Origin of the sequence: Pseudoalteromonas sp. SR43-2 (assembly GCF_014163885.1) — a bacterium.
Lineage (GTDB): Bacteria > Pseudomonadota > Gammaproteobacteria > Enterobacterales > Alteromonadaceae > Pseudoalteromonas > Pseudoalteromonas distincta.
Genome location: NZ_JACJED010000013.1, coordinates 1 through 115,343, shown reverse-complemented (window position 1 = coordinate 115,343; position 115,343 = coordinate 1). Strand labels below are relative to the sequence as shown.

The window sequence follows — 115,343 nt, the reverse complement described above, 5'->3', positions numbered from 1 at the left end:
GTAATTTCTTTATTAAGCACGGTTTAATGAGCATAATTAAAAAACGATATTAAAAAGGATTATCATGAAATCAATTAAATTAGCATTAGTTGCCAGTGGCGTTATGTTTGCTTTAAGTGGCTGTATGAATACTGAGCTTAGTACACAGACTAATACCAGTACACAGTTAAACACAGTTAACGCATCAGCAGGTATTGTTTCAGAGCTTTCAGCAGAGCAACAACTCGATGTACTTGTTGCACAGTATTACGATGAATCGCTCACATATAGCCCCATCAGCGCAACGTACAATGGTCGTAATGAGTTTAACGATCAATTCACGCCTGTGATTTCAAAAGAAAATAGAGCAAAAAAAGCCGCTTTTTATAAAAAATATCAACAGCGATTAAACTTTATAGATAAAGCACAGTTAATAGGGCAATCGCTTTTAAGTTTTGAAATATTAGAGCGTGACCTTGCACTTAAATTAGAAGGCATGCAGTTTCCTGATTATTTACTACCAATAAATCAAATGGCGGGTGCGCATAACACCTTTGCAGGTTTTGGTTCAGGTCAAAGTGCTCAGCCGTTTAATACCGTTGAAGATTACACCGCTTTTATCTCGCGTAGCGAAGGTTTTGTAAAGTGGCTTGCCAGTGTAGAGCGTTCAATGGCGCAAGGCATTAAACTAGGTATTACGTTACCAAAACCACTTGCTGAAAAATTACAGCCACAATTTGCAGCTCATGTAGTTAAAAATGCCGAGGATTCACTATTTTGGGGACCAATTAAAAAATTACCAGAATCGTTTAGCGCACAGCAAAAGCAAAAAATTACAGCGCAGTATCGTCAATTGATTATGCAGCACTTAGTACCGGCTTATAAAAGCATGAGCGACTTTTTAGCTAATCAGTATATTCCTAATAGTCGAGAAAGCGTAGGTTACAGTGACTTACCAAACGGTAAAGCGTGGTACGAATACCAAATTAAGAAAAACACAACGCTTAGCTTATCTGCAGACGAAATTCATGACATTGGTTTAAGTGAAGTGTCGCGCATTTTAAGCGAAATGAAAAAAGTAAAAGAAACCGTAGGCTTTAAAGGTGAGTTATCAGAATTTTTTGATCATTTACGTGATTCAGATGAATTTTACTACGACACGCCTGAGGAGTTAATTGCGGCATATGAAAACGTTAAGAAAAAAATAGATGCGCGTTTGCCTCTACTTTTTAACATAGCCCCCAAAGCACCTTACGTTGTAAAAGCAGTTGAAGCATACAGAGCGCAGTCGGCAGCAGGTGCATCCTATGCATCTCCGGCACCTGATGGCTCCCGCCCTGGTATTTTTTATATCAATGCTTATAACTTAAAAGCGCAGCCTAAATTTTTACTCGAAACTTTATCGATTCACGAAGCAGCCCCGGGCCATCACTTTCAAATAGCACTTCAGCAAGAAATAGAGGGCTTACCTGATTTTCGTAAATTTGGTGGTTATACCGTGTTTGCAGAAGGTTGGGCGCTTTACGCAGAAAGCTTAGGTAAAGAGCTAGGCTTATTTACCGACCCTTATATGTGGTATGGACGTTTATCGGATGAGCAATTACGCGCAATGCGTTTAGTGCTTGATACTGGTTTTCATGCAAAAGGGTGGACGCGTCAACAAGGTATAGATTACATGCTTGCAAATTCGTCTATGGCAAAGAGCGATGTAATTGCTGAAGTAGAGCGATATATTGCATGGCCAGGACAAGCGCTTTCTTACAAGTTAGGGCAATTTAAAATTCAAGAATTACGTGATTTTTCTAAAAAAGAACTCGGCAATAAATTTGATATTAAAGCGTTTCACACGCAAATATTAATTGATGGCGCATTGCCAATGCCAATCCTTGAGAAAAAAATTAAGCGTTGGGTTAAATCTCAAAGCTAATTTGTAGCGCAAAGCCAGTACTTTGAAAGGGTATTGGCTTTGCGCCATTTACAGCAATACGGTAGAATGCGCGCTCTTTAGGGGGCACGAGAAAACTATGTTTGATCAACAATTAGCAAATACACAATTTTGGCTTAAAAAAAGCTTAAGCGACATGAGTCAAAACGAATGGGAAGCCATTTGTGATGGATGCGGAAAATGTTGTTTAAATACGTTTATTGATAGCGAAGATGAAGACGAATTTACCGCCACCGATCAGTTACGCGAAGGTGAGCAATTAATATTTACTAATATTGTATGTCAGTATCTCGATAACAACACCTGTGGTTGTAGCGAATATGAAAACCGCCAAACGCTTGTTCCTTCTTGTGTAAAACTCACAAAAGAAAACCTTAAAGACATCTTTTTTATGCCACAAAGCTGCAGTTACCGTCGTTTACATGAAGGTCGTGGTTTGGCTTCTTGGCATCCGTTATTAAATAATGGTGATAAAACAAAGATGCATGAGCTAGGTATTTCTGTAAAAGACAAAACAGTAAAAGATTGCGATGTAAAGCTCGACGACTTTGATTTGTACATTGCAGAATGGCCAACAAAGGACGTAGATTAATGAGTAAACAACAAGCCGTAATTGGTTTAATCAATCCTAAAAGCCCGACTAATGTTGGTGGTGTATTGCGAGCAGCTGGCTGTTATGACGCTAAACAAGTTTTTTTTACAGGCAATCGCTACTTAAATGCCAAAAAATTCCATACAGATACAAAAAATGTAGTGGAGCGTATTCCTTTAACCGAAACAGATAATTTAGAAGCAATAAAGCCACAAGGCGCAACGGTTGTGGTTATTGAGCTTATTGAAGGTGCAACACCTTTACCTGAGTTTAAACATCCTGAAAATGCATTTTATGTATTTGGCCCCGAAGATGGTTCTGTATCAAAAGACGTCTTAAAGTGGTGTGATGAAGTGGTATATATTCCAACTATTGGCTGTATGAATTTAGCGGCAACCTGTAATGTAGTTTTGTATGACCGCTTAGCTAAATTAGGCGGCGTTGAGAGTAGTGACGATACTATTATTAGCTCTCGTGATACAAACAATAAAATGAGGTGGCAAAAAAGCTGATTAGTTAAGGTTTATTTGTGCAAAAGTGATAGTAGTAGCTAAACTTAAAAACACTATTAATCACAAATAGATACTAAAATGCGCTGGTTTTATTTTATATTATTGCTAACAACTAGTAATAGTTTTGCTGAAACATCGGTTGAGTATTTTCAAAATGGTACTCAACACACCTTAACTGGGCATTCCCATAAATCAGGGGTGCTCTATGAAGCTAAAAACTCCAAACAAACACTTCATCTAGCCACACTCGATTGGCCTCCCTATATTGGTAATAATGTATGTAATAAAGGCTGGGTTTATCAATTTTCAATTGCCTTGTTAAATAGTAAGGGCTACAGCGTATATATTGAATTTTTGCCTTGGGCAAGAGCGGTACGAAATGTAGAACTAGGCAGGGCTGACATACTAATGCCTGAATACTTTATAGAAGATACAGCCCCCTCCGATTATGTTGATGGTAAAACACGTCGAGAATTACTCGGCTTATCTAATTCGTTTAAAGGTGGTGAAATTGCTTTTTTAAAAAGGAAAGTCGATACAGACCATTTCACAGGAAACTTGAACTCGCTCAAAGGGCTTAAGATTGGTGTTGTTCGAGGGTATCAAAATACGCCAGAGTTTGATGCCATGATGGACAATGGCGAGTTTGAAGTTATCACCTCTGTTGATGATTTACAGCTTGTTAAGCTACTGACTGCTAAGCGTGTTGATTTGGTTATAGGCGACCCTCAAGCATTGAAATCATCTGTGGCTTACTCCTCTTTAACTAAACCTGAAAAACAGTCTTTGCTTTCTTCCATTGAGCAAGAAAGCATTCCTTTGCAATATAACTCTTTATATTTTGCCATTAGTAAGCGTGCGCATAATTGGCTTTTAGTATTAGAGGATATAAACGAAGGGCTTTATCAGTTTAATAACAGTGGCGAAATAGACCGAATTATTAGAGCGACAAATACACAATGTGAATAATTCTGCTGGAACGTTCCATAAGTGCGCTGACTAATTTATATTTAAACATGTAAAATCGTTTTCAACTTGTTAATGGAGTGAAAACGACGTGAGTGAAATAAATACAAACCAATCATTTGCGGTCAACGAACAGCCAAATAAAAATTACCTGTTTCCACTGACTGCAATGACGACCCTATTTTTTTTATGGGGTTTTATTACTGTTTTAAACGATGTACTAATACCACGATTAAAAGGTGTATTTGATTTAAGCTTTTTTGAAGCGATGCTAGTACAGTTTTGCTTTTTTGGTGCTTATTTTATTGTTTCTATCCCTGCGGGTATTTTAGTTAAGCAGTTTGGTTACAAAAAAGGGATTTTAACCGGTTTAATCGTGGCTTCAATTGGCTGTATGTTGTTTTACCCTGCTGTTGTAGTACATGAGTATTGGCTATTTTTAGGCGCTTTATTTGTACTTGCCGCTGGTGTAACGGTACTTCAGGTTTCTGCTAACCCTTATGTTGCTGCTCTTGGGCCTGAAAAAACAGCTTCTTCTCGTTTAAATTTGGCACAGGCACTTAATGCGCTTGGTACTACTGTTGGGCCTTATGTAGGTGGTTTATTATTTTTTGGTACTGCAGGTAGTTTAGCTGCATCTGCAGCAACTGCTGAATCTGTAAAAGTGCCTTATTTAATGCTTGCTGGCGCTTTATTACTTATCGCTATTGTATTTGCCTTTATAAAGCTTCCAGAAATTGAAGCCCACAAAGAGGAAAATAATACAGCAATTGAATCTCGTTCGTTAATGCAAGCACCGCACTTAACTATGGGTGTACTTGCTATATTTTGCTACGTAGGTGGGGAAGTTGCCATTGGCAGCTTTTTAGTTAACTACTTTGGTGAGGCGCACATAGCAGGGCTTGAAGAGCATACTGCGGCCGCACTTATTAGTTATTACTGGGGCGGGGCAATGGTAGGACGTTTTATTGGCTCTGTATTATTACAAAAGATTGCACCTTCTAAAGCTATAGCGTTTAATGCATTTAGTATTATTGCGCTATTATTGATCACTATTTTTACTCAAGGTGACGTCGCTTTATACTCAGTATTGGCAATTGGTTTATTTAACTCAATTATGTTCCCGACTATATTTTCAGTTGCAATCGAGCGACTAGGATCATTGACGAGCAAAGGTTCTGGCTGGTTATGTTTAGCAATTGTTGGTGGTGCACTTGTACCATTACTGCAAGGGTTTATAGCTGATACAGTAAATATACAGCAAAGCTTTTTTGTTCCAATGTTATGTTATGTATTTATTGCATGGTACGGTTTAAATGTTGTTCGCTTAGCAAATAAGTGGAAATAACAGACTATACAAGAGTGACTGAATACGTATTCAGTCACTTATAAAGCTACATTTAATGGGAACGTTCCACAAGCTATAAATCTAGTCATTAATTATTTTAATATTAGCCAGCTACCCACCAAAGCCTATTTTTTTACAATCCTTTATTCTTATTTTTCATCAATAACCTAACTGTAAGTCTCTTTTACTAGGACATTTAGCTAAATTTTTGCTAAAACAGTAAGGCTAATAACGATAAATAATAAAAAGGATGTATATGCTTAACTCGTTGAAATTTACTTCCAAAGTGACTATTGCAGCCTCCTTAATTTTGGTTTTGGTGCTAGGATTATTTACTTTTAATAACTACATTGCGATGCGCAAGCAAACCGAGCAGCAGTTAAGCCTGGTATTGCAACAAAATTCCGAATCTGTTTCACAAAATATAGCGAGTTGGTTAAATGCAAAGTTGGCGATTGTTATATCAATTGCTAAAACCCATAAAGCTAATGATTCTAAAGCACTCACCCTTTCACAATTAAATACAGCAGAGCTTGCTGGAAGCTTTAAAAATACGTATATAGGTAAATCCAGCGGCACGTTTATATTAAACGATCAATCAGTCGTTTTACCTGCAGATTTTGATGCGACTTCTCGCCCTTGGTATAAATTAGTCGAAAACAAATCAAATACCGCTTTTACAACTCCTTATATTGATGTGACTACTAACGAGCTTACAATTTCAGCGGTAGTACCCATACTCCAAAATGGCCAATTTAGCGGCGTTGCAGGTGCCGATATTGATATGCAGACCGTGACAAAAATTATCAACGATATTGACTTTTTAGGACTCGGTTATGGTTTTTTACTCGACAGCAAAGGCCAAGTGTTAAGCCATCCAAATGCTCAGTTAAACTTAAAAAATACATCAGACATCTTTGGCACTAATACGCCTTTACAAAGTGAGTTTACCCAGTACGAGATAAACGGAGAGTCTAAGCTTATTTCGTTTACAAAAATTAGTGGTATTGAAAACGTAGATTGGTACCTAGGTGTTGTTATAGACAAAGATAAAGCGTATGCCAGTGTCTCTAATTTTGGCCAAACCGCAGCTGTTTTTATGGTGATAGGAATTATCACTATTATAATTATGATGCAGCTTTTATTACGCTATTTAATGCAGCCAATGAATCGTTTAAACGATGCTATTAAAGATATAGCACAAGGTGAGGGCGATTTAACAAGGCGTTTAACCGTTGAAAACGACGATGAATTTGGCGATTTAAGCTATTCATTTAATATTTTCATCGAAAAAATTCAGCATTCAATAGAGCAAGTAAAAGAGTCTACAAAGCAATTAGATACAGCTATTGAGAGCTTGGTATCACAAACACATTCTTCGCTGTCTATGTATGATGATCAAAGTAAAAGAACCGATAGTGTTGCAGCGGCTATCAACCAGTTTTCTGCCACATCAATGGATATCTCAAGTAATGCAGAGAGTGCATCGCAGCTTGCTAAAAATGCAGATGAACATTCAACACAAAACCAAGAAGCATTAAGCCACAGTGTTGCAACTATCCACCAGCTCTCGGGTAATATGGAAAAAGCTCAGCAAACTATAAACAGTTTAAATTCGCATACAGCCAGTATTGGCCAAGTGCTTGAAGTTATTAAAGGTGTAAGCGAGCAGACTAATTTATTGGCACTTAATGCCGCAATTGAGGCCGCTAGAGCAGGAGAGGCGGGACGCGGTTTTGCCGTTGTAGCAGATGAAGTTCGCCAATTAGCGCACCGCACTCAACAGTCAACGCAAGAGATTGAAGACACGGTTAGTCAGTTGCAAAAAGGCTCAAACCTTGCTGTAGAGCTTATGAAAACAAGTCTTGAAGGCAGTGAAAAAAGCGTGCAACAAGCCGATGCTGTTGGCAATTTAATGAGCCATGTTATACAAGCGATTCAACAAATTAACGATGCAAATCACTCTGTGGCCACTGCAACAGATGAGCAAAACCAAGTTGTTAAGTTATTAGATACAGATATTCAAACAATTAATTCGCTTTGTATACAAGGCAAGGCCAACTTAAATGACACGCTTGACGAATGTACCAAACTAAAACAACAGTTTAGTGCTTTAGAAAATATGGTTCAAAAGTTTAAAGTATAAAATTAATGACTAAAAAAAATGTGAATAAACCAAATTGGCTCAGTCTAATAAATATCGACAGTGTTTATAGCTCAGACATGCAACGCAAAGCGTTTTCTTTATTTACCATGATTGGGATTTCAATTGTGTTGATCGCAGTATTAGTGTTTTTTAATTATAAGCTTTATTCGCCACTACTGACCGCTTCATTAATTATCGTTAACATTACTAATATAAGCTGTTCTATCTACTTTATAAAAACGGGTAACCTGCAAGTTGTGGCATTAATAAGTGTGAGCATTGTGTGCATGATGTTTGTTGCACTTGTTTATACCGGCGGTAAAGATAATACCGCTCTATATTGGCTAATGTTTTATCCTGTCGTAACGTTTGCATCTTTAGGGGTTAGATTAGGTGCTTGGTTAGGCTGTACCTTACTGTTTTCTTGTATTGTTATTTTATACGGCCCTGACTTTGGTCAAGTTAGCTATGGCAACGTAGAAAAAACACGTTTTATAGCGTCCTTTTCTATGGTATTTTTATTCTCATTTATTGGTGAGTATTTTAGGCATAAAAGCCACATGGCTATTGCCGATATTACGCTAGAGCAAAAACAAGATGCTTATACTGACCCCCTTACTGGCATAGCAAATAGGCGTTTTATTACCTCTCATTTTTTAAAGCTTGCTCAAACACGCCCAGAGCAGTACTTACCTTTTTCAATTTTGTTAATTGATTTAGATAATTTTAAATCTTTAAACGATACGCATGGCCACGATTTTGGTGATACGGTATTGATAGAATTCACGAAACTTCTTGAGTCTCAGTTTTTGGCAACTGCGTTAAAGGCCCGTTATGGCGGTGAGGAATTTGTTGTTATTTTACCGCAGCTCACTGCCTCTGCAGCCTCTGTAATTGCGAACAAATTTCGAGAAGCCGTGGCAGGGCATGTTATATTTACTGATGACAAGCAGCGTATTTCAATCACCTGTAGCATTGGTATTTCCCAAGTAAATAAAGTAACTGATTATGATGATTCGTTAAAGCAAGCTGATGAAGCTCTTTATAGTGCAAAGGCTTCAGGTCGCAATAGAGTCGTCTCAAACTAGTTGAAGGATTAATATGTCTCAAAGTAAGTTAATATATGTCTATGACCCAATGTGTAGTTGGTGTTGGGGTTACTCACCAACCTGGCTTAAGCTAAAATCAGAGCTTGCTGGTAAAGTGGCAATAGAATATAAAGTAGGTGGCCTAGCACCCGATAGCCAAGACCCAATGCCACAAAATATGAAAGAGATGCTTGAGGGGACTTGGCATAAAATTTCAGCGCAGTTAGGTACGCAATTTAATTATGATTTTTGGCGCAACTGCCAGCCAAGGCGTTCAACGTATCCCGCATGCAGAGCTGCACTTATAGCGCGTAAAGCAGATAAAGAAGCTCAAATGGTGGCAGCTATTCAACACGCTTATTATCTAAACGCACAAAACCCGTCTGATGAAAGTACATTAATTAGTTTGGCTGAAAAAATTGGCTTAAATAAAGATGAGTTTTCGGAGCAGCTAGCGTCGAGCGAGCTTAATGAGGAGCTCAAAGCGGAGTTATCCTTTGTTCGCACTTTACCAATTCAAGGTTTTCCCTCACTAGTGCTTATTAAAGATAATAAAGTTTACCCTATAGAAATTAATTATACCGATTGGCACTATTCTCTTAATCAAATTAATTCAATTTTGGACTAACCACCTTCTTGTATCTTCTTAATGAGGGGTATTTGGCCAGCAAGTACCCTTATTGGCGTTAAAACCTCCTCGTAAGTCTTAATTGTTACCATTGTCATAAAAGCGACTTTTTTGCGCAACATCCTTGTCATGTTTCATCTATAAACTCCTGCTCATTAAATTATTAAGTCATAAATTATTTATATAACAAAGTTTATGACCTAAAAAAACAAACTAGCAAATCCGCTAACTAACGAGTAAAGGTGTATGCGATGAAAGGCGTTAAACCATTAATCTTAGCTGGTATTGTGGCCGCAAGTGCAGCAGTACACGCAAACGATTTAGATAAGGTTATTGATAAAAGCAGTGAAATTAATAAATCAGCTGCGCAATCACAAACAAAAATAGACAAGATTGCAGATTCAATGCAAGGACGTTTACAGCAATTTAAAACCCTCAATAAAGAGATTGATGGTTTAGCTGTATACAACGCCCAGCTAACTAAACAATTAAATAATCAAATAGAAGAGATGGAATCTTTAAACCTGTCAATGGATCAGGTTTCTATTATTGAACGTCAAATTACGCCGCTAATGCTTAGAATGATTGAAGGTCTTGAGCAGTTTGTATCTTTAGATATTCCATTTTTAGCTGATGAGCGCACTAAGCGCGTTACGTCTTTAAAAGAAATGATGAATCGTGCTGATATTAACTCAAGTGAAAAATTTCGCCGTGTACTTGAAGCGTATCAAGTAGAAGTTGACTACGGGCGCACTATTGAAGCTTATACCGCACTTTTAAATGTGGATGACAAAGAGCGTGAAGTTGATTTTTTACGCATTGGCCGTTTAGAGCTTATTTACTTAACACGCGATGGCAAAAAAGCAGGTAGTTGGAATGCAGATACAAAATCATTTGAAGCATTACCAGACTCTACAATAAGCCAAATTAATAAAGGTTTACGCATTGCGCGTAAACAACTTGCCCCAGATATGTTAACTCTGCCAGTACATGCAGCAGAATAAGAGGTTGAAAATGAAATTGTTTACTCAAATGACAAAAATAGCTCTTTTTGCTGCAAGCCTAAGCATTACTGGTGCAAGTATAGCGGCAGAGCCAATGAACTTAGATTCATTACTTAAAACGCTCGAAAATGGTAAATCAGCTCAAAGCGAGCAAAATAAACAACGTGAACAAGAGTTTGCTGCTCGCCAAAACGAGCAAGTACAAACACTTAAAAATACCCAAGCAAAGCGCAATCAAATGCTGGTGGAATCTGAACGTCTAGAAACGCAATTTGAAGAAAACGAAGTAAAACTTGCTAACTTAACAGACACGCTTTCTAAACGCATGGGTTCGCTTAAAGAGTTGTTTGGCGTTCTTCAACAAGTTGCAGGGGATTCTAGTAATAAGTTTGCGACATCAATAGTATCTGCTCAGATTGCTGGGCGCAGTACGTTTATGGATGACCTTGCTCAAAAGATGGGCTCAACTTCAAAACTTGCTTCAATAGAAGATATTGAAAAAGTATGGTTTGAATTACAACGCGAAATGACCGAGCAAGGTAAAGTAAGTCGTTTTAACGCAAGTGTTATTGTTGAAGGCGGTACTAAAGCACAGCAAGAAGTTGTGCGAGTCGGCGCATTTAACCTTATATCAAACGGTAAGTATTTAGAGTTTAACTCCTCGACTAATTCTTTGAGTGAATTAACACGCCAACCTGTATCGCGCTTTACTGCAACAGCAGAAGAGCTACAAAGCACTAAAAGTGGCGTGGTGCAATTTGCACTTGACCCAACAGGTGGCTCTATACTTGGTTTGTTAGTACAAGCACCTGATACACAAGAACGTGTTCATCAAGGTGGCACAGTGGGTTATGTGATTTTAGGCGTAGGTGTTATTGCACTACTTATATCACTTGAGCGTTTTTTCTCGTTATTAATTATGGGCGGTAAAATTCGTCGTCAGCTTAAAGATACAGTTGCACGTGATGACAATCCGCTTGGACGCGTAATGAAAGTAAAAGATCAATTTCCAAGTGTTTCACACGACACACTGGAGCTTAAATTAAGTGAAGCTATTTTACGTGAAATGCCAAAAGTGACGCGTAATTTAACACTTATCAAAATCATCTCTGTTGTTGCGCCGCTGTTAGGTTTACTAGGTACGGTAACCGGCATGATCAACACATTCCAAGCAATCACCTTATTTGGTACTGGGGATCCTAAGCTTATGGCGGGTGGTATTTCTCAAGCGCTAGTAACAACGGTATTGGGCTTAGTGGTCGCCATACCAACGGTATTTTTATACACCTTACTTAATACGCGCGCTAAAAATATCTTGTTAACTATTCAAGAGCAGAGCGCCGGTATTATTGCAGAGCGAAGCGAGAAGGGAGCATAAACCATGGTGCTATTGATTGACTCAATCAATGCTATCCGTGATTTTCTCGACACTGGTGGCCAAGTTCTCTTGGTCATCGGGGTGTTAATCTTCGCGATGTGGTTATTGATACTCGAGCGATTTATTTACTTTTTTAATGGTTTTAGAAGCTATAAACACGCTCTTAAAGCCACTTGGATTAACCGTGCAGAACGAGATAGCTGGAATGCAGAGCAAATACGCGAAGCGATGATATCGCGAGCTGGTATGCGCTTAAACACCAATCTTTCTTTGATTAACGTGATGGTTGCTTTGTGCCCGCTACTTGGTTTGTTAGGCACGGTAACAGGCATGATAGAAGTGTTTGATGTAATGGCAATTACCGGCACTGGTAGTGCCCGCTCAATGGCATCAGGGGTATCTAAAGCAACTATCCCGACAATGGCAGGTATGGTAGGTGCGTTATCTGGGGTATTTGCCTCAACGTACTTACAACGAAAAGCTAAGCGCGAAGTAGAACTACTACAAGACAGCATGGTTTTAGACCATTAAGCAAAATTTTGATAAGCGGCTCTTATAAAGCCGCTCATCCTAGGAGAATAAAAATGAGAGCCCCGTTAGGAAACCTATTTCAAGAAGACGAAGCTGAAGAAATAAACATGACCCCAATGCTAGACGTTGTATTTATCATGCTTATTTTCTTTATTGTAACTGCTTCTTTTGTTAAAGAAGCCGGTATTGATGTAAATCGCCCAGAAGCCGCAACAGCTGTTAAAAAAGAGCGTGCTAATATTTTAGTGGCTATTTCTGATACAGGCGAGATTTGGATTAATAAACGTCAAATTGATGTACGCGCAGTACAAGCCAATATCGAGCGTTTAAAAGCAGAAAATCCACAAGGTAGCGTTGTGATTCAAGCGGATAAAAAAGCCACTACCGAAATGTTGATTAAGGTGATGGATGCCTCGCGCGCGGCGGGCGCATTTGATGTATCAATTGCCGCACAAGATGCGTCTTAAGGGCTAGTTATGTTGCGATATTTAGTTGCATTAGTGATAGCCGGTGTAGTGACCTTTATGTTGTTTTTAGGCATGCAGGCACTGATCACTGGCGGTGAAGGCGCTATGACGGATCCGGTTAAGGGTAACGTACTTGATTTTGTTCGCTTGAAAAAAGAAGAAACCGTACAAAAAAAAGAGCGCAAGCCACAAAAGCCACCAACACCAAAAGAGCCGCCACCACCAATGGAATCACCGCAAATGCAAAATAGTGATGCTACAGCAAATGCTAACAACTTTGACTTTGGTGCTAATGTAGATGCGGATGTAAATTTAGCCGGCGGGTTAGCACTTGAAACAAGTGATGGTGAATACTTACCGATTGTAAAGGTGGCCCCTGTTTATCCGCGCCGTGCGTTATCACGTGGCATAGAAGGCTACGTTATTGTTGAGTTTACAGTAACTAAACAAGGCACTGTACGCGACCCACAAGTAGTAAAAGCAGAGCCTGAGTCACTTTTTGATAGAGCTGCGATGGATGCAGCCCTTAAATTTAAATATAAACCGCGCGTAGTAAACGGTGAAGCCGTTGAAGTTGCGGGTGTTCAGAACAAAATATCTTTCCAAATTAGCGGTTAATTTAGTAATTAACCACGAGTAAACGGACAGAAATGCGAGGCGATTATGAAATTACTACCTACAGCTAAACTTTTAAAGTTAACACTATTTTGTACCGCTGCGATCAGTACAAGTATTGTTGCACCAAGTGCTCTAAGCCTAATTCCAGGGCTAAATGTAGCTACGGCACATGCAGAGCAAGAACAAAAAACGAAACGTGTACCAGCACTGCGTGAAAAGGTTTATAGCCAGCTTGCTCGTGCGCAAAAACTTGCTGACGATGGTGATGTTAAAGGTGGACTTGAAGCGCTTGATAGCATTGAAGAGCGAGCTGCAAGCATGAACTCGTACGAAGTGGCAATGATGCATAACTTTTACGGGTTTATTTATTACAACGAAAACGACTTACCAAAAGCGATTGCCTCGTTTGAAAAAGTGGTAGCAGAGGAAGCCATTCCTGAGTCACTTCGTTTAAGCACTACATTTAGCTTGGCTCAACTGGCTATGGCTAATAGTGATTACACTAAAGTTATCTCTTTTTTAGATGACTGGGACAGTATTAACACTCAGCCTAAAACAGAAGGCTACTACTTGTTAAGAGCTCAAACATACTATCAGTTAAAAGATTATAAAAAAGGACTTGAGTACATATCTCAAGTGATTGCTTTAAGCGACAGCGAAGGTAAAGCCCCTAAAGAAAACTGGTTAGTACTACAGCGTGCAATGTATTACTCGCTTAATCAAACTGACAAAGTTGTTGAAGTGCTTGAGCGCATGGTAAAGCTTTATAATAAGCCTGAGTATTGGGTGCAGTTATCGGGTATGTATGGTGAAACAGGTAGGGAGAAACAACAGTTGGCGGTAATTGAAGCGGCTTACCAGCAAGGATTTTTAACCTCTAAATCTGATTTACGCCAATTAGCGCAAGTGTATTTATACAATGGTTTAGCGTTTAAAGCTGCAAAAGTGATGAGCGATGCCATTGATAAAGATATTGCTGAAAAAACAGCAAAAAACTACGCTTTTGTTGCCGAGGCGATGATCCAAGCTAAAGAAGATGAAAAATCTATTACCTACTTTGCAAAAGCTGCTGATTTATCTGAGCACGGTAAATACGATCAACGTTTAGCCGAAGTATTTGTTAATACAGAGCAATATGAAGAAGCCGCCGATGCAGCGCGTAAAGCACTTGATAAAGGTGGTCTTGATTTTGAATCAAATGCATTTGTTGCACTGGGTATGGCGCAGTACAACATGCAAAATTTTGATGCATCAATTTTAGCGTTTGAGCAGGCAGAAAAACATAAAAAATCTCAGCGTTTAGCACAGCAGTGGATCAAATATGTAAAGCGCGAAAAAGTGCATGCAGAAACACTTAGAACAGCTTTACTGTAAATTTTAAAGCGCTTTACTAATTAACAAGTCACGCGTGTAAAACGAGTTCATAATCGCAACACTAAAACCGCCTCAGGGCGGTTTTTATCGTCTCTAAAAGCATCCAATTGTTTGATTTTAAATAAGTTACTTTTGTCATCTTATGGTTATTAAACTGTAACTACTTTGTCATAAGTCTCCCGTATTGTAACCGCAGCTAAACTCAAGTGACCTTAAAGCATTATTTAAGTGTTTTATGGTGACTTGAGTTTATTTGAGCACCTAAAAAATAATTAAATACTTTAACGGAGTGAACAATGAAATTATCTGACTTATTCAAAGTAAGTTTGATTGCAACTGCAGTATCTTTAGCTGGTTGTGGTGGAGACTTAGTAGTATCTGAAGGCGACACAACTATTAATGAAGGTGATACAGTAACTAACGTTATTGAAGGCGGTGACGATACAAGTGGTGAAACGTCATCACGTGATGATTCACAAAATGCTACCACTGGCTTTCCTACTGATATTGATAATGCACTAACTCAAGGTTTAGCAACTGATGTTTCTAGTGAGTTTACATCTATTACAGATAAGCCCGTATATCGCTTAGCTGCAGATACCGTGTTCACTACTGATGTATCGTTAACAAACGACGCACACTGGATCTTAAATGGCCGTACTGCGGTTGGTAATGATCGCGCAGATAACGCCAAGCTTTATATTCAGCAAGGTACAACGATTATTGGCGAAACAGGAGATGACTTCCTAGTTGTTCGTCGCGGTTCACAAATTGAATCGGTAGGGACTGTAAGTCAGCCCATTACAATGACCTCAATTCAAGATGTTACAGCTCAAGAAACAACGATTGGTCAGTGGGGCGGTTTAGTATTATTAGGTAACGCGCCAGCAAATTCTTGCGGCGACCAAGAAGGTGAAGCAACAGCTGATGAACTTGCTAATTGTGGTGTGTCGGCTGAAGGTGATGCAGGTCAGTTTGGTGGCGATATCAGTGATGATAATTCAGGTACTTTAAAGTATGTACTTGTTAAGCAAGCCGGTAAAACGTTAGGTAATGGTGATGAGTTAAATGGTATTACGTTTGCAGGTGTTGGCTCTGCAACTACGGTTGATTATATTCAAGTACATGAAAATCTTGATGATGGTATCGAGTTTTTTGGTGGTACCGTTAATGTAAGCAATGTTGTACTTACAAATATTGGTGACGATTCGCTAGATTGGTCTTTTGGTTGGACGGGCTCAGCCACAAACGTTTATATTCAGCAAGCGGCTAACGTAGGCGATAACGCTATTGAAGCTGATAACTCTGAATTTGATTCAAGTGCCACGCCATTAACTTTACCTACTATTTCAAACGTTACAATTGTGGGTGCTGAGGGCAATAACGGCATTCGTTTACGTGCGGGTACTGCTGGGGTTCTTAAAAATGTATTTGTAACGGGCCCAGCTACTTATGAAAACTGTTTACGTGTAGGTTCAGATTCAGTACCTCGTGCTGAGGATGGCACACTTACGATTACAAACTCTATTGTTGCTTGTCAAACTGCAGCGAATAACTTTGGCAGCGAAGTTATTAACGGTGGCGATGTACAATCTTGGTTTGAAGGCCAAGACGCTAACCAAACACTTACCCCAGCTGATTTAATGCTAGATGACAACGGTTATACACCACTTGCTGGCTCGCCACTTATTGCAAATACTCAAATTGGTGCATTTGATGGCTCAACTAATTGGATGGAAGGTTGGACTGTTGGTATCAATGGTGGCTTCCCTACTGATATTGATAATGCGCTATCACAAGGTTTAGCCTCAGACGTATCAAGCGAATTTCCAGAAATTACAGATAAGCCAGTATATCGCTTAGCTGAAGATACAACGTTTACAGCGGATGTAACACTTACAAATGACGCACATTGGATTTTAAATGGCCGTACAGCAGTAGGTAATGACCGTGCAGACGCTACAACACTTTATGTTCAAGCAGGCACGACATTAATTGGTGAATCAGGTGATGACTTTTTAGTTGTTCGTCGTGGTTCGCAAATTAATGCCAATGGTAATGCAACTGCACCTATTACAATGACATCTATTGAAGATGTAACAGGCGCTGAAACAACAATTGGTCAATGGGGCGGTTTAGTACTTTTAGGTAATGCTCCTGCTAACTCGTGTGGCGATCAAACTGGTGAAACGACTGCTGAAGAACTTGCTAACTGTGGTGTATCAGCTGAAGGTGACGCTGGTCAGTTTGGTGGCGATATTAGCGATGATAACTCAGGTGTTCTTCGTTATATTGTCGTTAAGCACGCAGGTAAAACTCTTGGTAACGGTGATGAGCTTAATGGTATTTCGTTTGCGGGTGTAGGCTCTGCAACAAAAGTAGAATATATCCAAGTTCATCAAAACCTTGATGATGGCGTTGAGTTTTTTGGTGGTACTGTAAATGTTCGTAACATAGTACTTACTGATATTGGTGATGATGCATTTGATTGGTCGTTTGGTTGGACAGGTCGTGCGCAAAATATTTATATTCAACAAAGTGCTGTTGGTGGTGATAACGCTATTGAAGCGGATAACTCAGAATTTGATTCAAATGCTACACCTTTAACAAAGCCACTAATTTCTAACGTAACAATTGTAGGTGCTGATGGCACTAACGGTGTTCGTTTACGTGCAGGTACAGCGGGCGTTCTACGTAATGTAGTAATTACAGGACCTGAAGGTTACTCAAACTGTTTACGTGTGGGTTCTGACTCTGTAGCAAATGCAGAATCTGGTGAGCTTTCTATTGAAAACTCAGTAGTGGCATGTAGTGAAGATAATAACTTTGGTAGTGAAGCAATTGGTGGTGGTAACGTTCAATCTTGGTTTGAAGGCCAAACAGGCAACCAAACGCTGACAGCTGCTGGCCTTAGTTTAGCAACCGATGGCTTTACACCTAAATCTAGCTCACCATTATTAGGTTCGGGTGTTGATTCGTCAGACCTTGATTCGTTCTTTACTAAAACAGATTATATTGGTGCGTTTGATGGCGATAATAACTGGATGGATGGTTGGACAGTTGCTATAACACCAAGTTTTCCTGATGATATTCAAAATGCCTTAGAGCAGGGTTTTGCTACTGATGTATCAGCGAGCTTTCCTGAAATCACAGACAAGCCAGTTTATCAGTTAACTTCTGATGTTGTATTCACTTCAGACGTAACATTAACTAACGATGCCCATTGGATTCTCAAAGGCCGTACAGCCGTAGGTAATGACCGCGCTGATGAAACGACTTTATATGTTCAATTTGGTACTACGCTTATTGGCGAGTCGGGTGATGACTTTTTAGTTGTTCGTCGTGGTTCTAAAATAGAGGCCGTGGGCAGTGCAACTCAGCCAATTACTATGACGTCTATTGAAGATGTTACTGGTGGCGAAACGACTATTGCTCAATGGGGCGGTTTAGTGCTTTTAGGTAATGCACCGGCTAACTCGTGTGGCGATCAAGAAGGCGAAGCTACCGCTGATGAGCTTGCAAACTGTGGTGTGTCTGCTGAAGGTGACGCTGGCCAATTTGGTGGTAATGACCCAGAAGATAACTCAGGTACTTTAAAATACGTGGCAGTTAAACAAGCAGGTAAAACGCTAGGTAACGGAGATGAGCTAAACGGCATTACGCTTGCTGGTGTTGGTAGTCAAACAGAGCTTGATTACATTCACGTTCATGAAAATCTGGACGATGGTGTTGAATTTTTCGGTGGTACTGCAAACATCAGTCACCTTGTTTTAACTAATATTGGTGATGACTCACTAGATTGGTCATTTGGTTGGACGGGTAAAGCGCAATACGTACTTATCAAGCAAGCCGACTCAACAGGTGATAATGCAATTGAGGCGGATAACTCTGAGTTTGATTCAAGTGCAACACCACTCACAATGCCTACAATTTCTAATGTTACTATTATTGGTAATGTAGGGGTTAACGGTATACGTTTACGTGCAGGCACTGCGGGTATGCTTAAGAACGTGGTTGTGACAGGCGGGGCAGATTATTCAAATTGTTTACGTGTAGGTTCAGATTCAGCTCCTCGCGCAGAGGATGGTACATTAACTGTTACTCACTCAGTTGTTGCATGTGAAACGGCAAATAACTTTGGTACGCAAGCAATTGGTACTGGTAATGTTGAGTCTTGGTTCTTAGGCCAAACAGGTAACTCTGTGCAAGCAGCCACAGACCTTGGTTTAGCAGATAACGGATATATGCCTTCGGCTGAGTCATTACTGCTAGGTAATGGTTTTGATTCTTCAAGCCTAGATAGTTACTTTGATTCAGTAGATTACATTGGTGCAATGGATGCACAAACAGACTGGACAGCAGGTTGGGTTAAGGTAGGTCTTTAATCCTCTCCACTAAAAGCCGGACGAAAGTCCGGCTAATGTCTTGTTTTGTTTCGGAGTATAAAAATGAAATCTTTTAAACCCTCTTCTCTTGTTCTATGTAAACTAAATTGCGCAGTTATGGCTGCAATTATGGGGCTATCAGTAAACACAGCTATAGCAGCCGAAGCCGAAGAGCAAGAAATAGAAGAAGTAGTTGCTGTTGGCCAGCGACTAAAAGGTAGTGCAGGCGCAGTACTACAAGAGCGTCAAAATCAGGCATTTGTTGCTGATATTATGGGTGCTGATCAAATATCACGCACAGGTGATGGCGATGCAGCTTCAGCGCTTCGTCGTGTGACTGGTTTAACCTTAGTCGATGGTAAATATATTTATGTTCGTGGTTTGGGTGAGCGTTATTCAAGTACCCAACTTAATAGCATGTATGTTCCAAGCCCAGATCCCACTCGATCAGTTGTTCCACTGGATTTATTTCCATCGGATATTATTGAAAGTTTAAGTGTGCAGAAATCGTTTTCTCCTGATATGCCAGCGCACTTTGGTGGTGGTAATGTAAATATACGCACCAAATCTATTCCTTCTGATTTTTTGTTTAAAATACAGTTAGGTACTTCATATAACACCTCTAACAGTGACACCGGTTATTTTTACAGTGGTGGTGATGATGATTGGATGGGGCGCGATGATGGTACACGTGCTTTACCTTCATTAATTTCTACAGCGCTTAAAAGTGATGCAGGACTTGAAGGTGACAGCAGTACTACGCTTGAGCAGCGTCAAGCGCTCTTACAATCTCTAGATTGGCAAGTTGGACCTAATGAGAAAGACGTTGATCCAGGCATGAATTTTTCAGTAGCACTAGGTGATAGGTTTGAGTCTGAAGTAGGTACTTTTGGCGTTCTAGCCGCTGTTTCCTATGACAATGAATGGGAAGTAGTTAAAGAGCAAAGCGGTACAAATTTAGGGAGTTTGGGCTGCGAAGATAAATGTTTTGCACAAACTTATGATGGCATATCTACTGAACAAACCGTTCGTTGGAGTGGCACATTAAATTTAGGTTATGAATTTAATAATAACCATAAATTTGAACTAACGAATATAGCTCTTCATGATATGAGTGACAGAGTGCGTAATCGTGACTTTTTCGATGCTAACGAGTCTGAAGAAGGTGTTACTGAGTTACGCCGTGTTGACGTTATGTATGAAGAGCGTGAAATGTTCTCTACGCAGCTCAAAGGGACGCATAATTTTCCTGAATTAGAAAATTTATTTTTTGATTGGTATGCAGGTACAAGCCGCGCCAACAGAGATGCTCCAGGTGCATTAGATGTTGTTTTTCAAACTAACTTAAATGATGGTGTTTTTGAATCAGAACAGTTACAAGATGTTGCTGCTACTAACGTAACGCGTGATTATCAAACTTTGCATGATGACGTAGATACATATGGTTGGAATATGGGTATCCCATTTTATGGTGATGGCTATGAGTTAGAGCTTAAGGTGGGTGGCGATTTTTCTGAAAAAAAACGTGATGCAAGCAATATTCAATTTGGTATTACGCACCGTGGTATAGCTGATGACTTTACTTTTGGCTCAAACATAGACCAAATTTTTTCTGACGAAAATTTAGCTAATAGTGAGTTTTATACAAGTATTACAGGCTCTGGTATTTTTGATGATGGTACCGCAGATGGTGATAAGTACAGCGCTGCACATAAGTTAGACGCTTATTATTTTATGGCCGACTTTTTCTACGAAAACACATGGCGTATAACCGGTGGTATTCGTTGGGAAGACTTTTCTCAAATATCAGTGCCTTTTCAGGCTCATACTAATTTCTTTGATGGAACAATTGAAGAAGTGAGCGAAGTTGCAATAAAAGAAGATAACTTTTTTCCTTCTTTAGCAATTACTTATATTATGGATGAAGAAATGCAGTTTCGCTTAAACTTAAGTGAAACGACGATTCGCCCAGATATGCGTGATGTAAGCTCAACTTATTATGTTGACCCACTAACAGAGTTTTTAGTGCGAGGCTCGCCTACACTTCAAAGCTCTAAGCTAAAAAATGCTGACTTTAGGTTTGAGTGGTACATGCCTTCAGGAAACAATCTATCAGTTGCTTTGTTTTATAAAGATATTGAAAACCCAATTGAAATGGTTGAGTTAGCGGGTGTTGGTGGAGCTGCTCCGCAATTACTAACAGCAAATGCGCAGTCGGGTGAACTAACAGGTATTGAGGTAGATTTTTTAACTGACTTTAGTTTTATTCATAATGATTTATCTGCCATATTTTTATCAGGTAACGTTACTCTATCGGATTCAAGTGTTGAGCTTGGTATAAACGATGCTGATGGGGTTGATTCATTATTTGAACAACAACTAAAAGAGGCGTTGGAAGCTGACTCTGTTTCTAACATTGTTACTAATAATAAACGTCGTTTAGTTGGTCATTCTGAATGGGTAGCAAACTTACAAATGGGTTATGACTCTGCTGATGGTTTTCATTCTACCTCAGTTGTTTATAACGTGTTTGGGCCGCGCATAATCGTACCAGGTACGCGTGGTAACGAAGACGCAGAAGAAAAGTCATTTCATTCTCTTGATTTAGTTTATTCTTACTTCCCTAACTTTAATACTAAAGTTAATTTTAAAGTTAAAAATATACTTGGCCAAGAAAAAGAAATTGAACAAGAAAACTTAACACTTTGGCGTCAAGAAGAAGGCACTGAGTTTAGTTTAAGTTTTAGCTACGAGTTTTAATTTTCTACCCAAGGAAGGGGGGATATAATAAAACCTAATTACCTATTAGCCCTGTATTTAATACAGGGCTTTTTTATGACTATGAAAAATATTTAAGTTCTACTTTATTCACTAGTTTTAGCGCGCTGGTGGTGTTATTTTGACGTTAATGAAAATTAAATCTCACGCAATGAATTTAATTTTTAATGTATTAAGGCATCTTTTATGAATCAAACAGTGGAACAAACAATGAAAAAAGTAGGATTAGTCGGTTGGCGTGGCATGGTTGGCTCTGTGTTATTAGAACGTATGCAGCAGCAAAGTGATTTTGCCCATATCGACACCACCTTTTTCACCACCTCACAAGCGGGGCAACTCGGCCCTGATATTGCAGGCGACGCAAAACCATTGCTAGATGCAAGTGACATTAGCGAACTTGCTAAAATGGATATTATTGTTACTTGCCAAGGCGGTGACTACACCAATGCGGTATATCCAAAATTACGCGAGTCGGGTTGGGATGGTTACTGGATTGATGCAGCTTCAGCACTGCGTATGAGTGAGGACAGCATAATAGTGCTAGATCCCGTAAACAAAGATGTTATTGAACAAGGCTTAGAGCAAGGCGTTAAAACGTTTGTTGGCGGTAACTGTACTGTATCGCTAATGCTACTCGCATTAGGCGGTTTATTTGAGCAAGACCTAATTGAATGGGTAAGCCCAATGACTTACCAAGCAGCCTCTGGTGCTGGTGCACGAAATATGAAAGAGCTTATTGCACAAATGGGCGCTATTCATGCAAGTGTTGCCGAGCAATTAGATAACCCAAGTTCTGCTATTTTAGAAATTGATAAAATAGTCAGTGAATCAATGGCGTCAAAAGACTTACCACAAGATCAATTTGGTGTGCCATTAGCGGGCAGTTTAATCCCGTGGATTGACGTACCTATGCCAAGCGGTCAGTCTAAAGAAGAGTGGAAAGCACAGGTTGAAGCGAATAAAATTTTAGGTTCTTCTAAGCAACCAGTGCCTATTGATGGTTTATGTGTACGTATTGGCGCTATGCGTTGTCATTCACAAGCGATGACCATTAAATTACGTGAAGATATTAGTGTAGAAAAAATTGAAGAAATTTTAGCGTCTCATAATGAGTGGGTTAAGGTAATTCCAAACGAGCGTGAAATTAGCGCCACAGATTTAACACCGGTTAAAGTAACGGGCACTTTAAGCATTCCTGTTGGGCGTATTCGTAAATTAGCGATGGGACCAAAATACATTAGCGCATTTACAGTAGGCGATCAGCTTTTATGGGGCGCGGCAGAGCCACTTCGTCGTATGTTACGCATAATTGTTGATGGTGAGTAATACCAATTCGCAATAATACTTAATCAATTTGAGGGGTTAAATCTGACGCTAACTACGTTAAATATTTCTGATATAGAACAACTAAATAACGAAATTTTTGCCTTGTTATCGACACGATTTTCTTCCCTCAAAATAGATCACTTAATTAAGCGAATTGGTATAATATATAATCAGTATTAACAAAAGGGGTTGGCAATTTGCCAGCCCTTTTTAGTTCAATGGCTTATAAAACCGCTTAAGAGGCTAAAATAATACTTTTTTATGAATGTTCACTTTTGTTTATTATTGAACTTAAGTAAACTGTTTACATTGTGCAACAGCCTATTCAAGTAACATTAATGACCTCTCACACAAATAACTTTGCCAATAAGCGATTAGCATTTGTTAGCTCCTATTTTAGTTCTGCAATTGCTATAAACACGGTTGTTTCTTGTTTTCTTATTTTTAGCAGTATTAACCACAGCGCCTCGCAAGAAAAGCTTTACTGGCTTTTTACGTTATCATTTATTTCATTACTTCGAATAGCAAGCCATGTATTTGTTAACAACACCCATGCTTTTAAATATCATCTGTATTTTATAGGTTTATTATTAACGGCTTTAACATGGGCTGCTTTTCCTATTTTGTTTTATGAAAACATGCAAATGCAGGAAAAATTTGTATCACTGGTTGTTTTTAGCTCCCTTGCTGGTGGCGGTGTAAACGTTTTAGCTTCTGATATTCGTTCCTCCTTGTCGTATATAACCTGTTTACTGGTTCCTTTTAGTATTTTATTACTTTTACAGCCTATTGAAGATGAGAATGTACTAGGTGTTTTAGGGCTCGTTTTATGGTTTATTTTGTGTTTTATAACGTCTTCACGTAGTGCAAAAGATGTAAAATCATCAATTAATAACGAACTTAAGTTAGATCAATTTATTGAAAACTTAGAAAACGAAGTGCAACTTCGTACCGAACAAATAATTTCTTTAGAGCAAAAAGACAACCTAACTAAATTGTTTAATAGGGGGAGCTTTGTTTCTAATGTTGAACTTGATTTAGCCAATCAAAATGATGATATTAAAGCTGTTTTATTTTTAGATATGGATGACTTTAAAATCATCAACGATAAATACGGTCACGATTTTGGTGATTTTGTGCTGGCTCAAACAGGTAAACGATTAGTTGAAACACAAACTCAAGGCGACTTTATTGCTTGTCGATGGGGAGGTGATGAGTTTATTTTTTATTCTCGCACTAACACCGAAGACGAACTTTTTGACTGTGTTTTTAGATTAGTTAAAACCTTAACGAAAACAGTAAGCATGGACAGCTACCAAGTAAATCCCTCTTTTAAGGTTGGGCTGTATTTTACGCGCGAAAATTTTAATCTTGCAGAGGCGATTAAATACGCTGATGTAGCTATGTATGAAGGTAAGAAAAGCCGTAATGAAATATCGGTATTTGACGAGCGAATGCATGAATCGCTTAAAAGAGAAGAAGTACTTCGCAGCTCAATTAAAGAGTGCGTAGAAAAAGGTGACTTTCATCTGTGTTATCAACCTATTGTTGATATAAGCACAAATGAAATAACCACGTTTGAAGTACTACTCCGTTGGCAGTTTAATGATGAATTTATTCCCCCTTCAGAATTTATAGATATTGCAGAGCGATATGGAAAAATTAATATACTCGGCGAATTTGTACTAGAGCAAGCCATTGCGAGCTTAAGTAAGCTCAATGCCGTAAATAGTAATATTGGATTGTCGATTAATGTGTCGGTGCTGCAACTAGAAAATCATAACTTTTTAGATTTTTTAGTCGCGCTTTTAAATAGATACGCAGTTAAACCATACAATGTGCATTTAGAAATAACAGAAACAGTCATGATTAAAAATTTACCGTATTTGTCAAAAGTGATTACGGCCATAAAAAATACCGGTGTGCGTATTTCTATTGATGACTTTGGTACTGGGTTTTCTTCTATATCGGTTTTAAAAGAGCTATCAGTTGATTACATTAAAATAGACAAATCTTATATTGATAATATTTGTGAGTGCTCAAAAGACAAAAGTATTGTATCTGCTGTAACTAACATGTCGCATATGATTGGTTGCCAAGTAATAGCAGAGGGCGTAGAAAACTCCGCTCAGTTAACGTTATTACAAAGCGTAGAAATTGATAAATACCAAGGTTTTATATTCAGTAAACCAGTTAGATTTGATCAAGCACTATCCTTGATATCTTAAAGGTACTCGCTGTTTTTATTTAGTTAAGCATTGCTGCATAAACCCAATTTTTTGTAGCAATTTTAAATTGGTATAACCTTTGCTGTTAATACTTAAATTAGCCACTTTAACTTCACTTAGGCTATTAACGATGTATTTTAAATACGATTTACGTAGTGTTATTACAATTTTGCGTAATTCTTACATGTTTAAAATGCTCATTTTAAAGTATTAGGTAAAGGAAATTACAATGAGCTCGGTTTCTAATGTATTTCATAGCAAATGGTTTAACTCATTTGCGGTTATTTTATTAGTCCTTATTATTGCCAGAATAGCCGCACCTTATGCGCTTCAGCAGTATGTGAATTATCAGCTAAAACATACGCAAGGTGTTACGGGGCATGTTGGTGATGTAGATTTGTTTTTATATCGCGGTGCCTACGCGATTGACGACGTTGAAATTTACGCTGTTGATGCAACTTCAGCTCCTAAGCCTTTACTGAGTATTCAAACTCTCGATTTTTCACTTGCGTGGTCAGCCCTTTTAAAAGGGAATTTAGTCACAAACATGGCTTTTACGCGTCCTGAGATAGTTATTTACGATAAAGACCCCAATGCTTCTGAGCAAAATCAACAAGTAAAAGATGAAACCACTTGGGTGGGACTGGCGAATGACTTAGTACTGTTTTCTATTGATACCTTAATAATTGAGCAAGGCAAGTTAACCTTAGTTAACTTAACCAATGGCGGTGAAAAACCCACTTTTATATCAAATATTAATGCCAAAATTGAAAATATAACGAATGCGCAAAACCTATCAAAAACACTTGTGACTACTCTAAATGTAGAGGGGGCGTTAATGGGGGAGGCCGCATTAAAGCTTGATGGCAAACTAGACCCTTTTAGTAAACACGCTAATTTTGATTTTAACGCAGAGGTACAGCGCTTCTCAGTTAAAAATCTCGACACTGTATTTAAAGTGTATACACCGTTTGATATTGAAGCGGGGGGCATTGATGGCGCTATGGAACTTGTGGCTAAAGATAATAACTTAAATGGTTATGTAAAAGCGGGTGTTCAAAACCTGAGTGTATTTTCTTGGCGAGAAGATATAGAAAAAGATGATGACGGTTTCTTTACTGCTATATTTGAAGGCAGTGTAGATTTACTGGGCTCTATACTTGAAAACGATGAGTCTAAACTTGTTGCTGCACGCATTCCTATAGAGGGGCAATTAGATAATACGGATGTTTCGACTTTTCAAGCTGTTATTTCGGTTTTAGAAAATGCTTTTTTTGATGCGTTTAAAATGAAAGTGGATAATGTTATTTCTTTTGAAGATCCAAAGAGTGATGAATCTTTAAGTTATAAAAGTAATAAAAGTAATTAATGTATTTATATTTCCCAAATTAAACGTTTAACTCAAAGTAACACCAACATCATTGATGTTGGTGTTACTTAGTTTAGATATTTTTATTTGTCTTTACTTAATAGCGCTTTAAGCTCTGCAATTTGTACTTGTAGCTCATTTACCTGACCTTGTGTTGCAGGTAGAGAATCGTTATCCGCAAGCTCTTCTCGGGCATTTCGGTGCTCCTCACTCATTACCTCAAGTATTGCACCTACCATCATGTTTAAAAATACAAATGCAGTTAAGAATATAAACGTAAGGTAATAAATCCAGCTTAATTCGTACACCGCCATTGTTTCGTACATTATGTCGGTCCAATCTTCAAACGTTGCTATTCTAAACAAGGTAAGCATTGATATTGAGACGTCTTGCCAAAGTACAGGGTTGATTTCAGCAAACATCATGCTACCCATTGCAGCGTATATATAAAAAATAACAAACATGAGCAGGGCTATATAACCCATTTGCGGAATGGCTTTAAGCAATGAGTTAACCAATAAACGCAGCTCTGGGATCATTGAAACCAATCGTAACACTCTAAATATGCGTAACAGCCTAGCAATTAACATTGTAGAGCCAGCAGCAGGGTATAAACTGCCCAATACTATGATAGTGTCAAATATATTCCATCCCTTAGAAAAGAAGTCTTTAATGCCTTTGCTTGCAACAAAGCGGATTATTAGTTCAATTAAAAAGAATGCAGTAATGCCAACGTCCATCCAATTTAGAGCAAGCTCTACGGTAGGATGTAGTGAGTAAGTGTGTGCACCTACTGTAAGGGCAGAAACAATAATTACAGCTATAACAAATGATTGAAATATCTTGCTTTTGTCTATACGCTGAAACAACTTTTGTAACTGCGACATCATAGTAATAGATCCTTTGGATATTAAGATTTTATGGCGCTAATATACAATAGTATCGTAATAATTTAACGCTTTTTCGATATAGAAAGTCTAAGGAAATTTAATGTTTATCAATAAACTAAAAAGCAGCGTATTACTTATTATTGGATCATGTGTTTTGGCTGGCTGCAGCTCTGATGCACGTTTTCATGAATTGCAATCGGCGCGCCTTGATGAGTGTAACTATAAAGCTGACAAAGAATATTACGAATGCCTAGATAAACAAGACTCTAACTACGAAGAGTTTAAAAAACAGCAACAAGCCCAGACTAAATAAGTAACCTTTATATTTATGACTAAAACTCAAAAACAGCGCGATAAGCAAATTCGCTTAGCGCTTACTAATGTATGCGAAGCAATAAAAGAAATGGTAATTGGTTTTGATTATCTTACGCATACAGTTGATTTAAATAACGAAGTAAACACGTTAAAAGTACAATGTTACTTTATTGATGAGATAGCCCGTGAAGATGCAAAACCGCAATTTGATGAGTTAATGCAGATTATACTTAGCCATCTAGCAGCTATTAAGTTGAACGCAAAACCAGCACACATCTCATTTTTAGCCAATTAACAGCGGTTTAGTTGGTATGACATCACATGGACGTTATAATTAGATAAATTATTTTTAGGGTTTAAATTATGGCTGTTCCTTCGCGTTCGCAAATTTCATCAGGCACCACAGTAAATATTGTATTAAAAGAAGATCAACGCAGCGGCACATTAACAGAAGGTGTGGTTGAGCGCCTTTTAACAAAATCACCAAATCACCCACACGGTATTAAAGTACGTTTAGAAGATGGTCAAGTTGGCCGAGTAAAAGAGATTTTATAATGGCAACGTTAACAGAGCAGGCTTTTTGGGATTTAGTAACAACGCCTGATTTAGGGCTCGATCCGCAAAGTGTGAGCGATAACCTAAAAACTAAACTTAATGATTTAAGCGATCAACACCTTATTGATTTTGATAAGCACTTTGGCATACATATGCGTAAATGTTTTACCTGGGATTTGTTTGGTGCCGCTTTTGTGATGGCTGGATGTAACGACGATTACGGTTTTAGCGAGTTTAGATGTTGGTTAATTTCGCGCGGTAAAACAGTATTTGAAAACGCTTTAGAAAATGCTGATTCGTTAGCGCAGTGTACACCTGTTTATTATTTAAATGAGCAGCCTTACCCGTATATTGATGAGTATGATTTAATAGCCGGTTTATTATTTGAAGAACGTAACGAAGACGAATTACCGTTTATTCCATCAGGCAGTGATGAACCCAAAGGTAAACGTTTTAAAGACAAACCTAAGTTTTTAAAGCAAAGCTACCCTTTATTATTTGCAAAGTACTGGCAATAAAATAAATAGTAATTTGTGTACTACCTAAACAATTTTATGAGTTTAATTTCCCTACAAGTAAGCGCATTGATATAAATCGTTTTGTTGTTTAAGTACGTATTAACTAAAGTACTTAACAGCAAAATGATTTGTAATGCAGTATCTAGGATGAATCTTTGTGGATTTAAATGTGTTAAATCTAAGGGGTTTATTTGTGGCACGAGGTTTGTAACCTAATGGGATCGGTAATTGCTCTTGCGTTATCTTACTGGCTTACACACATGTAAGAATAAGTAATAGTCGGGCAAAGCTTCCGCTAGTTGCTCGCGTCTTGGTTCCTGAATACGACTTCTCTCCTTTTATAGTAAATCTCTGTTATAGTTGTTAAAAGTTATAAAAGCTAAGTGATTAGGCATTTTGCTATTATTTAACACGCTGACTCACGAGGATACACCCACGAAATGAAATATTTAACACTCGCTTTATTAACTGTCGCTTTTACAAGTGCCAATGCTTTTTCTGAGCCGAGTAATAAAACACGATTTATACCGCTTTTAAAGTCAAAATTGGGTGCCTACGAAGTTGTGTCGGCCAATTCTGGATTATGTGTTAATAGTAATTTGAGTTTGACAGATGAAGGTGATGTAAGTGCGGGTTTTAAACTTGGTGAGCAAATTATATTTGGATCGCTCCACAATGGTACCCGAACCATTAAAAAACCAAACTTTTGTTTTATAACCAGCACGCTTAAATATAAAAGTGATGGTCTTGAAAATGGCTTAAGAATGAGCCGTTGTGAAGATGCAATAAACGAAAAAACAATTAGCCAAAGTATCCGATTTTTAGCTGATAACACACTAAAGTACACATTGAGCGAACCCAGTGTAGAGTGTACATTTAAAAAAGCAGATGAAAGTAAATAAAGCATCTAGTAAGTAGCAAATCATTCGCAGTATATTTTAGGGATATCGCGCCAACGCGTGGTGTACTGCGGCGACAAAAAATCACGGTTCATGTGCCACCGGTCATTTAATTTACTACTAGCTAAACTAAGCATTCCTTTCCCATACCGTGTATTTATAGCATCTAGGCAACTCATTAATTGTGGGTTGTCAGTACGTTGGTTAAACAAATCACTTTGTTGAAATTGCTGTGACGTAAGTTCTAAAGCGCCTACACCACACTTATAAAACCGTATACCGGGTTGGTAAATCTTATTAAATACCTCAGATACAGCATTAGCCATCACGCAGGTGTCGTTAGTGGGTGAGGGGAACTTATACACAAAAGACTTTTTATAATATTTATTTTCGTGCGCGCCACTGGCTGCAAAAATATAAAGCTGGTGAGTGAGCGAACATTGCGCTCTTAGTTTATTAGCCACTGTGGTTACATGGTTAATTAGCGCTGTTTTAAGTGGTGTTGGCTCACATATGCGCTCTCCAAAACTACGGGTCGAATAAATCTCCCGCTTGTCTTGTCGTACATCATCCCAGTTTAAACATGTTATTCCGTTAAGCTCGCTTACTGTGCGCTCAACAACCACACTAAATGCACGGCGCATTGCTCTAGGGTTTTGCTGAGCAAGATCCCAGGCGGTGTGTATATTCATTATTTTAAGTTTTTTAGCTAGCCGCCGGCCTATTCCCCACACATCTTCGCAGCTCATTCTTTGTAAAATAGCTTGGCGAGTTTGTTCGCTATTTATTACTGCAACACCATTAAAACCACTGAGCTTTTTAGCGGCATGATTAGCGGCTTTTGCTAAAGTAGGGGTCGGGCCAAAACCAACACCTACAGGTAGCTTTGTTTCGCGCCATACTGTGCGCCTTATTGTATGGCCGTATTCATGCCAATCTTTAATTAATGATCTGTAGCCATCAAAGTGCAAAAACGATTCATCAATACTGTATATGTGTTGTGTATCGCAAAAGCGGCCAATAATATTCATCATCTTGTCGCTTAAATCAGCATAAAGCTCGTAATTACTAGAGCGAATAACAACGTTGTTTTGCTCAAGTAAATGCTTAACTTTAAAGTACGGGCCAAATTTAGGAATATTTAAGCGCCGAGCAATAGGGCAAATAGCGCATACACAGCCATCGTTATTGGTAAGTACAACCACAGGTTTGGATCGAATAGCAGGGTCGAATACTTTTTCGGCACTGGCATAAAACGACACAGCATCAACTAAGGCATACATTTTAGTAACTCTGGGCTTTGCCTGTGCATTCTTATTGATAGCGTTACTACGCCCTCAAGCTGAAACTCGTCTGCAGAGGTTAGTTGTACAGGCTTATGTAAAGAAGAAGCAGAAAGCAGCCGTGCATTGGTTTTATCAAGCAGTTTGCATACAAAAAGACCATTTAAGTTAGCAACAATAACGTCACCATTTTTTACTGGCTCTGCACGGTCGATAACTAATAAGTCACCCTCAAAAATTCCGACTTCTTGCATAGAGTTACCCGATGCAATACCAATAAACGTAGCATCTGGATGCTTTATTAAAAGCTCATCAAGGGTTACACCTAGCTCGGTGTACTGCGCTGCGGGGGATTCAAAACCACACACGCCTGCTTCTATATAAATGGGAATGACAAACATAACACAACCTAAAACGCATTTACTGTATAAATGTACAGTATATGCGTTTTGTGTAAGTTATGCCAAGAATGTATGGCTGATCAATCCATGTTTTTGATCATTTGTTGTGCAACATCTAAAAAGTCTTTGATTTGCTGAGGATTTAAGTTTTTACACATTTGATTATTTATTTTCTGCTCTGAGGCTAATAACTTATCAAAAAGAACTTTGCCTTGCTCTGTGAGCGACAAAATAAAGCAGCGCTTATCGTGCTCACTTGCCTGTTTATTTATTAAATTTAAGCCAATAAGATCTTTAATTAAACGTGCTATTTGCGCTTTGTCGCGCTGCGTTTTAGTAACAATATCGTTAGCCGTACAGTTATTTACATTCGCAATAATATGTATGCAGCGTACGTGCATAGCATTAATACCAAGTTCGCCTGCGTTAATTGCTTCTCGAATTGTTACACGGTAATTTTGCATTAATTCAAACAGCGTATTTGATAAAGGTGTATTCATAGAACTCTCAATATAGTTGACAAAGTCAATTAACTTGTTATAGTTGATTTTATCAACCAATGGGGCGTTGTGCAATGCCTGCTTTTTATAGCAGGTTGGTATTAAAGTCTAAGTTTTGTAAAACGAGGTAATACATGAGTAAACAAATTCGCAAAGCCAACGTATTAAGTACAGAGCAAATCACACCGCACTTACAGCGCATTGTTGTAGGCTCTGAAGATTTTAACGACTTAACCTCACAGCACATTGGTAACTATGTAAAAGTACTGATCCCAAAAAATGGTGAAGTAGATTTTAACTTAAAAACAGCGTGTATGCGATCTTACACAATAAGGCATGTAGATGCACAAACAGGCGCGTTAACACTTGATTTTGTTATAAATATGCACCAAGGTCCGGCAACTGACTGGGCTAAAATTGCAAAAGTAGGCGACGAGCTAGGTATTGCAGGACCAGGCCCTAAAAAGCTAGATAATTATGGGCATTCGCATTATGTGTTGCTAGGGGATTTAACATCGGTAAATGCAATAAAGGGGTACATACAGCAATTACCTTTATTTTCAAAAATTGATGCCTTTGTACATGTACCCACCGAAAAAGACATTATTGATTTAGAAACAAGCCGCGATGTTAATTGGCTTGTTACCGACAATGCTGACGAAGCGCTACTTAGCGCGCTTCAAAATTTGCACACTACAGCAGAGCCTCCCATTGTATTTATGGCATTGGAAGCTGGGCTTGTTCGTAAAGCAAAGACATTGTTAACAGAGCAATTTAATATACCACGCGGTAATATTGTATCCTCAGGGTATTGGAAAAAAGGCGTGGATTCAGAAGGCTATAAAAAGCTGCGCCAACGTGATGCGCAGCTTGCTTGAATACCTTAGAGCAAAATAACATATACCTATTTTGCTTTAATACCACTGCGTAACTTGAATTGACCTAATAGCAGACCCATTTAAGTGTTTTATGCTAATGATGTAATACATTGTTAGCATGCATTTTTAGGAGCTGCTATTTTGTTAAATTCCATTCCTTTTTCGTTATTAGAACTTGCCCCCATGATCAAAGGGGACAGCGTAACTAAAACTCTTCATAAAAGTACTAAATACGCCCAACGTGCAGATGAGCTTGGCTTTAACCGTTTTTGGCTTGCTGAGCATCATAATATGCCAGGTATAATTTGTGCGGCCACTTCAATTTTGGTTGGTCACATTGCAGGTAATACCAAAAAGATACGCGTTGGGTCAGGCGGTATTATGCTGCCTAACCACTCCCCATTAGTTGTTGCTGAACAATTTGGTACATTAGAGAGCTTATATCCAGGGCGAATAGATTTAGGGCTAGGGCGTGCACCAGGTAGCGACCCTGTAACGAGTCGTGCATTAAACAACGATATGAGCCGCGCAGAAAACTTCCCAGGTGAGGTAACTGAGCTGCAAACATTGTTAGGTCCTTACAACGGTACACACCCTATACGTGCTATACCGGGTGAGAATACAAACGTTCCGATTTGGCTATTAGGTTCGAGTTTATTTAGCGCGCAACTAGCGGCGCAAAAAGGGTTACCGTACGTATTTGCAGGGCATTTTGCACCGCGCTTTGTGCACGACGCAATAGCGCTGTATAAGCGAGAATTTAAAGCATCAAGCGTACTTGATAAGCCATATGTCATGCTTGCACTGCCTTTAGTGGCTGCAGATACCGACGATGAAGCGCAATACTTGTCGACTACTTCTAAGCAACGTGTACTCGAACTTATACGCGGTAATGAGCTGTGGCTAAAACCACCTGTTGAAAGCATGGACGGGTTGTGGAGCGAACAAGAACGCGCTCATGTAGAGAACTTTTTAAGCCTAAGCGTAGTAGGAGGACATGTAAGTATTAAACACAAGTTAGAGATGATAGCGAAACAGCTAGAAGTTGATGAGTTTATATTTACCAATGATGTATTCGATAGTGAAAAACGCCACCGTGCACTCGAAATTCTAATGGAAATAAAACATTAGCTCAAAAACTATTAGTTTAGATAGTGTAGTTAAGCAAGCGTACACCTTGCCTCTGTTAATGTTGCAGGCATCAATTAAAGAACATTCATTTATACATTGAATTAATTTATGTGATGTCTGCAAAGTTTAAAACCAGTCTTTTTTTAAATAACTAGCTTATAGTAAGTGGATTTAGTAACTATATAGCGTTCTGTTTTATCAATCGAACTGATTTAAACAATCAATTTTAAGATATCACTTTTATTTTTTATAATGTAGCTATTAAACCAGACATCATAAAATTAAAGGCAGGTACACCGTGAACTCTCTAAACACCGCAACAGCTAATTCAGTTAACAAAACAGCGCAGCCAAAAGTTGCTCTGATTGCTGAAGGTGGCGGGCAGCGAGGGATATTCACAGCTGGCGTACTTGATGCGTGGTTAGAGCAAAGCTATGACCCATTTGATTTATTTATTGGTACTTCAGCGGGTTCGCAAAACTTAACTAGCTACTTAGCGCGTCAAAAAGGCTACGCTAAACGCCTGATTAGAGGACTTTCGCGTAATAAGCGTTTTTTTCAGCTTGGTCGCGGATTAGTGGGTAAGCATATAGTTGATTTAGATTGGTACTTTGACAAAACCACTGAAGTAAACAGAGCTATAGATTTCAAAACAGCGAAAACTAGTTTAGGTGAGCGTGAACTACTTATAACAGCAACAAACGCACGAGACAGAAAAGCTTATTACTTATCGCCTACAGGTGATAGTGGTCAATGGCGTGATTTGTTAAAGGCTTCTAGCGCACTGCCGTTTTTATACAAACAAGGTGTAAAGTTAACACCTTGGTTAAACGCAAAAGCAGCGAATGAAACACATCTTGTTGAAGAACAAGCACAGAGCGATTTTTATCTAGACGGCGGTTTAGCCGCTCCACTTCCCGTGCGTGAGGCTTACAACCGAGGTGCTCGTAAAATTGTTGTAATAAGAACGGTTGACGCTAACTTTCAAGCGCAATCTGCATGGGTACAAAAGCTAAGAACATTTGCTATAGCATCAGGCTATTGTCCAAAAACATTGGACTACTTAATACAGCACGAAAAAGCGTATTTAGATGAGCTTGAGTTTATTGCAAATCCACCAAGTGATGTGGAAATAATACAAATTTTTGCAGACGAAAAACTGCATAGCAAATTATTAGGTAGTTCAAATAACGATTTACGTTTTGATCATAAATTAGGCTTGGCTGCAGGTCGGTCTTATTTAGCGCAGCAAAGCCAATTTGAGATCAGCAATACGCATAACTACTCACAAAGCGAGTATCGTTACAATTAAGCAAATTGGATACCCAAATCATGAATAATACTGCGACTTAAAGTTGCAGTATTATTCATTTAAATGCCTTTTATTTAAATGACACCCACCCTAATTTGTGCATTTATTAACCTTAGCTATACTTTATAAAATTTTAAAGTGAGCATGATGCCTGTGGCTACTGCACGAAAAAGACAAATAAGCCTCTCCAATACACGTTACTATCACTGTATTTCTCGGTGTGTGAGGCGTGCTTACCTATGTGGAATTGATACACAAACAGGCAAAAGCTATGAGCATCGTAGAGATTGGGTAGAGGAGCGTTTATTATTTTTGGCGAAGGTATTTTGTATTGATATTTGTGCTTACGCGGTAATGAGTAACCATACACATTTAGTACTTTATATAGATGATAAAAAAGCAAATAGGCTTACAGGTAGAGCTGTTTGTATAAGGTGGCATAAAGCATTTAAAGGGACGAATATATCAAAGCGTTACCTTGAAGGTGAATCGCTATCGGATATAGAAAAAATGTTACTAAAACATAGTATAGTGAAATTTAGAAATCGTTTAAAAGATATTTCTTGGTTTATGCGTTCGTTAAACGAGAATATAGCAAGGCAAGCTAATAAAGAAGACGATTGTACAGGCCGTTTTTGGGAGGGGCGCTTTAAATCTCAAGCTTTACTGGATGAGCCTGCACTATTAGCTTGCATGGCATATGTTGACTTAAATCCTATAAGGGCAAAAGTTTCACAGAGCATTCAAACATCATCATTTACCAGTATTAAAAAACGAATTGAACATGCAATAGCAGGTAATCAGCCAAAGTTTTTAGCTAAATTTGTAGGAAAGCTCTCACAAAAGATAAGTAAAGGTTTACCATTTGAGTTTAAAAACTATCTAGAATTAGTAGAGCAAACAGGAAAGTGTATAAGGGCAGACAAACCAGGTTATATAAATCAAAGTACAACGCCTATATTAAAAACATTAAACATAACCGAAAAAAACTGGCTTAAACTAACAACCCGCTTTACTAAGATATTTCATGGTGCTGTTGGTAAAGCCGAAAATATAGAAATCTACTGCAATAATCAACATTTCAAACGACGACCCAATATCAAAAATAGCCAAGCTTTAACTGCTTAGTTTTACTATTTAATACAACTTATCTAAGTTTAGACTGAATGTACTCAAGGTTTTAACTCATCTGCGATTTAGATAAATAGAAGCTTCTAATCAATTAGTTGATGTAGCTAAGGGAATTAACCGCATATAAGAGACACAATAAATAATTTTTAAGTGTTTAGTCCCTCAATTTTTAAAAATTTAAATGGGTGTCATTTAAATATTCTTCATTTAAGTATTCTTTTAAATATTGAAAATAACTTAAGTTGATGAAAGCAATATGCTTGTTTCACTATTTAAAATACCGTCAATTTCGCGTACTTGCCTTAGCACTCCATCAAACTCACTTAAATTTGCAGCTTGAAGCTCTGCAACTAAATCCCATGCACCATTGGTGGTGTGTAATTTTATAAGCTCGGGTATTCCGCGCATTGTTTTAATTACTTGTGAGGTAGATTTACCAACGACTTCTATCATCATAATTGCGCGCACGGCTTCTGTTTCTATGTGTTCGTGAACGCGTACAGTAAACCCTAATATAGCGCCTGAGCTAACTAATCTATCTAACCTATTTTGCACTGTCCCGCGTGATACATTTAAAGAACCGGCTAAAGCTGAAATAGAAGCGCGGCCGTCTTTTCGTAATTCTGCTATTAAAGCATTATCAAGAGAGTCGTAAATATAGGGAGTCATAAATCAAACCTTTAAAAGAAGTTACTGACCAAAATACATAAATTGTACATAACTGCATAGCAAAATAATAAAAATTAGTACTATTTGTGTAATTAATTGCCATATTAAATAGCACGTAGCCTCGCTAAACTTGTTTTAAATTAACTAATACATTTATTCAAGAGGTTTCCACATGAGTCATTTTATAGCACAGCCAAAACAAGGCGTTCCATTTGTTAGCGTTCAGGCAATGGCTAAGCTTATAAATAGCTTAGGGGTCGAAAACGTTTTGCTAGATCTAACACATAAATTAGAAACCGACTTTGCCCGTTGGACAGAGTTTGATAAGTCATCTCGCTATGCAGCACACTCACCAGAGGGTGTAATAGAGCTAATGCCAGTGAGTGATGGCCAAATGTTCAGCTGTAAATATGTAAATGGTCACCCAAAAAACACCTTTAGAGAACTTCAAACAGTCGCTGCATTTGGTATTTTAGCCGATGTAAATAGTGGCTATCCGGTTATGATAAGCGAAATGTGTTTACTAACAGCACTACGTACAGCCGCAACTTCTGCAATGGTAGCTAAATATTTAGCGCCTAAAAACTCAACAACCCTTACTTTAATAGGCAATGGTGCTCAATCAGAGTTTCAGGCACTCGCTTTTAAAGCGGTACTAGGTATTACGCATATTCGTTTATACGATATAGATAAAAGCGCCTCTAAAAAAGCATTTGCTAATTTAAGTGCATGCGGATTAAACGTGACTATTTGTAATAGTGTACAAGAGGCAGTAAAAGGGGCAGATATTATCACTACCTGTACTGCTGATAAAACTAACGCCACTATTTTAACAAACGACATGATCCCACAAGGTGTGCACATTAATGCCATAGGTGGTGATTGCCCAGGTAAAACAGAGTTAGATGCTAGATTGCTTGAGCGTGCTAATGTATTTGTTGAGTACGAGCCGCAAACTCGAATAGAGGGCGAAATTCAACAAATGAGTCCAGGCTTTACAGTAACTGAGTTTCATAAAGTTATTAATAAGCAGTCGCTTGGGCGTACTAGCCAAGATGAATTAACCATTTTTGACGGCGTTGGCTTTGCGAGCGAAGACTTTACAGCACTGGTATTTATACGCGATGAGTTAATTAAAACGGGCGAGTTTGCTTTGCTTGATTTAATTACACAACAAGCGGACCCTCGTAATTTATTTTCAGTGCTTAGTGATCAACCATTAGTAAAAGAGCACGTGGCATGAGCGAAGTAAACCAAGCCCCCAATGCTGTAGTGATGGTAAGGCCGCATCACTTTACATCTAATCCCCACACAATGCTCGATAACGCATTTCAAAGTGAATGCTTAGCACAAAATCAAAGTGAACAAGCATTTAAAGAAGTGACTAATGCCGTACAAATATTAAACAATGAAGGGGTAACAGTTCACCTTTTTGAAGATGAGCAAACACACACTCCCGATTCAGTTTTTCCTAACAATTGGTTTTCAACTCATCAAAGTGGCCAATTAATAATCTATCCAATGTTTGTAGAAAACAGAAGGTTAGAATATCGAAAAGATATTATTGATTTTTTAACGGATCACTATAAAGTGTCTTCAGTGACTGATTATTCATTTTTATCGAAAGAAAATTCATTTCTTGAGGGCACTGGTTCACTGGTTATCGATCATCAAAATAAACTCGCTTACGCGGTAGAATCAAAAAGAACTACCAAGTCGGTGGTTAATACAATATGTGAGCAATTAAAACTATCACCCATAGTGTTTAACGCATATGACGAGCAAGGAACTTCGGTTTATCACACTAATGTTTTAATGTGTATTGCTACAAAATTTGTAATGATCAGTTTAAATATGGTGCCAATTGATCAACGTGCACAGTTAGCTAAACATTTTTTGAAAAGCCATCATCAAGTGATCGATTTAACGCTTGAGCAAATTAATAACTTTTGTGGCAATGCTATTGAGCTACAAGGTAAAAATGGTCGTATTTTAGCGTTATCGCAAACTGCGTTTAATGCACTTACACCGGCACAAATAACAGTTATACAAAAAACGGCTAAGCTTGTGCCCTTACCAATACCTACTATTGAGTCGGCTGGTGGCTCAGTTAGGTGCATGATTGCAGGAGTTCATTTGCAAAATAAATAATGTATAGTTTCAAGGCAGCTTAGCTGCCTTATTTGCATTAAATTTTTAGTCGATGTCGCAAGCAAATGCCGTTATACCCAAAAAAGGGTATCAATATAAAAAATATAAGAAGGAATTAGCAATGTTCGATACCGTCGTCAAAAGCGTAAACAACCTTTTATGGGGAGAAGGGCAGGTACTTATTTATATACTCTTGTTTACGGGGGTATGGTTTTCAGTACGACTAAAAGCAATTCAAATACTTAAATTTAAACATATGTTTAGCCTTTTAAAAGGCAGTAGCAAATGTAAAAAAAACGATATTTCATCATTCCAAGCATTGTGTACAGGGCTTTGTGCACGGGTCGGTACCGGTAATTTAGCCGGTGTGGCGGTTGCAATTTCACTTGGCGGCAGCGGCGCTATATTTTGGATGTGGGTAATAGCCATATTGGGCATGGCTACAGGCTTTGCTGAAAGCGTACTTGGGCAAGTATATAAAGTGCGCGATAGTGGTGGCGAGTTTAGAGGCGGGCCTGCGTATTATATTCAACAAGGTTTGGGTAGCCGGGCATTTGCCATTGTGTTTGCCGCATGTTTATTTTTAGGTTACGGCTTTACGTTTAGTGCAATGCAAACGAACACAATTACCGATGCACTTAATTACGCGTTTGAAGTTCCTACATTTTATTCAGGTCTGGTTATTACCGTACTAGCAGGCTCAATTATACTCGGTGGCTTTAAGGCAATTGCCCGATTTGCAGAGCGTGTTGTGCCAATAATGGGCATTGTGTTTGTACTTGCCGCCGTTATTATTACGATTATAAATTTCACGCAAGTACCTGCCATGCTTAAAGATATATTTTTATCAGCGTTTGGTTTACAAGAAGCAGGCGCCGGTGCAATGGGCGCTGCCATTAAAAACGGTATTCAACGTGGTTTATATTCTAATGAGGCCGGTGCAGGTAGTGTTCCGCATGCTTCAGCAAGTGCCAGCCCAATACCTAATCACCCTGTAACGCAAGGTTACATACAAATGCTAGGCGTATTTTTCGATACAATAGTACTGTGTAGCTGTACCGCGGTGATCATTTTATTAGCCGATATAGATATTAGCGGCGAAATGGAAGGCATTCGTTTAACACAAAGCGCGATGACCGCTCATTTAGCACAAGGTGGTGTTTACTTTGTAGCAGCCGCTATAACCTTATTTGCTTTTACATCGGTGGTGGCAAACTACGCCTATGCAGAGAGTAACTTGCACCTCTTTAAGCTCGACAACAAAGTAGGGCGCGGCATTTACACTTTGCTTTATTTATCAATGATGTTGTGGGGCGCGTCGGCCACATTAAAAGAAGTCTGGGATTTAGCCGATATTGCCTTAGGGTTAATGACAGTGGTTAACGTTATCGCTATTATACTGTTAACGCCGACTATTTTGTCTGTTACGAGCGATTACCACGCACAAAGAGACAAAGGTCTAGAGCCCGAATTTAAAGTAAAAGATGTAAAAGTACAGGGTAAATGCGAAGACGGCATTTGGGACTAGTTCAGCACACTTAACTATAAAAAGCGGTTTTATGGCAACATGAAATCGCTTTTTGTTTTGCATAAGTATTCACTTTCAGTGTTGTAAAAAAACTATAGCAACCAAAATAAAAGGCACAATTTTTTAGATGATCGAGATTCACGCAGGGAAAACAGCGGCTAAAATTATTAACGAACAGGGCTTTAAACCTGAACTTTTCACCTCTTTTTTAGGTGCAAGTGGCGGTCCTAAATGGTTTACATTATTTGGCTTAGATAAATATATTTTTGGTGAATTTTTTAAAAACCGTACCCAACCACTTAATTTAATTGGCTCGTCTGCTGGCGCTTTTCGCTCTGCGTGTTTTGCACAAAACGATCCTGTTGCTGCGATTGAGCGCTTAGCAAAATCGTATTCGCAAACGCGATATTCAAGTAATAAACCTACACCAAGTGAAATCACAATAAAAGCGCGCGCATTACTTGAAGATGTTTTTGGCGATAACGGCGTAACCGAAATTATAAATAACCCAATATTTAAAGCGCACTTTATAGTAGCAAAATCGAATGGCTTTATTGCCAGCGAAAATAAACTAATACAGTTAATGGGTTTATCAAAAAGTTACATGCTTAACCGCGTTAACCGAAAATTATTAGGCACACAGTATGAGCGCTTTATATTTGGCCCAGCAACAAGTGACTTATCAATTACCGACACCTACAATTTTAAAACGCAAAGCATAGCGCTTACTCAAAATAATTTAAAAGACGCGTTACTTGCATCGGGTTCAATACCACTTGTTATGCAAGGCATAAAAAATATTGAAGGCTCGCCGCAAGGAATATATCGCGATGGCGGAATAATTGATTACCACTTTGATTTAAAAATTAATAACCCTGGCTTAATTTTATATCCGCATTTTAATAGTGAGCCCAAAGCAGGGTGGTTCGATAAAAATTTAAAACGTAAAGTATCGCCACTTAATTACGATAACGTGGTAATGATTACTCCATCAAAAGAATTTATAGCAAGTTTACCTTACGGAAAAATTCCAGACAGAAACGACTTTACCGATCTTGATGCAGACACCCGAATTAAATATTGGAATACTGTTTTTAGTGAAACTGAAAAGTTGGCTGAGGCGTTTGAAGGAAAATTGAAGTTGAATATAACTTTATAAACAAAAGGAATCTTAAATGAGTTTAAGAATAAACTTAGAAAATGGAACTCAAGCTGAAATAGATCAAGAAGCTGATATATGTCCAATTTGTGATACAGCACAAATACCTGTTAGAATATTTGTTACCATAACCGGTGAATTAGAAAAATATGATACAAAATTAGAAATAGTAATGAAATGCATGAATAGTAATTGTGCAAGATTATATATAGCTCAATATATTAAAGACAATATCGGATTCATTTACAATAAGTTTAAATTTAACTATTCATTTCCTAAAGCATTTAAAGCACCTGATATTACTAAAGAGATAACAATTAAGCCGTGCTATAAATAACTATGTAACAGATGAGAATCTAAAGAGTTGTGCAAATAGAGCCGTGTGGCTTGGTAATGATGAAACTCATTATATTAGAAAATGGGAAAACCACGACCTTAAAGATTTAAAAATATTAATTCAATTAACTTGTACGTGGATACAAAGCTCAATTTTAACAAAGAAGTATATGGATGAAATGAGTCGTGATTAAATAAATATAGAGGTAACATATTAAGGAATAGAATGGTGATTCTATAATTTCAGATGTAAGTAATAACCCATAAGTTACGTTATGTTAAATTGGATGGGTTTTAATAAAGCAAGCGTGATTATACAAACCAGCTCGCTTTTAGGAGAGTAATTTGGTGGTTAATTAAGCTCTGAATCAACCCAAAACTTAGTTCCCTTTAATACAGCCTGTAGTGCAAGGCCATTTTCGGTTACAGAATATACAGTTACTTGATCTGCAATCGCTTCGGCAACCAATGCACCGCCTTTATCTTCATATTTTGCTGCTGCATCAGCGTTTCCGCCAAATGCCCAACCATGTTCAATAAATCTATTTAGTGCAGCTTGGTTATGAAAAACCATTACAACGTTAAAATCTTTTACACCTAAACCAAGCCCTAAACCGGCTTCACCCATATTCATGTAAGTCGATTTACCAGTAAGGTTATTTTTAACCACGCCGTAACCGCCACCAAAACTGGCTAAAACAACATTTACGTTCGCGTTATCAAAAACAGCGTAACCAGCCGAATTAGCAATTTGTTTTTTAACGTCAGGTTTTTCAGCGTATAATTTATCTAATGTATTTGTTTTCATACTTTGTACAAGTGAACGTTTTTCGCTTGGTGATGCACTACCTGTAGTAGCACACCCAGTTAACGCAACAGTTAAAGCCAGTACGCTTAGTATAATTAGTTTTTTCATAATGTTTTCCTTAATAAGATATAGCAACCAACAACCATAGAATAATCACGGTATTAAAATAATTAGAGTTTTACTATGTCCAATACTAGACAGTATCGGACTTTAACGTTATTCTGTAAGTCTATTATTTAATTGAATATTTATACATTATGCTTGTTGCTTTGGTTGATACATTAAAACAATTAAGATATCAAATTGCCCATCTAGATGACGGTACTCTAAATTCAGAATACCCAGAACTTGCATCCTTTATACAGGAAGTTGGCTTGACTGTAACTGAATCAAAAGCCGATCTGACATTCTTATATCAGTTTTTATATGTTTATGGCCGCAAGTCAGAAGCTACTTATAGCCGTTTTCGAAATGAACTTGAACGCTTTTATTTATGGTCGTGGTTAATAGCAGAAAAATCAGTATTCGATTTAAAACGTGAAGATATTGAAGCTTACGTTGATTTTATGGTCGAACCTGATAAAAAATGGGCTGCAACTTCAGTGCAATGGCGTTATAAAGATGAGCAAGGAATTCGTAGATTAAATCAAAATTGGCGCCCTTTTATGCTAAAAGAATCAACTGCCAGCCAACAAACTTTATCGGCCATGTTTACTGCCTTAAATGTATTTTATAAGTTTGCCCTACTCGAAGAAAAAACATTCGCTAACTTTGTCCCTGTTGTTAAAAAAAATAGCCCGTATTTAGTTGTTCAATCACAAATTCAAATTCCTGATACATTAAGTGATATTCAATGGGAATACGTTTTTGGTGTAACGCGTGATTTATGCGAACATAACCCTGATTTAGAGCGAAATTTGTTTACGCTTGCCTGCTTAAAAGGTCTTTATTTACGAATTTCAGAATTATCTGAGCGCCCACAATGGTCGCCAGTGATGTCTCATTTTTGGCAAGATAATGATGGATTTTGGTTTTTACGTATAATGGGTAAAGGTAATAAATTACGAGATGTAACCTTAAGTGATGATTTTGTTGAATATTTAAAACGATACAGATTATATCGAGGTCTACCTGCCCTTCCTCGGGTTGATGAATCTGAGCCGTTAGTTCATAAAATTCGCGGTCAAGGTGGTATGACCGTAAGGCAAATTAGGCGTTTAGTTCAACAAAGTTTTGATTATGCTCAGCAATCATTACTTGATGATGGTTTTAAAGATGATGCTGAACAACTTGGCGCTGCAACTGCACATTGGCTTCGTCATACTGGTGCTACACATGATGCGCAAACCAGACCGCTCAAACATTTATCAGAAGATTTAGGCCATTCTAAAATTGCGACTACCGATCAAATTTATATTCAAACAAATATTAAAGAGCGAGCAAAATCAGGACTTAAAAGGAAAATTTAATGGAGTATTTAGTAATATCATTTATAGGCGGACTATTTTTAATTTATTCTTTAACACTTCGCCAGTTAGAAAAAACAGAAGTAACAGGCCCAATGTTTTTTGTTGTTGGGGGAATATGTTTAGCTTTAATGCTACCCAACGAAGGGGATAAAATAAAAGAAGGCGTTGATCTTTTATTACCATTTATAGAGCTTACGCTAAGTATATTTTTATTTTCTGATGCAGCTAAATCAAAGCTAAGTGTATTAAGGCATAGTTTTCAGTATCCTAGTTTACTGTTGTTTGTTGCCCTACCCTTAACTTTATTACTCGGTATTGCTGTTGCTTTATTTTTCTTTGCTGAGCTTTCACTTATTCAAGCGGCGTTGCTCGCAATTATTTTAACACCTACCGATGCAGCATTAAGTAAAGGGTTACTAGCAAGTACACAAGTGCCTGAAAAAATACGTGAAGGGATAAATACTGAAAGTGGTTTGAACGATGGATTATGCGTGCCCATATTTTTAATATTTATATTACTCGCTAAAAATCCGGATTCAGCTATTACCGCCACACAAACATTAAGCGTGTTTGGACGAGAACTTGGCTTGGCTTTATTAATAGCTATTACAAGTATCGCTGTTTTTATACCGAGTTTAGACTTTGCAATGAAACGTCATTACTTTGCACAAAATACCAGTCCATTTTTATTACTCGGTTTTGCTATGGCTGTGTTTTCTGTCACTCAGTATTTTCATGGCAGTGGATTTATTGCGGTGTTTATTGCAGGTTTACTATTTGATAAATTTTCGACTGAAGAAGTTAGAACAGAATTAATTGAAGACTCAGAGCACATCGCAGATTTTACATCGCTAATGATTTGGTGCTTGTTTGGGTTTGTTTGTGCTTACTTAGTTATCCCGAAATTAAATACTGAAATTATAATTTACGCTTTATTAAGTACAACATTAATTAGAATAATTCCAGTTATGTTGTCTCTGCAGTTTACGGCATTGAATATTAAAGAGCGTTTTACATTTGCGTGGTTTGGACCAAGAGGTTTAGCATCAATTGTTTTTACATTGATGGTGATTGATACGCAAATAGAAAACAAATATCAAATTGCGACAATAGCAATGACGACTATTTTGTTTAGTGTATTTATTCACGGTATAAGTACAAAGCCAATTGCAGACAGTTTCGCTAAAAAATCTAAATAGCTTTTATAAAAATTAGTGAATTTTTTGCCGAGGTATCAAGGCGTTTTTCCAGCCTCAAAAACGATCATTTAATTAAGCGAATGGGTATTAATAAAAAAAGGCGTAACTTATTTTTAAGTTACGCCTTTTTTTTAACTTTTATTAGCTAAGAACCTGTGCGAGTAATTCAATTGGGTGTTTTGGTTTAAACTTCTCAAAACGTTTAACTTGGCTGCGACAAGAAAAGCCCGTAGATAAAAGTTGTTCTGGTTTATTTTTATCTACAATTGGTTTCCAACTCATTTCGTAAAGTGCACGTGAGTTATCCTGATTTTGTGCTTCGTGGCCATAAGTCCCCGCCATTCCACAGCAACCTGTATTTGTTGTTTTTAATGTTAAACCAATATCACTGAAAATTGCTTGCCAAACATTTGCCGCTTTTGGCAGTGCAGTTGTTTCAGTACAGTGACTCAATAATGTAAATTCGGTATCTGTATTTTGCTTTGCGCTTAGTGATTTAAACGATTGTGTTTCGAGCCACTCATGAGCAAGTTGCACATTAAATACACCGCGGTTATTTTCTAAAATTGTATTATATTCATCGCGGTAACACATAACGAGTGAAGCATCTAAACCAACTAACGGTGCATTAATATCATTTAATTTATTTAAAAACTCAGCTGCATTTTTAGCTGTAATTTTAAATTCATGCAAAAAACCTTTTACGTGTTGCGGTTTACCATTTGGTTTAAAAGGTAATAGCATTGGTTTTTTGCCAAGTTGGATTATTAAAGTAATAAAACTTTCTACTAATTCCGCTTCGTAAAAGCTCGTAAATGGGTCTTGTACTATTAATACATATTCACTTTGTTGCTCTGCATTTAATTTATTTAATAAATCAAAATCAAATTTTTGTGTTTTAGTAATACGCTTTGAAAGTGCAGGAATACTTAACTGTGGTGTATCAACATAACCAACTGTTTTTTTAATAACATTGCTTACTAATGATGTTTTAACAATTGGGTTTATAACTTTTGCAAACTTTGCCATTAATGGCGCGCTGTTTTCTATGTTACCAACAAGGTAATCTTTTAGCGGACGCGCATAATAACTATGATAATAATTTAGAAAGCGCGAACGAAAAGTAGGAACATCTACTTTAATTGGGCAGGCAGTTGTACATGCTTTACATGCTAAACATTCATCCATTGACGCTTTTATTTCGTGAGAAAAGTCGTAAATACCTTTTCGTTTTTCGCGGCTGTGAACGAAACGTTCCCACCAGGTAATGACTTCACCTTTGTTAAGTTGCTTTTCTACTTCGAGTAAATCTACATTTTTTGACTCTTGTAAACGAAGCCATTCGCGCATTAAACTTGCGCGTCCTTTTGGTGAATTACGACGATCGCCAGTTACTTTATACGATGGACACATAGGTGAATTTTCATCGTAATTAAAGCATATGCCATTACCATTACAGGTCATTGCATTGTTAAAACTGGTTTTAACTTCTATTGATATTTGCTTATCGAAGTGCGACCTCTTTTGTCCATCAACACTAACTAGTGAGTCTTCACTATCGATAGGGGTGCATATTTTGCCGGGGTTGATGCGGTTGTTAGGATCGAAAGCTGTTTTTATTTTACGAAGTTGCGTATATAAATGCTCACCAAAAAATTCAGGACTATATTCACTTCGGTAACCTTTACCGTGTTCGCCCCACATTAAACCACCGTACTTAGCGGTTAGTTTTACTACCTGATCTGAAATAGTTCTAAGTAGTTTTTCTTGTTCTGGGTCGCACATATCAAGTGCTGGGCGTACGTGTAAAACGCCTGCATCAACATGGCCAAACATACCATATTGTAAATTATGGCTGTCGAGTAATGCTCTAAATTCGACAATATAATCTGCTAAATTTTCAGGCGGTACAGCGGTGTCTTCTGCAAAGGCGAGTGGTTTTTGACTGCCTTTTACATTACCTAATAAACCCACTGATTTTTTACGCATTGCGTAAATTTTTAGTATATCGCTTTTATCACTGGTTAACTGATAACCAATAACGCCATTAGTTTGATTTGCTACGCATTCGTCTAGAAGTTTACAAAGCGTGTCTACTTTGTCTTTTATATCATCGTTTGATACTGCATTAAACTCGACCATGTTAAGGCCTTGCATATCTTTATTTGGTACGTCGGTTATTAAGTCCGATACTAAATTCCAAATGATGTCTTCTCGCGCTAAGTTTAAAACTTTGCTATCAACGGTTTCTACCGATGTTGCGCGTGCATCAACTAAAAACGGTGAATGACGAAGTGCTGAGTCAAAGCTATCGTACTTGATATTAATAAGCGTTTTAAATTCGGCAATAGGCGTTAGGTTCAATTTAGCTTCAGTTACTATACCTAATGAGCCTTCTGAACCTGTTATTAGTCGGCTCATGTCAAAAGTAAGTAAGTCATCACTTAGCACATGCTCTAGGTCGTAGCCGGTTAAAAACCTATTTAACCGTGGAAACTTAGCTAAAATAGCTGCGCGTTCATTAACTGAAATATCTAAAACTGTTTTATATAAACTACCAATTAAAGAGTCTTGCTCGGCTATAATTTTTGCTTTGTCGATATCTATTGGTGAGGTACACATAGGTGTACCATCGACTAAATAAGTTGTAAGCCCTAAAACATGATCGCTTGTTTTTCCGTAAACTAACGAACCTTGCCCAGAGGCGTCAGTACTTATCATGCCACCAATAGTTGCCCTGTTACTAGTAGATAAATCGGGTGAGAAGAAAAAACCATAAGGTTTTAAAAAGTCATTAAGTTGATCTTTTATTACGCCAGTTTGAACGCGTACCCAGCCTTCTTCTACATTTATTTCGAGGATTTCGCGCATATAGCGAGACAAATCTACAACAATACCTGGTGTTAACGATTGACCGTTAGTACCTGTTCCGCCACCACGAGGGCCAAAAGTTAATGATAAAAATGGGTCGCGAGATGCAGTTTGCAGTGCGAGTTGAATATCTTTTTCATTTTTTGGAAAAATAACACCTTGGGGTATTTCCTGATACACACTGTTATCGGTTGAAGCAGTAATACGCGTTGCATAACTTGCATCGGTATCTCCACTAAAACCTTGGCTTGCAATGGTATTTAGGTAATTTGCGACAAGTTCTGTCGCGGCATCTTGCTGTGTAATTGTTGCTATCATGACGGCGATATCTTAGGGCATTTGACTAATTATATCATGGTGATGGCGAATAGAAATTGAAGATTTTACAGTTTGTAACACTCTTTTAGTCGATTTTAATGCAGCTTAAATTATACTCAAGTTAACGAGTAATGAGGTGTTTTATATGAAAAAATTACTATTACAGATCAGTGGCGTGCTATTTATTTTGCTAGGATTATTTTTTGCGATCGTCCCTGGCCCATCGCTTATATTTTTTATGGCCGGTTTATTGTGTTTTTCGTTTTATTACCCTAAAGCGCGACATTACTTATCACTTTGTCAAAAGGCGCTAACTAAATCATGTGCTTATTTAGATAAAAAATTAGCCCATTAACATACTTTTAATAGGGTATAAAAAAAATGCCAGCAATACATTGCTGGCATTTTTTATAGCTTACCTATTTATTACTTTGCTAATTTTTTAGATAGGTATAACCATGTTTCTATTACTGTGTCTGGATTGAGTGAAACAGAGTCAATGCCCTGCTCTACTAACCATGCTGCAAAGTCTTCGTGATCTGAAGGACCTTGACCACAAATACCTACGTACTTGCCTTTTTCTTTAGCTGTTTTAATTGCCATAGAAAGTAGTTTTTTAATTGCTGGGTTACGCTCATCAAATAAATGTGCGATTAAACCTGAATCACGATCAAGACCAAGCGTTAACTGTGTTAAATCGTTAGAGCCGATAGAAAAACCATCAAACATTTCTAAAAATTCATCAGCAAGTAATGCATTTGAAGGCAGCTCACACATCATGATTACTTTAAGACCATTTTCACCACGTTTAAGGCCATGCTCTTCTAGTAATTCAATTACGCGTTTACCTTCTTCAAGGGTACGTACGAATGGGATCATGATTTCAATGTTTGCCATATCCATGTCGTTTCTTACGCGTTTTATAGCTTCACATTCTAGTGCAAAACAATCGCGGAAGTCTTCAGATATATAACGTGCGGCGCCACGAAAACCAATCATTGGGTTTTCTTCTTCTGGCTCGTATTGCTGGCCACCAACTAGGTTTGCGTATTCGTTTGATTTAAAATCAGACATACGCACAATTACACGCTCCGGTGCAAAAGCACAACCAAGCGTTGAAATACCTTCAACCAGTTTTGTTATGTAAAACTCTACTGGTGATTCGTAACCGGCAATCATGTCAGTAATTTCTGCTTTTAATGCATCTGTTTGCGCATCAAAATTTAATAACGCTTTAGGGTGAACGCCAATCATACGGTTGATAATAAATTCAACTCGCGCAAGGCCAACACCTGCATGCGGTAAGCGTGCAAAGTCAAAGGCGCGATCGGGGTTACCCACGTTCATCATGACTTTCATTGGTAGTTCTGGCATTTTATCAACGCGTGACGTTAGTATTTCAAAATCTAAAATACCTTCGTAAATAAAGCCAGTATCGCCTTCGGCGCACGATACTGTTACTTCTTGTCCCGCTTTAATTAAATCAGTTGCATTACCACAACCAACAACTGCCGGAATACCAAGTTCGCGTGCGATGATTGCCGCGTGACACGTACGGCCACCACGATTTGTAACAATCGCTGCTGCACGTTTCATGATTGGTTCCCAATCAGGGTCGGTCATATCGGTAACTAAAATGTCGCCTACTTGTACCTGGTCCATTTCTTTGATTGAATCAAGAACACGTACAACACCGCTACCAATTTTGTGACCAATTGCACGGCCTTCAACAAGTACATTACTTGTGCCATTTAATTGAAAACGTTCCATTACGTTTGAGTCTTCGTTTGAGCGGACAGTTTCTGGACGTGCTTGAACTATATATAGTTTGCCGTCGTTTCCGTCTTTTGCCCATTCGATGTCCATAGGACGACCGTAATGTTTTTCAATGATTACAGCTTGCTTGGCAAGATCTTGCACTTCTTCATCTGTAATCGAAAATTTATTAGAAAGCTCAGGGTCAACATCAACGATGTCTACTTGCTTACCATGTGCTTTATCTTCTGAGTAAATCATTTGTATGGCTTTAGAGCCAATATTACGACGTACTACTGAAGGTTTATTTTTAAGGAGTGTTGGTTTATGAACATAAAATTCATCAGGGTTAACCGCGCCCTGTACAACCATTTCACCTAAGCCGTAGCTTGATGTAATAAATACAACGTCTTCAAAACCAGACTCTGTATCAATACTAAACATTACGCCAGATGCTGACTTATCTGAACGTACCATGCGCTGTATACCTGCTGATAACGCTACACCACGGTGATCGTAACCTTGGTGAACACGATATGAGATTGCGCGGTCATTAAATAATGAAGCAAATACGTGTTTAATAGCGACCATGACTGAATCGATACCGACAACGTTAAGGAAAGTTTCTTGTTGGCCTGCGAATGATGCATCTGGCATATCTTCAGCGGTAGCTGATGAACGTACTGCAAATGAAACATCTGCTGCAGTATCGCCATGGAGTTGGCTATATGCGTCGCGAATGGCTTGATCTAGGTTTGGTTGGAATGGAGTGTCGATTATCCATTGGCGGATATCGGCACCGACTTTAGCGAGTGTATTTACATCATCAACATCCAGTGTATCTAGGATGTCATGAATTTTGGCGGTGAGTCCTGATTGATCTAGAAACTCATTAAAAGCATCTGCGGTAGTTGCAAAACCACCCGGTACTTGTACACCTGCGTTTGCGAGGTTTGAAATCATTTCGCCAAGTGACGCGTTTTTACCGCCAACTCGAGGAACATCTTGCATACCAAGCTCTTGATACCAGAGAACGTATTCTTGCACGGATCTTTCTCCAAAAAAAACAAATTGTAGGTCTAACTGTGAGAGTTAAGAAAGAAAACCTTTTATAAAGGTCGTCATCATTCTACACTGGCAACAGTCCTCACGTAAACCGTGGGAAACCCATTTTAGGGATTTAAACGCAATAAAAAGGTTAATTATGAGAACTGCTTTTTATATATCAGATGGAACAGCAATTACTTCAGAGGTGTTTGGGCATGCGACTTTGTCGTTGTTTCCTATCGATTTTAATCATAAAACAATTCCATTTGTAGAAACTGAAGAAAAAGCGCACGAAATTAAAGCTTTAATTAATGCAACCGCTGCAAAAACAGGTGAAAAGCCTTTCGTGTTTTTTACTTTTGTGAATCACAATTTAAGTGAAATTATAAAATCGGCTGATGCAGTTACGTATGACTTTTTAACTACGTATAGCGAAAAAATAGAAAAAGAACTCAATGTAGCCCCTGTTCCAAAAATGCATCGTACGCATTCTATCCACGAAAAAAGTTATGATTTTAGAATTGATGCGGTTAACTATGCGCTTATGAATGATGATGGCGGAAATATTAAAAACTTTTCCGAGGCAGACATCATTTTAATTGGCGTTAGCAGAAGTGGTAAAACCCCGACAAGCTTATACTTAGCACTGCAGTACGGCATTAAAGCGGCTAACTACCCTATTACAGAAGAAGATTTAGATAATGAAGGTTTGCCTAAATGTTTAGTCCCTTATAAACATAAGTTATTTGGGCTCACGATTGACCCTGAGAGGCTTGCGGCTATAAGGCATCGACGTATGGCTAACTCTAAGTATGCTTCAATTAAACAGTGTCGTATTGAGGTGCGCGAAGTAGAAATGTTGTATAAGCGTCACAAAATAGCTTACTTTAATTCTACGCATCATTCTGTTGAAGAAATTTCTGCAAAAATACTGATAGAGACAGACTTGGAGCGACGTAAGTACTAACTTAATCATCAAATTTGAAATAAAAAAAACCGCAACTAAGCGGTTTTTTTGTATCAAAAAATATTATTTACGTGCGTCTTTTAGTAAATCAGCGACTAAAAAGCCTAACTCTAATACTTGGTCGGCGTTAAGGCGTGGATCACACTGAGTTTTGTAACGCTGTGCTAAGTCATCGTCAGATAAACCGTAAGCACCGCCTGTACATTCTGTTACGTGCTGACCTGTCATTTCTAGGTGAACACCACCTGCGTATGAACCTTCAGCTTTGTGTACAGCGAAGAACTGACTGATCTCGCGCATGATATTATCGAAGTTACGCGTTTTGTAACCTGAAGTCGCTTTTTCAGTATTACCGTGCATTGGATCAGAACTCCAAATTACTTTACGGCCTTCTTGTTGAACTCTTCTTACTAGTGCTGGGAGTTTTTCTGGCAGTACGTCTGCACCCATACGCGTAATTAGCGTTAAACGACCAGGAATATTATCTGGGTTTAATGCGTCAATTAAACGAATTAGGTCGTCTGGGTCCATACCTGGGCCTACTTTAACACCAATTGGGTTTTTAATGCCTTTAAAGAATTCAATATGTGCATGGTCTAGTTGGCGTGTACGTTCACCTATCCAAACAAAGTGAGCAGAACAATCGTACCAATCACCCGATAAATGGTCGCGACGTGTTAGTGCTTCTTCGTAACCAAGTAGTAAAGCTTCGTGAGAAGTGTATAAATCGGTTTCTTTTAAGCTTGGCGCAATTGTAGAGTTAATTCCGCACACTTCCATAAACTCTAGTGCGTCTTGAATTTTATCTGCAAGTTGTTGGTATTTTTCTTTAAGTGGATTTGCAGCAACAAAGCCCATGTTCCAGCGGTTAACCTGATGAAGATCGGCTAGGCCACCTTGTGCAAATGCACGTAATAAGTTTAACGTAGCAGCACTATGATGGTATGCAGTCATTAAACGTTGTGGGTCTGGAATGCGCGCTTCTTCTGTAAACTCAATATTATTAATAATGTCGCCACGGTAAGATGGTAAAGACACGCCATTAATTGTTTCTAAGTCTGCTGAACGAGGTTTAGCGTATTGACCAGCCATACGCGCTATTTTAACTACAGGGCATTTACCGCCGTAAGTTAATACAACAGCCATTTGTAAAATTGTTTTGAATGTATCGCGAATATTAGCGGCATTAAAATCGCTAAACGACTCGGCACAGTCACCACCTTGAAGTAAAAATGCACGACCTTCGCACACGTCTTCAAGTTGTTTGAATAGGCTTCTTGTTTCTTCTGCAAAAACTAGAGGCGGAGCCGTTTTTAATTGGCCTTCAACTGATTTAAGTATTTCTTGATCTGGGTACTGTGGCTGCTGCAGTATTGGCAGCTCTCTCCAGCTATTTGGGTTCCACGATGACATAATTTTTCCTCATTCCTACATTACCTGATAAGAAGAAATTAACGTATGCAGACCCCTATGTTCAAGGACTAAATTCACTATTTTCCAATTATTTAGTTATGAGTTAAGTATAAAAGTAATTTCACTTAACTCAGGTGGTTATATAACAATCACTTTAGTTTTATTTCAAATAAACTAAAGTGATTTAAAACATACAATTAGAGTTAATTAGTTTCAATTTTAATACATTGAGAATAAATAAGGCACAAGGGTATATTATATGTATTTTACCTAAGAACACATCATACTAAAATCTCATTAAATGTAATCTTAACTTTACGAGCTAAATTAATTATTAACTAACAGGGACTATGTGCAGGTTTAAATATATGATAAGGCATTTTGTGTTGCTCATTTATATGTACTTTAAGCCTAGTAGAATAGCGCTGTTGATTATTCTGATGCCAGAATATACTTACAACTGACACAAGGTAATCTGCTGATTCACCACTCATCTTCCCACCCTGCCGCCAACGTTATTTAGCAAGTTGTAATAACTAAAAACTTAACTGCCAGTGATGCCTTAAATGGCTCTCATGCAAAAATCATGTATGACATTCTAAGCTTTTGGATGATAAACCCATAGTTAAAACACGTTATAATATTAATCACTAATTAGAGAAACAACCAAAACTAACACTATTATTTAGAACACAACCGCACCAAGTTCATATTACATACCTCATTTATTAGGCAATTAAGCTCTAAGCGGACTAACTCTTTAATCAATAAAACAGTACTAAATTACAGGAATAGGTAGAACCACTCACACAATAAGAACACATCATACTTACATTGCTTTATATATTATCTGAACACCGATCATAGTTTTATTAAATATTTACTCAAAGCAAAGTGCATGCAATAATATCGAATTGGTAAGATGTGTTCTTTGAGGTGTGCCGTGGTTACTAAAGTTCAAATTAGGAGTCAGTTTGATTTAATGAACGAATTAACTTTGAGGTTAATTGAGGAATTAAACGAATGTGAGTTTTCCAGAGCAGAGTACTATCAGTTACCTGATGTAAGTAATTTAGATGAAAATAAGGTTCCTGAGTCCATACCTGTCTCTAAAATAAGTGGAGCGCCGGCTCAAAAGGCAATTTTAAACTCCTTTTCTGACATTTATAAAAAATCGGGCTTAAGCAGTCGCGTGTTAAAAAGGCACCCTGGTTTACTTGTTATTAAAAATGCAGATAAACAAGCTTTAAATAATCGTATAGCACAAGTTAACAAAGCTAAAGCTAGTTTCAAAGAGTGTATATTGGCAATTGATAATAACGATGCCCGATTTGAGGCTGTTCATAATGCAATACCAAATTTAATAACACTTGCTGCTTATCGTAAGATTCACAGTGAGAGCGAATCACCATTTTCCGTTAGGTTTACTTGGATGCACAAGCACGCAACTAAAACGTTGACTAAAAAAATGGCCCTCGAAATGCTCGACAAATCGGCCAGTTATCGAAATCCAAGAATGATAGATCAGCAAAAATGGCAATCACTTGTAGCTCAAGAACAATTACGGGTTGCTAGTTTAGGTGAAAAGGAAAAATTAAGAATTCGTCGCCCTACTCGCGTAAGCCCTCAAGTTAATGTGAGATACACAGCACAAAACCGCTATCATGTGAGCGCCGCATTACCATTTATTCTGATTAATCCAGAACCAGACGTTAAACTAGGTATCTTACCTGATTATAAAAAACCCGAAGCTCATCCTCGAAAACGTGAGTATGATTTTTTAGTTGATAGGCTATATTTAGAACAAGTTGACCGATAGCTATTATGTTAAAAAGGCCACATATTGTGGCCTTTTTAGTAAATATGTACAGTATTTAAATAACGTTTATTATTTTTCTACTATCTCTTCTATTTTATCTTCATCAATTAACACTGCATTTTCAACAATACGTTTACCGCCTTGAATCTCAATGCGTTTGTTGTGTTTGTTCAATGTAAGTATTTCATCGCAAAACTGATCAGATGGGTGCATTTCGTATGTGTAATCAATAATGTTACCAGTTTTGTCATCTTTGACGTTTGTAATGCTGTATTCTGATATAGCACCTTTTTCAATCAAATCTTTCATTGTGGTGGTCATATCACGACGAAGCGCTTTTAATTTATTTTCCGTAATATCATCAGTTGAATAAATAGATCCGTATTTTTCCATAATAGAAAGTAATCTAAAATGATACGTTTTACCTGGCGCTGCATAACGCCAAAGATGATACAAACGAAGCATCATCCAACGCGACAATCCCCGCTTTAATTCTTGGGCGCTATTGAAGTAATATCCTTTGTATTCAAGGTTATCAATCATGTTATGAACAAATGCATTTAAACAGGCCACACACTTTACATTGCCACCTTGACCTTTTTTGCCACTGAAGTGAAGTGACGATAAAAAGTTCATATTTGACTCGTAAAACGAATCATCTATATCAGAGTTTTTAGTGTCGGTTGCTGAGTATTTAAACGAAAGTTTAGAACCTTGCAATGCTTCAAGAGACTCTTTAATTGCAGGGTATGGCATAGATTGCCCTACTGCTTTGAGCTCTTGCGCTAATTCGTTCATAGAAAAAACAACCGCGTATTGAATACCGGACTTAAAATTAATTTTAACTATTTTGCCTTTAGAAGCTAAACGAATAAGTGCTCGTTCTACTTTTTCCTCTCTGTCCGATGGCCAAACAAGATATTCAATATCTTCGCCATCTTTACGAGTACTGACAACAGCAGGGGTAATTTTTATCTCACCGTCGTATAAAATACCATCTACTTTCTCTGATATTTTACGCGTAATGATTGTTTTTTTAGGCGCTTCTTCAAGTGGCAATTTTTTATAGCCAGAGCGAACAAAACGGCCCCACAAATCATAATGATTAAACGTGTTTGAATATGCGCGTAAACCATGAGCTGCATTTTCAATAGAAATTCGCACGTCTTTGTTGTCTGTAAATAGTGCTAAACTTTCGTTATCGATTGCACTTTCCACCCCGTGGATTTGGCCCCTGAGTGTATCGGGCAAATTATCTACCGAGATGTTGACCTTTCGGCTCATTGTTCTTATTTCCATTTTTATTGCGACATCTAATAACAACACATTAATCAACAAAAGTTAAATGTTTAAGTTAGTATAAAAATGATCTGACTTTAAATAAAACGTTTAGATCACTATTATACTAAGTAATGTATATAACTTGCGATTTCAGATCATATTTTTACTAACTGGGTCATCACAAATCTGTTTTTTACTAACTCAGCTGTTATTTTGTCCATCACAATGGCTTTATTTTAAAATTTAGCACGACAAATTCATACGAAAATTAATATCCCTGTGGATAAAGGCTTATCGAGTTAGCATAGATCTGATCTGTACCAAGTACAGATCAGATCTATACTAATTAAACGAAGCTATTGACGCTAAGGTTAGTGCATAACTTTATAATTTACTTAGTAAAAAATTGATCTCAAGGGCTCTTTTTGTTCATAACCTTATGCGTAACCTGTGTATAACTTGATTTAAAAAATAAGGCTTAGTAAAAAGGTGATCTGCAGGTAGATAAAGATCTGATCTTAACCAAGTATAACGCTGATCTGCTTTTTTTTATATTGTTTATATTAATCATAATGTTATGTGTTAATTTAAGGCCCTTAACCTTTACTACCTTATATATTTAACCACCTTTAAACTTCTTTATTTATACTAAGCAATATTAAAAGTGTAAAAGTATTTTTAAATGTCTTCTTTTTAAAATGCATGTCGTCTTAAATAGTTGTTTACAGCAATTTGAATGGACATTATACTAACTGCCTAACTTTGAGGAAGAAAGTATGTCTATCAATAATAACGCGTTAAGTACCTACCGGCTTTTAAAAGCAACCGCCGAAGTAGCTGAAAAATCATTAGAAGGTCGTATTCAGCACTACCGTGCTCATCTTAAATCAGAAGAAAAAGAATTAAGAACTTATACGCAAAAAGCAGCTGCCGATTTATTAGGTTGTAATAATCGTACTTTAAAAAGACGTCATGACAACGGTGACTTTGATGATTTAAACATAAAACGCGGCGCCAATGGTCATTATGCTTACACATTAGTAAACATTTTTGCTATGGCTGATATTATGGATATTAAACCAGATCATCGTACTGATGATGACAAACTGCAAGTTATTGTAATTAATTCTCTCAAAGGTGGCTGTGGCAAAACAACCAGCATGGTTAATATTGCAGCAGCCCTGGCAACTACAAATATTAAGCGCTATCGCATTGGTATAATTGATTTAGATCCTCAAGGTTCTTCTTCAAGCTTTTTTCCTTCAAGCGAGCATGACCCAATTACTGTTGGTGATTTAATGCGTGATTGTATAGATTTAGATGAGGGCGAAACATGGCCTGAATTTGTTTCAAACTCATTTTTACCAACGCATATCCCAAATATTCGTGTACTGCCATCAGGTATGGACGATTTTTATTTTGAGCACGAAACTGCAACATTACTCAAAGACACCTCAAATTATGAGCAAACTCGTCATTACCATAAGTTACTTGAAAAAGTAATTAACCCTGTTAAAGACGAGTTTGATATTATATTAATAGATACAGCTCCAACTCTTAACTTTATGTTTTATAATGCATTAATGGCTTCTACTGCGATGCTTATCCCTGTTCATCCAGAAGCTGTAGACTTTGATGCTAATAATAAATATTTAAAACGACTAGGTGAGATTTACCATACCGTTGCGGCACTTGGCCATGAGGGGTGGGACTTTATGCAGTTTTTAGTTACCAACTATGTAAAAGGTAATCACTCACAGCGCGATATTGTTAAAGATGTTCGTAGTGCATTCGGTCGCCAAGTTATGAGTTACCCAATCAACCACAGCTCGGCGATTACTGCTAGCTCTTCGTCTTTTAATACTATTTTTGATCAAAAAGCGTCAGACAGCTTAGCAAGCCGTGAATCACTAATGCGCGCTCAAGAAAATATTAAAGATGTGGTCGATGAGCTAGAAATGCTTATTCGTTCAAATTGGCAGTCAACTCAATCAACACTCAATACCCCTAAGTAAGGATGTTAAATAAAAATGGCTAAAAAACGTAAAAATGACACCCGCTTAGATCCTTTTGCAACAGCTGTAGGAAGTAGTAGCCTTGACGCATTACTTGAACAAGCAAATGCTGGTGATGTAATTCGCATGCCAGCACCGAGCGATCCTGAGCGCCAAATTACACTTATTTGCAAAGTGATCGCACACGCTGACATTGAATCTACAACTGGTGTATACGGTAAAAACCGCCGTGTACAAGCACTTCTTAACGAAAAGTCAGTATCGGATATTTTACCTGCCATTGCAGAGGATGGCCGTAATCAGCACCCTGCACTGCTTTGGGATCAGGGTGATAAAAGCTTAGTCTTAGCGGGTTCTCGCCGTCGTATGGCCTGTATTTTAGGTAACGCTGATTATTTAGTACTTAGTTCAAGTGACTTTACTGAGCAAGACGCTAAAATTTTAGCTGTATCTTCAGATCAATATATCGCTCCAAGTTTATGGGAGCTGGGACAAGCTTACCAGCAAACTAAAAATGAGCTTATTGAACAAGGTAAAAAAGGATCTTACAGAGAGATTGCTGCAATTGAAGGTGTATCACACACCGCCATTGCAGATGCTGTTAAAGCGTATGAACAAATACCTGCTGAAGTTATTGCACTCTACCCTACTGCGAATCACGTGGGTCGCGAAGTGGCTAAAAAGCTCATGAGCGCAAAGGAGAGAGACCAAGACGCGTTTAATCAACTTGTTAGTTACCTAACTAGTGATGAAGAGCTAAACGCCATTACAAGTGACGACAAGCGTGCAATGGCAATCACCAAATGCCTAACTGCTGAGCCTCAAGTTGCTGTTAAACGTGAAGCTGTGCTTGAAAATAAGTTTGTATCGGTGCAACGCAATTTAAAAAGTGGTGATGTGTCTATCAAAATCGACAATAAAGTGATGACAGACAAACGCTTAGAACAATTAACTAAGCTATTAAGTGCTTTTAATTAGTTAGTTAAATAATGATCTGTCAGACGTGCCTACTTAGTTAAATACTGATCTGACAGATTGTTTTGTTAGTAAAAATCTGATCTTTACTAGCCTAATCCTACCTTAAATAATCATATTTCCTCTTCAAGATCACTTTTTTACTAACTAATCGCCCCCTTTTAGCTATTTGCTCTTGGTTTATTATTATTGTTAGTAAAATTGTGATCTATAACGTGTCGTTTAATCTTTATATTTGTGTGTAGTGCCTAATATTTTGCGAAATTTTATACTCATCTTTACCTATAAACCGATTTTTTACTAAGCTATCAGCTCCAACCAGTTTATATCTTGTTAATAGTGCTTTAGCTCAGAGCACATAAGGCATATACTGGCAGAATTATTTTTAAAATTTAATGCTTAGAGTGACATGTCTGCTAACTTATCAAAAAATGATTTAATGGCTATTTTTGAAGAAATTAAAAATGAGCAGGCTACCCAGTTTCCTCTTTCTGAACGCTTTATTAAAAAACTTTTTCGCGAAAATGTCTTAGATAAAGGCAAAGAGTACTACAAGAAAGGTCAAATCACCTGGCTAGAGCATACCCCTAATTTTTCTGTTGTAGACTCTACCGTGCAAGTGGATAACGGATCATCATTTAACCAACGTATTGAGATCAGTAAAGTACCAACTGGTTATTCTGTTGATACACACTGTACATGTAATGCAAAAACCAAATGCCGACATTTAGCTGCTATTTTGTTTAAGCTTAAAATAGAGCACTCTGGTGAATACGGTGAAGATTACTTCATTAATGATTGGTTTAGTGAATTAAGCGCTCTTAAAAGTGGTGATCAACATACACCGTCGCAAGTATTATTATTTGTATTAGATATTGAAAATAACAAAGTATTTTTAACACCTAAAATAGCTAATTTTGAGACTAAAAAGAATTACACGTTAGGCCGAAACCTCACTGAGCAACAGTTAAATAGTTTCGTAACGCCAAATGATTTACTCGAAAGTGATTTTAGATTATTTAGTTGGATACGTTCACAAAATGCAGTAGGAAGTATTGAGCTAAAAGGCCAATGGGGCTTTAGTGCCCTACAACAATTGATAGCTACTGAGCGCTTGTTTTTTCAGCGCTCTCGCGTGCCAATTAAAGCGCAATCTGGCCAAGCATTGAGTTTTAGTTGGGAGCAAGATAAAGATCTATCACAATTAGTTATTAAGCTCGAGCAAACCCAAAACTGGGCTTTATTAAAAACAACACCGCCTACTTACCTCGATTTAGATCATTTAAAAGCGGGTCGTCTTCGTACACCATTGAGTGCAGACGAAATAGCGCATTTACAAACTATGCCTGCTTTGCATGACGCTAATTTTGACAGAATATACAAACAACTTGCAGATAACTTTGGTGCAGGTGTTATACCGCACCCTACTAACTTGCAGCCAACGTTACCTAAGCTATCTAGTAATGCTGTTTTAAAAGTAATAATGGGCGAGCAAGGTTTATCACTTTCGCTGTTATTTAAGTATAAAAATAAAAACTATTTAGCTGGTGCTGCCCCAGCAAGTACTATAAATAGCGCATTTGAAAACACCGTAACTAACGAGCTAATCAATCTAGGGTTTGAATTTTGTAAAGGGGGTTTACAAAGTGAGCTTGTATTTACAAAGCAATCTCCTATCCATTTGCATTGGCTAATATACGAAGTATTTCCTGGCTTTAAGCAGCGTGGTTGGCAAGTCAGTGTAAGTAAAGTAACAAGCCCTAATCCACAATGTGAAGTGAGTTTACATGTACACCGTGCAGCAGGGCATCAAATGCACTGCAAAGTATTGTTGTGTGACGCAAAAGCAGCGCTGTTGTTTACTAATGCTGATTCGCTTTATCAGTCATTGAATCGCCAAAGTGAACTGTTTTATTACTACCCGCTTGGTCGTCAATTTGGGGTTATTAATAAGTCTGCCATTAACTTATTAAACGAATTTAAAGAACGCTTTGAATTTGTAAAAACACGTGACGAATTTAATATTCCGCTTTCGTATTTACCTGAACTAGTAAAGCACACAGCTATTAACGTAGAGCTTCACGACGATTCACTTGAGCTATATTTACAAGAGTTAAATAATACCGATAAGGCAATGCCTAAGGTTTCATTACATGGCTTAAATGACTCTGTAACACTTCGTGAGTACCAACAGCAAGGCGTTGATTGGCTTAGCTTTTTAAAACGTCATCAATTAGGTGGTATTTTAGCTGACGACATGGGGTTGGGTAAAACACTCCAAGTTATTGCATTTTTAGCGAGTACATTTAACCGCCCTCAAGCAGGCCCTACACTTATAGTGTGCCCAACTAGCTTGGTGAGTAATTGGAAAAACGAAATCACTAAGTTTGCTAAAAGTTTAAAAGTAACCACTATTTTTGGATCAAACCGTAACGATCCTTTACAACACTTAGCACAAGCGCAATGCATTCTTACTACATACCCGCTTTTAAAGCGTGATATTGCATATTATTCGCCATTATATTTTGAAAATATTATCCTCGATGAAGCACAATACATTAAAAACGATACCGCACAGGTCTCACGATTAGTTAAACGCTTAAATGCCGACTTTAAACTTTGTTTAAGTGGTACTCCAATCGAGAATAATTTACTTGAGCTTAAATCGTTACTCGATTTTGCTATGCCATCGTTACTTGGGTCTCAAGCCCACTTTAAGCAGCACTTTCAAACACCTATTGAGCGTGAAGCTGATATGCAGAGGGCTGAGCAGTTAAAAGCGTTAATTATGCCCTTTATAATGCGCCGCACTAAAGCACAAGTAGCGCAAGAGTTACCTGAAAAAACAGAGCTAACAAAAGAGTTTGAGTTTGAGCCTAAGCAAAAAGAAATGTACCAAGGCATTACACGTTCATTAGAAGAGAAGCTAATAGACTTATTTGCCGAACAAGGCGCACAAAAAAGTAAGCTTGCATTTTTAGAGGCGCTTTTAAAGTTAAGGCAAATTTGTTGCCACCCTAAATTAATAGATCCAGATACTCAAGCAGGCTCCGCTAAGCTTGAATGGTTAACAACACACTTACCGCTTATGCTAAGCCTAGGTCGTAAGATTATTATATTTAGTCAGTTTACATCGGCACTCGATTTAATAGCCCAACGCCTTGAAGAAATAAACATTAACTTTAGTATGCTTACAGGGCAAACGCGTCAACGAGATAAAGTAATCGACGAGTTTACCAGTGGTAAAACATCCGTGTTTTTAATTAGTTTAAAAGCCGGTGGAACAGGCCTTAACTTAACACAAGCAGATACTGTTATTCATTTTGATCCATGGTGGAATCCCGCAGTAGAAAAGCAAGCGACTGATAGAGCCTACCGTATTGGTCAAACTAATCCTGTATTTGTTTATAAGCTCATAATGAGTAACTCAATAGAGCAAAAAGTATTTAAAATGCAGCAAGACAAGCAAGCCCTTGTTGATGCATTATTTACCGATAAATCAATGAGCTTTACAAAGTTTGATGAGCAGCAAATGTTGTCATTAATTAAAAACTAAAAAAGATCTAAAAAGTTTTGATCTTTTTATGAACTTAATTAAAAAGCGGACGTCTATCATTATGCTTGTTGATTAATTGCAGTTAACACAAGCATCATGTTGATTTCCCATTTAGTTACTAATTTTAGTAATGATTGAGCCAGCCCATTTTGAGTTGGCTTTTTTTATGTCTAAAATTTAGCGTGCAGCACTTATTTTAAAAGTTTTTATTTTTTTATGAACTTAATTCAAAAAGACGCGTCTACTATTATGCTTGTTGATTAATTGCAGTTAATACAAGTTTTCATGTTGATTCCCTATTTAGTTACTAATTTTAGTAATGATTGAGCCAGCCCATTTTGAGTTGGCTTTTTTTATGTCTAAAATTTAGCGTTCAGCACTTATTTTAAAAGTTTTTTATTTTTTTGAACTTAATTAAAAAAGACGCGTCTACTATTATGCTTGTTGATTAATTGCAGTTAATACAAGTTTTCATGTTGATTCCCCCTATTTAGTTACTAATTTTAGTAATGATTGAGCCAGTTCATTTTGAACTGGCTTTTTTTATGCCCATAATTTGATTTGTTTAAATCAACCCAAATAAAAATAATTGATCTTCCGCAAATTAATTTGAATTAATTATTTTGTTATCCGGTCTACTCTAATGCCTGTTGTTATATAGCCTCACCTAATAATATTAGTTATTTTGGTGATTATGTATTTAGGTTGCAGCTTGCTCGGGCACATGTTGATTATCCCTTTGATTACTTAACTTAGTAATATTTGACCAGCTTATTTTAAGCTGGTTTTTTTATGTCTGTAATTTCTTAACTCCCCCTACTTCTGTTGTTGGTTATTGGTTATGATGGCATGTCTCTAAATTTTATAAGTTTATTTTATGCTCACTCAAGTACTCACTAATATTGATTGGTTAAGCGCTGGTGCTGGTGTTGCTTTAGGCGTCCTATTTTACGGCGCTGTATCAACACGGCTTCGCAAAAAGCTACATCTACAAATAAGCGAACAGCAGCAACAGCTTTCCCTGTTACAAAACCAATTTGATAATAAAGAGCTGCAATACAGCGCCTTGCTAGAAGATCATGAACTGCTAGAACATACTCACCAAGAGCAGCGCGATGAAGCCCAGCATTTTAAAACGCGTTTTAGCGAACAAGAAAAACAAAGCATTCAATACAATCACTTTTGGCGTAAAGCCGAAGGCGAGCTGGCAGCGCTTCGTGAGCAATATAATCAGCGCGATGTTGAATATAATAATATGCGCACTACCCTTGAGCAAAAACAGCAAAACTTTAGCGAGCAACTCGCGCAAATTGAGCAAAGTAAAAATACGCTCAAAAAAGAGTTTGAAAACCTAGCCAATAAAATTCTAGAAGAAAAATCACAAAGCTTTAAAACCTTAAATCAGGAAAGCATTGAGCAATTATTAAAACCAGTTCAAGGCGAGCTAAAAGGCTTTAGAGAAAAAATGGAATCAATGCACGTTGAAGACATAAAACAACGGACTGCACTTAAAACCGAGCTACTGCATTTGCAAGCTAAAAGCCAAGCTATAACAGATCAAGCCGACAAGCTCAGTAACGCCCTACAAGGGCAAAAGAAAACCCAAGGTAATTGGGGCGAGCTTATGCTCGAAAACGTATTAGATAGTGCTGGCTTACGTGCAGGCGTTGATTATAAGCGCGAAGTGTCGTTTAACACTGAAGATGGCCGCTTGCGCCCTGATGTAGTTGTGTACTTACCACAGGGTCGCCACTTAGTTATTGATGCTAAAACTTCATTAAATGCCTATACACGCTACGTGAATGCTGAAAATGATCTAGATGCTAATCAAGCAATTAAAGAGCATGTAAACGCCGTTACAGCGCGTATTAATGAACTTGCGAGTAAATCGTACGACCGCTTACCAGGTATTAACTCGCCAGAAGTGGTGGTTATGTTTGTACCAATAGAATCAGCTTTTGTAGAAGCACTCAAATATCAAAGCGATATTTACCAACAAGCAATCGAAAAAAATATACTGGTAGCTACACCCACCACCCTGCTTACTAGTTTAAATATTGTTAAACAGTTATGGCGTTTTGAAGAGCAAACCAAATACTCAAAAGAGCTGGCAAGTCGAGCGGAGCGTTTTTATAACAAGCTCAATGGTTTTTTATTGAGTATGGAAGGCGTAGGTAAGCAGCTTGATAAAGCGAAAGAAAGTTACGACAAAGCGTTCTCGCAGCTATACCGCGGTAAAGGTAATTTAATTAAACAAGCATCAGAGTTTAAAGAGCTAGGTGTATCGGTACAAAAAGAGTTACCTAGTGAGAGCGTAGAACGTGCTCAATTAGAATTAGATTAACCCTGATTTATTTTTATTTAGTTTATGTAAGTTAAACCTTAAGGATATTTATGAATAATAAGATTGTAGGAATTGTTTTAATCGTTATAGGTATCGCTTTAATTATGTGGGGATACGACGTGTATGATGCGGCGGCTTCGCAGCTTAGCCGTGCATTTAGTGGCGACACACCAATAGAAGCATGGGCGGGTATTATTGGCGGTGCCATCTGTGTGTTAATTGGTATTAAAAAGCTCAAGTAACCTGAACTTGAATAATAGATCTATTTAAGCAGCTATTTTCAGCGCTAACTACGTTGAATTTAGTTGCAATTTGCTGCACTGCACAGTGTTACTTGGCAAGATAAAACTCTTACAGGGCTTGCCAGCAATTGCATTGTGAAAGAGTAAAATACGCCGTGTATTGCAAGGCAAGCCTTTAATAATAAACGTTTTTGGAATATTTACCCCAATTATTTCAACTACGCTCGGTTAAATTAGCTAAGTGTTGCTGCAATTGCTTTGCTAGTGAGATTATTTGTGCATCTTAAATTTATTACGGTTTTGTCTACTAATTTGTACATATCTAATAAATGTAACCATTTTATGTTGTATAAATGAGTATTAAAGCGTGCACCAATTTGGAAGTATGCTTTTTTATCAAGCTATTAAAGTGCACTGTTTTGTGCATTTAAAAGGACCATACGAGTAAAGAAAATAATCAGTTTTAAATGTTAATTCAAACGTCTGTTCAGTGTTTGTTAATTTATATATCTTATTGATAGTATTGTCATTTATTGTATTCTCCTTGCTTGAGTTTGGTTGTTATTTATACTAGCTTAGAGCGTAGATATTTAACCTACTCAAGGAGAATAGTCACATGGTATCTCGCAGAAATTTTATTAAAGCAGGGGCTGCTTTAAGTTTAGGCTCTATTTTTAGTGCTTCAGCTTTGGCTGAGCAACTAAAGGTAAAAATGTCTAACGGCAGTGTTATGCAAACTAAAGGATCAATAGATAAAAGCGCTGCTCTACCCACAAACGATGTTACTAACGCTAAGCATTACCGGCCGGAATCAAGAATGGGCTTGGGCGGCCTTGCCGCCGGGAATGGCTTTAATACTATATCAAGCGATACAGAAATTTTAACAATGCTAAATGCAGCATGGGATTCTGGTATTCGTCATTTTGATACATCACCTTTTTACGGTTTGAGTTTAAGCGAAAGGCGCTTCGGTGATTTACTTCGAAACAAAAAGCGTGAAGATTATGTTTTATCCTCAAAAGTAGGTCGCCTTCTTACCCCTTCAGCAGAGCCTTTAGAAAATAGTTGGCATTGGGCTGATCACTCACCGTTTCATTATAAGTATGATTATTCAGCCTCAGGCACGCGCCGTTCAATAGAAGATACTTTGCATCGTATTGGTGTCGCCTCACTCGATATTGTCTATATTCACGATTTATCACCACAAAACAGCGATATGGGAGATGACTGGCTTAAGTATTTTGATCAAGCGGCTAAAGGTGCTATTCCTGAGCTGACTAAAATGCGTGATGAAGGAATAATTAAAGGCTGGGGTTTTGGAGTAAATACACCTCATGCTGTTTATAAAGCGCTTGATATGTCAGACCCAGATATTTGCTTACTAGCGCTGCAATATTCAATTTTAGATCACAAGCAGGCACTTGATAAAACCTTTCCTATGCTTGATAAACGAGGTATTTCAGCAGTCATTGGTGCGCCGCTTAATGGTGGTTTTTTAGCCGGTCGTAACCGCTTTAATTATTCTCCTAAAATTCCAGGGCCTATGCAGCAAAAGTTTAATGCAATAAGCGACATTGCATCTAAACATGGGATTGATATTAAAACAGCTGCACTGCAGTTTGCAGAAGCGCCTTCAACGGTATCCTCAATTATTCCTGGGGCACGCACGGAGGAGCAAATTAAAGCTAATGTAGCCTCAATGAAAGTTACCATACCAAGCGAATTTTGGAGTGAGTTGAAATCTAAACAGCTTATTGCCCAAAACGCCCCCATACCGGCATAACACAATAGGTGTGCCATTTGCTTGGCACACTTATTCATAGCTAATATATGGTTTATTTTTAAGCAACGCTTCTCGCGTGAGCAAGCTATACATCTTGTGTCTCGATAAATAATAGACACAAGGCGCAGAGCTAATAGGCAGGAAAAATCTACCGATTACACTACCTCAAGCAGTAAAATATTACATATAACAGCTCGTAACCTTATAAATCAAATGAACATCACAGTGAGTATGCTAAAAGAGGATTGTTTAGTTGTGGTTGGCCAAAAGCATTATTATGTGCCTATTACATATAACACATATCGGTATCATGCTGCACTTCATCCTAGTGGTGAGAGCGTATGGAATATATTGAAAGGGCTAAATATATAAAGCAAAAAGTTACTGTAAACCCCCATTACAGTTAGCCGGTAAATTGTGCAAATAGTAAATTAGCACTACTTAGTCAATTGAGCAGTGCTAATTGGTTTAATTAAAAGCCACATTTACCGTTATTTATTGCCATTGCGCTTTTGCCAAAACGATCTCAATACTCCACAACGTTGCTTTTATAAACTTAAAAATATCAAGCACATTGCGATTTATTAACCCATCTTTTGTAAGGTTGGTACTTATCGTACAACACATTAAAAATATACGTGTATATGAGTATAAAAACTAAAAAGCCAGCTTCTAATGCTGTAGCGGCTAGCCATGTAATATTTAAATACCAAGCAAGTATTGGCAGCGTTATAACCACCATACCCAGCTCAAAGCCACATGCATGCGTAATGCGGGTTACTAAACCTCGCTCGATTCGGTTATGCCCAACTATTTTATCAAACACTATGTTGTAAATGTAATTCCAAAGCATGGCGAAGACTGATAAACCAACACCTACTATTGCCATTTTTCCTGTTGCAAACCCACCAAAATAAACTGATGCAGGTACAACAAAAGATAATGCTATCACCTCAAATATTAGTGCCTGAAAAATACGTTCTGCTGTGTTCATATATAAATAACTTCTTAAGTTGATGACGATGGCTGTATTTTCATTCATTATAAAGATATGTGTTAGTTACTTGGTATCGGGAAAAGCGATATGTTAGTATTGAACAGCTTCAAGCATTTGTGGCTACCGTTGAAGCTGGATCGTTTTCAGCTGCTGCGCGCGGTTTAAGTAAAGCGCAGTCGGTAATAAGCCAGCATATTATTAATTTAGAAATAGACTGTAATGCGACATTATTTGAGCGCACAGGGCGCTATCCACAATTAACCGAAGCCGGTAAACAGTTACTACCCCAGGCTAAGGCCGTGCTTAATCAACACCAGCGATTAACAAACTCTGCATTAGCACTAAACGAAAAAACACCAACCGAAATCACTATCGCACTTGACGAAGGGATCCCGTTTAAAACTATCGCGAGTATTATTAGCAAGCTGCAAAGTAAGTATCCTTACGTATCGCTTGAGTTTTTAAGTGCATCCAGCCATGACATAATTGACATGCTAAACAGCGAAAAGCCTATAACGGGTATTATTTTTAGTGAATTAAATATACCGAGTTACTTAGACTATGAATGTATTGGATCAGTAAAATTTGATTTATATGTTGCTAAATCGCACCCTTTAGCGGGGATCAGATGTGAAAATATGGATGGCCTTCGGCTACATCGACAACTTCTTCTTCGTTCGCGCAATACGCAAACAAGTAGCTTTCAGCTAAAAATTAGCCCAGAAATTTGGTATGCCGATAATTACTTTGTATTACTCGAGCTAGCAATACAAGGTAACGGGTGGTGCTTATTACCAAACCATGTAGCTGTAGATGCAGTACAAAGTGGTGAGCTGGTTAAACTTCCTCTTGAGTTTGAAGAAATGGGTTGGTTGGCTAATGTTGATGTATTACAGCATCAGCAACACAGTAATCAAGAGGTGTTTAAAGTACTAAGAAATTTACTACGGAATTTTTTAAAAACTTAGCTTTTATATAATGCCTGTTAGGCGGTTTACTTTTTATTACGCTAAATCCCAGTAAGGTGTATCGCCATAATAGCCACTTGCAAAATCAACAAACGCACGTACTTTACTGGGTAAAAACTGTCTGTTTGCATACACCATGTAAAGCCCCATTGGCTCGGGTTCGTAGTCATTTAAAATGCGCACTACTTTACTTTGAGCCAGTGCTTCCCCTGCTATAAATGTGGGCTGCATAGCAATACCACCACCCGCAATGGCTGTATTTAGTAGCAAATCACCATTGTTAGCCACAAAGTTACTTTCAAGCTTTAGCTCGCTTTTTAACTCATTAACCCCAAATAATCGCTTTGTGGGTTCGCTGTGGGAATAGCGTAAATAATTATGTGACTGTAAATCTAGCAGTGTTTGTGGCGTGCCATGGCGTTCTAAATAGTCGGGTGACGCAAATACAGCTAAACGTATAGGGGCAATTTTTTTAGCTATGAGCGTTGAGTTTTTTAATACGCCAATACGTAGAGCAATATCAATCCCCTGCTCTACTATATCTACATATTGGTCGGTGAGCCGTAAATCTAACTTTAAATTTGGATACTGCTTTTGAAAATCAACCAACAAACCTGCTAAATGCTTAGTACCAAACGACATAGGCGCACTAATACTAAGCACACCCGATACACTTTCGCTTAAGTTGTTTAGTGAGTTTTCCATGTCTTCAATATCAATAATCACTTGCTGACAACGCTGATAATATTGATTTCCAGCCTCTGTAACACTTACTTTTCGCGTTGTACGGTGTAATAAACGCGTGCGTAGATTATCTTCCAGCGCAGAAATATATTTGCTGACTAACTGCGGCGAAATATCGAGTTTATCGGCTGCTTTTGAAAATGATCCTTCTTGCACGACGGCTAAAAAGGTCTTCATGGTGGTGAGTTTATCCATCTTTAACAATACTTTGTTGATAATGTATAAATAAGTATCATATTTATCGTCAAATTAGAAACTTATATAGTGTTTATAACACGTCTATTTGTTTAAGGTTTTAGTATGACTCAGCCTGCTTTATTTATATCTCACGGTTCGCCAATGATGGCTGTACAGCAATCGGCTACGTCAGATTTTCTTGCATCAATAGGTCAAACGCTTAGTAAACCACGAGCTATTGTGGTGTTTTCTGCCCACTTTGATGAAGCGCACGATATAGTTATTACATCAGGAGATGCGCCGCATACTATTCACGACTTTTATAACTTCCCCAAGCCCCTGTATGAAATTCAATACCCAGCACCAGGAGACCCTAAGCTAGCTAATACTATTAGTGAGTACTTTTACAAAGCGGGTATTAAAACGGTGCAAAGTGCAGATCAAGGGTGGGATCATGGTGTGTGGATCCCGCTGCGCTTAATGTATCCAGCAGCTAATATTCCCATTGTTCAGGTGTCTATTAACACGCGTTTGGGCGCTCAGGCGATGTATAAGTACGGGCAGTTACTTGCACCACTGCGCAGCGATAACGTATTAATTATTGGCTCAGGCGGTATTAGTCACAATCTACGTGAAATATTTAAAAGCCCTGCTACACCTAACCGTGTTCAAATGGTTAATGAGTTTACCCATTGGGTTGAGCAAAAATTAATAGCGCAAAACACCCAAGCGTTACTTAACTATTTAGATGAAGCACCCCATGCTTTATTTAATCACCCTACCCAGGAGCACTTTTTACCTCTTTTTGCAGCGCTTGGTAGTGGTGACGGTAAAGCCGAAAAAATACATGAAGGTATAGAAATGGATATTTTAGCGCTTGATGCATACAAGTTTTATTAATTTGAGCGTTCGTTCAAATCAAGTTAAGCTGTATGCAAGTACTTTAAAACCAACTTAATTTATTTTATTGCGGAGCAAACATGGCAACTACACTTGCATTTGACGTATACGGTACGCTAATAAACACTCACGGCGTACTGTCCCTACTCGACGACATGATTGGCGATAACGCCCAAGCATTTTCAAATACATGGCGCGAAAAGCAATTAGACTATTCATTTAGACGTGGATTAATGCAAAATTATATTCCCTTTTCGCTATGTACAAAACACGCACTCGATTACGCCTGCTTAGCGCACAAAACCGAGCTAAGTGAAGATCAAAAAGAGCAACTGCTAGAGCTTTATAAAACGCTTCCTGCGTTCGATGATGTAAAAGCAGGTCTTGAGCAACTAAAAGCAAAAGATTACCGTTTGTTTGCATTTTCAAATGGTGCAGCCGATGCAGTAAATACTTTGCTAGAAACTGCAGAAATAAGTGAATATTTTGAAGGCGTAGTAAGCGCCGACGACGTTAAAACCTTTAAACCAAACCCAGGAGTTTATAGTCACTTTTTACGCGAAACCAATTCAACCGGCGCAAACACATGGCTTGTATCAAGCAACCCGTTTGATGTAACTGGCGCTATTTCGCACGGTATGCGCGCGGCGTGGATTCAACGCTCTGAAGAATCCATTTTTGATCCTTGGGAAATACAGCCAAATACCATAGCAACCGATTTACTCGATTTAAAAGCTAAATTAGAAAGCATTAACTAATTTAACTACATCCCCTTTATGCTCGGTATTAAATTTTACATCGTCGGTGTAAAGGGGGTTTACGTTTTAACTATTTAGAGCGCGCTTTGTGTTTAAACATAACTCTAGCTACTAACTCCTGCCTTTATTAACTCAATTACCGTACTCATTCGTTTTGCCAATGGCCTGTTTCGGTGATGGCATACATAAATATTTTCGCTAATGGGGTTTGCTAAACAATGCGCTTTTATAAGCGCGGGTTTATTAAATGCACTTACTGCATGCGCAGGTAAAACCGTAAAACCAAACCCTAAACTTACCGGCTCCAGTATTAAACTTATTTGGTTAGAAAACCCCGTACGCTTAATTTGATCAACATGTTCAAACTCACTGTAGTTTTCGCTTAGTAGCAGCTGCGCGTGGTGTTTTGCATCGGGATGGCCAATAAAGCCAAGCTCACATAAAACCTCCCACGTTGGGTTTTTAATATGTGCGGGCGTTACTAATAATAAGGCTTCTTTACCAATTTTGTGGCTAGTAACTTCGCTAAGTATGGGAGCTTGAGTTAAAAAGCCTATGTCGGCACTGTGGTTTGCCACAGCTTGCTCTACACTTGTATTGGGTGCAAAGCGATAATCAATATTAAGCTCGGTATGCTTTGCCTGCAGCGCTAATAATTGGCTATAAAATTGTAGCCCACAACTACCAGGCGATTGTATTTTTACCAAGCCGCTGTAAGGCGAATCATCTTTTAATTGTTGTTCTAAAAATTGCCATTCCTTTAATAACAAGCTGCCTTGTTGATACAAGTTTTGCCCATGTACGGTAAGGGTAAATTGTTTGCCGTGGCGCTCTAATAGCGCGCAGTTTACTTGCTGCTCTAGCTTTTTAATGTGCTGACTTACGCCCGATTGGGTCATAAAAAGACGCTCGGCGGTTTGGGTAAAATGATTTACCTCAACCAAAGTACAAAACGTGTTTAACCATGTTGGATTTATCATTACAAAACGTACTCAAAATGATGATTAATGATAATTTTACTTAATATTGTTCAATTCGTAAACTAACTCCATCAACTAGCCACAAGATAAGTCACAAGTTAAAGAGGAAGCATTATGAGTCATACATATCCACGTAGTTTTTCGCACATTGGTATTTCGGTTCCCGACGTTGAAAAAGCAGTCGAGTTTTACACTAAGGTGATGGGCTGGTACACCATAATGGAACCCACTTTAATTACCGAAGATAAAAGCCCAATTGGCGAAATGTGCACAGAAGTATTTGGCGAAAAGTGGGAAAAATTCAAAATAGCGCACCTATCTACAGGGGATCGTATTGGTGTCGAAATTTTCGAATTTAAAAATCAAGAAAACCCAAAAGACAATTTTGAATACTGGAAAACAGGCATCTTTCATTTTTGTGTTCAAGACCCTGATGTAGAAGGTTTAGCTGAGCGTATTGTAGAAGCTGGCGGTAAAAAACGTATGCAAGCCCCTCGTTATTACTACCCGGGTGAAAAGCCGTACCGCATGATCTACATGGAAGACCCGTTTGGTAACATCCTTGAGATTTACAGCCACAGCTACGAGCTTATTTACAGCGCAGGCGCTTACTAAATAGCGCTTAGCTAAAAACAAAGGCCGCAGTATTTATTACTGCGGCCTTTTTGTTTTAGATAGGCGTGTAGATCATTATTTAGGCTAATTTAAGGGGGTATAAAAATCAATCTCTTCATTTGTTTGATTATAGGTACATACACTGATAGCTTACTAATTACACAAAGTTGTACTGAAGGAAAAATATGAAGCTGTCATTGGAAGATATCACCGCCGATAACTACGAAGCCATATGCGATTTAGAGGTTGCTAAAACACAAGAAGAATACCTAGCGTGTAATATGTGGTCGTTAGTTGAGGCGCACTACAATAGCGGGTATACCTGTAAAGCTATTTACCTAAATGGTGTACCAGTAGGCTTTTTTATGTGGGTACAAGAAACCCCTACAAAGGTTTCTATTTGGCGCTTTATGGTGGATCAAACTCATCAAAATAAAGGCATTGGGCGCAAAGCCCTCAATATGGCTATTGAAGAGATTAATACAACTTCTAAGCTTGAACAAATCGAGATTTGTTACAACCCGCTAAACCCTGTTGCTAAAGACTTTTATTCAAGTTTTGGGTTTGAAGAAGTTGGCCTCGATGAGGATGACGACGATATGTTAGCGGTTATTAAAATTAGTAGTTAACTCATCATAAGTGGGTCGTTAATTTTAAGGAATAATAGTTGTAAGATTAAATTTTCCAGCCGTGTATGTGCCTGTGTAGGTCGGATAAGCGAAGCGCCATCCGACACAGTAAAGTACCTTGCCAATTATTATCAGTATTTTATGTTGTCGAGTGGCTGGAGAGTGCCATGAGCGGACGGTGGTAACGCCCCAAGCAGGGGATTTTAAGAGCGTTTTTCAGCGAGTAAAATTCCCGCTGACTTGGCTTGTTAGGTTGCTGGTCTACAACAAACACTATTGAGCCTCGACGCTGTGATAATCAGCTGATGTTTCATAACAATTGACACACACAACTGACATTTTATTAAAGGCTCGAAACTTCTTAGTCATACCATCTTCTTCATCAAACAAGGCTTCACATTTGGAACACCACGCTTGAAGGTCATTAGGTTCGCTAGAGTTTTCAATAAAGCCTACAGGTACACCTTCTGGTTTCAACAAATGGCAACAGACGACGGCTGCAACTCGCTTACCATGTTCGCCACAATCAACATACATCGGTTCAATCTCAGTGCTCATATGCAACCTAACAACTCTATCAGAGGACACTTTCCCTTTGTTAGCGCGAAAACGTCCTTATTGTATGAGTTTCTATTAATAGCAAATAGTGTAAGTTATTGCTAGCTATAAATATTATGCTTTCTGATATTTATATATACATGTAAAAAAGAGGAAGGCTTCCTCTTATTCTCGCTAAGTTAATGACACCCCCTCTGAATGACCGCTGCTCGCTCATAACTGCCTATCAATTGCACTCTACAATGTCTTATTTGATCTTCTTTGCTTATTTATTTTTTACTGTTTTTGGCTGGCTTAATAGGTTTTATAAATATATGATATTGATAATTATTTGCATTAACGGGTTTTGAAAGGTGTGTATGAAAAAGTCTATGTTAACTCTGGCGTTAGTTATGGGTTTGAGTGGTTGTAGTACAGCCACTGCGCCGCCTGATAAAAGCTCATCGCTTTATTACACTGCGCTTTATAATGCACAAGCAAAGCCTGTTAGCTCTTTATTATTAGAGCCCACGCTATTAAATGCCGATGTGGTTTTAGTAGGTGAATGGCATACGCACCCGGGTGTGCATTTATTTCAGGCTGAGTTATTTGAGCAATTAAGTAGAGTCAATAAACGCACTGCCCTTTCGCTTGAGCAGTTTAGCCGTGCCGATCAGCCTATTTTAAATCAGTACGTTAAGGGTGAAATTGGCGAGCAATACTTAATTGATAACACCCAAGCGTGGCCTAATTACAAAAGTGACTACCGTGCGCTTATAGAGCTGGCTAAAGCGAGCAATAGCGATGTAATAGCTGCCAATGCGCCTAAAAATATTGTTACGTGTATTGGCAGGCAAGGGGTAAGTTATGTAAATAAGCTTGATGAAACACAGCAAAGCTTCATTGCGAGTACTATTGATACCTCCCCCAGTGATTATAAACAACGCTTTATGGCATCAATGCACCATGGTACGCCAAGTCAAAACGAAAATTATTATGCAGCACAAGTTACATGGGATGAAACTATGGCTGAGTCTATTGTTAACTATTTAAATAATCATAAAGATGCGCAGGTAATGCATATTGCGGGCGATTTTCATGTAAAAAATGGCGAAGGTATAGCGCGTGTTATTAAGCGTTTAGCGCCAGAGTTAAATGTTGTTTGGATATCGCCGGTAAAAAGTGTGCAAGCTAATCAAACTGGGTATCAGTTGCAGGTTAACCCTTTGCCTCCTCGTTATGTGCAGAAACAGCATCAACAAGCGGCTTTTAAAGCGTTAGGCAAGCGAGGCGAGCAAACAGCTTGCTTATAAAATAACGACATAGTTGGTGAATCTCTTAACCAGAGATCAGGTTAACTATGTCGTCATGTATTTAGTTTAGTTATTTCGGGCTTGATTGGTTAGCTCAACCAGCGCTTTACGTACCTCTAACGGGCTGTTGCACTGGGTTTTAAAATTAATAAAGTAATTACGCTTTTGGCTTTGTATATAAAAACCAGTGGGTAATAGGCCGCTCATTATTGGGGTGTTATCGGCTACGCCGCAGTGCTGCATTAATATGAGCGACATAGCATCTTGGTGATCTTCATTCATATGGTTAATCATGCTTTGCTGTTGGCTTTCATCCCAGTTTTTTGCCTCGCCCTGCCACTCGATTTGTTCAAGCCAAAATATTTTGCCAAAGCCGCCAATGTAACGCACTCGCACTACTTCTAATTGCCATAACTGAAAGTCGTGCGCATTGCGATAGCTAGCGGCTTCGGGGTATAGGGCAATATAGTTATCAAGTAAAGTGTGTGCTTGCTCACTTGTCACAATAGAGCCATCGCCTACGAGTGTTACGCGGCCGTGCTCGTTTTGATCGCCGTAGTCGGCGGCATCATATACAGTTAGGCTCATACGAGAGTCGTGCTTTAGATTTTTAGTGTGCTGGGCTATATCGCTAATAAAAAAGTAAACACGGCCTTGTTCGTCGCACATATAGGGGGTTACTGAGCCAAACGGGTAACCGCGTAAATTATTAGAAATGGTCGACATGACACCGGCATTGGTTTTGTAAACCAAGGTGCGTGCATCGTTTAACGCTTGCTCTCTCATAAAAACTCCTGACGTTGAGAAAAAACCATGGGTGCATCGTTATAAGGATGAGGGTTTACGTGCAGTTTCATGGCGTACATTTGTTGTAAATTTTGTTCAGTTAATACGGTGTTTATAGGCCCACTTTGCAGCACTTTTTTGTTGTGCAGCAAAATAGCGTCGGTTGCATAAAGGCTGGCCAAATTTAGATCGTGTATTGCAATAATGGCGCTGTTACCCTGCCCTACAAACGCTTTAACGCAGCTGAGCAAAGCATGTTGATGGCGCATATCAAGTGCTGATGTAGGTTCGTCGAGCAGCATTAGTTTTGGCTCGGCTGATTGTGTAAAAGCGTTTAGCTGCGCTAAAGTACGCGCCATATGCACGCGTTGTTGCTCTCCGCCCGAAAGCGCACTTACGCGGCGAGTTAAATAATGGCTTAAATCCATAATAGCGGCGTATTTATTTACTTTTTCGCTTTGCATTTTTAATGACTCTACATACGGGTAACGGCCCATTGCAATAAGCTCAAATACAGTAAAATCAAACCCTACGTGGTTAGCTTGCATCATTACTGCACGCTGTGTGGCTAGGCTTTTTTTAGCGTGAGAGGCCAGCGGCTTAGCATTAAAGAGTACACTGCCTGTAAAGGAGTGCATACCTGCTAAGGTATGCAGCAAGGTAGATTTACCTGCGCCATTTTCACCAAGTAGTGCTACAAGTTGCCCTTGTTTAGCGCTGCCATTAATAGCGTTTAAAACGCTGTGATTATCAAAACCAACGCTTAGATTGTTAAACGTGATCATGACCAACCTCGCTTATTTTTCACTATTAAATAAATAAACAATGGCGCACCCAATAATGCAGTAATAATGCCAATGGGTAGCTCTGATGGCATGATCACAATGCGTGCTAGCCAGTCAGAAAGTAGCAATACCACTACGCCAATTAGCATACAAAGCGGCAGCATATTACGTAAATGCGGCCCCACCATTAAGCGGGCAATATGCGGGACTACCAATCCAACAAACCCTATTAAGCCGGTAAGTGCCACAACCGCCCCTACTCCTAGTGCAACAAGTATAATTACATATAGTTTGAGCTTGTTGGTGTCTACCCCTAGGTACTGAGCTTGTGACTCGCCAATAAGGAGTAAGTTCATGGGCTCTTTTAACCGCCACAGGCCAATTAGGCTGATAAACAGTAACGGCGCAGCTTGAATAATCGTGCTCCAGCTTGCTCCGCCTAATGAGCCCATGGTCCAGTAATTTATTAATCGTAATGCACTGTCATCGGCAAAAAAGCTCAGTAGTCCAATAACCGCAAAGGCTAATGCGTTAATAGCAACCCCCACCAATATAAGTGTGGTGATATTAATTTGCCCTTGCTGCTTGGCAATAAAATATACCAGCGAGGTAACACCAAGCGCCCCTAAAAACGACGCATAAGGTAAATACAACTGCGCGTTAAAATTAAACTGCGCGCTAAGTGCTATAAACGCCACAGCAACCATAGCCGCACCCGCACTAATGCCTATAATAGATGGGTCGGCCAATGGGTTGCGGCACAGCGCTTGCGTTGACGCGCCAGTTTGGGCAAGCACCAACCCTACAAGCACTGCAAGCACAAAGCGTGGCAAACGTATTTGCATTACGACATTAATTTGCAGCGCATCAAACTGATTAAAGTACTCGGGCGCAAGCCAAGCAATGGCTAAACGCCAATCCCACCCTGCTGGCCCGTACCCTATGCTAAGTAGCGCCAAAGCAAAAATACACACAGAGGCTAATAGCATCCATTTATGGGTTTGGCTAAGTGTTACAGGCTTAAAACGGCTCAATGTTAGGGTGTTCATAAGCGGGTTTTATACTCGTCAAGCTCATTAATTGCTGTGGCTATACGCGGCGACATGCCAAGCGAAAGTAGGCTATCCATTACAAGTAAGTTACAGGTTTGCGCCGCTTTTAATAAGTGTAGTGTAGGTTGCTCACAAAAAGCCTGCTTACCGCCAAGGCTTTGTACAACGTGGGCTGGGGCTACTAAAAAGTCGGGCTGATTTATAGCCAGTACTTCACTATTTATTGCTTTAAAGCCTGAATGCGTAGCGCCTATATTAGTAATGCCTGCATAGCTAAATAATAAATTAGGGACGGTTTCTTGCCCGGCGGCAACAAGCCCGCGCTCATTAGCTGAGAGTAAAAATAGCGCGCTGTGTGTTTGCGCTTTTGCTTTTTCAGGTAACGATTTTGTAATGTGCGTAATAAGTGTTTGTGCTTTTTGCTTAGCGTTTAAATCGTCACCTAAGCGTTTTATTAGCTCAAGTAGCTCGTTAACTGAGGTCGGCTTTTTATAATGAATTAGCTTAACTCCTGTTGCCTCAATTTGCTTAAGTGCTTGGCTTCGCCCTGCGCCTTCAAGCGCTAACAAGCTGGTTGGACGCATTGAAAGTACGCCTTCTGCAGCTAAATCGCGATAATAGCCCACTTGCGGTAATTGCGTGGCTTGGTGCGGGTACATGCTCGATTGATCAACAGCTACAAGGGTATTTTGTTTGCCTAGCGCATAAATTATTTCAGTAAGGGTGCCGCCAGCGCTAATAACGCGCTCTTGTGCAAGTGCAGATTGGGCCATTAAAGCAAACAATATAAATAGGTATTTCATTACACACTCCGGTTTTATTTTTTGGCTATTATAACTAGTTAAATCTAAATGAAAATGATTATCATAATTAATTGATATTACTTTGACTTAGTTGTAACATCTTCGCCATAAATAATAACTATTATCATTTGGAGTTAAAATGAATCCCTCTGCGTTTAGAGTTACTGCTATAGCAACCTTACTACTCGGCTCGGGCACTGCCATTGCCGAAAACATAATTGACGATCATATTGTTGTAAGTGGCTCGCGCTTTGAGCAAAAACTTAAAGATGTAACAGGCTCAGTCACTGTTATTACCGAGCAAGACATAGAGCGTCAGCTAGCTGTAGATTTACAAACCATGTTTAAGTACGACCCAAGCATTGCAACGACAGGCAGTGGCGCAGGCGCGCAAACACTTACAGTACGTGGTGTTGGTGGTAACCGGGTTGTATTTATAAAAGATGGCCGACGCACCAACGATGGTTATGCAGGTGGAGGGGGCTATTTAGTTGGCCGTAATTATTTTGACGTAGCAGGTGTAAAACAAGTAGAAGTAGCCAAAGGTGCTGCATCGTCATTATATGGCTCTGATGCACTTGGTGGCATTGTGGTTATAACCACTAAAGATCCTAGTGATTATTTAAAAAATAACAGCAGCTTTGTAAAAATGGCGCTTGGGTATCAAGGTCAAAGTAATCAAGTTGCCGCCGATATTACTGCGGCAAAAGACTTAGGCGACTTTGCAGTAAGCGCCGTGTATAGCCACCGTGATAGCGAAGAAGTACAAAACTATGACGAAAACTTACCCGGTTATGATGCTAAGTCGGATGCTTTATTAGTTAAATTTGAGCAACAGCTTGATGGAAAACGCACACTTAAATACACCCTTGATTACTTTAATCAAACAACTGAGCAAGTAATAACCCCCGCTGTTCAAGAAGCCGAAGAAGATGACACGAGTTGGTCACTGGCGCTCGATTACCATTCAGAAGTAGCAACCGCTGCGTTTGATAAATGGTACGGGCAAGTGTCTTACAGTAGTTACGAGCAACAAAGCGATCAAATTAGTGGCGCAAGCACCTACACCGATTATAACGACTATCGTTTTGAGCAAAATATTTTAGGTTTAAAAGCGGTATTTAATAAAGGGTTTAACGCAGAGAGTGCCGATCATGAAGTGGTATACGGGATTGATATAGACTTATACGACACCACCCGTCCACGTTTTAAAACCCGTATTTTAGCCGATGGCACTGTTGATTTTACAGACCAAAAACAAAAAGCATTCCCGGGGGCTGATACCTCTTTAATTGGCGCTTATGTACAAGACAGTATTTCGTTTAATAATAGCGCGTGGTCGGTTATTGCGGGTGTGCGATATGATTACTACACCCTAGAGGCTAAAAATGATGAGCTATACGCCGATGCGCAGCTTGGTGATATTACCGAATCTGCTTTTTCGCCTAAGCTAGGTGCTATATACCAAGTGGATGATAACTTGTCGTTGTACGGGCAATACGTACGAGGCTTTAAAATACCACCACACGACCAAGCCTATCAAAGCCACGGCGTTGAACCGTTTTATCAAATATTACCAAACACCGATTTAAACCCTGAAAGCAGTGATTCGTTTGAGCTTGGGCTAAGATACGCCAGCAGCGAAATTAGCGTAAATTTAAGTGCTTTTTATGCAGCATACGATGACTTTATAGAAACCGCCGTAGTGGGTGTTGAGCCAACGTACATTCCTGGCGTAAACAAAACGCTGTATCAGTACCAAAATATTAGCGAAACACAAATAAGCGGTGTTGAAGCAGGAATTGCCATGTATGTAGCTGAAAATATACTACTAGAGGCAAACGTGGCTTACGTTGATGGTGAAAATAAAGAAACCGATCAGCCACTTACCAGCATTAGCCCGTTAAATGGCTCAGTATTGTTAAGTACAGAACAGGGTAATATTAACTGGACCGCCGCGTTGCGTTTGGCTAAATCGCAATCGGATGTAGTACTTGATACAAACGGTAATAAAACTACGCAAGGACATGGCTACGGCGTTGTTGATTTATACGCAAACTACGAATGGCAAGCGTGGCAGCTAAATGTAGGTGTACTTAACTTGCTCGATAAAGAATATGTACCTTTTGAGTTGATTGCAGGTCAATCACAAGCTGCTGATTTTAGCCAATACACCCAACCTGGGCGTAACTTTTCAGCCAAAATAAGCTATGAGTTTTAATTAGCTCCTAGAAAATTAAATAGCAACAAACGCTGCATGAAGTTGCAGCGTTTGTTGAGTTTATTTTTAAGATGACACCAACCTAATTTTTTATTTATTGATTCCTAGATTCTAATTGGAAGTGCACCACCTAATTCATTATGGCTAAAGTACAAAATTAACGGTGGGTGTCATCTCAAAATTTCATCTTAAAATTTACTAAAAACAAAGCAACACTTTATAAAACCAGCGATTTAAAGCCAAAATCACTGGTTTTATAAATTAATTAACTGCAAAGTCTTTTGTTTCTAAATAGCTTGGTACGGTTTTAAAACATGCCTCTAGTTTGCTTTTAAGCGCAGTGCTTATCGAAGCATCACACTTCAATTTCCCGTTATATTTACTCATAGTAAGCGGTACTAAGCTTAACGAGTCATAGCTTGGCTTGCTTTGTATTTTATGAATTACTAAACCTTGCTGCTCTGTTAGCTTTATTAATGCAAACACATTTTTTTGTGCTTGATTAGTCGTTATTTTTTCAACATATAGCGGGTTTTTAAAGGTTAGCTTTGTAGTAAAAAGTGCGTTGCCACCGCGTTCAAAATGGCCGTTAAATACAGTTACATTTAAGGTGGGTGTCTTTTTATTTATTAATAAATTTAGGTCAAATTTGGTTGGTAAAATAGTGATCTGTTCTTGCTCGTCTGCTGCTTTATTTAAAATATTTTTGATTGTTTTTAAATGGGTGTCATCCGTAGTTACTTCATACACTATTTGGTAGTTGTGTGGAGGGGCGTATAAAGGCATGTGGCTGGCAAGTACTTTATCGCCGGCTAAAATAAGCGCCATACCATGGAAGCCATTATAGCTGTGGGTTTTGTGTGAATTGTGTTGAGGTGTATTTGCGTGCGCTGCACTCGATAATAAAATAAAAAATAGCAGTATGTGTTTCATGTTAGTGCTCAAAAAATATATATAGCGCCACTATAAGCTGATTTTTATATACAAATAATCGATAATAAGTGATTAGTTGTTTCCTTCTGGTTGATACGGTTTGGCGCTATGCATTTAGATGACATTGAAAAAGTAATTCATATGGCGGGTTCGCAAAATCTGCATACAACCGCTAAGCACTTTAATATTACCCCAGGTGCGCTGTCTAAAACGCTAAAAAAGGTTGAGGCAAACTTAGCCACAAAGCTGTTTAACCGTGTAGGTAAAACCATAGTACTTAATGATAAAGGCAAAGAGTTTGTTAAGCACAGTAGCGATTTAGTTCATAATTACCAGCAGCTTACTAGCCGCTTTAAAAGCGACAATCATAAATTTAATGCGGTTATTGCAGGCCCTGCCATTTTACTCAAAAGTGGCGTTAAAAAGCTGCTTACACCTCTTAGCAACCTGCCTTGCTCTGTGCGTATTAATAATGTATTTGAAGGTGAAGCCATAAGCCAAGTTGCATCAGGTTCGGCGCATATTGCGCTAGTTACTCGCGAGGCATTAAGCAACAGCTCACATACTAATTTAGTGGCGGTTGACGTATTTAATACTGAGTTTAGTGTAGCTGCGTCTCCTTCACATCAGCTAGTACAAAAAGGCTCTTTAACACTCAATAAAAACCAATTACTACAGTTGTCTTTTGCATGCCCGTTGTTTTCACCACTGTGCGGCCTTGAACAAGGTATTGGCTCCGACGGCTGGCAAGATGAAATAGCCCCGCGCAATATTGTATTTAGATGTAGTGATTACAGTACATTAATAGAGGTGGTACAAAGTGGCTTGGCGTTGGCATATTTACCAAATTTCGTGATTGATGATTTAGGTCTTAAAAAATTAACTGTAAAGGGGGTTAACAGTCGCTACAGCGAAGACATAGTAATGATTTACAAACCATCAAAAGCTGATGGCTGGCTTAATAAACTCATGCACTCTTTGTAGAGAATTTATCAATTTAAGTTCAATGCAAAGTATTACTTAGCTAAGCAGTGGTTAGCTAATATCAGCAACAATGCACTGATTACGGCCATGTTCTTTTGCATGGTAAAGTGCTTTGTCAGCACACTTGTAAACTTGGTCTATGTCGTTACTGTGCTCAGGCCAAGTTGCAATCCCAATTGAAATTGTTATAAAGCCGATAGTTTCCATATTTGTAGACTCAACAGTTTTACGTAGTCGCTCTGCTATTTTGAGCGCACTTTGGCTGTTTTCATTAGGCAAGACAAGTACAAATTCTTCACCACCTATACGTGCTACGATATCGTCTTTTCGAGATAATTTTTTGATAATATCAGTAAGCGATTTAAGAGCTTCATCTCCTTTATCATGGCCAAAGGTATCGTTAACTCGCTTAAAGAAATCGATGTCTATTTCTAAAATAGCAAATGGAGTTTGCTTAAACATCAATTGGTTTAATAAACCGTTTAAACTCCTACGGTTATGAGTATCAGTTAGGGGATCTGTTTGCGCATCATGACGAAGCTGACCTATCTGCATTTGCAAAGTATTAACTCCATTGAGCATTGCAATTTTTAGTCTTTGGCTTTCAAAGTACCAAGATTTAACACTTTTTAGCTCTTCAATACTTGTTGGATCGTCAAGTGTATTTGCTTTGTCTGCTAGTTGTTTTAAAGGCCTGGAAATAAAGTGAGCAAAAAAACCGATTAAAAGAAACGTAATAACAGCCATCGGTAATGTACGTTTTATTACTTCAGTTATGAGTAAATCAAGTGACGAAAGCGTTGCTCTTACAGGGCGCTGAGCGACAATTACCCATTTTGCTTTAGGCACGGAGGAAAAGCCTGCTAGCATTTCTATCTCTTGGCTATTTTTAACAATAGAAGTACCGCTTTGGCCTGTAATCATATTATTAGTGATTGAATTATTTGTGACGACTGTCCCTATTAGTGCCTGATCTGGGTGATAGAGAATTCGCCTACTGGCATCGACCACATAAATATATGTTCCACCCTCATAATAATGCTGCTCTAACAAGCTATTTAAAATATTACGCTCCTTTAGATAAAGGGAGCCACCAATATAACCAAGGTAATCTCCACTTTGATCAAACAAAGGATGAGAAATAAAAACAATAAAGTTCCCAGCAGCCGACATATAAGGCGCGCTGATTAATGGTCTTTTTTCTTGTAGCGCTTGTACAGCGCCAGGTGAGTGGATTGATTCACCAATAAGTTGCGGAAATTTAGGAGAGGTTGCGACAACAACACTATGCTTATTAATTACAACCGAGTTAAAGCTATTCGTTTGTAAGTGTAAGCGGGCCGCTTCTTGGTTTAATAAATCTTCATCATCAACTCTTTGCTCTATTTTTTTAGCTGAATAGGCCAGTTGTTGCATTGCGGATTCTAAAAAATTATCTGTTGCTGATGCCAGTTTATTGGCATAAGCATAGTTACTTTTTAGCGTGTAAGCCGTTAACTGCTCCTTTTGTACTTGGTAGGTAGAATAAAAGCTACTTACTAAAGTACTAATAGAAGCCGTAATCGCTAAAAGCAAAATCAGAAATCGAAGATTTAAAGCCGTTAATAATTTTTTTCGCAAACGTATGCCATCCTAAGTACAGGTATTCAGTACCCGAACCTATAATTGTATATAAAGCCCGCAATTATACCCTCTTGAAAATTTATTATCTAATATTAACAAAGCCACAAAAAATATAACTAAATATAACTTTTCGCTAATAGCAAAATTATAAATTTTCTTTAACTTTTACAATACGTTATTGGTTCCTCTGCAAAAAATCCTTCTTTTGCAGTTACCTCAAAAAGTAGTTAAGCTGCTTACACTTATCTACTTTTTAGCTTTGGAGTGTGTTTTGCTAAATAAGTGTATTGTATCGTCTATCGTTTTTTTATCTGGGTGCTTAATGCCATTACAATCCTCGCTTGCTAAACCCGTGCTTTCTCTTGAACAACAACTTGGGCAAAAGCTAATACTCGACTTTCGTTACTTCTGCCAGCAAGGAGTAAGTAATAAATGCCGAACTCCGATGACCGAGTTACCTAATGAACTCGCTACCGCTATTGCAAAATACGATATTGGTGGGGTAATTTTATTTTCTGAAAACACTCAATCGATAGAGCAAACAATTACGCTTAATAGCCAATTGCAGTCGGCAGCAAGTAAGTCTAGTAGTAAGCTGCCGCTATTTATATCAATAGATCAAGAAGGCGGACGTGTAGCGCGTTTACCACGCGATGTTGCCACCTCATTTACCGGTAATATGTCGATTGGCGCAACCTACAAAAAACACGGTATAAGCTTTGCGACAAAAACAGCAACAGTTATAGCTAAAGAACTAAACTCGCTGGGTATAAATGTAAACTACGCGCCCACGGTTGATGTAAACATGAACCCCGACAACCCAGTTATTAACGTACGTTCGTTTGGTGAAAACCCAGCATTAGTGAGTAAATTGGGCGCCGCACAGGTTGCAGGATTTGAAAGCAATGGCGTGATTACCTCGTTAAAGCACTTTCCGGGTCACGGCGATACAAACGTAGATAGCCATACAGGTTTGCCTAAAGTAAACCATGCAAAAGAAGTTATTTACAAGCAAGACCTAGCACCGTTTAAACACATTATCGCCAAGCAAAACCCAGGTATGATAATGACGGCGCATATTCAATACCCAGCGCTTGATAGCACAACGTTTATAAGTGTTAATGGCAAAACGATGATAAAACCGGCAACAATGTCGCGCGCAATCATTACTGACATTTTACGTGGCGAGCTTAATTACCAAGGAGTTGTAGTAACTGATGCGCTTGATATGGCTGGTATTAGTAACTTCTTCACGCCAACTCAAGCGGTAATAAATACATTTGCCGCTGGAGCTGACATTGCCCTAATGCCTATTGAAATTAGAACACCAGATGATTTAAATAAACTCGATGATCTTATTAAAGATCTTGTTGCGGCGGTTAAATCAAATCAACTTGATGAGCAAGAAATAGCACAATCGGCACAGCGTATAATTACACTTAAAAATAAATTTAGATTAAGCACTAATTTTGACCCTATTACCGCGCTCATAAATGCAAAGCAAACAATTGGCAGTGCAGCACATCGCGAAATAGAAGCGCAGCTTGCTGTAGAGGCAATAACGCAGGTTAAAAATAATAACAGTACTTTGCCGCTTAATTTAAAAGCAGGAAGTAATATTCATATTATTATGCCCGACACGCGTAAATGTATGGCAATGCAGCAAGCAATTGAAGCTATCAGCCAGCAGAAACTTAACTATAGCTGTAGTAGTTTACAGGGGTTTAATCCAGCACATGCAAAAGCACAAATACAGGCTGCTGATGTAGTTATCGCCGGTAATGCAACGCCTAATCAAAGTGCGGTCGAAATTGGCGGTATGGATGATTTAATAGATGATTCAAATTTTGCACTTAATAATGCAGAGCAGCCAAAAGCACTTGAGTCATTATTAAAAGTGGCAAAGCAGAGTAATAAAAGCACTGTATTTATAAGCCTAAGAGCACCTTATGACATTGCTAAATTTGGCGATTATGCAAATGCTGTACTTGCATCGTATGCATATAATATTGATGTAGATAAAAACGATATTGTATCTGGCCCTGCTTTTACCGCACTTGCAAAAGTGTTACTAGGAGAAGCACCGGCTAACGGCGTATTACCTGTCACAATCAAACCGCAAAAGGCGCACTAATATGAAACTCAATTGTGATTTAGGCGAAAGCTTTGGCGCGTGGAAAATGGGGCTAGACGATAACGTTATGCCACATATTGATATGGCTAACATTGCGTGTGGGTTTCATGCAGGTGATGCCGACATAATGGCAAACACTCTTGTACTTGCCAAGCAACATAACGTACAAATTGGTGCTCACCCAAGCTACCCAGATAAGCAGGGCTTTGGTAGACGCTCAATGGTACTTAGCGAAAAAGAGCTTACAAATTGCCTGCAATATCAAATAGCCGCTATTGAGGGGATGGCAAAAGTACAAGGTTTAACACTTAGCTATGTAAAACCCCACGGCGCACTTTATAACGACATGATGGCAAATGATCAAATATTACAAACCGTTATAAATGCAATTGCCAGCTACCCAATAGATTTAAAGCTAATGATTTTAGCGACTAAAAATGCCAATAAGCACATTCAAATAGCTAAAGGTTCAGGAGTTGATCTAATACTTGAGGCATTTGCCGATAGGCAGTACACCGATGACGGGCATTTAGTGTCACGAACACTTGAGGGTAGCGTTCACAACAAAGCTGCATTACTAAAACAAGTAACTCAGCTTTTATCCGATGGCAGCGTGACAACACGAACTGGAAAAAAACTAACGCTCAACGCCCATAGCTTATGCGTACATGGCGATAACGCTGATGGCATAGCGCTTATAAAAGACATAAAAGCCCTGTGTAACTCAGCTAACTAAACACTTTTACACAACCACAAATAGAAGCTGTAAACCCCCTTTACAGCTTTAACTCATAGATTTAAATAAGAGCTTCATCGCATCCTACTGTTAATTTAATAATCCCTAACATATAACTACTTAGCAAATTAAAAAAAGTAACAACAGGGATCATAAATGAAAAAGCTTTTAGCTCTTAGTTTTGGTTGTAGCCTCGTTTTAGGCTGTAGCAATTTAGCCTACGCTGAAACAAATACTCTACAGCTGCAAGATGTGTTTAATTTAGAATATGCTAATCAAATAGATATAACCGAAGACGGTAAAACTGTTTATTTTGTGCGTAACCGCATGGATATAAAAACAGATCGCAAAGTGGGTAATATTTGGTCTGTTGATTACAAAACCAAACAAATGCAGCCATTAACCTCTGGCGTACATATGGATTATTCGCCAGTAATCTCTCCTGATGGTCAACGCCTTGCGTTTATATCAACCCGCGATGGCAGCAGCCAAATATATATTAAATGGCTTAAAACAGGTGCTATGGCAAAAATTAGTAACTTAACGAGTAGTCCGCGTTCGATTACATGGAGCCCTGATTCTAACCAATTAATATTTAGCATGTTTGTCCCAAGCGCTAATTCAGCGCCAGTGAGCTTACCAGGTAAACCAAAAGGCGCAACCTGGGCAAAGCCCGCCAAATTTATTGATGATGTTTATTACCGTTCAGATGGTGGCGGTTACACACAAAAAGGTTTTAGCCAATTATTTTCCATAGATGCTAACGGAGGTAATGCTAAACAACTCACTGATGATGAATTTGATAACGCGGGCGATGTAAGTTTTAGTAAAGACGGTAAATCACTTTATTTTTCTGCGAACAGGCACACAAACAACCAGCTAAAACCCACAAATAGTGAAATTTATAAACTTGATTTGGCCTCGCAAACTATAACCGAAATTACTGACCGAAATGGTCCTGATGAGCAGCCTAATGTATCGCCCGATGGTCGTTACCTAGCGTACACGGGTTACGATGATAAACGCACTAACTACGAAAATGCTCAACTTTACATTCGTGATTTAAAAACAGGTAACACAACTAGCTTAACGCCAAATTTTGATAGAAGCGTAGGTCAAATAAAATGAAGTGCCAATTCAAAAGGTGTGTACTTTAGTTACGCCGATAAAGGTCAAACCGCCCTCGCCTATCAACCACGCAGTGGCAAGCGTAAAATAATAACAACCCAAATTGGCAGCGTTGCCTTTGGACGCCCTTATTCTGGTGGCGACTTTGATGTAAGCGAAGATGGCGAGGTAGCCTTTACCCTTGCAGACACTCAGCGCCCTGCTGATATAGCAACAATTAAACGCGGTAAAGCGCAGCGTTTAACTACCCTTAATGCAGATGCATTGGGCGACAAAGCTTTGGCTAAAGTGGAAGAAATTTGGATTAAATCAAGTCACGATGAGCTACCAATCCAAGGTTGGGTTGCTTACCCGCCAGAATTTGATAGCAGCAAAAAATACCCGCTAATACTAGAAATTCACGGCGGCCCTGTCGCTAATTATGGCCCGCACTTTAGCGCTGAAATTCAACTGTTTGCAGCCAAAGGTAATGTAGTTTTATACATGAACCCACGTGGTAGTGATTCATACGGTAAGGAGTTTGCACAAACTATTCATCATAATTACCCAAGTAACGATTTTGACGACTTAATGACGGGCGTTGATGCGCTAATAGCGAAAGGCTTTATCGACGAGTCTAAATTGTTTGTGACCGGTGGCTCTGGTGGCGGTGTATTAACTGCATGGATTGTGGGTCATACAGATCGCTTTGCTGCAGCTGTAGTTGCCAAACCGGTTATTAATTGGATCAGTTTTGTACTAACTGCCGATTTTTACCCGTTTTTTGCTGATTATTGGTTCCCAGGTAAACCATGGGATCACATTGAGCATTACATGAAACGCTCGCCTATTAGCTATGTTGGAAACGTCAAAACTCCTACTATGTTGCTCACTGGGGAATCTGACTACCGAACACCAATTTCAGAAACTGAACAGTTTTATCAAGCATTAAAACTACAAGGCGTTGATACTGCAATGGTGCGAATTCCTGATGCATCGCATGGTATTACAGCTCGCCCATCAAACTTAATGACCAAAGTTGCTTATATTCAATGGTGGTTTGATAAACACACTAAATAACCTAAAATTAGTATAATATTTATAGCTCAAATAAAAGCCACTTTAAATAAGTGGCTTTTATATTTATCGCCGTAGTATTCAAACTGTAAACCCCCTTTACACTTCTGTGACAGTTAAATATCGGACTTAGCTAAAACTTCAGTTAGTAAAATTTCGGTTTATAGCATTTTTTGCAACTTGAGTTGGTAAAAAATCGGTTTGAGTCACTGTTTATAGCCTATCAGTTAGTAAAATTTTGTTTTATCGTACGGAGAAGTTAGTAAAAAATCGGTTTATAAATTCGCTAAGTTTGTCTATTAAAGCAAAAATCAGTCACTTACCTGCCTTTTAAAGTTGTTGTAAACGCTTTTTACAGCAAAATCACCCCAAATATGCCCTTTTATGAAAGGTTAGTTAAACTCTGATCTGTAAATTCACTCAGGTAGTTAAATAGTGATCCAACATGATTTGGTTAACCTGAACTCTGGATAATAAATCTATCTCGAGCAGCTATTTTCAGCCCTAACTGCGTTGAATTTACTTGCAATAGGCTAGCTATTGACGCGTAAATTCGCCTTGTTTTGACTGAAAATCTCTGGCTAGAGAAAAAATTCAAATATCACCATGATTCAATACGTTAGTAAATCTCTTAACCAGAGCTCAGGTTAGTTAAAATCTGATCTAAATAAAAATTAAAACAATAAAAAAGGGCCTATTGGCCCTTGAGTAACACTATCTAGTTAGGAATTAAAACTGGTTCATGGTGTTGTCTTCACCACCGGCTTTTAGCGCGTTATCACCAGAGAAGTATTCTTTGTGTGTATCGCCCATGTTAGACCCTGCTAGGTCTTGGTGCTTAACAGAAGCTTGCTCGCGGCGAATTTCTTGGCGTTGTACATCACGCACGTAAGCCAGCATACCCATATCGCCAAAGTAACCTTCTGATAAAATATCAGTGCTTAGCGCAGCTGTATGGTACGTAGGCAGAGTAATTAAGTGATGGAAAATACCTGCTTCACGTGCGCCATCGCGCTGGAAGTTTTGCACTAGTAAATCGGCTGCTTGTGCAAGCTCTGTTGCATCCATTTCTGGTGCCATAAGGCCTTTATTATCGCCAAGGCTTGGGTAAGCACTAAGGTCACGGCCAGCTTCTTCCCACTCTTGATACACTTGCTCACGAAACTTAAGGGTCCAGTTAAACGAAGGCGAGTTGTTGTATACCAGTTTTGCATTTGGCACCTGTTCTTTTACACGATTCACCAGTTCTGCAATTTGTTTAACATGTGGTTTTTCTGTTTCAATCCACAGTAAATCAGCGCCCGACTGCAAGCTAGTAATACAATCTAATACTACGCGGTCTTTTTCAGTGCCTTCGCGGAACTGGTATAAACCGTTATCTAGGCGAGTTGGTTTACATAACTGGCCATTAATTTTCATTGCCGTATCGCCTTCATTTAAATCATCAACACCGTTAATTGGCGTAGTTTCTAAAAATGCATTGTATTGGCTTGCTAAATCACCTGGTGTTTGCGACACAGGTACTTTTTGAGTAAGGCTGGCGCCTAATGAATCTGTACGCGCCACAATAATGCCGTTATCAATACCTAGCTCTAAAAAGGCGTAACGTACTGCGTTAATTTTTGCTAAAAAGTCTTCGTGTGGAACGGTCACTTTACCCGCTTGGTGACCACATTGTTTGGCGTCAGATACTTGGTTTTCTATTTGAATGGCACATGCACCGGCTTCAATCATTTTTTTAGCCAGTAAGTAAGTTGCTTCTTCGTTACCAAAACCGGCATCAATATCAGCAATAATTGGCACAACATGGGTTTCAAAGTTGTCTATTTTATCAATAACAGCTTGAACATCGCCGCCGTTCGCTTTTGCTTCATCTAGGTCGTTAAACAAGTGATCTAGTTCACGTGCATCAGCTTGCTTTAAAAACGTGTAAATTTCTTCAATTAGCGCAGGTACCGATGTTTTTTCATGCATGCTTTGATCTGGCAGCGGACCAAATGCAGAGCGAAGCGCTGCAACCATCCAGCCACTTAAGTATACATAGCTGCGTTTAGTTGTTTTTTGATGGCGCTTAATAGCCATCATCATTTGTTGGGCAGTAAAGCCATGCCAACAGCCTAAAGATTGCGTGTATTGGCTTGTGTCGGCGTCATATGCAGCCATATCTTCACGCATTACGTCTGCTGTGTATTGCGCAATTTCAATCCCTGTGCGAAAACGGTTTTGTAAACGCATGCGACTTGCGTATTCAGGGTTAATAGCTTTCCATGCGCTGCCTTGTGTTTGGCAAAGAGTAGAAAGTGTGTCTGTTTCGCGTTGATATGTTGTCATAATAAAATCCTTCGAACGAGTGTGTAAATTATTTTAATGTTGTGAGAGTGGCTAGGAGTGTGTTCCGTAGCGCTTAATTCAACATTAGGCTCCTTTTCTAGATTTAGTAAATTTATAGTTGTTATTGTGGCTATACATTTTGTGAATGGCTAAAAAGCACTCAACATTGCCTTTTTGAGTTATTGTTGCCTTACGCACAAGCACACAACAACATCGCGACCGTTTAAAGGAAGGCAACTATGTCCCACACTCTCACACATTCAGGACTCAGCGTAGACACACAACTCGCTGATTTCGTTAAAAATCAATTACTCCCTGGCACTCACTTAAGTGAGTCTCAATTTTGGCAAAGTTTTGCACATATCGTTCAAACACTTACCCCTATAAATAAGGCACTGCTTGAAAAGCGAGAGCTGCTTCAACAGCAAATAGACGACTACCATCTTGCTAATAAAACCTGGGATAGCGCTAAATACCAAGCCTTTTTGCAAGATATTGGCTATTTAGTTAAAGAGCCTGCCAACTTTGAAATTGAAACCCAAAATGTAGAGCCCGAAGTGGCCCTTACAGCAGGCCCTCAGTTGGTTGTGCCTGTAAGTAATGCACGCTTTGCTCTTAATGCCGCTAACGCTCGCTGGGGCTCGTTATACGACGCCTTATATGGTACTGATGTGTTAAGCGAAGATGACGGGGCTGAAAAAGGTAATACCTACAACCCTGTTCGTGGTTTTAAGGTAATGGCCTACGCTCGCCAGTTTTTAGATAAAGCATTGCCGCTGACCAATGGCTCCCATATAGAAAGCACGAATTACTCAGTAGTAGATGGCGCACTTTTAATTACCTTGCGTGACAGCTCTCAAACCACATTAGCTAACCCATCTCAGCTTATTGGTTATCAAGGAGAAGCACAAAACCCAACTGTAGTGTTATTAAAAAACAATGACCTACATATAGAGTTACATATCGATCACCACCACATTATTGGCCAAGCAGATAAAGCAGGCTTAAAAGATGTAGTGCTAGAGGCCGCGCTTACCACCATTATGGATTGTGAAGATTCAGTAGCTGCGGTAGATGCAGAAGACAAAGTACAAGTTTATAAAAATTGGCTTGGGTTGATGCAAGGTAACTTAGTTGAATCGTTTAAAAAAGGCGATAAAACTGTTGAGCGTACCCTGCAAAGTGATAAAACATACACCGCACTTGACGGCGGCACCGTTACTTTAAAAGGCCGAAGCATGATGTTTGTAAGAAACGTTGGCCATTTAATGACGAACCCTGCTATTACCGATGTGTTTAATCAACCGGTATTTGAAGGCATTATGGATGCGATGTTTACAGCCACTGCTGCCCTGCACGACTTAAATAAAAAAACAGGTATCAAAAACTCAAGCGCGCAAAGTATTAATATAGTAAAACCAAAAATGCATGGCCCAGAAGAGGTGGCATTTACTAACACTTTATTTAGCTTAGTAGAGGAAGCGCTAAGCTTACCTAAAAACACCCTTAAAATGGGGATTATGGATGAAGAACGCCGCACTTCTGTAAACCTAAAAGCGTGTATTTACGCAGCTAAAGAGCGTGTTGTATTTATTAATACTGGATTTTTAGATAGAACAGGCGATGAAATTCATACCTCTATGCAAGCAGGCGTTGTACTTCCAAAAGCACAGATTAAGCAGCAAGCATGGATACAAGCTTATGAGGATCGCAATGTCGATATTGGCCTTGCTTGTGGCTTAAGTCATAAAGCACAAATAGGTAAAGGCATGTGGCCAATGCCAGATAAAATGGCATTAATGATGGAGCAAAAACAAGCTCATCCTAAATCAGGCGCTAATACAGCATGGGTGCCCTCCCCTACAGCCGCTACCCTGCATGCAATGCATTATCACGATATAAACGTATTTACTGAGCAGCAAAGTATAGCTAAACGTACTATTGCGAGTCTTAATGACCTGCTTACACCGCCGCTAATGACAGACCCTAAAACGCTTTCAAAAGAAGATATTCAAAGTGAGCTAGAAAATAACGCACAAGGTATTTTAGGTTACGTTGTACGTTGGATTGATCAAGGCGTAGGCTGCTCAAAAGTACCCGACATTAACCATATCGGTTTAATGGAAGACAGAGCCACACTGCGTATTTCAAGCCAGCATATGGCTAATTGGTTGCTAAATGGCGTGTGCTCACAAGCGCAAATAAAATCAACAATGGCTAAAATGGCCAAAGTGGTTGATGGACAAAACGAGCATGACACTGCGTATACACCCATGGCAACAAGCGAAGAAACCCTTAATAACAGCATTGCCTATCAAGCCGCTACTGCATTAGTTTTAGAGGGCGTAACGCAACCTAGTGGTTACACTGAACCACTACTACATAGCTACCGTATAAAATATAAAGCACAAAAGTCGAATACGCTTTAACTGCTTAATCAAAGTTAAAATTAAGTACTAAACCAGCTTTTAAGCTGGTTTTTTATCGCCTAAAATTAGAATAACAGTACTTTTAAGGCATTTTAAAAATATATATTCAAATAAGCATAATACACATGAATATCTAACATTTATTCAAACGTAAAAAAGCGTGTTTTGCATACACAAAACACGCTTTTTAAGGCTTTTAACCGTATACATTTAATTTTTTACAATGGCATTGTGATAAATATTTTGTACATCGTCACAATCTTCAAGCATATTTATAAACTTATCAAAGTTAGCAATAACTTCTTCGTCTTCAATTTCAATATTAACTTGAGGAATAAACGTAATTTCATCTACTTCAAAGTTAATGCCTTCAAATGCGTCTTCAAGGGCAGTTTTAGCTTTAAAGTATTCTGTTGGCGGTGCAAATACTGATATTTTACCGTCCTCCGCTTCAACATCGCTTACATCAACATCAGCCATCATTAATGCTTCTAATACGACTTCATCGTCATCGCCTGCAAAGCCAAGTACCGCATAATGATCAAACATATGCGCTACACAGCCAGGAGTACCAATTTTTGAGTCTGTTTTAGTAAATGGTAAACGTACATCTTTGATAGTACGGTTCGGATTGTCTGTTAAACAGTCAACAATAACCATACAGTTACCAGGGCCATAGCCTTCATAACGGGCAACAGAGTAATCTTCTCCTGCGCCACCGGCTGCTTTTTCAATTGCTTTTTCGATAACGTGTGCGGGTACTTGGTCTTTTTTAGCTTTTTCGATTAGACGGCGAAGTGTTTGGTTTACTTCGGGATCGGGATCACCACTTTTTGCTGCAACGTAAATCTCTTTGCCGTACTTTGAGTTTACTTTTGTTTTTGCATTGGCTGTTTTGATCATAGAACTTTGACGAACTACAAATGCTCTGCCCATTTTGTGCCCCTAATGAATACGTTACGTTTTGCGGTATTTTACCAATTCAAAACGTATTGGGCTAGCTCCGCAATGGGCAAAACTTGATTAATAAAAACTTTTATAACTACAAACTTATGTCAGAATAAATAAAATGGCACGCTATTTAACATAACTCTATTTTTTCAGAATAACTCTCAACTAATGTTACTAATTCCGCAAAGTCATGCAAAACGTAATCTGCCTGATCGGCGTAGGCTGGCGTCAACTCTGGAGCGTATAAACATGCGCGCATATTTGCATTATGCGCAGCTTGAATATCGTAAAGGTAATCGCCTACATAAAGTAAATTTCTAGCATTAATGTTCCAAAGTGTAGCAATAGCATTCAAAGCACTAGGATCTGGTTTTGCTGGAGCATCGCTTCGCGTTAAAACTGTACTAATAGGAAGTGGGTTATTTTGTAATTTAATTGCAGCCGCTTTATCAAAATTGCGAGTAACAATTGCCATCGGTATATTTTTAGACTTTAAAGCATTAATAGCTTCACTCACCCCAGGTAATATACTGGCATGTTGTGCGTCTATTAATTCGTGTTGGTGAACTATATTCATTGCCTCTTCACGCATATACGGTGAGGGCAACTTAGCAATGTAATCAAGTAAGTCTTGCTCGCAAGGGCAACCTATTTGGGCCTTTATTAATGCAAAGTCTAATTCTGATGAAACCAATGTTCCATCCAAATCAAAAATCACTCCAAAAATAGCCTCAATCTGAGTCGTCATATCACTCCCTGAATTTAGTTATTACTAAATAAAATTTAAACATAAAATTCTCTACTGCTTATGCCCTAGCTAGTTACAGCTAAAGGGATAAATGAAACTAACTATATTTAAATTATTTATTTGCACTGCTATCAATCTATTGATAATACAGTAAATATAATTGGTAATTGTAGCATGCGCAAAAAATGGTAAATATACAAATTGAACTACCAATTTTTACGTAAATTTACATATACCAGATCTAAAATGAACGCAGTTTAAACGTTTGAAGAAAACGCGCACATTAACTGCAGTGCGCGTTGGTTGGGGAAGTTTTAACTACTAATTTGGCTCAAAGCGGGCTTCGAGCCAAGTATCATCTTGTGCAAAGTTTAAGGTTTTAATCTTACCTTTGCCCTCAACGTTTACCATATTTACCTGAGATGGCCATAAATCACGAAGCGCGCCATTGCTCATTTTAATTCCTTCAATGTTTTCAGGAATTGGTGCTTCTTGGTAAACCCAAAAAAACTTACCATCTACTTGCGCCCCTACAAAGCTAAGTGGTAAAGGCTCACCACTTAACGTTTGTAGAGCAACGTGCGATTCAACATATTTAGCAAAACGCTGTTGGTCGGCCTTATTACTAATAATATCGATTTTGCCTTCAAATAATGTTCCTACGGCGTGTTCGGTATCATGTAAATAAAAGCGATGCATTAATTCAACATTATGCGTTCGTTTATTAAAAAGCACGGTTGTAACTGACGACTTTAGTTGATGCGCCATACTTGGCGCAGCAACTAAAAGGCAAACAATAATAAGCAAAAAGCGCATTATTGCGGCTCCCCACCGTCATCTTTTTCGTCTTTCTTCTCATCAGTTTTAAGCTCAGTTTTAATATCTTGCATGATATCGCGACTTACTTTAGCTTTACTCTTTTCCTTTTTAAACACTTCAATACGTGAAGGAATAATACGACGAGGGTAGTTATTGTTTTCAACATCTACGTCAGCTGTTTCCCAGCCTGGATCTACAGTAACTGATACAAGCGGTTTGTTTTTATCGGTCACAATTAGCTTTTGAACATTTTTATAATTACGACGCCAAATTTCAGCAGGGATATAACGCTCTTCGGTTGTGCCATCTTCATATGTTAGCTCAAGCAATATAGGCATTACCAAACCACCAAGGTTTGAAAATTCCATAACGTAGTAGTTTTTATCTTCTTCTAAAGCACGTTCAAGCGTTTTACGCTCCCACGGCTCTAAACCTTTTAAAAACTTATTGTACGAGTTACGTTCTTTATTGGTTACAGTAAAGCGGTCGTTTTCGTCATAAAAATCGGTAACATCAGGATTTTGCTCAACCCATGTTTTTTTACCTTCGGCGCGGTTACGCTCAACAAATAAGGACGTAGGCTTGTCTGCCTCAATATCACGTAAACGGCTGTAATCAATATCAGGGTTTTTAGTGTCTAAACGAAGTTGATACACTTTATCTAAAGAGATATCAACATGATCTGTGGTGTAAAACCAGCCACGCCAAAACCAATCTAAATCAACACCAGAGGCTTCTTCCATTGTACGGAAAAAATCAGCTGGGGTAGGGCGCTTGTATTTCCAGCGCTGAGCATACTCTTTAAATGCAAAGTCGAATAAGTCACGGCCTAAAATTACTTCACGTAAAATATTAAGTGCTGCGGCAGGCTTAGTATAAGCATTTGGGCCTAAACGTAATACGCTGTCTGACTGAGTCATAATTGGTACTTGGACTTCTGACTTCATATAGCTCACTATATCGCGAGGCTCAACACCCCAAGGAATAGTAGGATCCCATTCACGACCAGCAACACCATCTAAAAAGCTGTTTAAGCCTTCATCCATCCACGTCCATTGGCGCTCATCTGAGTTCACAATCATCGGAAAGTAAATATGACCCACTTCATGAATAACTACGCCAAGTAAAAAGCGCTTTTCAGCCTGAGAATAAGTACGAGTACCGTCATCTTGTAACTTAGTACGCGGGCCGTTAAAGGTGATCATTGGGTATTCCATACCACCAACTGGTCCATTAACCGACTGTGCGGTTGGGTATGGGTAATCAAAAGAATACTTAGAGTACACTTCCATTGTGTGTACTACCGCTTCAGTTGAGTACTTCTTCCATAAGTCACCACCTTCTTTAGGGAAGAACGACATTGCCATAACTAAAGGCTGAACGTCACCACCTTGCTGATAACCTTTTGCATCCCACATAAACTTACGAGACGACGCCCAAGCAAAGTCACGAACATTTTCTGCTTTAAAGTGCCACGTTTTAGTTTTGTCGGTGCCTTCTTTTTCGTTTTCTAGCGCTTCTTCTGCGTTAACAATAAACACAGGACGCTTAGATGTTTCAGCTTGCTTTAAACGTTTGCGCTGAGTACTTGTAAGTACTTTGCTCGCGTTATCAAGCTTACCTGTTGCCGATACAATGTGATCTGCCGGAACAGTAATCTCAACATCGTAATCACCAAACTCAAGCGTAAACTCACCAGAGCCTAAAAATGGCTTGTTTGTCCATGCTTCGTAATCGGTATAAGCCGCTAAGCGAGGGAACCACTGAGCAATTAAGAATATGTCGTTGCCATCTTCTTCAAAGTGCTCGTAACCAGAACGTGCACCTACAGCATCTTCTTCAACAATGTTGAAGGCAAAGTTCATGCTAAATTCTACTTCTTTACCTGGTTTTAATGGCTCGTTTAAATCAATGCGCATTAAAGTATCAACTACAGTTACGCGTAGCTCTTTACCATCGTCATCCTTTACGCCACTGATTGTATAACCCAGTTCGTTGTCGCTCATAAATTGCTGACGGCGTAAGTCACCTAAACTTAATTTAGCAGGCTTTTGAGCTGGTAGGCTTTCTAAAGTGCTTTTAAACGTTTTAGTTGTTTCGGCAATAGAATCACTTTTAAAAATATTTTGATCTAACTGTAACCATAAATATTTAAGTGTATGCGGAGAGTTATTTTTATATTCAATGCTTTGGCTACCGGTAATACGGTGCTTTTTTTCATCTAGCTTTACATCAATATCGTAGTTTACACGTTGCTGCCAGTATTTTTCACCTGGTTCGCCAGCGGCACTACGATAAACGTTGGGTGTAGGAAGCGCTTCGTCTAATTGACGAAATTTATCAACAAAAGAACCTTTTGTTTGCTCAACCGAAGACGCCATAACCGCACTAGATATTGCCAAAGGCAATACAAAAGCACTTAGCGTAAGACCTATTTTTTTCATTGTTAGTCCTAATATAATTTTGTGTGCATACTTTGACAAATATACCAGTTAGCTTCAATAAATTAGCGACCAAGTACCGTATTTTTAGGGTGATATTCACTTAGTTTTTTAGATTAAAAAGTACAATTATTTTGTAACAAAATACGACTAAATAAATATTGTAAAGGGGGTTTACAAAAGCGGGTTTTAATAATGGTTTTGAGCAAATAGATACAAAGCTATAGAGCTTGAAAAAAGAACATTAACTTTAGTTACTTTGCTAAAAAAGTATTGCTTTAGCGTTATCAGGTAAAACAATAATACTACGTATAAATATTTCTAATTTGCAACAAGAAAAATGGGCTAAAAGCCCACTCTACTGAACAAAAACACAGTGAAAACAGCTGAATTATTGGCTCAAATATTGCCGAACTTCCTTAATATGCGCTATTTTTACGATAAATGATAAATAGTGTAATTTTAGGTTGATCTTTAGTGTAGTTTATATTTAAAATCGCCAACCTTTTTATTTGAGGCAAATAAATTCGTCACATTTATCCTCAAATTAATATCGATTACTAGCAAGAAATGCGGTGGGCTTATGGATTTTTACATCCTAAAAAAACAACAAGAACTAATTGCGGTTCCAGCAAGTGAGAATAACTGTAAGCAGTATCTCGATTCGGGTTATTTTTATATCGATAAAGTAGCAGCGTGCAACGAAACTAATGCATTAAAGGCGCTACACGCAAAACAAACTAAAACGTTAAAAATTCCATTATTAATGGCACTTTTAGCATTACCGGTTGTTTTTTCAGCTTGGTACAGTTTAACCTAAGGTAATGCACGGCTTAGGCTTGCATCTTTAACTGCCTTGGGTATATTGGCGCTCTTACGGTTTAATTAAGAGCGCGACATGAAAGTCCTCCACACCTCAGATTGGCACCTTGGCCAACAATTCTACGAACACGACCGCCGTGTTGAACATCAAGCCTTTTTTACATGGTTATTAGCCACTCTTGTTGAACAACAAATAGACTTACTTTTAGTTGCAGGCGACATTTATCATACCGCGACTCCAAGCGCTAGCGCCGAAAATCAGCTTTACCAATTTATTAAAGACGCCAAAAAGGCATGTCCACAATTACACGTAGTAATTATTGCGGGTAATCACGACTCTGCAAATCGTATTTTGGCAGCTCAGCCATTACTAGCGCAATTTGATACACACGTAGTAGGGCGCTTTGATGTCGCGACACCCGATGAAACTGTTATTACCGTAGATACCAATGGTAAACGCGCTGTAATCGTCGCTATGCCATTTTTACGTGCAAGCGATGTAAGTTTACTTAGCCAAACTGAAAACGGCCCTAGTTACGCTCAAGGCGTTGCAAAAGCTTATGAACTTGCACTAGAGCAAGCTACTAATATAAACGAGCAAAACTCACCACTAATAGTTATGGGGCATTTACACGCAAAAGGCGGGGATATTTCTAGTGATTCTGAGCGTAACTTAGTAATAGGTGGTGAGGAGTCTATTTCAGCCAATATATTTGGTAAACAAGCTAACTATGTTGCCCTTGGGCATTTACACAAAGCGCAACAGGTCGCTAAAAGCGATGTTATTAGCTACAGCGGCACACCCATACCTATGTCGTTTTCAGAACGTAACTACACGCACCAAGTAAATGTTATTGAGTTTATTACTGATGAAAAACAACATATTAGTACAACTGTAAACCCCCTTTACATTACGCGCTCTGCCGATGTAATTGTTTTACCAAAAGGGGAGTGTGTGCCATTAAGCGAGCTATGCGAGCAAATTAAAGCGCTCGACACTGCACAAAATACAATAGCGCCTTATTTACGTGTAAAGCTTAAATCAAGCGATACCGACACCACCTTCAGAGAACAAATAGAACAAGCACTTGAAGGCAAGCATATTAAATTTTGTGGTATTGAACGTGTACGTGAGCAATCGACTCAAAATGACGACAACACCGTATTTGAAGATTTAAGCGAAGTTGAAATGCTCAACCCACTAAACCTATTAGAACAAGCATTTGCAAACGATAAAGATATGGCAGGGCAAAGCGTACCCGATGAGCTAAAAGCACTTTTAAGTGACGTGATAAACGAGCTTACGGAGCAAGAACAACTATGAAAATAACCGCAGTTCGTATTCATAATTTAGCTTCAATAGTTGACGCTGAAATAGACTTTACTCAAGCCCCATTAAAAGATGCAGGCTTATTTGCGATAACAGGCGATACCGGCGCTGGTAAAAGTACCTTTTTAGATGCCATTTGTTTAGCCCTTTATACAAAAACAGCGAGGCTACGCGGCGATAAAGGTAACTTAATTGAGTTTAATGGCGACAGCATTAAGCTTAATGATGCGCGGAACCTACTACGCAGAGGTACATGGGAAGGCCACGCCGAGGTTGACTTTTTAGGGCAAGATAAACAGCTTTACCGTGCGCGTTATACAGTTTCACGCACTCATAAAAAGGTAACTGGCAAACTTAAAGTAGCAGAGCACACATTAGTAACCCTGCCAGACGAAACCTTAATAGCTGACAAAAGCCACACAATAAAAGAAGTTGAGAGCAAAATAGGGCTTAACTTTGAGCAGTTCTCACGTGCCGTACTTTTAGCGCAACATGAGTTTGCTGCATTTTTAAAAGCCACTGGCGATGAGCGAGCACAACTTTTAGAGTGTTTAACAGGCACCGATAAATTTAGCCGTATTGGCGTGCGTATTTTTGAGCGCCATAAAGAGCAAGTGGCAAAGCTTGAAGCGCTTAAAGCAGGCCTTGAAAGCTATACCTTATTAACGAGCGAAGAACTTGAGCTGCAACAAACCAAGTTAACCGATTTAAAAGCGCAAACCGAACACACTAAAAAAGAGCTATCCAAAACCGAAAAAGCACTTAACTGGTATCAGCAAGCTACAGTGCTTGAGCAAAACTTACTGCAAGCACAGCAAACCCAGCAACAAGCAAGCTCAGCGCTTGAAAGTATTACCTCACAAAGCGAGCAGGCAAAACAAGCTAAACAAACGCTTGAAATAAAAGATAACCGCAGCCGTTTTGCTCAATTAACCGATCAAAATACGGCGTTGGATCAGCAAATAACATCACTTAAAAGTGTTGATCATTTAGCGGTAATTAACGAGCGTAATACCGCGCTTGCAAAGCATACCGAGCTGCTTAATAACGCCAATGAGCAAAAACAAAATGCAGCGCCTATTATAGCTAAAGCGCGCGAGCTCGACAGCAATATTGCTTTGCAAACTCAAGCTGTAAAAGGTACTGAGTCGCAAATAACCAAAGAGCAATCTCAGTTTGATGAGCTTAATTTGCAGCTTAAACAAAGTAATAACGAGCTAGAAATTGTTAAAACCGACTCAACTAAAAGCCAGCAATGGCTTAATGAGCATGCACAGCTGCATGTTTTAGCAAAAGACTGGAGCTACTATCAGCAAAGCTTTAATACCTACTTAAATGCACAGCAGCAATTAACCGCAAACGCTGCGCAAAGCCAAACTCTTAATACCGAGCTTGCAGGTCAGAGTGAGCTTTTAAATATACAAAATAATAAAGTGCAGCAGTGCGAGGCGGTACTTAGTGGTGAGCAATCAACTTTACAGGCATTAAATACTCAGCTTAATGAATTTAATGCAGAGCACTGCGACGCGCAGCTAAAAAGTATTGATTACTTAAAAGAGCAGCGAGAGCGCTATAAGCAATTTAACGCAGAACTAAAACAAAGCACTCAACGCCAGCAAGTACTTAATCAGCAGCTAAATGAAAGCCAGCAAGCCCATGCTTTACTTAATCAGCATTTAATAACCAGCGAGCAAGCGCTTAAAGGTAGCGAGTACGCACTTAACCAAGCGCGCTTAAGAGCCAGCGAAAACGTAGAGCATTTACGCACTGAGCTTCGCCCTAATGAGCCTTGCTTAGTATGCGGCGCCACCGAGCACCCGTACGCGGTAAACCAAAATCAGCAATTAAATAACTTAATTACTGATTTTGAAAATGCTTTTAATATCGCTAAAAAGCAATTTGAGCATGCACAAAGCGAGCTGCATAAGCATCAAACTCAACATGCCGTATTAACTGCTGAACACGGACAACTTGAGCAAATAATACAAACAGCAAAAGCTAAACAGCTCGACATTAAAAATACCATGCAAGGCGCACGCACAGAGCTTAACGACTTAACGCCTGATCAGCTTGAAGTGACTTATAAGCAGTTAACGGAGCAAAAAGCGCAATACTTTGAGCAGCAAAAACGCCAGCGTACACTGCAAACCAAAGTAAATGAGCTACAAGCAGCACTTAAAGCAGAGCAGCAAGTACAGCAGCAACTGAGTAATAAACACCTTGAGCTTACACACCAGCAAAACCAGTTAACGAGTAAACATAGCGAGCTAAGTGCGCAAATTAACGAGCTGGGTACAACGCTCAATAATCAATTTGAAAACAATAATTTTTGGCAGCAATTACAAGCCAACACGCTTGAACTTAGCGAGCTGCACGAGCAGGTTACGCAGTATCAGCAAACTCAAACGCAACTTGAGCAAAGCCAAAAGCGCCAAAACATAGCTAATGAGCAAATAAAGCAGCTTACCCCGCTTGTTAGTAAAAGCGAGCAATCGTTAAAAGCACTTAATAAAGAGCTTGTAAAAGCTAAAGAGCTATTAGATGCTGTACAAAGTGAGCGCTCAGCTTTATTTAATAACGAGCAAATAAGCGCAGACGACTACCAAGCAAAACTCATAAGTGAGCAAGAGCAAAAGCAATCGCAGGTTCAAGCGAGTCAAAAAGCCTGTGACGACGCTATAAAACAACGAGATGAGCACGCTATAACGCTTAAAAATGTGGAGCAACGCTTACTTGAAAATAGCCAAGAACTAGCAACCCTTGAAGCACGTTATAACCAGTGGTTTACTGACTTTAAAGCGCAATACAGCGATGTAACGCACGAACAGGTCAAAATTTTACTAACACTCAGTAGCGAGACTATAAAAGCGCATTTAACTCAGCATGAGCAGTTAACTCAAGCGTTAATAGATGCAAATGCCGCATTGAAACAGCAGCAACTTACCTTTGAAAAACACAACAGTAGCGATAAACCAACACAAAGTGCAGAGGCTTTAAGTACGCAATTAAGCAGCTTGAACGAGCAACAAACGCAGCTGCAAAATTCATTACTAGCAACTAATACCGCTATTGAGCAACATAACCAAAACGCAAAGGCGCTTGAAGGCAAACAAGCCGAGTTAACTACGCTGAAAACACAGGTAGAGCAATGGCACTTGCTTAATAAAGTATTGGGCGATGCAACGGGTAAAACCATGCGTAACTTAGCACAAACACAAACGTTAAAAATATTACTGCACTATGCCAACAGCCATTTAAAAACACTCAACAAACGCTACGAATTAACCGCCATAGCGCAAACACTCGACATTGCCATTATCGACCGCGACATGGCCGACGAGCAACGCTCTGTTAATACGCTCTCGGGCGGTGAGTCATTTTTAGTATCGCTTGCGCTTGCACTTGGTTTAGCATCGCTTTCGTCTAACAAAGTACAAATCAATTCTTTGTTTATTGACGAAGGGTTTGGTACGTTAGATAGCGAAACCCTAAGCATTGCAATGGACGCTCTGGATTCTTTGCAAGCACAAGGCAGAAAAGTAGGCGTTATATCGCACGTAACACAAATGAGCGAGCGCGTAGCCACTCAAGTGCATGTAGCCAAAAAGCCAGGTGGATATTCCACCGTTGAAGTTTTATAAGCAACATTACTGAAAACAAGGAGATACAATGCCAACGTTTACAGGCGAGCAAGCAACACAATACGATAGCCGCATAACCCGTTTAGTTCCTGGTTATGAATTATTACATCAGCTCACTAATGCGCAGCTCCAAGCAACACTAAGCGACAATGCGCATATTTTGGTAGTAGGAGCTGGCACAGGCAAAGAAGTACTTGCACTGGCTGCACTAAACCCAACATGGCTATTTACCGTGCAAGATACATCAGCCGATATGCTTGTTATCGCACAGCAGCAATTTGATGAGCAAGGCATAACAAGCCGCGTAGATGTACATAATGGCCCCGTTGATAAGTTATCGGTTAAAGCCGATGCCGTTTTATGTTTATTAGTAATGCATTTTTTACAAGATAACGGCGATAAAAAAGAGTTATTAAAAGCAATTAAAGGAAGGCTTAAAAAAGACGCAAACCTTTATATTGCGGATTTAATGCGCCCCGAAACTTCATTTGAGCGCGAAGCCCAGCTTACAACGTGCGCGCAATTGGGTTTAACCGAAACCGGTAAAACACAAACAGGGCATGACTTAGAAAATGAGTTTTACCCGCTTGATAGAATGCGCTTTAGCGAACTGCTAAATGAGTGCAAATTTGGCATTCCGAAGATGTATTTTAAAGCCTTAGGTTTTAGCGGATATGTAGTTTAATTTATCTAGAAGAATGTGGCTTACACCACTGAATCGTGTGCTTATGGCGCGGTATTGTTTTACATTCTTTATTAGAATTTGCGCCTGGCTCGCTAACATATTGCGAGCTTGGCGTTACATTGGCACAACCTGCAGCCAATAATATAGCAAATATTGGAATTAATTTTTTCATTTTACCACCGTTTTGAATATGTTTTTAAAGCGCTTTGTCACTTTCTTTTAATGCAAAGCGCTTATTAATCTGCAAGCAAAGCTCACCTATCTGTTTGAAAGACTAAGCCAATTAAGCGTCTACAAAAATAACTTCGCCATTAATAAAACCATCAACCGAACGCTCAAACGCTTTACCTACAAGTTTGCCTGGTACTGGCTGAAAACCAGGCATCATTTCGCCATAAACGCCCCATGCTTCTTCAAGTACGGTAGGGTTTACCACATTAATACGTGTGCCTCGTGGCATTTCTAGTGATACGCATTTTGCAAACGTATCTATTGCGCCGCTGGTTGTTGCATCAGCAATTGCAAAAGGAATCGGCTTAACGTTTAAAATACCGCTAATTAGTGTAAATGAGCCGCCATCGGCAATGTACTTTTGACCAATGCGTACAAGGTTAATTTGCCCCATCATTTTGCTTATAATAGTGCTCATCCACTGGGCTTCGCTCATATCTGCAAACGTTTCGTATTCACATAAACCTACGGTATTAACTACCGCATCAAAATGACCTACTTTTTCATACAGCTCAGTAATTGACTGTTCACTAGTAATATCAACAATATGATCTACATCGCCCGAGCGACCCGCCGTAATTACTTTGTGCTTAGTTAAGCCAGTTAATGCCGCTTGACCCATTTTTCCTAGTGCGCCTATTAAAATTACTGTTTTCATTGTTTGCTCCAATCATTTGTTCACTTTAGTGTGTAGGAGCATAGTAAGGGAGTGGTTAAACAATGAAAAACAACCCTTTTATGTAAGTGATACCAAAATAATTGGTAATGTGGTACGTTCATCATGCTTAAACAACAAGGGCATTTGCATGAGTAAGTTAGACAGGCTAGATATAAAACAGCTACGTATTTTCCAAGCGCTGATTCGCGAAAAAAACGCATCAAAAGCGGCGAGTAAATTGGGCTTAACCCAGCAAGCAGTGAGTGAGCAACTTAAAAAGTTGCGTGATGTGTTTAACGACCAGTTGTTTTTAAGAAAAACTACCGGTTTTGTACCAACGCCTTATGCAGAGGAATTGTCGGTAGACATAGACAAGCTACTAAACGACTTTCAGGCACTATTAGCCCCTAAAATATTTGACCCAAAAACGGTTAGTGGTGCGTTTGTAATAGCCGCTACCGACTACGCACAACAAGTTGTTTTGCCTGCACTTGTAAAAGAGCTAAGAGAACAAGCGCCTAATTTAAAGCTAATAATAAGAGACTTTGAACTCGATAGTCTGCATGATTTAATGGAAAGCGGTAAAGTCGATTTAGCGATAGCTTTCCCCGACTATATTCCAAGTACTTACCCCATTATTAAACTGTTTGAAGAACAACACATTTGCGTTACTTCACCTAACTCATCAATAGCAGGGACACAACCAACCCTTGCACAAATAGCCAGCTACCCAAGCATTATTGCCTCGCCTTCGCGTCCAAATTTTAAAGGCTCTATTGACGATTGGTTTAAAAGCTTTGATTTAACACGCAATGTTGTTGTGTCGGCACCGTGTTTTTCTATTGTACCGATGTATCTAGAAACTACAGACTCCATTGCATTTTTACCCTCACGCGCAGTAAGCTCAGAGCTGGTAAAAATTGATTTGCAACAGTTACCAGCCCCGTTTGACGTAATAGCCGCATGGCATCCGCGTTACAGTAAAAATCCGCTGCATAAATGGGTGGTATCGAAATTGGTTGTTGAGTGATACAAAAACAATTGTTTGTAATAAAAAATAAAGCGGATATTAGATATTTTAATAAAAATTTTAAGCCAAGAGCATCATGAAATGTAGGTCGGTTAAGCGAAGCGTCACCCGACGCTCCAATATTCATATCAATCAGGTTGTTGCTTCACCAGCAACCTAACCAATCTCTCCAAGTGCTTTGATTGCGGCTTGTGCTTTGTCTGTTTGTACAAAAATATGGTCATGATAAAACGCAGCTACCACGTTAGCGCTAATGCCATGCTCAGTTAGCTTTGCAGATACCGCAGCAGTTAGCCCTACGGCCTCTAAGCTTGAATGTACGTTAAGGGTAATTAAATTATATTTGCCCTCGTAAGTAATACCTGCTTTATCGGCAGTTTCAGCTTTTAAAATAAGGGTTAGCCCTTCTTCTTCAACATAAGTGGCAAGTGGCTCTAAATGAACATAATCAGCCAATTTACCTGCTAAGCAACAAAAAATATACTCGCCTTGCTTAAGTGCTGGCTGCATTGATTTTAATAATTCGTTTAACTCTAAAATTCCTGCCATGGTTGTTCCTTACAATGTGTTATTTAGTGGCTTTTAGCTGCGCGACTAGCTCGCTTAATCTCGCAATTTTTATATTACTTAACTGTCTGTAATCAAAATACGGGCAAACAATAATGTTGTTAGTTGTGTCTATTGCAAACTCGTCGTCGAGCCAATCAAATTGGGCATGTAACTTACCTTGTTGTAATAAGTCTTTAGCGTGCGTACGACCGGCAATTATGTGTAGCTGGTTTTTATTGCTGGCTTTGCTAATATCAGGCGCGCTAAATAGCAGAGCAGTTTTACTATTTTTTTGAAGTAAAAACTCATCGCGATATTGTTGCCAAGTAGGGGCTTGTTTAGCAAATGAGTAATGCTCACTTGGCAGGGTAAATAGCACTTTGGCGTAAACGTTAAATACCTTACGCCAACCATTACCACAGTGCAGGTTTATAGTATTTATTTGATCATTTATAACCGGTACTAGGCATTCGAGTGTTTCAAAAAACGGCATTGGCGGCGCTTTTGCTACGTATACCGCCACGCTAAATTGCGTATCACCTAAGCCAACTAATTGGGTATTCAAGTTAGTTAGCCTTGTTTTGCGCTAAAATACGGTCGAGGTTATTTGCAAAGTTTTGGCGATCGGTTTGGCTAAGTGGCGGCGGCCCACCACTCATTTCTACGCCACTTGAGCGCATGGTATCCATAAAGTCTCGCACGTTAAGTATTGAGCGGATATTCTCGGTGGTATAAAGCTCGCCACGCGGGTTGAGTGCTTGCCCGCCGTTATCAATTACTTCACTTGCTAGCGGAATATCGCCCGTAATAACTAAATCGCCTTTTTCAATACGTTTTACTATTTCGTCGTCGGCTACATCAAACCCCGACGATACTTGAACGCGGCTTATGTATTTTGACGGCGGAATACGCATTGCGTGATTAGCCACTAAAATAGTCTCGATTTTCATACGCTCTGCAGCTCTAAAAAGTATTTCTTTTATAACAACAGGACACGCGTCTGCATCTACCCAAATTTTCATGCTATGGTCATTTTTATTGCTTTAGAATTAATATGATCCTATAGCAAAATTTTTTAATCGGCTAGCAAACTTTATATCCATCTATATTTAGATAATACATACTATTTATGTAATTTAAAAAGGAGCTTACATGAAGGCTATAAAATACGGTTTACTTATTACAGGGCTATTTTTTCTTAGTGCTTGCACCAGCCCTCCTGAGGGAATAACACCCGTTAAAAACTTTGATATACAAAAATATAAAGGCAAATGGTTTGAAATAGCGCGTCTTAATCACTCATTCGAAGAAGGTATGGAGCAAGTTACCGCGACTTATTCAATTAACGACGACGGCACAGTAAAGGTCCTTAACAAAGGGTATTTAACGGATGATAAAAAATGGGATAACGCCGAAGGCTTAGCCAAGTTTGTTGAAGGCACTGACACCGGACATTTTAAAGTCTCGTTTTTTGGTCCATTTTATGGGGCTTACGTGATTTTTGAGCTTGACCAACCCGACTATCAATATGCATTTATAACCAGTTACAACAAAGATTACTTGTGGTTTCTGTCGCGTACGCCAACGGTTAGCAAAGAGCTTAAAGAACACTTTTTAACAAAAGCTAAAGAGTTGGGCTTTGCTACCGATAAAATAATTTGGGTTGAGCAATAAACAATGTAAAGCCCCTTTACAGTAGTAATAAAAGAGTCATCTAACTGTAAAGTAACTTAAATATATTATGGTTATATTGTGTGTACTTGCCGTGAGACAGCAAGTATTAGAAACACTGAATATCCCCTATTGTTGGCAAGCTATATAGCTTGCCATTTTTTTTGCCATAATCTATGGGAAATAACGGATCACGTTTTTACTAACTAAGGCTAGTTTAATGCTAAAAACAACCCACTTAGTACAATTAACACGCTATTTAAAACACTAAACCACTTTACGTAGCTTACTAAAAAATTATAAAAAACCATTATAATTAAAACACTTAGGCTCATAAATCCGCAAAATAGTAATGCTCCATATCCATCTTGAGTAACTATACAAAGCACCAAGCTTAGTAAAATACTGATCCAAGCAGCTAATAGCAGCTTTTTACGTTGGGACTCTGTAGGGCGTTTTTTAACTACATCTTTAAAATGATTATACTTAGCCAGCGCAAAACAGTTAAAACTGAGCAGGCATAGGCTAAACCCAAGTAAATCAATCATGGTTTTTGCCTTTTAAGGTTATTAGATTGACTAGGGCTGATTATTTTTGAGTTGTTTTTAGCAGTACATAATTTTTCGGTTTGTATAAAAAACAATATACTAAATAACAAAAACAGTGCATCAAAAGTAAATAAAGACCACTGTTTGTGCATCAAATAGCTAACTATATTACCGTTAGTTGTAAGTGCATTAATAACCGGTACGCTTAAACATGCAACAGCATTTATAGCTGCCATAACTCGCCATTGCAGTGCATCGCGCTTTATAAGTGCTAAAAGAGCAACCGCTAGCCATGTTAAAAAGAACGCGAGTATTTCTTTATCTGCGCGCTCTGCGGTAGTTGGGCTAAGTAGTCTGTTAGCAATAAAAAATGCACACGTTGCCAGTGGAAGCCCCATAATAGTGGCTAGGTTTAACCCTTCAACTAGTTTTAAACCAAACGAAGGTTTAACGTTATTTTTAGTTCGCTCGCGAATTCGCTTAGCCCACATAATACAGCCAGAGCCAATCATTACACAGCCTGCAATACCACCTAATACGTATAACCAGCGCAACAACCACGTAGCTAAACGCCCCGTATGCATTGAATTAAGCGACTCGTAAAGCGCTTTGCTGCTAGTTAGTTCGTCATCAGTTTTAGCGACCATTTGCCCTGTAGCACCACTAAATATTAAGCGTGGTGCTTGGTCGCGTAGTGTTTTACCTGCGCTAACTAATACGGTAATTGTTGAAGCTGCCATATTTGGTTGATTAACTTGTACGCGAGTAATATCTGCATGAGGCCACTTAGTATAAACCTGATCCAAAATGCGTTGAATCGGCACCATTGATGATTCGCCTTGAGCTTTATCGGTCATGGTGTTGCGAGGGGTTACATCATTAAAAAAACCACGCATGCCGTTATCGTAAGACGTTTGCGCAGGGTAGGGAAACAACATAAATATAAGTGTAATTATACCCGTATAAGTAATCATTAAATGAAAAGGAAGGGCAAGCACTGAGCTTAAGTTATGGGCATCTAACCATGTACGGCTACCTTTGTTACGCCTAAAGCTAAACATATCTTTAAAAATACGCTTATGAATAACCACCCCCGATATAATGGCAATCAGCATAAAAAAGCTAGCAAAGCACACAATCCAGCGTGCGGTTATTGCATCCATGTAATGTAAATCATAGTGCAGCCGATAAAAAAAGTTACCGCCTTTAGTATCTACAAAGGGCTCAAGCTCTTGCATGGTATTAGGGTTTAGCTGTGTGTTTTCAAACCGGCTGCGGCGCTGACCTGGCTCTTTTGGTTTTGCATAACCATAAATTAAATAAGGAATGCGTGGCTCGGGTAATGTAATACGCCAGCTTGATGAGTGAGCTCCATGGTTAGCTAAGTAATCAAATCCGGTAATTATTTGTTGTTTTTGCGCTTCTATACGCTGTGTTTGGGCTTGCACATTATGAATGGCAGGTTGATTCCATAACGTTATTTCGTCTCTAAAAAAGCTAAGAGTCCCTGCAAAAAATATTAAATATAATAACCAGCAAACGAGTAACCCTACCCAAGTGTGCAACCAAGTCATTGATCTGAAAAAGCTGTCTTTCATACCCAATCCTTTAGCAACGCAAGCAACCCGGCGAACGTACCTGTACTTAGTAAAATACTGATCCACACTGTTTTTAATGACTTAATGCTAAAGGCATAAATAAATACGACGGCATAAATTAAAATGCTAATTGAAACACTAAAAAGCACAGCGTCTTGTTTAGCTATTGGTAACACAAAGCTTAATAACGCAGTATTTGCAGAGGTAAAAGCATAGCCACCAATTATGGCAATAAAAAAACGTAAAAATACCAAAACTCGATAACTGCTTACGCTTTTTACTATAAGCGCAATCACGTTAACCTTATCGAATGGCGCACTGTGCAAAGGTGCCTGCATAATTAATTAATCCCTTTATTTAAAGCTGAGGATAAAACAAAGGCGCTATTATATATGTTACAAATACAAAAGATAGTTATTCTCATTTGTGATGTTTAACTTTTGAGTAAGTTATGCTTACTTAGTTACTTAGTTACTTAGTAAAATACTGATCTGATATTATTTAATGATATTGCACAGGCTCTATGTAATGCTTAAGGTTAATAAACTGAGTAAAAATAAAGAGTGAATAACGATGAGCGATCACGAAAAACTAAATTACGTTGAGTTCCCTGCATGCGACTTACCTGCAACTAAGGCCTTTTTTAGTCGTGTATTTAATTGGCAGTTTACTGACTACGGCCCAGAATACACGGCGTTTAGTGGCCAAGGGCTCGATGGTGGCTTTTTTAATGCGCCGCTTAAATCGCTAACTCAAAACGGTGCTGCGCTATTGGTTTTTTATAGTAACGACATTCACGCCACTTATAAAAAAGTACAACTCCATGGTGGCACAATCTTAAAACCTATTTTTGAATTCCCGGGTGGTTGCCGGTTTCATTTTGCAGAGCCAAGCGGCAATGAATTTGCTGTATGGGCCGAGCAACACTAGGTTTTACAAGGCTTGTAGCGCGAATAAGCTTAAAGATCACGATTTTACTAACTAATCGCCATTTTAGATAAAATAAACCGATTTTTTACCAACTCATTTATCCTAAATGGCCATTTAGGATGAAAATTAAGCATTTAAGGCCAAATAAACATGAATAGTCACCAATTAATAGACCAAGTTAGTAAATGCGTGATCTGTGAACCTCATTTACCTTTAGGGGCTCGTCCTGTTATACAATTTAACCCAAACGCACGCATTTTAATTGCAGGCCAAGCACCTGGAATCAAAGTTCACGAAACAGGTGTGCCGTTTAATGATGCAAGCGGAAACCGCCTACGAGAATGGCTTGGGCTAACAAGGGATGAATTTTACGATGCTAATAATATAGCAATTTTACCTATGGGCTTTTGCTACCCGGGTAGGGGTAAGTCGGGTGATTTACCACCGAGAAAAGAATGTGCCCCTGCATGGCGCGAGCAATTATTGGCTGCACTACCAAATATTGAGCTGACAATAGTGCTTGGTAAATACGCGCAGGCGTATCATTTACCAGAGACTAAAAAAATGCCACTTACGGAGTTAGTAAAATCGTGGCGTGAGTATTGGCCAAATTATTTAGTGCTTCCACATCCGAGTCCGCGTAATAATATATGGCTTAAAAAGAACCCATGGTTTGAACAAGATGTACTTCCAGAACTGGGTAAACGCATTGCTACTATTTTAAATAAGTAATGCTTCTAGCATTAGGATTTATTGTAAAGGGGCTTTATACCAATCCGCAATAATACTTAATCATTTTGCGGGGCTAAACGTGTCGCTACCTGTGTTAAAAAATTCTCATTTACGACTGCATGGATGCAGAAGGTAGAGCAATGCAGGAGCAATTGCCGAG

96 protein-coding genes and 1 pseudogene are annotated in these 115,343 nt (G+C 38.7%); 64 read left to right on the top strand and 33 right to left on the bottom strand.

Annotated elements, in window-relative coordinates; genetic code table 11:
• Nucleotides 1–64: 64 nt before the first annotated feature.
• The 19 genes from H5120_RS12450 to H5120_RS12360 all read left to right on the top strand — a co-directional run bounded on the left by H5120_RS12450 (nucleotide 65) and on the right by H5120_RS12360 (nucleotide 26,662).
• Nucleotides 65–1,906 carry a DUF885 family protein gene (locus tag H5120_RS12450; protein ID WP_182674685.1) on the top strand — a complete coding sequence of 614 codons (1,842 nt, stop codon included), beginning with the start codon at nucleotides 65–67 and terminating at the stop codon, nucleotides 1,904–1,906.
• Nucleotides 1,907–2,003: 97 nt separating this feature from the next.
• Entirely contained in the window at nucleotides 2,004–2,516 is a 513-nt protein-coding gene (locus tag H5120_RS12445; protein WP_004334734.1) for a YcgN family cysteine cluster protein, read from the top strand.
• Entirely contained in the window at nucleotides 2,516–3,028 is a 513-nt protein-coding gene (locus tag H5120_RS12440) for an RNA methyltransferase (protein ID WP_024595017.1), read from the top strand. Before H5120_RS12445 ends, H5120_RS12440 begins: the two co-directional genes overlap by 1 nt.
• A 78-nt stretch (nucleotides 3,029–3,106) precedes the next feature.
• Nucleotides 3,107–3,997, top strand: coding sequence for an ABC transporter substrate-binding protein (locus H5120_RS12435; protein ID WP_182674683.1), 891 nt, complete (start codon nucleotides 3,107–3,109; stop codon nucleotides 3,995–3,997).
• Between the two features lie 88 nt (nucleotides 3,998–4,085).
• Nucleotides 4,086–5,342, top strand: coding sequence for a sugar MFS transporter (locus H5120_RS12430; protein ID WP_182674681.1), 1,257 nt, complete (start codon nucleotides 4,086–4,088; stop codon nucleotides 5,340–5,342).
• Between the two features lie 256 nt (nucleotides 5,343–5,598).
• Nucleotides 5,599–7,488, top strand: a complete 1,890-nt coding sequence (locus tag H5120_RS12425) for a methyl-accepting chemotaxis protein (RefSeq protein WP_182674679.1) — start codon at nucleotides 5,599–5,601, stop codon at nucleotides 7,486–7,488.
• A 5-nt stretch (nucleotides 7,489–7,493) separates the two neighbouring features.
• Entirely contained in the window at nucleotides 7,494–8,576 is a 1,083-nt protein-coding gene (locus H5120_RS12420) for a GGDEF domain-containing protein (RefSeq protein WP_182674677.1), read from the top strand.
• 13 nt (nucleotides 8,577–8,589) lie between these two features.
• Nucleotides 8,590–9,204: a DsbA family protein gene (locus H5120_RS12415; RefSeq protein ID WP_182674675.1), complete on the top strand. Its 615-nt coding sequence runs from the start codon at nucleotides 8,590–8,592 to the stop codon at nucleotides 9,202–9,204.
• Nucleotides 9,205–9,455: 251 nt separating this feature from the next.
• Nucleotides 9,456–10,208 carry a DUF3450 domain-containing protein gene (locus tag H5120_RS12410; protein ID WP_004334751.1) on the top strand — a complete coding sequence of 251 codons (753 nt, stop codon included), beginning with the start codon at nucleotides 9,456–9,458 and terminating at the stop codon, nucleotides 10,206–10,208.
• A gap of 10 nt (nucleotides 10,209–10,218) precedes the next feature.
• Nucleotides 10,219–11,586: a MotA/TolQ/ExbB proton channel family protein gene (locus H5120_RS12405; RefSeq protein ID WP_004334754.1), complete on the top strand. Its 1,368-nt coding sequence runs from the start codon at nucleotides 10,219–10,221 to the stop codon at nucleotides 11,584–11,586.
• Between the two features lie 3 nt (nucleotides 11,587–11,589).
• On the top strand, nucleotides 11,590–12,117 hold the full coding sequence (locus H5120_RS12400) for a MotA/TolQ/ExbB proton channel family protein (RefSeq protein WP_182672359.1): 528 nt from the start codon (nucleotides 11,590–11,592) through the stop codon (nucleotides 12,115–12,117).
• Between the two features lie 53 nt (nucleotides 12,118–12,170).
• Nucleotides 12,171–12,584 carry a biopolymer transporter ExbD gene (locus H5120_RS12395; protein WP_004334764.1) on the top strand — a complete coding sequence of 138 codons (414 nt, stop codon included), beginning with the start codon at nucleotides 12,171–12,173 and terminating at the stop codon, nucleotides 12,582–12,584.
• A gap of 12 nt (nucleotides 12,585–12,596) precedes the next feature.
• Entirely contained in the window at nucleotides 12,597–13,202 is a 606-nt protein-coding gene (locus H5120_RS12390) for an energy transducer TonB (protein WP_024597386.1), read from the top strand.
• A 45-nt stretch (nucleotides 13,203–13,247) separates the two neighbouring features.
• The gene (locus H5120_RS12385) at nucleotides 13,248–14,576 is read left to right on the top strand and encodes a lipopolysaccharide assembly protein LapB (protein WP_182674673.1); all 1,329 of its coding nucleotides are present in this window, start codon (nucleotides 13,248–13,250) and stop codon (nucleotides 14,574–14,576) included.
• A 296-nt stretch (nucleotides 14,577–14,872) separates the two neighbouring features.
• On the top strand, nucleotides 14,873–18,961 hold the full coding sequence (locus H5120_RS12380) for a hypothetical protein (protein WP_182674671.1): 4,089 nt from the start codon (nucleotides 14,873–14,875) through the stop codon (nucleotides 18,959–18,961).
• A 63-nt stretch (nucleotides 18,962–19,024) separates the two neighbouring features.
• The gene (locus tag H5120_RS12375; protein WP_182674669.1) at nucleotides 19,025–21,721 is read left to right on the top strand and encodes a TonB-dependent receptor domain-containing protein; all 2,697 of its coding nucleotides are present in this window, start codon (nucleotides 19,025–19,027) and stop codon (nucleotides 21,719–21,721) included.
• 204 nt (nucleotides 21,722–21,925) lie between these two features.
• Nucleotides 21,926–23,065, top strand: coding sequence for an aspartate-semialdehyde dehydrogenase (gene asd / locus H5120_RS12370; protein WP_182674667.1), 1,140 nt, complete (start codon nucleotides 21,926–21,928; stop codon nucleotides 23,063–23,065).
• A gap of 338 nt (nucleotides 23,066–23,403) precedes the next feature.
• Nucleotides 23,404–25,293 carry a bifunctional diguanylate cyclase/phosphodiesterase gene (locus tag H5120_RS12365; protein WP_220487081.1) on the top strand — a complete coding sequence of 630 codons (1,890 nt, stop codon included), beginning with the start codon at nucleotides 23,404–23,406 and terminating at the stop codon, nucleotides 25,291–25,293.
• 229 nt (nucleotides 25,294–25,522) lie between these two features.
• The gene (locus tag H5120_RS12360; protein ID WP_182674663.1) at nucleotides 25,523–26,662 is read left to right on the top strand and encodes a DUF748 domain-containing protein; all 1,140 of its coding nucleotides are present in this window, start codon (nucleotides 25,523–25,525) and stop codon (nucleotides 26,660–26,662) included.
• 83 nt (nucleotides 26,663–26,745) lie between these two features.
• Here the strand turns inward: H5120_RS12360 and H5120_RS12355 are convergent, their stop codons facing one another.
• Nucleotides 26,746–27,552, bottom strand: a complete 807-nt coding sequence (locus H5120_RS12355; RefSeq protein ID WP_004334787.1) for an ion transporter — start codon at nucleotides 27,550–27,552, stop codon at nucleotides 26,746–26,748.
• A 100-nt stretch (nucleotides 27,553–27,652) separates the two neighbouring features.
• Here H5120_RS12355 and H5120_RS12350 point away from each other — a divergent pair, with 100 nt between their 5' ends.
• The 5 genes from H5120_RS12350 (at nucleotide 27,653) to H5120_RS12330 (ending at nucleotide 29,842) form a co-directional block, all read left to right on the top strand.
• Nucleotides 27,653–27,865: a hypothetical protein gene (locus tag H5120_RS12350; protein WP_182674660.1), complete on the top strand. Its 213-nt coding sequence runs from the start codon at nucleotides 27,653–27,655 to the stop codon at nucleotides 27,863–27,865.
• 15 nt (nucleotides 27,866–27,880) lie between these two features.
• Nucleotides 27,881–28,162 carry a hypothetical protein gene (locus H5120_RS12345; RefSeq protein ID WP_182674658.1) on the top strand — a complete coding sequence of 94 codons (282 nt, stop codon included), beginning with the start codon at nucleotides 27,881–27,883 and terminating at the stop codon, nucleotides 28,160–28,162.
• Between the two features lie 68 nt (nucleotides 28,163–28,230).
• Entirely contained in the window at nucleotides 28,231–28,422 is a 192-nt protein-coding gene (locus tag H5120_RS12340; RefSeq protein ID WP_182674656.1) for a YwbE family protein, read from the top strand.
• Nucleotides 28,422–28,940 carry a DUF4240 domain-containing protein gene (locus tag H5120_RS12335; RefSeq protein ID WP_182674654.1) on the top strand — a complete coding sequence of 173 codons (519 nt, stop codon included), beginning with the start codon at nucleotides 28,422–28,424 and terminating at the stop codon, nucleotides 28,938–28,940. Before H5120_RS12340 ends, H5120_RS12335 begins: the two co-directional genes overlap by 1 nt.
• A gap of 440 nt (nucleotides 28,941–29,380) precedes the next feature.
• Nucleotides 29,381–29,842 carry a hypothetical protein gene (locus H5120_RS12330; RefSeq protein WP_182674652.1) on the top strand — a complete coding sequence of 154 codons (462 nt, stop codon included), beginning with the start codon at nucleotides 29,381–29,383 and terminating at the stop codon, nucleotides 29,840–29,842.
• Nucleotides 29,843–29,862: 20 nt separating this feature from the next.
• Here H5120_RS12330 and H5120_RS12325 read toward each other — a convergent pair whose 3' ends face one another.
• From H5120_RS12325 to H5120_RS12315, 3 genes are all read right to left on the bottom strand, one after another.
• On the bottom strand, nucleotides 29,863–31,122 hold the full coding sequence (locus tag H5120_RS12325; RefSeq protein WP_182674651.1) for a Y-family DNA polymerase: 1,260 nt from the start codon (nucleotides 31,120–31,122) through the stop codon (nucleotides 29,863–29,865).
• The gene (locus H5120_RS12320; protein WP_007377584.1) at nucleotides 31,110–31,523 is read right to left on the bottom strand and encodes a S24 family peptidase; all 414 of its coding nucleotides are present in this window, start codon (nucleotides 31,521–31,523) and stop codon (nucleotides 31,110–31,112) included. The genes H5120_RS12325 and H5120_RS12320 overlap by 13 nt, the downstream gene beginning before the upstream one ends.
• Before the next feature lie 80 nt (nucleotides 31,524–31,603).
• Nucleotides 31,604–32,023: a MarR family winged helix-turn-helix transcriptional regulator gene (locus tag H5120_RS12315; protein ID WP_182674649.1), complete on the bottom strand. Its 420-nt coding sequence runs from the start codon at nucleotides 32,021–32,023 to the stop codon at nucleotides 31,604–31,606.
• Nucleotides 32,024–32,157: 134 nt separating this feature from the next.
• On the opposite strand from H5120_RS12315, the gene H5120_RS12310 reads away from it, so the two are divergent.
• The 4 genes from H5120_RS12310 (at nucleotide 32,158) to H5120_RS12295 (ending at nucleotide 36,472) form a co-directional block, all read left to right on the top strand.
• On the top strand, nucleotides 32,158–32,901 hold the full coding sequence (locus H5120_RS12310; RefSeq protein ID WP_182674647.1) for a siderophore-interacting protein: 744 nt from the start codon (nucleotides 32,158–32,160) through the stop codon (nucleotides 32,899–32,901).
• Nucleotides 32,902–33,042: 141 nt separating this feature from the next.
• A complete protein-coding gene (locus H5120_RS12305) occupies nucleotides 33,043–34,032 on the top strand; it encodes an LLM class flavin-dependent oxidoreductase (RefSeq protein WP_182674645.1) in 990 nt (329 codons plus the stop codon).
• A 298-nt stretch (nucleotides 34,033–34,330) separates the two neighbouring features.
• Nucleotides 34,331–35,344, top strand: coding sequence for a patatin family protein (locus H5120_RS12300; protein ID WP_024609084.1), 1,014 nt, complete (start codon nucleotides 34,331–34,333; stop codon nucleotides 35,342–35,344).
• Between the two features lie 153 nt (nucleotides 35,345–35,497).
• Nucleotides 35,498–36,472, top strand: coding sequence for a transposase (locus tag H5120_RS12295; protein WP_182674642.1), 975 nt, complete (start codon nucleotides 35,498–35,500; stop codon nucleotides 36,470–36,472).
• A 240-nt stretch (nucleotides 36,473–36,712) separates the two neighbouring features.
• Here H5120_RS12295 and H5120_RS12290 read toward each other — a convergent pair whose 3' ends face one another.
• On the bottom strand, nucleotides 36,713–37,144 hold the full coding sequence (locus H5120_RS12290; protein WP_007377579.1) for an Lrp/AsnC family transcriptional regulator: 432 nt from the start codon (nucleotides 37,142–37,144) through the stop codon (nucleotides 36,713–36,715).
• 172 nt (nucleotides 37,145–37,316) lie between these two features.
• Between H5120_RS12290 and H5120_RS12285 the strand changes: the two genes are divergently transcribed.
• The 5 genes from H5120_RS12285 (at nucleotide 37,317) to H5120_RS12265 (ending at nucleotide 42,319) form a co-directional block, all read left to right on the top strand.
• Nucleotides 37,317–38,387 (top strand): ornithine cyclodeaminase, encoded by a 1,071-nt coding sequence (locus H5120_RS12285; protein WP_182674640.1) that lies wholly within the window; start codon nucleotides 37,317–37,319, stop codon nucleotides 38,385–38,387.
• Nucleotides 38,384–39,295, top strand: a complete 912-nt coding sequence (ctlX, locus tag H5120_RS12280) for a citrulline utilization hydrolase CtlX (protein ID WP_182674638.1) — start codon at nucleotides 38,384–38,386, stop codon at nucleotides 39,293–39,295. Before H5120_RS12285 ends, ctlX begins: the two co-directional genes overlap by 4 nt.
• Nucleotides 39,296–39,416: 121 nt before the next feature.
• Nucleotides 39,417–40,823, top strand: coding sequence for a sodium:alanine symporter family protein (locus tag H5120_RS12275; RefSeq protein WP_024609079.1), 1,407 nt, complete (start codon nucleotides 39,417–39,419; stop codon nucleotides 40,821–40,823).
• Between the two features lie 127 nt (nucleotides 40,824–40,950).
• On the top strand, nucleotides 40,951–41,982 hold the full coding sequence (locus H5120_RS12270; protein ID WP_182674636.1) for a patatin-like phospholipase family protein: 1,032 nt from the start codon (nucleotides 40,951–40,953) through the stop codon (nucleotides 41,980–41,982).
• Between the two features lie 16 nt (nucleotides 41,983–41,998).
• Complete coding sequence (locus H5120_RS12265) at nucleotides 41,999–42,319, top strand: hypothetical protein (protein WP_182674634.1); 321 nt, start codon at nucleotides 41,999–42,001, stop codon at nucleotides 42,317–42,319.
• A gap of 351 nt (nucleotides 42,320–42,670) precedes the next feature.
• On the opposite strand, the gene H5120_RS12255 is transcribed toward H5120_RS12265, so the two are convergent.
• Nucleotides 42,671–43,234 (bottom strand): YSC84-related protein, encoded by a 564-nt coding sequence (locus H5120_RS12255; protein ID WP_024605345.1) that lies wholly within the window; start codon nucleotides 43,232–43,234, stop codon nucleotides 42,671–42,673.
• A 149-nt stretch (nucleotides 43,235–43,383) separates the two neighbouring features.
• On the opposite strand from H5120_RS12255, the gene H5120_RS12250 reads away from it, so the two are divergent.
• Nucleotides 43,384–44,595: a tyrosine-type recombinase/integrase gene (locus H5120_RS12250; RefSeq protein ID WP_182674632.1), complete on the top strand. Its 1,212-nt coding sequence runs from the start codon at nucleotides 43,384–43,386 to the stop codon at nucleotides 44,593–44,595.
• Complete coding sequence (locus H5120_RS12245) at nucleotides 44,595–45,794, top strand: sodium:proton antiporter (RefSeq protein ID WP_182674630.1); 1,200 nt, start codon at nucleotides 44,595–44,597, stop codon at nucleotides 45,792–45,794. Before H5120_RS12250 ends, H5120_RS12245 begins: the two co-directional genes overlap by 1 nt.
• Before the next feature lie 141 nt (nucleotides 45,795–45,935).
• On the opposite strand, the gene H5120_RS12240 is transcribed toward H5120_RS12245, so the two are convergent.
• Nucleotides 45,936–48,983 carry an FAD-binding and (Fe-S)-binding domain-containing protein gene (locus H5120_RS12240; protein WP_182674628.1) on the bottom strand — a complete coding sequence of 1,016 codons (3,048 nt, stop codon included), beginning with the start codon at nucleotides 48,981–48,983 and terminating at the stop codon, nucleotides 45,936–45,938.
• Nucleotides 48,984–49,128: 145 nt separating this feature from the next.
• On the opposite strand from H5120_RS12240, the gene H5120_RS12235 reads away from it, so the two are divergent.
• Entirely contained in the window at nucleotides 49,129–49,338 is a 210-nt protein-coding gene (locus tag H5120_RS12235; protein WP_182674626.1) for a PGPGW domain-containing protein, read from the top strand.
• 71 nt (nucleotides 49,339–49,409) lie between these two features.
• Here H5120_RS12235 and ppsA read toward each other — a convergent pair whose 3' ends face one another.
• A complete protein-coding gene (ppsA, locus tag H5120_RS12230) occupies nucleotides 49,410–51,785 on the bottom strand; it encodes a phosphoenolpyruvate synthase (protein ID WP_182674624.1) in 2,376 nt (791 codons plus the stop codon).
• A gap of 157 nt (nucleotides 51,786–51,942) precedes the next feature.
• Between ppsA and H5120_RS12225 the strand changes: the two genes are divergently transcribed.
• A complete protein-coding gene (locus H5120_RS12225) occupies nucleotides 51,943–52,752 on the top strand; it encodes a pyruvate, water dikinase regulatory protein (RefSeq protein ID WP_007583184.1) in 810 nt (269 codons plus the stop codon).
• Between the two features lie 63 nt (nucleotides 52,753–52,815).
• Here H5120_RS12225 and H5120_RS12220 read toward each other — a convergent pair whose 3' ends face one another.
• Entirely contained in the window at nucleotides 52,816–54,165 is a 1,350-nt protein-coding gene (locus tag H5120_RS12220) for a class II 3-deoxy-7-phosphoheptulonate synthase (RefSeq protein WP_024596521.1), read from the bottom strand.
• Between the two features lie 943 nt (nucleotides 54,166–55,108).
• Here H5120_RS12220 and H5120_RS12215 point away from each other — a divergent pair.
• Nucleotides 55,109–55,984, top strand: coding sequence for a DNA replication terminus site-binding protein (locus H5120_RS12215; RefSeq protein ID WP_182674622.1), 876 nt, complete (start codon nucleotides 55,109–55,111; stop codon nucleotides 55,982–55,984).
• A 69-nt stretch (nucleotides 55,985–56,053) separates the two neighbouring features.
• Here the strand turns inward: H5120_RS12215 and H5120_RS12210 are convergent, their stop codons facing one another.
• Entirely contained in the window at nucleotides 56,054–57,268 is a 1,215-nt protein-coding gene (locus H5120_RS12210) for a hypothetical protein (RefSeq protein ID WP_024596523.1), read from the bottom strand.
• Between the two features lie 773 nt (nucleotides 57,269–58,041).
• On the opposite strand from H5120_RS12210, the gene H5120_RS12205 reads away from it, so the two are divergent.
• The 6 genes from H5120_RS12205 (at nucleotide 58,042) to H5120_RS12180 (ending at nucleotide 68,180) form a co-directional block, all read left to right on the top strand.
• A complete protein-coding gene (locus tag H5120_RS12205) occupies nucleotides 58,042–59,280 on the top strand; it encodes an AAA family ATPase (protein ID WP_182674620.1) in 1,239 nt (412 codons plus the stop codon).
• 15 nt (nucleotides 59,281–59,295) lie between these two features.
• A complete protein-coding gene (locus tag H5120_RS12200; protein WP_182674618.1) occupies nucleotides 59,296–60,258 on the top strand; it encodes a transcriptional regulator in 963 nt (320 codons plus the stop codon).
• A gap of 406 nt (nucleotides 60,259–60,664) precedes the next feature.
• Nucleotides 60,665–63,811 (top strand): DEAD/DEAH box helicase, encoded by a 3,147-nt coding sequence (locus H5120_RS12195; protein ID WP_182672988.1) that lies wholly within the window; start codon nucleotides 60,665–60,667, stop codon nucleotides 63,809–63,811.
• An 877-nt stretch (nucleotides 63,812–64,688) separates the two neighbouring features.
• Nucleotides 64,689–66,155, top strand: coding sequence for a DNA recombination protein RmuC (rmuC, locus tag H5120_RS12190; RefSeq protein WP_182672989.1), 1,467 nt, complete (start codon nucleotides 64,689–64,691; stop codon nucleotides 66,153–66,155).
• A 50-nt stretch (nucleotides 66,156–66,205) separates the two neighbouring features.
• Nucleotides 66,206–66,397, top strand: coding sequence for a DUF3185 family protein (locus H5120_RS12185; protein WP_024596528.1), 192 nt, complete (start codon nucleotides 66,206–66,208; stop codon nucleotides 66,395–66,397).
• A gap of 616 nt (nucleotides 66,398–67,013) precedes the next feature.
• The gene (locus tag H5120_RS12180) at nucleotides 67,014–68,180 is read left to right on the top strand and encodes an aldo/keto reductase (RefSeq protein ID WP_002959264.1); all 1,167 of its coding nucleotides are present in this window, start codon (nucleotides 67,014–67,016) and stop codon (nucleotides 68,178–68,180) included.
• 565 nt (nucleotides 68,181–68,745) lie between these two features.
• Here the strand turns inward: H5120_RS12180 and H5120_RS12175 are convergent.
• The gene (locus H5120_RS12175) at nucleotides 68,746–69,174 is read right to left on the bottom strand and encodes a PACE efflux transporter (RefSeq protein ID WP_182674617.1); all 429 of its coding nucleotides are present in this window, start codon (nucleotides 69,172–69,174) and stop codon (nucleotides 68,746–68,748) included.
• A gap of 119 nt (nucleotides 69,175–69,293) precedes the next feature.
• Between H5120_RS12175 and H5120_RS12170 the strand changes: the two genes are divergently transcribed.
• Nucleotides 69,294–70,145, top strand: a complete 852-nt coding sequence (locus H5120_RS12170; protein WP_310735975.1) for a LysR family transcriptional regulator — start codon at nucleotides 69,294–69,296, stop codon at nucleotides 70,143–70,145.
• Nucleotides 70,146–70,181: 36 nt separating this feature from the next.
• Here the strand turns inward: H5120_RS12170 and H5120_RS12165 are convergent, their stop codons facing one another.
• Entirely contained in the window at nucleotides 70,182–71,084 is a 903-nt protein-coding gene (locus H5120_RS12165) for a LysR family transcriptional regulator (RefSeq protein ID WP_182674613.1), read from the bottom strand.
• A gap of 105 nt (nucleotides 71,085–71,189) precedes the next feature.
• Between H5120_RS12165 and H5120_RS12160 the strand changes: the two genes are divergently transcribed.
• Together H5120_RS12160 and H5120_RS12155 are read left to right on the top strand one after the other, a co-directional pair.
• Complete coding sequence (locus H5120_RS12160; protein WP_182674611.1) at nucleotides 71,190–71,966, top strand: class III extradiol ring-cleavage dioxygenase; 777 nt, start codon at nucleotides 71,190–71,192, stop codon at nucleotides 71,964–71,966.
• Between the two features lie 80 nt (nucleotides 71,967–72,046).
• Nucleotides 72,047–72,724, top strand: a complete 678-nt coding sequence (locus H5120_RS12155) for a haloacid dehalogenase type II (RefSeq protein ID WP_182674609.1) — start codon at nucleotides 72,047–72,049, stop codon at nucleotides 72,722–72,724.
• A 104-nt stretch (nucleotides 72,725–72,828) separates the two neighbouring features.
• Here the strand turns inward: H5120_RS12155 and H5120_RS12150 are convergent, their stop codons facing one another.
• On the bottom strand, nucleotides 72,829–73,704 hold the full coding sequence (locus H5120_RS12150; RefSeq protein ID WP_182674607.1) for a LysR family transcriptional regulator: 876 nt from the start codon (nucleotides 73,702–73,704) through the stop codon (nucleotides 72,829–72,831).
• Between the two features lie 114 nt (nucleotides 73,705–73,818).
• On the opposite strand from H5120_RS12150, the gene H5120_RS12145 reads away from it, so the two are divergent.
• Nucleotides 73,819–74,319, top strand: a complete 501-nt coding sequence (locus tag H5120_RS12145; RefSeq protein ID WP_007583656.1) for a lactoylglutathione lyase family protein — start codon at nucleotides 73,819–73,821, stop codon at nucleotides 74,317–74,319.
• A 185-nt stretch (nucleotides 74,320–74,504) separates the two neighbouring features.
• The gene (locus H5120_RS12140; protein WP_182674605.1) at nucleotides 74,505–74,948 is read left to right on the top strand and encodes a GNAT family N-acetyltransferase; all 444 of its coding nucleotides are present in this window, start codon (nucleotides 74,505–74,507) and stop codon (nucleotides 74,946–74,948) included.
• A 273-nt stretch (nucleotides 74,949–75,221) separates the two neighbouring features.
• Here H5120_RS12140 and H5120_RS12135 read toward each other — a convergent pair whose 3' ends face one another.
• Nucleotides 75,222–75,506, bottom strand: coding sequence for a hypothetical protein (locus H5120_RS12135; RefSeq protein ID WP_182673067.1), 285 nt, complete (start codon nucleotides 75,504–75,506; stop codon nucleotides 75,222–75,224).
• 359 nt (nucleotides 75,507–75,865) lie between these two features.
• Here H5120_RS12135 and H5120_RS12130 point away from each other — a divergent pair, with 359 nt between their 5' ends.
• Entirely contained in the window at nucleotides 75,866–76,798 is a 933-nt protein-coding gene (locus tag H5120_RS12130) for a ChaN family lipoprotein (RefSeq protein WP_182674604.1), read from the top strand.
• A 66-nt stretch (nucleotides 76,799–76,864) separates the two neighbouring features.
• Here H5120_RS12130 and H5120_RS12125 read toward each other — a convergent pair whose 3' ends face one another.
• From H5120_RS12125 to H5120_RS12110, 4 genes are read right to left on the bottom strand one after another with little or no spacing between them, the layout of a single operon-like run.
• Nucleotides 76,865–77,584, bottom strand: a complete 720-nt coding sequence (locus H5120_RS12125; RefSeq protein ID WP_182674602.1) for a HugZ family protein — start codon at nucleotides 77,582–77,584, stop codon at nucleotides 76,865–76,867.
• Nucleotides 77,581–78,369: a heme ABC transporter ATP-binding protein gene (locus H5120_RS12120; RefSeq protein ID WP_182673070.1), complete on the bottom strand. Its 789-nt coding sequence runs from the start codon at nucleotides 78,367–78,369 to the stop codon at nucleotides 77,581–77,583. Before H5120_RS12120 ends, H5120_RS12125 begins: the two co-directional genes overlap by 4 nt.
• Nucleotides 78,366–79,418, bottom strand: coding sequence for an iron ABC transporter permease (locus tag H5120_RS12115; protein WP_182673071.1), 1,053 nt, complete (start codon nucleotides 79,416–79,418; stop codon nucleotides 78,366–78,368). Before H5120_RS12115 ends, H5120_RS12120 begins: the two co-directional genes overlap by 4 nt.
• On the bottom strand, nucleotides 79,415–80,224 hold the full coding sequence (locus tag H5120_RS12110) for a hemin ABC transporter substrate-binding protein (RefSeq protein ID WP_182673072.1): 810 nt from the start codon (nucleotides 80,222–80,224) through the stop codon (nucleotides 79,415–79,417). Before H5120_RS12110 ends, H5120_RS12115 begins: the two co-directional genes overlap by 4 nt.
• A 139-nt stretch (nucleotides 80,225–80,363) precedes the next feature.
• On the opposite strand from H5120_RS12110, the gene H5120_RS12105 reads away from it, so the two are divergent.
• Nucleotides 80,364–82,445, top strand: coding sequence for a TonB-dependent hemoglobin/transferrin/lactoferrin family receptor (locus tag H5120_RS12105; RefSeq protein WP_182674599.1), 2,082 nt, complete (start codon nucleotides 80,364–80,366; stop codon nucleotides 82,443–82,445).
• Nucleotides 82,446–82,706: 261 nt separating this feature from the next.
• On the opposite strand, the gene H5120_RS12100 is transcribed toward H5120_RS12105, so the two are convergent.
• A complete protein-coding gene (locus tag H5120_RS12100; protein ID WP_182674597.1) occupies nucleotides 82,707–83,378 on the bottom strand; it encodes a hypothetical protein in 672 nt (223 codons plus the stop codon).
• A gap of 108 nt (nucleotides 83,379–83,486) precedes the next feature.
• On the opposite strand from H5120_RS12100, the gene H5120_RS12095 reads away from it, so the two are divergent.
• Nucleotides 83,487–84,362 (top strand): LysR family transcriptional regulator, encoded by an 876-nt coding sequence (locus H5120_RS12095; protein ID WP_182674595.1) that lies wholly within the window; start codon nucleotides 83,487–83,489, stop codon nucleotides 84,360–84,362.
• A 51-nt stretch (nucleotides 84,363–84,413) separates the two neighbouring features.
• Here H5120_RS12095 and H5120_RS12090 read toward each other — a convergent pair whose 3' ends face one another.
• On the bottom strand, nucleotides 84,414–85,937 hold the full coding sequence (locus tag H5120_RS12090; RefSeq protein ID WP_182674701.1) for a sensor domain-containing diguanylate cyclase: 1,524 nt from the start codon (nucleotides 85,935–85,937) through the stop codon (nucleotides 84,414–84,416).
• A gap of 370 nt (nucleotides 85,938–86,307) precedes the next feature.
• Between H5120_RS12090 and H5120_RS12085 the strand changes: the two genes are divergently transcribed.
• The 3 genes and pseudogenes from H5120_RS12085 (at nucleotide 86,308) to H5120_RS12075 (ending at nucleotide 91,042) form a co-directional block, all read left to right on the top strand.
• Nucleotides 86,308–88,119: a glycoside hydrolase family 3 protein gene (locus H5120_RS12085; RefSeq protein ID WP_182674593.1), complete on the top strand. Its 1,812-nt coding sequence runs from the start codon at nucleotides 86,308–86,310 to the stop codon at nucleotides 88,117–88,119.
• 1 nt (nucleotide 88,120) lies between these two features.
• Nucleotides 88,121–88,855 (top strand): 5-oxoprolinase subunit PxpA, encoded by a 735-nt coding sequence (locus H5120_RS12080; protein WP_182674591.1) that lies wholly within the window; start codon nucleotides 88,121–88,123, stop codon nucleotides 88,853–88,855.
• Between the two features lie 156 nt (nucleotides 88,856–89,011).
• Nucleotides 89,012–91,042, top strand: a pseudogene (locus tag H5120_RS12075) (prolyl oligopeptidase family serine peptidase).
• Nucleotides 91,043–91,768: 726 nt separating this feature from the next.
• Here the strand turns inward: H5120_RS12075 and H5120_RS12070 are convergent.
• The gene (locus H5120_RS12070) at nucleotides 91,769–93,370 is read right to left on the bottom strand and encodes an isocitrate lyase (RefSeq protein WP_138490125.1); all 1,602 of its coding nucleotides are present in this window, start codon (nucleotides 93,368–93,370) and stop codon (nucleotides 91,769–91,771) included.
• A 239-nt stretch (nucleotides 93,371–93,609) separates the two neighbouring features.
• On the opposite strand from H5120_RS12070, the gene H5120_RS12065 reads away from it, so the two are divergent.
• The gene (locus H5120_RS12065) at nucleotides 93,610–95,799 is read left to right on the top strand and encodes a malate synthase G (RefSeq protein ID WP_182674590.1); all 2,190 of its coding nucleotides are present in this window, start codon (nucleotides 93,610–93,612) and stop codon (nucleotides 95,797–95,799) included.
• 210 nt (nucleotides 95,800–96,009) lie between these two features.
• On the opposite strand, the gene H5120_RS12060 is transcribed toward H5120_RS12065, so the two are convergent.
• The 4 genes from H5120_RS12060 to H5120_RS12045 form a co-directional block, all read right to left on the bottom strand.
• Entirely contained in the window at nucleotides 96,010–96,735 is a 726-nt protein-coding gene (locus H5120_RS12060) for a YebC/PmpR family DNA-binding transcriptional regulator (protein ID WP_002959197.1), read from the bottom strand.
• A 145-nt stretch (nucleotides 96,736–96,880) separates the two neighbouring features.
• Nucleotides 96,881–97,498, bottom strand: a complete 618-nt coding sequence (locus H5120_RS12055) for an HAD family hydrolase (protein WP_165744007.1) — start codon at nucleotides 97,496–97,498, stop codon at nucleotides 96,881–96,883.
• A 321-nt stretch (nucleotides 97,499–97,819) separates the two neighbouring features.
• Entirely contained in the window at nucleotides 97,820–98,314 is a 495-nt protein-coding gene (locus tag H5120_RS12050; protein WP_165744006.1) for a DUF6702 family protein, read from the bottom strand.
• A complete protein-coding gene (locus H5120_RS12045) occupies nucleotides 98,314–100,761 on the bottom strand; it encodes a M1 family metallopeptidase (RefSeq protein WP_182674588.1) in 2,448 nt (815 codons plus the stop codon). The genes H5120_RS12050 and H5120_RS12045 overlap by 1 nt, the downstream gene beginning before the upstream one ends.
• A 580-nt stretch (nucleotides 100,762–101,341) precedes the next feature.
• On the opposite strand from H5120_RS12045, the gene H5120_RS12040 reads away from it, so the two are divergent.
• The 4 genes from H5120_RS12040 to H5120_RS12025 all read left to right on the top strand — a co-directional run bounded on the left by H5120_RS12040 (nucleotide 101,342) and on the right by H5120_RS12025 (nucleotide 107,236).
• A complete protein-coding gene (locus H5120_RS12040) occupies nucleotides 101,342–101,578 on the top strand; it encodes a hypothetical protein (protein ID WP_024600378.1) in 237 nt (78 codons plus the stop codon).
• A 78-nt stretch (nucleotides 101,579–101,656) separates the two neighbouring features.
• Nucleotides 101,657–102,904, top strand: a complete 1,248-nt coding sequence (locus H5120_RS12035; protein WP_182674586.1) for an exonuclease SbcCD subunit D C-terminal domain-containing protein — start codon at nucleotides 101,657–101,659, stop codon at nucleotides 102,902–102,904.
• Entirely contained in the window at nucleotides 102,901–106,551 is a 3,651-nt protein-coding gene (locus H5120_RS12030) for an AAA family ATPase (RefSeq protein WP_182674584.1), read from the top strand. The genes H5120_RS12035 and H5120_RS12030 overlap by 4 nt, the downstream gene beginning before the upstream one ends.
• A gap of 28 nt (nucleotides 106,552–106,579) precedes the next feature.
• Complete coding sequence (locus H5120_RS12025; protein ID WP_182674582.1) at nucleotides 106,580–107,236, top strand: class I SAM-dependent methyltransferase; 657 nt, start codon at nucleotides 106,580–106,582, stop codon at nucleotides 107,234–107,236.
• A gap of 1 nt (nucleotide 107,237) precedes the next feature.
• Here the strand turns inward: H5120_RS12025 and H5120_RS12020 are convergent, their stop codons facing one another.
• Nucleotides 107,238–107,408, bottom strand: a complete 171-nt coding sequence (locus H5120_RS12020; RefSeq protein WP_182674580.1) for a hypothetical protein — start codon at nucleotides 107,406–107,408, stop codon at nucleotides 107,238–107,240.
• Between the two features lie 111 nt (nucleotides 107,409–107,519).
• A complete protein-coding gene (locus tag H5120_RS12015) occupies nucleotides 107,520–108,125 on the bottom strand; it encodes a short chain dehydrogenase (protein WP_182674578.1) in 606 nt (201 codons plus the stop codon).
• A gap of 148 nt (nucleotides 108,126–108,273) precedes the next feature.
• On the opposite strand from H5120_RS12015, the gene H5120_RS12010 reads away from it, so the two are divergent.
• Nucleotides 108,274–109,155 carry a LysR family transcriptional regulator gene (locus H5120_RS12010; RefSeq protein ID WP_182673094.1) on the top strand — a complete coding sequence of 294 codons (882 nt, stop codon included), beginning with the start codon at nucleotides 108,274–108,276 and terminating at the stop codon, nucleotides 109,153–109,155.
• A gap of 156 nt (nucleotides 109,156–109,311) precedes the next feature.
• Here H5120_RS12010 and H5120_RS12005 read toward each other — a convergent pair whose 3' ends face one another.
• From H5120_RS12005 to H5120_RS11995, 3 genes are read right to left on the bottom strand one after another with little or no spacing between them, the layout of a single operon-like run.
• Entirely contained in the window at nucleotides 109,312–109,704 is a 393-nt protein-coding gene (locus H5120_RS12005) for an ACT domain-containing protein (RefSeq protein ID WP_182674576.1), read from the bottom strand.
• A 19-nt stretch (nucleotides 109,705–109,723) separates the two neighbouring features.
• A complete protein-coding gene (locus H5120_RS12000) occupies nucleotides 109,724–110,269 on the bottom strand; it encodes a DUF6942 family protein (RefSeq protein WP_182674575.1) in 546 nt (181 codons plus the stop codon).
• Between the two features lies 1 nt (nucleotide 110,270).
• Nucleotides 110,271–110,726 (bottom strand): YaiI/YqxD family protein, encoded by a 456-nt coding sequence (locus H5120_RS11995; protein ID WP_007376692.1) that lies wholly within the window; start codon nucleotides 110,724–110,726, stop codon nucleotides 110,271–110,273.
• A 130-nt stretch (nucleotides 110,727–110,856) separates the two neighbouring features.
• Here H5120_RS11995 and H5120_RS11990 point away from each other — a divergent pair, with 130 nt between their 5' ends.
• Nucleotides 110,857–111,378: a lipocalin family protein gene (locus H5120_RS11990; RefSeq protein WP_182674573.1), complete on the top strand. Its 522-nt coding sequence runs from the start codon at nucleotides 110,857–110,859 to the stop codon at nucleotides 111,376–111,378.
• Nucleotides 111,379–111,587: 209 nt separating this feature from the next.
• Here the strand turns inward: H5120_RS11990 and H5120_RS11985 are convergent, their stop codons facing one another.
• Genes H5120_RS11985 through H5120_RS11975 form a run of 3 tightly spaced genes read right to left on the bottom strand, consistent with a single transcriptional unit; the run spans nucleotide 111,588 to nucleotide 113,859 of the window.
• Nucleotides 111,588–111,923, bottom strand: a complete 336-nt coding sequence (locus H5120_RS11985) for a DUF3325 domain-containing protein (RefSeq protein ID WP_182674571.1) — start codon at nucleotides 111,921–111,923, stop codon at nucleotides 111,588–111,590.
• Entirely contained in the window at nucleotides 111,920–113,521 is a 1,602-nt protein-coding gene (locus tag H5120_RS11980; RefSeq protein WP_182674569.1) for a PepSY domain-containing protein, read from the bottom strand. Before H5120_RS11980 ends, H5120_RS11985 begins: the two co-directional genes overlap by 4 nt.
• Nucleotides 113,518–113,859, bottom strand: coding sequence for a hypothetical protein (locus H5120_RS11975; RefSeq protein ID WP_182674567.1), 342 nt, complete (start codon nucleotides 113,857–113,859; stop codon nucleotides 113,518–113,520). The genes H5120_RS11980 and H5120_RS11975 overlap by 4 nt, the downstream gene beginning before the upstream one ends.
• A 235-nt stretch (nucleotides 113,860–114,094) precedes the next feature.
• Between H5120_RS11975 and H5120_RS11970 the strand changes: the two genes are divergently transcribed.
• Nucleotides 114,095–114,451, top strand: coding sequence for a VOC family protein (locus H5120_RS11970; RefSeq protein WP_039488837.1), 357 nt, complete (start codon nucleotides 114,095–114,097; stop codon nucleotides 114,449–114,451).
• A gap of 150 nt (nucleotides 114,452–114,601) precedes the next feature.
• Nucleotides 114,602–115,183, top strand: coding sequence for a uracil-DNA glycosylase family protein (locus H5120_RS11965; RefSeq protein ID WP_182674566.1), 582 nt, complete (start codon nucleotides 114,602–114,604; stop codon nucleotides 115,181–115,183).
• The last annotated feature ends 160 nt before the right edge of the window (nucleotides 115,184–115,343 follow it).

Coding starts and splice junctions, on each gene's coding strand:
- H5120_RS12450 (WP_182674685.1), top strand. CDS start 65: ATGAAATCAATTAAATTAGCATTAGTTGCCAGTGGCGTTATGTTTGCT.
- H5120_RS12445 (WP_004334734.1), top strand. CDS start 2,004: ATGTTTGATCAACAATTAGCAAATACACAATTTTGGCTTAAAAAAAGC.
- H5120_RS12440 (WP_024595017.1), top strand. CDS start 2,516: ATGAGTAAACAACAAGCCGTAATTGGTTTAATCAATCCTAAAAGCCCG.
- H5120_RS12435 (WP_182674683.1), top strand. CDS start 3,107: ATGCGCTGGTTTTATTTTATATTATTGCTAACAACTAGTAATAGTTTT.
- H5120_RS12425 (WP_182674679.1), top strand. CDS start 5,599: ATGCTTAACTCGTTGAAATTTACTTCCAAAGTGACTATTGCAGCCTCC.
- H5120_RS12420 (WP_182674677.1), top strand. CDS start 7,494: ATGACTAAAAAAAATGTGAATAAACCAAATTGGCTCAGTCTAATAAAT.
- H5120_RS12415 (WP_182674675.1), top strand. CDS start 8,590: ATGTCTCAAAGTAAGTTAATATATGTCTATGACCCAATGTGTAGTTGG.
- H5120_RS12410 (WP_004334751.1), top strand. CDS start 9,456: ATGAAAGGCGTTAAACCATTAATCTTAGCTGGTATTGTGGCCGCAAGT.
- H5120_RS12405 (WP_004334754.1), top strand. CDS start 10,219: ATGAAATTGTTTACTCAAATGACAAAAATAGCTCTTTTTGCTGCAAGC.
- H5120_RS12400 (WP_182672359.1), top strand. CDS start 11,590: ATGGTGCTATTGATTGACTCAATCAATGCTATCCGTGATTTTCTCGAC.
- H5120_RS12395 (WP_004334764.1), top strand. CDS start 12,171: ATGAGAGCCCCGTTAGGAAACCTATTTCAAGAAGACGAAGCTGAAGAA.
- H5120_RS12385 (WP_182674673.1), top strand. CDS start 13,248: ATGAAATTACTACCTACAGCTAAACTTTTAAAGTTAACACTATTTTGT.
- H5120_RS12380 (WP_182674671.1), top strand. CDS start 14,873: ATGAAATTATCTGACTTATTCAAAGTAAGTTTGATTGCAACTGCAGTA.
- H5120_RS12375 (WP_182674669.1), top strand. CDS start 19,025: ATGAAATCTTTTAAACCCTCTTCTCTTGTTCTATGTAAACTAAATTGC.
- asd (WP_182674667.1), top strand. CDS start 21,926: ATGAATCAAACAGTGGAACAAACAATGAAAAAAGTAGGATTAGTCGGT.
- H5120_RS12365 (WP_220487081.1), top strand. CDS start 23,404: ATGACCTCTCACACAAATAACTTTGCCAATAAGCGATTAGCATTTGTT.
- H5120_RS12360 (WP_182674663.1), top strand. CDS start 25,523: ATGAGCTCGGTTTCTAATGTATTTCATAGCAAATGGTTTAACTCATTT.
- H5120_RS12355 (WP_004334787.1), bottom strand. CDS start 27,552: ATGATGTCGCAGTTACAAAAGTTGTTTCAGCGTATAGACAAAAGCAAG.
- H5120_RS12350 (WP_182674660.1), top strand. CDS start 27,653: ATGTTTATCAATAAACTAAAAAGCAGCGTATTACTTATTATTGGATCA.
- H5120_RS12345 (WP_182674658.1), top strand. CDS start 27,881: ATGACTAAAACTCAAAAACAGCGCGATAAGCAAATTCGCTTAGCGCTT.
- H5120_RS12340 (WP_182674656.1), top strand. CDS start 28,231: ATGGCTGTTCCTTCGCGTTCGCAAATTTCATCAGGCACCACAGTAAAT.
- H5120_RS12335 (WP_182674654.1), top strand. CDS start 28,422: ATGGCAACGTTAACAGAGCAGGCTTTTTGGGATTTAGTAACAACGCCT.
- H5120_RS12330 (WP_182674652.1), top strand. CDS start 29,381: ATGAAATATTTAACACTCGCTTTATTAACTGTCGCTTTTACAAGTGCC.
- H5120_RS12325 (WP_182674651.1), bottom strand. CDS start 31,122: ATGTATGCCTTAGTTGATGCTGTGTCGTTTTATGCCAGTGCCGAAAAA.
- H5120_RS12320 (WP_007377584.1), bottom strand. CDS start 31,523: ATGTTTGTCATTCCCATTTATATAGAAGCAGGCGTGTGTGGTTTTGAA.
- H5120_RS12315 (WP_182674649.1), bottom strand. CDS start 32,023: ATGAATACACCTTTATCAAATACGCTGTTTGAATTAATGCAAAATTAC.
- H5120_RS12310 (WP_182674647.1), top strand. CDS start 32,158: ATGAGTAAACAAATTCGCAAAGCCAACGTATTAAGTACAGAGCAAATC.
- H5120_RS12290 (WP_007377579.1), bottom strand. CDS start 37,144: ATGACTCCCTATATTTACGACTCTCTTGATAATGCTTTAATAGCAGAA.
- H5120_RS12285 (WP_182674640.1), top strand. CDS start 37,317: ATGAGTCATTTTATAGCACAGCCAAAACAAGGCGTTCCATTTGTTAGC.
- ctlX (WP_182674638.1), top strand. CDS start 38,384: ATGAGCGAAGTAAACCAAGCCCCCAATGCTGTAGTGATGGTAAGGCCG.
- H5120_RS12275 (WP_024609079.1), top strand. CDS start 39,417: ATGTTCGATACCGTCGTCAAAAGCGTAAACAACCTTTTATGGGGAGAA.
- H5120_RS12270 (WP_182674636.1), top strand. CDS start 40,951: ATGATCGAGATTCACGCAGGGAAAACAGCGGCTAAAATTATTAACGAA.
- H5120_RS12265 (WP_182674634.1), top strand. CDS start 41,999: ATGAGTTTAAGAATAAACTTAGAAAATGGAACTCAAGCTGAAATAGAT.
- H5120_RS12255 (WP_024605345.1), bottom strand. CDS start 43,234: ATGAAAAAACTAATTATACTAAGCGTACTGGCTTTAACTGTTGCGTTA.
- H5120_RS12250 (WP_182674632.1), top strand. CDS start 43,384: ATGCTTGTTGCTTTGGTTGATACATTAAAACAATTAAGATATCAAATT.
- H5120_RS12245 (WP_182674630.1), top strand. CDS start 44,595: ATGGAGTATTTAGTAATATCATTTATAGGCGGACTATTTTTAATTTAT.
- H5120_RS12240 (WP_182674628.1), bottom strand. CDS start 48,983: ATGATAGCAACAATTACACAGCAAGATGCCGCGACAGAACTTGTCGCA.
- H5120_RS12235 (WP_182674626.1), top strand. CDS start 49,129: ATGAAAAAATTACTATTACAGATCAGTGGCGTGCTATTTATTTTGCTA.
- H5120_RS12225 (WP_007583184.1), top strand. CDS start 51,943: ATGAGAACTGCTTTTTATATATCAGATGGAACAGCAATTACTTCAGAG.
- H5120_RS12220 (WP_024596521.1), bottom strand. CDS start 54,165: ATGTCATCGTGGAACCCAAATAGCTGGAGAGAGCTGCCAATACTGCAG.
- H5120_RS12210 (WP_024596523.1), bottom strand. CDS start 57,268: ATGAGCCGAAAGGTCAACATCTCGGTAGATAATTTGCCCGATACACTC.
- H5120_RS12205 (WP_182674620.1), top strand. CDS start 58,042: ATGTCTATCAATAATAACGCGTTAAGTACCTACCGGCTTTTAAAAGCA.
- H5120_RS12200 (WP_182674618.1), top strand. CDS start 59,296: ATGGCTAAAAAACGTAAAAATGACACCCGCTTAGATCCTTTTGCAACA.
- H5120_RS12195 (WP_182672988.1), top strand. CDS start 60,665: ATGTCTGCTAACTTATCAAAAAATGATTTAATGGCTATTTTTGAAGAA.
- rmuC (WP_182672989.1), top strand. CDS start 64,689: ATGCTCACTCAAGTACTCACTAATATTGATTGGTTAAGCGCTGGTGCT.
- H5120_RS12185 (WP_024596528.1), top strand. CDS start 66,206: ATGAATAATAAGATTGTAGGAATTGTTTTAATCGTTATAGGTATCGCT.
- H5120_RS12180 (WP_002959264.1), top strand. CDS start 67,014: ATGGTATCTCGCAGAAATTTTATTAAAGCAGGGGCTGCTTTAAGTTTA.
- H5120_RS12175 (WP_182674617.1), bottom strand. CDS start 69,174: ATGAACACAGCAGAACGTATTTTTCAGGCACTAATATTTGAGGTGATA.
- H5120_RS12165 (WP_182674613.1), bottom strand. CDS start 71,084: ATGGATAAACTCACCACCATGAAGACCTTTTTAGCCGTCGTGCAAGAA.
- H5120_RS12160 (WP_182674611.1), top strand. CDS start 71,190: ATGACTCAGCCTGCTTTATTTATATCTCACGGTTCGCCAATGATGGCT.
- H5120_RS12155 (WP_182674609.1), top strand. CDS start 72,047: ATGGCAACTACACTTGCATTTGACGTATACGGTACGCTAATAAACACT.
- H5120_RS12150 (WP_182674607.1), bottom strand. CDS start 73,704: ATGATAAATCCAACATGGTTAAACACGTTTTGTACTTTGGTTGAGGTA.
- H5120_RS12145 (WP_007583656.1), top strand. CDS start 73,819: ATGAGTCATACATATCCACGTAGTTTTTCGCACATTGGTATTTCGGTT.
- H5120_RS12140 (WP_182674605.1), top strand. CDS start 74,505: ATGAAGCTGTCATTGGAAGATATCACCGCCGATAACTACGAAGCCATA.
- H5120_RS12135 (WP_182673067.1), bottom strand. CDS start 75,506: ATGAGCACTGAGATTGAACCGATGTATGTTGATTGTGGCGAACATGGT.
- H5120_RS12130 (WP_182674604.1), top strand. CDS start 75,866: ATGAAAAAGTCTATGTTAACTCTGGCGTTAGTTATGGGTTTGAGTGGT.
- H5120_RS12125 (WP_182674602.1), bottom strand. CDS start 77,584: ATGAGAGAGCAAGCGTTAAACGATGCACGCACCTTGGTTTACAAAACC.
- H5120_RS12120 (WP_182673070.1), bottom strand. CDS start 78,369: ATGATCACGTTTAACAATCTAAGCGTTGGTTTTGATAATCACAGCGTT.
- H5120_RS12115 (WP_182673071.1), bottom strand. CDS start 79,418: ATGAACACCCTAACATTGAGCCGTTTTAAGCCTGTAACACTTAGCCAA.
- H5120_RS12110 (WP_182673072.1), bottom strand. CDS start 80,224: ATGAAATACCTATTTATATTGTTTGCTTTAATGGCCCAATCTGCACTT.
- H5120_RS12105 (WP_182674599.1), top strand. CDS start 80,364: ATGAATCCCTCTGCGTTTAGAGTTACTGCTATAGCAACCTTACTACTC.
- H5120_RS12100 (WP_182674597.1), bottom strand. CDS start 83,378: ATGAAACACATACTGCTATTTTTTATTTTATTATCGAGTGCAGCGCAC.
- H5120_RS12095 (WP_182674595.1), top strand. CDS start 83,487: ATGCATTTAGATGACATTGAAAAAGTAATTCATATGGCGGGTTCGCAA.
- H5120_RS12085 (WP_182674593.1), top strand. CDS start 86,308: ATGCCATTACAATCCTCGCTTGCTAAACCCGTGCTTTCTCTTGAACAA.
- H5120_RS12080 (WP_182674591.1), top strand. CDS start 88,121: ATGAAACTCAATTGTGATTTAGGCGAAAGCTTTGGCGCGTGGAAAATG.
- H5120_RS12070 (WP_138490125.1), bottom strand. CDS start 93,370: ATGACAACATATCAACGCGAAACAGACACACTTTCTACTCTTTGCCAA.
- H5120_RS12065 (WP_182674590.1), top strand. CDS start 93,610: ATGTCCCACACTCTCACACATTCAGGACTCAGCGTAGACACACAACTC.
- H5120_RS12060 (WP_002959197.1), bottom strand. CDS start 96,735: ATGGGCAGAGCATTTGTAGTTCGTCAAAGTTCTATGATCAAAACAGCC.
- H5120_RS12055 (WP_165744007.1), bottom strand. CDS start 97,498: ATGACGACTCAGATTGAGGCTATTTTTGGAGTGATTTTTGATTTGGAT.
- H5120_RS12050 (WP_165744006.1), bottom strand. CDS start 98,314: ATGCGCTTTTTGCTTATTATTGTTTGCCTTTTAGTTGCTGCGCCAAGT.
- H5120_RS12045 (WP_182674588.1), bottom strand. CDS start 100,761: ATGAAAAAAATAGGTCTTACGCTAAGTGCTTTTGTATTGCCTTTGGCA.
- H5120_RS12040 (WP_024600378.1), top strand. CDS start 101,342: ATGGATTTTTACATCCTAAAAAAACAACAAGAACTAATTGCGGTTCCA.
- H5120_RS12035 (WP_182674586.1), top strand. CDS start 101,657: ATGAAAGTCCTCCACACCTCAGATTGGCACCTTGGCCAACAATTCTAC.
- H5120_RS12030 (WP_182674584.1), top strand. CDS start 102,901: ATGAAAATAACCGCAGTTCGTATTCATAATTTAGCTTCAATAGTTGAC.
- H5120_RS12025 (WP_182674582.1), top strand. CDS start 106,580: ATGCCAACGTTTACAGGCGAGCAAGCAACACAATACGATAGCCGCATA.
- H5120_RS12020 (WP_182674580.1), bottom strand. CDS start 107,408: ATGAAAAAATTAATTCCAATATTTGCTATATTATTGGCTGCAGGTTGT.
- H5120_RS12015 (WP_182674578.1), bottom strand. CDS start 108,125: ATGAAAACAGTAATTTTAATAGGCGCACTAGGAAAAATGGGTCAAGCG.
- H5120_RS12010 (WP_182673094.1), top strand. CDS start 108,274: ATGAGTAAGTTAGACAGGCTAGATATAAAACAGCTACGTATTTTCCAA.
- H5120_RS12005 (WP_182674576.1), bottom strand. CDS start 109,704: ATGGCAGGAATTTTAGAGTTAAACGAATTATTAAAATCAATGCAGCCA.
- H5120_RS11995 (WP_007376692.1), bottom strand. CDS start 110,726: ATGAAAATTTGGGTAGATGCAGACGCGTGTCCTGTTGTTATAAAAGAA.
- H5120_RS11990 (WP_182674573.1), top strand. CDS start 110,857: ATGAAGGCTATAAAATACGGTTTACTTATTACAGGGCTATTTTTTCTT.
- H5120_RS11985 (WP_182674571.1), bottom strand. CDS start 111,923: ATGATTGATTTACTTGGGTTTAGCCTATGCCTGCTCAGTTTTAACTGT.
- H5120_RS11980 (WP_182674569.1), bottom strand. CDS start 113,521: ATGAAAGACAGCTTTTTCAGATCAATGACTTGGTTGCACACTTGGGTA.
- H5120_RS11975 (WP_182674567.1), bottom strand. CDS start 113,859: ATGCAGGCACCTTTGCACAGTGCGCCATTCGATAAGGTTAACGTGATT.
- H5120_RS11970 (WP_039488837.1), top strand. CDS start 114,095: ATGAGCGATCACGAAAAACTAAATTACGTTGAGTTCCCTGCATGCGAC.
- H5120_RS11965 (WP_182674566.1), top strand. CDS start 114,602: ATGAATAGTCACCAATTAATAGACCAAGTTAGTAAATGCGTGATCTGT.